Below are 115,343 nucleotides of genomic sequence, written 5' to 3' on the forward strand. Positions count from 1 at the left end.
AACCAATCAATGATTCATCGATAAGAAGTTCATTCGTTGGAGATAAATCCAAACCTCGGCGACAGATTTCTTCAAATTCTTCTTTGTTATATGCAATACCGCCACCCGTACCACCCATGGTGAACGATGGACGAATGATACAAGGGAAGCCAACCATCTCTTGAACTTTGTAAGCTTCTTCCATGGATTTTGCTGTATCAGCCGTTGGACACTCAAGACCAATCGACTTCATCGCTTTATCAAAACGAGAACGGTCTTCTGCTTTATCAATCGCATCAGCCGTTGCACCAATCATCTCTACGCCAAACTCAGCAAGAACACCATGTTTCTCTAGGTCTAGTGCACAGTTCAGCGCGGTTTGGCCGCCCATTGTAGGCAGTACCGCATCTGGACGCTCTTTTTCGATGATCTTGCGTACTACTTCCCACTGAATAGGTTCGATGTAAGTTGCATCGGCCATCTCTGGGTCAGTCATAATCGTTGCAGGGTTTGAGTTAACAAGGATAACTCGGTAACCCTCTTCACGTAGGGCTTTACACGCTTGTGCGCCAGAGTAGTCAAACTCACATGCCTGACCGATTACAATCGGACCAGCACCAAGAATTAGAATACTTTGAATGTCAGTACGTTTTGGCATTATCTACTACTCCGAATTAAGCGCTGTGTTTTTTGATAAGTTCGATGAAATGGTCAAATAGTGGAGCCGCGTCTTCAGGACCAGGGCTCGCTTCTGGGTGACCTTGGAAGCTAAATGCTGGCTTATCAGTACGGTGAATACCTTGTAAAGAGCCATCAAATAACGAAACGTGTGTGGCACGTAGCGTTTCTGGTAAGGTAGCTTCATCCGCTGCAAAACCGTGGTTCTGAGAGGTAATCATAACCACACCGCGATCCAAATCTTTTACTGGGTGGTTAGCACCATGGTGACCAAATTTCATTTTTACTGTTTGCGCACCAGACGCAAGCGCAAGAATTTGATGACCAAGACAAATACCAAACAGTGGTAGGCCTTTTTCTAGGAAAACTTTTGTCGCTTCAATTGCGTAAGTACAAGGCGCAGGGTCGCCAGGGCCATTCGATAAGAAGACACCATCAGGCTTAAGTGCTAGAACTTCTTCTGCACTCGTTTCTGCTGGAACAACTGTTAGGCGGCAACCGCGGTCAACCAACATGCGTAAGATGTTTCGTTTTGCGCCGAAGTCGTAGGCAACAACGTGATATGGCAACTCGCTGTCATCTTTCGCTTCAGGAAGTCCACCCGTAAGCGTCCACGAACCTTGTTTCCATTGATACGCTTCTTTTGTTGTAACCTCTTTCGCAAGATCCATACCTTTCAAGCCAGGGAATTCTTTTGCTTTTGCTAAAGCAAAAGCTTCATCAAGGTTATTACCAGCAACGATACAACCGTTTTGAGCACCTTTTTCACGGAGAATACGGGTCAATTTACGAGTATCGATATCAGCAATACCTACAATGTTTTGCGACTTAAGATAATCAGAAAGGGAAAGTTCATTACGGAAGTTAGAAGCGATAAGAGGAAGATCGCGGATCACAAGGCCTTGTGCATGAATCGAGGATGATTCTTCGTCTTCGGAATTAGTTCCGGTATTGCCAATGTGAGGGTAAGTAAGAGTAACGATTTGCTGTGAATAAGAAGGATCAGTGAGAATTTCTTGGTACCCCGTCATCGAGGTATTAAAAACAACTTCACCAACGGAAAAACCATCTGCTCCAATGGAAACACCGCGGAACACTGTCCCATCTTCTAGGACTAACAGTGCTGATTTACTCAAGACAACCTCCAGAATAAAAATGCATAAATAATAAATATAATTGCAACTTTGCCTTACATCAAGCCATAACCATGCGCTTTTAGGGTATCCAGACAAATTGGCGGTATTCTAATTACGCTTGTGATATGTGTCAATAAACATTCGAAATTAAATTCAATATTTAAGAGCAAATAGCTATAAAACATCACTAAGCCGCCAAAATAGCAACTTTAGACGCAACAATAGCACTCAAAAAATGTATTTAGTGAACTTAGAGATCATAACAATTTACCATACGGCATAAAAAACAATACCAACCTGACGCAAACGTTGCTAACACCAAAATAACATTGAATTTTGACAATCACATACAGCAAACAACAAAAAAAGGCCAAAAACACAAGATTACCAAGCTGTAATCAACTGTTTTTGACCTTTTAAATTTTTAAGATAAATTCGACTTTTATAAAAAACGCCAACTCTCGTTAGCGCATATTTATGTATTAAAGATCGTTAAGACCAAGTACATCAGTCATGGTATAGAATCCTGCATTTTGCCCGTTTAACCATACCGCAGCTTTAACCGCGCCATTGGCGAACGTCATTCTATCTGTCGCTTTATGAGTAATTTCGACTCTCTCACCGATATCAGCAAACATTGCTGTGTGTTCCCCGATAATGTCACCAGCGCGGATTGTTGCAAATCCTATCTCATCTTTAGTACGCTCACCTGTAATGCCCTCACGCGCATAAACAGCTACGTCACTCAACTTATTACCCATTGCACCAGCAATCGCTTCTCCCATACCAATGGCAGTTCCTGATGGTGCATCTACTTTAAAGCGATGATGAGCTTCCACAATTTCTACATCGCAATAATCTCCCATCACTTTTGCTGCTTTTTCTAAAAGCTTGAATACTAAATTCACACCGACAGAATAATTAGGCGCCATCACCACTGGAATATCTAGCGCAGTTTGCTCGATAAACTCTCGTTCTTGTTCAGAAAACCCTGTTGTTCCAATAACGATACCTTTCTTATGCTTTTTGCATAACTCAAGGTTACCAAGAGTGCTTGTTGGGGTAGTAAAATCAATAACAATATCAAAGTTATCAATATTCTTGCTTAAGTCATCAGTTAGGAAAATATCAAATTTCCCCTCTCCGCATAACTCACCCACATCGACACCAACAAGTGAAGATTCAGGACGCTCTGACGCAGCCCCCACTTCAGAGTTTTGATTTGAGTATGTTGCTTTGACTAGGTTTCGGCCCATTCGGCCTGCAGCTCCTGCAATTGCAATACGAACCATTGCACTCTCTCCGTTATGTTCAATCGTTGCTCCAACAAATCCATGTTGGAACAACATCTTTAAGAAACTTGTTACTGTAAACTACCAATACTATGACTGACGAGCAAACTCTTTCACTACTCGATTTAAGATTGGTACGTTCGCCTCAGGAAAGGAGTAGTTGATTAACTCTTCAATGTTAACCCAAAGACCTTGCTGCCCTTCTTTACCATAAGGCAGGTCTTCAAACCCATCAACCACGATAAAATCAAACTTAAGTGACTTATCTGGATAGTCATATTCAAGGTGCTCAAATAAGTATTGCTTAGTAACTGTGATACCAATCTCTTCATAGAGCTCACGAGCCATCGCGTCTTCGATTGATTCATCGACCTCAACCTTACCGCCTGGAAACTCCCAAAAACCACCCTTATGTTTATCATCAGGGCGCTTCGTAATAAAAATCTGCGATTTATCTTGGTTAAAGATCACCGCAGCAACGATATGTATACGTTTCATCGATTCTTTTTCCTAACAAGTTGCTTTGGACTATCAAGTACCACATCTAGGGGCTAATCTCTATCAAGAGCACCATCTCGTGCGCACCTCACTCTTAAGTGATAACAACCAAAACACCAGAATTTACTTAAAAAAAGAGCCGCCTAAGCGACTCTCAATTTATTATGTTTTATTTGCAAGCTAAGCTGTTTTCAAACAGGTTTAGCCAATCTGACCATGGCACTGCTTGTATTTTTTACCGCTGCCACAAGGACAAGGTTCATTACGGCCGACTTTACGCTCATCACGAACAACTGGTTGCTGAGAATCTTGCGACTCTTCACCATCTGACAGCTGATTTTGTGCTGTTGCATGTTGAGCTTGTGCGCGACGCGCTGCTTCTTCAGCTTGAGCTTGACGTTGTGCTTCCATACGCTCAACTTCTTCTTGCTGCTGCACTCGAACTTTAGACAAGATGGTCACGACATCAGTTTTCAAAGAGTCCAGTAAACCTTCGAACAACTCAAATGATTCACGCTTAAATTCTTGTTTCGGGTTCTTTTGAGCATAGCCGCGTAGGTGAATACCTTGACGAAGGTGATCCATCGCAGCAAGGTGCTCTTTCCACAATGTATCCAGCGTTTGTAGCATCACAGATTTTTCGAAGTTACGTAGCACTTGTGCGCCAACAACTTCTTCTTTGTTACGATAAACGCTCGTAGCAAGATCTAGCACTTTTTCGCGCAAAGCTTCTTCATAAAGCTTATCGTCTTCTTCAAGCCATTGTGCAATCGGCGCATCTAGGTCAAAGTCGTTCTTCAAACGTTCTTCTAGTGCTGGTACATCCCACATTTCTTCCAAAGATTGTGGTGGAATATATTCATCAATGATTGACGCTAAAACATCGGCACGGTTTTGCTCAATCATCTCACTGATATCTTCAGCAACCATTAGTTCATCACGAAGCTCGTAAACCACTTTACGTTGATCGTTAGCTACATCATCGTATTCAAGCAATTGCTTACGAATATCGAAGTTACGACCCTCTACTTTACGCTGTGCTTTTTCGATTGAACGAGAGAGCATTTTCGATTCGATTGCTTCACCTTCTTCCATACCACTTTGAATTAGGCTTGCCATACGATCAGAAGTAAAGATACGTAATAGTGAATCTTCCATGGATAGGTAGAAACGAGAAGAACCAGCATCACCTTGACGACCAGAACGACCACGTAGCTGGTTATCGATACGACGAGATTCATGACGCTCTGTACCAATAATATGCAGTCCACCAGCTTCTAGTACTTGATCGTGTACCACTTTCCATTCAGCTTTAATCGCACTGATTTGTTCTGGTGTTGGATTGCTTAGCTGCTCAACTTTCATCTGCCAGCTACCACCCAACACAATATCAGTACCACGACCAGCCATGTTAGTTGCGATAGTCACCGCACCTGGTGTACCTGCTTCAGCAACAATTTCCGCTTCTCTTTCGTGGAACTTAGCGTTAAGAACGTTATGCTTGATCTTTGCTTGTTTCAACGCGTTCGATAACAGTTCAGATTTTTCAATCGAGACAGTACCAACAAGCGATGGCTGACCTTTTGCTACACGTTCTTTGATATCTTCAATAATTGCTGCGAATTTATCAGCTTCAGTACGATAAACCATATCAGGCATATCGTTACGAATCATCGGTTGGTTCGTAGGAACAACAACTGTTTCTAAACCGTAGATAGATTGGAATTCAAATGCTTCTGTATCTGCAGTACCAGTCATACCTGACAGTTTGTCGTACAAACGGAAGAAGTTCTGGAACGTAATTGAAGCGAGAGTTTGGTTCTCGTTCTGAATTTTTACGCCTTCTTTCGCTTCAACTGCCTGATGTAGACCTTCAGACCATCGACGACCTGGCATGGTACGACCTGTATGCTCATCAACGATGACCACTTCGCCGTCATCATTCACGATATAATCAACGTTCTTTTCAAATAGTACATGAGCGCGTAGCGCCGCATTGACATGGTGTAGCAGGCTAATGTTTGTTGGTGAGTAAAGAGTATCACCCTCTTCCATCATACCATTTTGAACCATGAGCTCTTCAACGAACTCTTGACCTGTCTCAGTTAGATATACTTGTTTTGATTTTTCATCTAACGTGTAGTGACCATCACCACGATACTCTTCTGAATCTTCTTGATCTTGTCGCTTCAGATTAGGAATCAAAATGTTAATACGAGTATAAAGATCAGAACTGTCTTCTGCAGGGCCTGAAATGATAAGAGGTGTACGCGCTTCATCAATTAAGATTGAGTCAACTTCATCCACAACAGCAAAGAAACGAGCACGTTGTACGCGGTCTTCTGCTCTAAATGCCATGTTGTCACGTAGGTAATCAAAACCAAATTCGTTATTTGTTCCGTATAGAATATCGGCTAAGTAAGCTTCTTTTTTCTCATGAGGAGGCATATTTGGCACGTTAATACCAACTGACATTCCTAGGAACTCAAATAATGGACGGTTTGTCTCAGCATCACGTTTAGCAAGGTAATCGTTCACTGTCACGATATGTACGCCGTGACCTGGTAATGCATTTAAATAGGCTGGCAAGGTCGCTGTCAGCGTTTTACCTTCACCCGTACGCATTTCTGCGATTTGGCCAGCATTCAATACCATGCCACCAATAAGCTGTACATCAAAGTGACGCATGCCGTATACACGCTTAGAAGCTTCACGAACAGTTGCAAAAGCTTCTGGAAGAAGTTTATCTAACGTCTCACCTTGTTCTAAGCGTTGACGAAACTCGACAGTTTTCGCTTTTAGTTCTTCGTCAGATAATGCTTCGAATGTCGGCTCGTAATTATTGATCTCTTTGACGATTTTTCTAAGGCGGCGCAATGTGCGGTCATTTCGACTGCCAATTACCTTTGTCAGTAGCTTAGTTATCATTTTCTTTGAATCTCTCTTCAATTAGATCTAGATCGAGGACGACCTATTCTTAAATGCCTTAATGCTTTCAGTCTCTACCAGTTTTGAACTAAGAATACTGAGATAAATCATTTAGTACGGATATTGTGTTAAGAAGCTTGAATTTCAAGGCTTCATCCATATTAGGTTGGCATTAGTTTAAAAAATTTTGGCGGTAACAACCAACTACAAATGAATTTGTTTGAACTATTCTTTATTTTTTATCGGTGTTTGCCGTAAGTTTATTCGTTTTCACTCAATTTTCGGCAATTTAGTTCGCTTTAGATGGCCCAAATAGACTGAATTTACGTTAATTCGATATCTGGAGAATCAAGCCTATTAGAACTGAACTCAATAATCACGGTAACCTTTTCAGGTTTAACTATACCGTTACCCTATTAGAGCAATGATGATGTAAATAGTGACATGGTTCGAATACTGTTCGTTTTCATCGTATCGCCCAGTTAACCAAAGTCCATATACAAAAAAACCAGACTAAAAAGTCTGGTTTTTTTTAAACTGGTGTTACTTACGCTAATACCATATTTGGCTCAGCAAAAGCGACTGGAGAAACAGCTTCTTCTTCAAACGTTACCCACTCCCAAGCTTCTTGGTCTGCAAGTACTGCTCTCAAAAGCTGGTTGTTCAAACCATGGCCTGATTTGTATGCGCGGAATTCACCGATAATAGCGTTACCACACATGTATAAATCGCCAATAGCATCCAAGACTTTGTGAGTGACAAATTCATTATCAAAACGTAAGCCTTCTTCATTCAGAATACGGTAATCATCCAATACAATAGCATTGTCAAAACTACCACCAAGAACTAGGTTCTTAGACTGAAGAAATTCAATATCACGCATAAAACCGAAAGTACGAGCTCTCGAGATATCTTTGATAAAGCTTTGAGACGAGAAATCAAACTTAAGATGCTGTTGGTCTGCATCAATCGCTGGGTGGCTAAACTCAATTTCGAAATCCATACGGAAGCCGTTGTATGGTAATAGCTCTGCCCATTTATCGTCTTCTTCAAAACGAACTGGCTTTTTAATACGGATAAAACGTTTTAATGCGTTTTGCTCTTGAATACCTGCTTGTTGTAGAAGAAAAACAAACGGGCTTGCGCTGCCATCCATAATTGGAATTTCAGGAGCGTCAACTTCAATAATAATATTGTCGATACCCATACCTGCAAGTGCTGCACTTAAGTGCTCAACCGTTGAGATACGAATACCTTCATCGTTAACTAATGCTGTACACAGCATAGTATCACGCACAGATTCTGGATCTGCTGGAAAATCAACAGGTGGATTAACATCAGTACGACGATAAATAATACCTGTGTTTGCAGCAGCTGGGCGAAGAGTAAGCGTTACTTTACGACCAGAGTGGAGACCCACACCAGTTGTTTTCACTAATTCTTTCAGAGTACGTTGTCTGATCATCTACTTGCCTCAGTATAAATGCCACAAATCACGGCCGATATTCAGTATCGACCGTGGATCCTACCACAATTACGCGTGCAGTCAAATAATGGCGAAAACTTAGTCAGCTTGGCGACGTAAGAATGCAGGAATATCTAGATACCCACTTTCTTTTTCAGCCTTAGGTGCTGCACTTTGTGCTGCTCCAGCACTCGATCCCATTGAAGACGCTGTCTGTGTATTCACTTGTGGCTTCTCTTGCAAAGTCGCTGGTTTTTCTTCCACTTTATTCACAACGGTTTGTTGAGTAACAACAGGTTGTTGTGTTTGATGTTGTGGTTGAGCAACTGGTGCTACTTTTGCTTTTCCGCCTGCTACCAAAGTGATATCAGGTTTCTTTTCGTTACCAATACCTGTCGCAACAACAGTAACTCGGATTTCATCAGCCATATCTGGATCAAGTGAAGTACCGATAACAACGGTTGCATTGTCAGATGCAAATGCTTTCACTGTGTTACCCACAGTTTCAAACTCATCAAGACGCATATCAAGGCCGGCTGTAATGTTCACAAGAACACCACGAGCACCAGCAAGATCGATATCTTCTAGTAGCGGGCTAGAAATCGCCATTTCAGCCGCTTCTTCAGCTCGGTCTTCGCCTTTTGCCACGCCGCTACCCATCATTGCATGACCCATTTCAGACATTACCGTTCTTACGTCGGCAAAGTCCACGTTGATCATACCAGGACGAGTAATCAGTTCTGCAATACCTTGAACCGCATTCTTAAGTACATCGTTCGCACTAGCAAAAGCTTCGAGTAAAGTGATACCACGACCCAGTACTTTAAGTAGCTTTTCGTTTGGAATAGTAATTAAAGAGTCTACGTGTTTCGATAGCTCTTCAATACCTTGCTCTGCAAACGCTAAACGCTTTTTACCTTCGAAGCTAAACGGCTTAGTCACAACAGCTACAGTTAGAATACCAAGCTCTTTGGCAACTTCTGCAATAACAGGAGCTGCACCAGTACCAGTACCGCCACCCATACCTGCTGCGATAAATACCATATCGGCACCCGTCAGCACTTCTTTAATTCGATCACGGTCTTCGAGAGCAGCATCACGTCCTACTTGAGGATTCGCGCCAGCACCCAGACCTTTGGTCATATCACCACCAATCTGAATTACACTACTTACGCTGGTTTTACGAAGTGCTTGAGCATCAGTATTAATACTAATGAATTCAACGCCTTCAATTGATTCGCGTACCATGTGCTCAACGGCGTTACCGCCACCGCCACCAACCCCAACGACTTTAATTACTGCATCGTCAGACATTTCCATCATCGGTTCAAACATGTGTTTTCTCCGTTTTTCCTGCTGCTCAGGTTAAAACTCTTTTTGTATCCAGTTACGTAAGCGATCAAACAATGACGTTACAGATTGGCGCTTAGGCTCATTGTATTCTGTCTCATCATTTATTTGGCTATCTCTTGCGTAATGAAGTAAACCAACTGCCGTAGAATGATACGGCTCTTTAACGTAATCTGTTAAGCCACTCACCTCTAAAGGTTTGCCGACTCTAACTTGGTTGCGGAAAACTCGTTCCGCACACTCTACCAATCCTTCAATTTGCGCGGCACCACCGGTTAATACAACCCCAGCGGCCAAGTGGTGTTTAATGCCATCTTCGCGCAATTTTTCTTGAACCGTATCGATAGTTTGATTAACTAATCCCATTAATTCAGCGTAACGTGGCTCGATAACTTCAGCCAGAGTTTGTCTCTGTAGGCTTCTTGATGGGCGGCCACCCACGCTAGGAACGTTAACCGTATCATCCTTGCTAACTAGCTCACTAAGAGCACAGCCATATTTTACTTTTATTTCTTCCGCATCACTTACTGGAGTGCCGAATGCAAAGGCGATATCACTCGTCACTGCATTACCTGCGTAAGAAAAAACTTCTGTATGTCGTAATGCGCCACCAGTCCAAATGGAAACATCCATCGTACCAGCACCGATATCGACAACACATACACCAAGTTCACGTTCATCGTCGGTGATAACTGCGTTGCTCGAAGCTAATCCGGAATAAACCAGTTGCTCAACATTCAGTCCACAACGCTCTACCGCTTTGATAATATTTCTTGCCATATCGCTATGACAAGAAATCAAATGCACGCTAACTTCCATACGTACGCCAGATAATCCTAGCGGATTCTTGATACCTTCTTGGTAATCAATTGTAAATTCTTGCGGAATAACATGAAGAATGCGCTGTTCATCACCAATTTTAATTGACTTGGCGGTATGAATCGCACGATCCATATCTTCTTGAGATACCTCCTCATCGGAGATAGTTCCCATTCCTTTTTCTATACGACTGGCAATATGTCGGCCTGACAGTGAAAGAAAGACATTACTAATCTGACATTCAGCCATCAATTCCGCTTGATCTACCGCACGCTGAACCGATTTAACGACCGATTCAAGATCATTGACGCCACCTTTATCCATCCCGCGAGATGGGCTAGTGCCTGCGCCAATAATGTTAATTTGACCGTCGGGTAAAACCTCTCCAACGAGAGCTGATACGGTAGCGGTACCTATATCAAGACCAACAATAATGTTGTCATCAGCGGTCTTAGTCATCTGTACTCTCTTGTTCTAAGTCTTGTTCGGGAAACCACCCAACGGCAGCGCCGGTATCGTATCTAAGGTCAATGTAACTGACTCGTTGAGCTTTGCTATCGAGGTTTTTATATAAATATACAAATCTATCGATGCGCTCTTGTAACGACTCTTTACCTAACTCTAATCGAATACCATTATCGAGAATAATCTGCCAAGCTCGGCGGTCATTAAGTACCAATGACGTAATCGTCAAATCAAGAGCTTTAAATTTAGGGCTAATTTCATGCCAAACGGTTAAGACATCTTTACTGGTGTTTTCTGGCCCGTAAAGTTTAACGCGATCGCCTTCAAGCTCGCCAATATCACCATTAAAAATGACCCCTTGGTCATTTAATAATGCGTTACCATTCCAGATTGCTTCTGCATGATACTCAGTCAAAAAAACCTTTACCGTATCTGGCCACTGCTTACGAACTGAAGCATGGGAAACCCAAGGTATGGATTCTATGGTTTGTTGTAGTGTATCGACGTCCTGTGACATGAACGTTCCCACATGCTCTAAATGACCAAAAGCACGTTGTACATCTGCTGCACTAACGTATTTTAAATCACCTTGTAGCACTATTTTTGATAACGGAAGGCGCTGGTCATCCCACATCCAAGATATGGTGCTGTAAAGAAGCGAACCTATCAATAACGTCACCACTAAAAGAAAAGCGCCTCCAACGGCATGTTTTCTTATTAACGGAGAGTTGGATATACGACGGCCTTTCGTAAGTGTCACTTGTTTCAAAGCCGATAGTCCTTGCCTTTAATTCGCAACCCCACTTCCTATTCCATTATCAAATAGAGGAAAAAGCACTTACTTGAACCTTGGGATTATACTGGGGTCACTAAAAGTATCAAACATTGAAAATGAGAAATCATCAATAAAACACATTTATTGCGTCAAATATCCAAAATCTCACCTATTCAATTAAGCGCTGAGCATTTTATTTACGTTAAGTTTAAAACTTGCTAGTTGCTTTGCCACTTTACCTACGTCCCCAGCACCTTGCGTTAGCACTAGGTCACCATCTTGCAAAACATTTGCTAAAACAGAAGGTAATGTATGGCTATCTGGGACAAAGATAGGGTCAACTTTGCCACGACTGCGTATAGTGCGGCACAATGAACGTCCATCTGCACCAGCAATAGGTTTCTCACCAGCCGCATAAACATCTAACATGATCAATACATCGACATGCTCTAGTACGTTTGCAAAATCATCGTACAAATCACGAGTACGGCTGTATCTGTGTGGCTGAAAAATCATGACCAAGCGTTTTTCGGCCCAACCATCTCTTGCTGCTTTAATGGTAACGTCAACTTCAGTCGGATGATGACCATAATCATCAACTAACATCACTTGGCCAACACCAGTATCAAACTCACCTAAGTGATCAAAACGTCGACCTGTACCCTGAGTGCCTAGCATTGCAGCCAAAATAGCCTCATCAGCAATATCATCTTCTGTCGCTACCGCAATCGCAGCGGATGCATTCAGAGCATTATGACGACCTGGAATATTCAAGGTAATTTTCAGATCCGCTTTACCGTGACGTAAAACAGTGAATGTCCCCTGTTGACCTTGCTGACGGTAATCGGTAATACGGACATCAGCATCTTCAGAGAAACCATAGGTGATCACTTGGCGGCTGATTTTAGGTATCAGTTCGCGCACAACCGGATCATCAATACAAACGATAGCCTGACCATAAAATGGCAGATTGTGTAGGAAATCGATAAACGTCTGCTTTAACGTTTCAAAGTCGCCGCCATAAGTATCCATATGATCAGCTTCAATATTAGTAACGATGCTAACCATTGGTTGTAGGTGTAGAAATGATGCATCACTCTCGTCAGCTTCTGCGATCAAGATACGGCTAGAACCTAAACGTGCATTGGTGCCAGCACTTTTCACTAGGCCACCGTTTACAAAAGTCGGATCTAGACCTGCTTCTGAATAAATCTGAGTCACTAGAGCCGTTGTTGTGGTTTTGCCATGTGTTCCCGCCACTGCAATGCCGTGACGAAAGCGCATCAATTCCGCTAGCATTTCAGCACGACGAACCACAGGCGTACGATTTTCTCGTGCGGCGATGATCTCAGGGTTCTCTTCGTTAATTGCTGTCGAAACAACAACAACACTAGCTTGGGCTACGTTTTCGGCTTTATGACCAATATAGATGGTCGCACCTTTTTCAGCTAAACGCTCAGTGACTGGATTTTCAGCGATATCTGAACCAGTAATCTGATAACCTTCATTGAGCAGCACTTCAGCAATGCCGCTCATCCCTGCGCCACCGATACCGATAAAGTGAATGCATTTTACGCGGCGCATTTCTGGCACCATAGCTCTGATCTGAGCTAAATCTTGAGTATGTTTAACTGTCATGAAATCTTCTCATTATTTTGTTAGAGCGATAATGGCATTAGCCACAACGGAATCGGCTTCTAACTTGGCAGCCTTTCTCGCCTTGCTTGCCATCACTTGTAAGTGAGGACGGTCTAACTCTAAAATTTGTTCTGTTAACTTTTCTACTGTGAGGTCAGGTTGTTCAATCATTTTAGCTGCCCCACATTCAACAAGGTGATCGGCATTCAATGCTTGCTGACGGTCTTTATGCATAAAGGGAATAAAAATAGCCCCAACGCCTGCAGCCGACACTTCTGATACTGTTAGCGCACCAGAGCGACAAACTAATAAGTCTGCCCATTGATAAGCTTGCGCGACATCATCAATAAACTCGGTAACTTGTACATTGGATACGCCCAGAGCTTGATAGGACTGCTGCACTTCTTCAGCACTTCCTTTCCCTGCTTGGTGGCGAACACAATAATCACCACCCAATGCAGCCATTACCTGCGGCATCGTTTGGTTTAAGATACGAGCACCTTGACTGCCACCCATCACTAAAATGCGAATGGGGCCACTACGCTCATCCATACGTAATTCCGGATCTTCTATTTGTGTCACATCTTCACGAACCGGGTTACCTACAACCTCTGCGTCTGGAAATGCTCCTGGAAATGCTTGAAACACTTTGCTGGCTATTTTTGCTAACCACTGGTTAGTCAAACCTGCGACTGCATTTTGCTCGTGCAATACTACTGGGATCCCGCTCAGCCATGCCGCGATACCCCCCGGTCCGCTGACATACCCACCCATTCCCAGAACTGCATCAGGTTGCCAAGATTTCATGTAGCGACGCGCTTGTATAATGGCTTTTACTATTTGAAATGGTGCGGCTAATAAACGAGTTACACCTTGCCCGCGTAGACCTTTTACCTTAATAAAATCTATCTCAATACCATGCTTTGGTACCAAGTCGGCTTCCATGCGGTCTTCTGTCCCTAACCAGCGGATTTCCCAACCTTGTTGCTGAAGTTTTTTAGCGACCGCTAGCCCTGGAAAAACATGTCCTCCAGTACCACCAGCCATCACCATTAATCTTTTATTTTTCTTCATCGGTATCTATCTTTTTCGATTCATCGGCTAATTCGGCGACACGACATTCATGATCAATCCGCAGCAATATCGATACTGCAATCGACATGATAATTAAACTGGAACCACCGTAACTTATCAGCGGTAATGTAAGGCCTTTGGTTGGAACGATACCCGCAGCAGCACCGACGTTGACTAATGTTTGAAAAGCAAACCAAATGCCAATACCAAACGCGAGATAACCACCAAATAGATTCTTTCGTTCAAACGCATTGCGCCCAATGAATATTGCTTTAAACACTAAGCTAAATATCAACATTAGAACAAGTACAACGCCAACAAAACCGAGCTCTTCAGCCAATACTGCGAATACAAAGTCGGTGTGAGCCTCAGGAAGGTATTCTAGTTTTTGGATTGAATTCCCAAGCCCTTGTCCAAACCACTCACCTCGTCCAAATGCCATTAAAGACTGCGTCAGCTGATAGCCACTTCCAAATGGGTCTTCCCATGGGTCCATAAACGAAGTAACACGTCTCATTCGGTAAGGCTCGACAATAATAAGCCCCACGACTAATACAATGCCCGCTATCATAAGCGCAATAAATTGGGTTAATTTGGCCCCGGCAATAAATAGCATACCAAATAGAGTCACCAGCATAACGATGACAGTACCTAAGTCAGGTTGAAGCAGTAACAAACCCGCAAGAAAAGCAAAAATAATGATGGGCTTCATAAAGCCGCCAAAGAATGTTTCTCTTACTTCGTCTTGCTTCCTTACTAGGTAGCCAGCCATGAATATGAACAAGGAAAGTTTAGCGACCTCCGCTGGCTGTAAGTTAAACAGCCCTAGAGGAATCCAACGTGATGCTCCGTTCACCGATTTACCGGCAAGAAGCACAATGATCAGCAGTACAAAGGAGAGAACGAGCAAGTAGTGGCCTTTTTTAAACCACAATGACAGCGGCACTTGCAATATCACCGCTGACGTCCCCAGAGCAAGAATCAAAAATGTCGCATGGCGAAACATAAAGTGAAAAGGCTGATCGGTAAGACGAGTACTTATTGGAAAAGAGGCAGACGTCACCATGACTAGGCCTGTTAACATTAAGCCCAAAGAGATCCACACCAATTGTCTGTCATACAGTGCTTTTGGGGCTGGTGTACTAAACCAATCCTTGAAGCCAGTGAATAAGAGTTTTAACTGCATTTTCCAATAATCTAAGTTATTAAGCGTATTGTTGTGCTAATTCAGTAAACACATCGCCTCTTGCCATGAAGTTATTGAACTGATCAAAACTCGCACACGCAGGTGACAGCATAATCATATCCCCCGCTAGCATCTGAGGTTGAGCCCATTCAATGATTTCAGCCATCGAATCAAACAGCTTGGCTGACGGATGCAAGGGTAAAAACTCATGACCATCGATACCAAAACAGCAAAGTTGAACGTTTAGGGTCGCTAATATTGGAGCGAGTTCTGAAAAATCGGCACCTTTACCCATTCCACCAACTAGCAAATAGAGCTTACCGGCAATATTTAAGCCTGAAAGTGCTGCCAGTGTACTAGCCACATTTGTCGCTTTAGAATCATTGACCCATTTTATGCCGCGATTATCCGCTACAACCTGGCATCTATGTGTCAGGCCACTATAAGTTTTTAATGCATTCAAACCAGTTTGAACATTCACACCCGCTTCAATTAACAATGCCAAAGCCACTAGCGCGTTAGCGACATTGTGCCTGCCAACAAGAGCGAGTTCAGAAACAGGGAAAATGACATTTTGGTTATGTGAAAAATACTCAACACCATCGACCTCAATCACATCAAACTCAGTTCCTGCATGAAGACCAAATTCAGCAATTTTGCCTACGCTATCACTGCTATCAGGATAGGTTTCCTTATCTTGAGCATTCACAATGCATGTTTGCGCATGATTAAAGATTCGTAATTTAGCTTGGCGATATTGCGCCATACCATCGTAACGATCCATATGGTCTTCAGACAAATTAAGGAATGTCGCAGCGACTAATTTTAACGAAGATGTCGTTTCAAGCTGGAAGCTAGAGAGCTCCAAGACATAAAGGTCACGATCATCTTGAAGCAAGTCCAAAGCTGGCACGCCGATATTGCCACCAACTCCGACACTTAAACCACAAGCTTTTGCAAGAACCCCTGTTAAGTCGGTTACTGTGCTCTTACCATTTGATCCGGTAATAGCCACTACCGGTTTATTGACTGCCCATGCGAACAACTCAATATCACCAACCACAGGAATATTTGCTGCAATAGCTTGCTGAATTTCTGGGGTCGCTAATGCGATACCCGGATTCACGACAATTAAGTCAGCATCGAGTAACCAAGGCACATTCCAACCACCGCTGTGCAGTTCAACTGATTCTGGTAACTGCTCTTGCCCTGGTGGTATATCTCGTGTGTCAATAACACGCACCTGGAGCTTATGCGGTAACTTAACCAGATGTTTAACCACAGAAAGGCCTGTAATACCCAGCCCTACCACGACGACATTGTTAATGCCTTGCCATTGTTCCATTGATGCAAACTTCCTTTAACGAACTTTTAGCGTAGCTAAACCGATCAACACTAATACAATTGAGATGATCCAAAAACGTACGATAACACGTGGCTCAGGCCAACCTTTTAATTCATAGTGGTGGTGTATTGGAGCCATACGGAAAATACGCTGACCACGTAGTTTGTACGAACCAACTTGCAAAATAACCGATAGTGTTTCCATCACAAAAACACCACCCATAATAACAAGGACAAACTCTTGGCGAACCAATACTGCAATCGTACCCAGTGCGCCACCTAGCGCCAAAGAGCCTACATCGCCCATAAATACTTGCGCAGGATAAGTGTTAAACCATAAGAAACCTAAACCAGCACCAACAATCGCCGTACAGACCACCACGAGTTCAGATGCATTTGGCACATAAGGAATATGCAAATAATTAGCAAAATTTACATTACCTGTGGCCCATGCGATAGCCGCAAAACCAGCCGCAACCAAAACGGTCGGCATAATCGCTAAGCCATCTAATCCATCGGTTAAGTTAACCGCATTACTGGTGCCAACAATGACGAAATAAGTCAAAACGATATACATCAAGCCAAGTTGAGGCATGATATCTTTAAAGAAAGGAACAACTAGCTGTGTTGCTGCGGTATCTTTTCCGTGTGCATATAGAGCAAAAGCGACAACCAGTGCGATCGCTGATTGCCAAAAGTATTTCCAGCGAGCAATCAAACCGTCTGTGTTTTTACGCACGACTTTACGATAGTCATCAACAAAGCCTACCGCACCATATCCAAGCAAAACAAAAATGACAGCCCAAACATATGGGTTTGATAGGTTTGCCCACAATAAAATCGTGATCAAAATAGCCGATAAAATCATGATGCCGCCCATCGTCGGCGTACCACGTTTACTAAAGTGGGATTCTGGCCCTTCGTTTCGAACGACTTGACCAATTTGCAATAGTTGTAAACGCTTAATTAGACGCGGCCCCATCCAAAGAGAGATGCCTAATGCAGTGATAACACTAAGAATGGCTCGAAACGACAAGTATTCGAACAAACGGAAAAATGAAAAGTATGGCTGGAGCAGCTCTGCAAGCCAAATAATCATGAATACATCTCCTTCAACGCAGTCGCCACTTTACTCATACCTGCACTATTTGCGCCTTTCACTAATAGTACTTGCGGTCCGGATAGGTGATGCATCTGCTGCTTAATAAAATCAACCATGTCTTCATGTGAGGTGAAGTGTGTACCATTACACACTTGACTGATCGCTTTCGCATCAGCCCCATACGTTAACACGTACTCGAAATTGAGTGGGGCAGCATGTTCCCCGACTTGGCGGTGAAGTGCAAGACTTTCATCACCCAACTCGGCCATATTGCCTAAAATTAACCATTTGGTTCCATTAAAGCTGCTCAACAAATCTGCTGCTGCTTTCATCGCTGGAACACTGGCATTATAACTGTCATCAATAAGTTTAATGGTGTCGCTAAGATCGACCACCTCAACTCGGCCTTTTATCTTAGCTAAGTTCGCTAAGCCGACTCGAACCATGGCTAAACTTGCACCCAGTTCAACTGAAAGCGCTGTAGCAGCAAGCGCATTCGATACGTTATGCTTGCCAATAATCCCTAGCTTGATGACTTCAGAATCTTGGGAGGTATGCAATGTAAACGTCGCTTCCCCTTGCTCATTGAGCACGATTGAATCAGCAAAGTAGTCAGCTGTTCGGTCAGTCAATGAAAAGGTCTTCACTTGTTTATCGGCAAGAACATCTATCCAAAACTCATCACCATGACTATCTAGGTTAACAACCGCAACACCGCTTGGTGGTAAGCCTTGATAAATTTCACCTTTTGCCTGTTTAACACCATCAATCGAACCAAACCCCTCCAAATGTGCTGCAGCCACATTGTTAACCAACGCAACTTGAGGTTTAACTAATTGTGTGGTGTATGCAATTTCACCGATGTGGTTGGCCCCTAACTCAATAACCGCATAATCATCTTCACGTGTTGAACGTAGCAATGTTAAGGGTACGCCAATCTCATTATTAAAGTTGCCCGCTGTAAAAAGAACTTGGCCTTGCTGAGCCATAATGCTGGCGACCATCTCTTTCACCGTGGTTTTACCACAGCTTCCCGTGATGGCGACGGTCGGGGTTTGACACGCTTGATGAACATATGCCCCAAGCAAGCCTAAAGCTATTTTTGTATCAGCTACCACAAGTTGTGGAATAGCAAAAGGCAACTGACGGCTAACTAACAATGCGCTAGCTCCAGCTTCAACCGCTTTTTCAGCAAAATCGTGAGCGTCAAATTGCTCACCAATTAAAGCAACAAACATCGCACCTGGTGCGATTGTTCGTGTATCTGTTGATACTGCATTAATTTCGACATCAGTCCCCACGAGCGTCGCATCTAACACATCAGTCAACTGGCTTAACTTAAGTGTGATCATAGTGTGACTCCTAACAACTGCATCGCTGACTCACGATCTGAATAGTGTATGGTCTCGTTAGCCATCACTTGATAATCTTCATGGCCTTTACCAGCCAACAAGATAATGTCGTTTTCTTCAGCCTGAGCTAACGCATATTGCAACGCATTAAATCGGCTATGTTCAATTTGTGCGTTACCTGGCTTCTGCATTCCCTCAAGCATGTCATTGACGATCATGGCTGGGTTTTCACTACGAGGATTATCATCGGTTAAAATAACCTTATCCGCCAAACGCTCGCCGATAGAAGCCATCATAGGACGCTTACCTTTATCTCGGTCTCCGCCACAACCAAAAATAGCCCATAACTTGCCATGACAATGCACTCGTAATGCCATTAGCGCTTTTTCTAATGCATCAGGAGTATGTGCATAATCAACCACCACTTTCGCTTTCCCATCGGCTTGGAATAACTCCATTCGACCTAATACAGGAACGAGGTTTGGTGCACTATTTAACAACTGTTGTTTATCAAAACCTAACGCGAGTAAGGTCGTCAATGCGAGTAACACATTGGAGGCATTAAATTCACCTATCAGTGGGATAGTAAAATGCCCTTGACCAAAATGGCCATCAAACGCCAATGAAATACCCGCTTCAGAATAATGAACCTCTGTCGCCCAGACTCCATGCTTCAAAACGTTAGGTTGTAATGATACCGCTAAAGAAGTCGGCAGTGATTCGCTCCACGCTAATCCAATTTCGTCATCGACATTAATCACAGCATGTTCGCAATGATGTTCGGTAAATAAGCTCAATTTAGCTCGCGCGTACTCTTCCATTGAACCGTGGTAGTCAAGATGATCTCGGCTTAGGTTTGAGAATACACCGACCGAAAAAGGCAACGCTTTAATACGCCCCTGAACCAAGCCATGTGACGAAACTTCTAATGCAGTATAGCTTGCCCCTTGCTGGGCAAATTCTGAAAGCTGTCTTTGAATTTCAACCGCATTTCCTGTGGTGTTTGCTGCGGGTTGCAATGTGTCTAAAAAACCATTGCCCGTCGTCCCCATCACCGCAGCTCGTTGGCCAAGCAACTCTAACCACTGAGCAATAATTTGGGTAATGGTTGTCTTACCATTAGTGCCAGTAACACCAATCAGCTTTAAAGAACCCAAGGAATATAAACGGCCAGCAAGTTCAGACAAGATTTGTCCTAAATGATCTAAATAGACGATCACCACTCCATCTTGAACAAGGTATTCACCATGAGGATGGTCATCGCAAGCTTGAGCAAGAATTGCATTCGCTCCTTGCGCAATTGCAACATCAATAAATTGACGACCATCAACAGCATGGCCTTTGATTGCAACAAACGTCGTTCCCTGAATAACCTTTCGGCTATCAAGTTCCAACTCGGAGATCGTCACATCTGAACAGCATTGAGTGGAAATATCCAACCAAGGAGAAAGCAATGTGATTAAGGAGAGTCCGTGCGACATAACTGTTCCTATTTATTCTTGTTTGAATTTGTTTTCATCAGGTGCCACGTTGAGAATCTGTAATGCACCTTTCATTATTTCAGAGAAAACCGGGCCGGCTACCGAACCACCGTAGTAGTTATCACCTTGAGGCTCATTAACCACAACAACGAGAGCGACACGAGGGTCACTTGCAGGAGCTACGCCGGCAGTATAAGCAAAATATTCATCGCCATAGCCACCCGCTATCGCTTTACGGGATGTACCTGTTTTTGCTGCGACGCGATAACCAGGAACCGCGGCTTTAGTCGCCGTGCCCCCAGGCTGCGTTACCGTTTCCAACATGGTTAACACCATTTGTGCGTTTTCACGGCCAATAACCTGCTTAGAAAAATCTTGTTGGTTATTTTCGATAATGTGCACAGGTTGATATTTACCATAGTTACCCAATGTGGCGTAGGCATGTGCTAATTGTAGAGGCGTAATCGTTAAGCCATAACCAAATGAAAGAGTAGCGATTTCAAATTTTGACCAGCGACGACGGTTTGGGAAAATACCGGTACTTTCACCGATCAAATTCAAGCCTGATGCTTCGCCAAAACCGACTGAGCTGTACATTCCCAATAACGCTTCTAAAGGCATACCCAATGCTAAGTTCGCCACACCAATATTACTGGATTTCTTTAGGATCGTCGTCAAATCGGCTTTGCCAACTTTTGAAGTATCTCGGACTCGGCTACCACCAATTTGCATGATGCCGTTACCCGTATCAATCACGGTATTTTTATCTGCCGTGCCATTTTCAAGTGCAGCGAGTACCACAAATGGTTTAACTGTTGAACCTGGCTCAAACGCATCAGTAATCACACGATTTCGCATTTTGGCCGATTGAAGATCAGAGCGATTATTTGGGTTGTATGACGGAGCGTTAACCATCGCAAGCACCGCGCCAGTTTTCACATCCAAAATAACAGCAGAACCCGAAGTTGCACGATAATCTGCCACCGCCTGCTTAATTGCTCGATAGGCAATCGCCTGTAAGCGTTGATCAATGGTTAATTCTAATGGTTTACCCTCTTCACGCTCTTCAAGGGAGATATTCTCAACCACACGACCATAACGATCTTTACGAATAATTCGCTTACCCGCTTCACCCGTTAGCCATTTATCGTAACTACGCTCAACCCCTTCCAAACCATGGCCATCAATCCCGGTCACACCAACAATATGAGCACTTACTTCACCCGCTGGGTAATAACGGCGAGATTCGGCTTTCAAGCCTATCCCCGCTAGCTTTAACTCACGGATATAATTAGCCATTGCTGGGCTAACTTGGCGTTGGAGATAAATAAATCGACGAGTTTTATTCGCATTGATTTTATCGAGCAGGTCTTGTCGTTTGAGGCCTAAAACATCAGCAAGAGCATGCCAACGGTCAATATCCTTAAGTCCACCATTATTTTCTTTAAAAATAGTGACAGGATCAGCCCAAACGGCTTCAACAGGCACACTAACAGCGAGGGGCTCCCCATTTCTATCAGAAATAATACCGCGAGCGGAATGGAGTGTTTTGGCTCGAACGGAACGCATGTCACCTTGTTTAATAAGGTTATCTGGTTCAATGATCTGAATATAAGCAATACGGCCCACCAGAACGGCGAAAGCACAGAAAACAAAAAATAAAATCAAATAAAACCGCCAGCGTATCAGCTGTGGCGATTCCGGTTCTGGCTTACTTTTTGTTGGTTTAGATTTTGATGACGTCATGGTAGATCAATTATCACTTCTTTGTCGGCATCTGGGCGCTTCATATCAAGGTCCTGCTTTGCAACAGCTTGAACTCGGCTATGCTCCGATAGAGCCGTTTCTTCTAATAATAAATTTCGCCATTCATTATCCAACCGCTCACGTTCAACCAATGACTGATCTTTTTCAGTGATCGCTTGTCGCGAATGGTGAGTGGTAAACACAACCCCCATTGCACTGACAAAAATCATTAACATTAAAATAAGGGGCACTCGACCTACAGAAATTAGGTCGAGTAGAATAATCTTGGCGAGATTTATTTTTTTCTGACTCATTCTTCGTTACAGTTTTTCTGCCAAACGAAGCACTGAGCTACGAGAGCGAGTATTCATTTCAACTTCATCTTTGGTCGGCTTGATGGCTTTGCCAACGGCTTTCATGTTCGCACTGCCTAATTCTCGAATTTGAGCTTCAGTCATTGGGATACCATGTGGAACCTCTGGTCCCTTGCTCTCTTTACGAATAAAGCGTTTAACCATGCGGTCTTCTAGAGAATGGAAGCTGATCACTGATAGGCGGCCCTGTGGAGCAAGAATACTTGCCGCACCTTTCAACGCTGTATCAATTTCTTCTAGTTCACTATTGATGTAAATACGAAATGCTTGGAATGCTCGTGTTGCTGGGTGTTTTTTCTCTTTGAAACTTTTTGGAGCAACATCTGAAATCAGTTTTGCTAACTGACCAGTACGAGTTAATGGCTCATTCTCTTCGTTTTCACGATAAGCAACGATCCCCTTGGCAATACGGCGAGCATGTTTGTCTTCACCAAACTCACGAATTACCCAAGTGATATCATCCAAATCCGCTTCAGTTAACCATTGAGCAACTGAGATACCTGATGTTGGATCCATACGCATATCAAGCGGGCCATCTTTCATGAAGCTAAAACCACGCTCGGCATCATCAAGTTGTGGTGATGAAACCCCAAGGTCTAGCAGTACACCATCTACTTTACCAACTAAGTCATATTCTTGCGCATATTGCGCCATACCAGAAAAAGGACCATGGATAATAGTAAAGCGTGGGTCATCAATCGTTTTTGCTTCAGCAATGGCTTGTGGATCGCGATCGATACTAAACAAACGGCCATTCTCGCCCAATTTAGATAGTATGGTTCGGCTATGACCACCACGCCCGAATGTCCCGTCGATATAGGTGCCATCAGGTTTAATAGCTAGGCCATCAATAGATTCATGCAAAAGTACTGATACGTGTTTAAATGCTTCGGTCATAGTTATCTCATCTAGCTATCGCATTGACGTGGTGAAACTAACCAGTGTACTGATTTAGTCGCTTATCGCTACCTTTGACAGGTAGGATCACGTGATATTGCGCTAAGTTTATTGCTTACAAAAAAATTTTCGTCAATAAAAAGCAAAAAACCCACCATAACCGTAGGATTATGGTGGGTCTCGAATAGGTGGAGTCGACGTATAAGCCGGGTTCTGTTCCGCTTGCGCGGCAGTAGCCATTCGTCTAGGCCAGCAATCGCTCACTGGCTCAAGCAACCTACCCGCTTCCTTACGCGAGCAACGCAATGTGGAAGCCTATTTGGTCTTGCTCCGGGTGGAGTTTACCTTGCTACGAACTGTTGCCAGACGCACGGTGCGCTCTTACCGCACCCTTTCACCCTTACCTGTGCATCACTACCCGAAAGTAGGAGCCATCGGCGGTTTCCTCTCTGTTGCACTTGTCGTAGGCTTGCGCCTCCCAGGCGTTACCTGGCACCCTGCTCTATGGAGCCCGGACTTTCCTCCCCTCCATCAGTCTCCCCAGCACAAGGCTAAGGGACATCAATGAAGCAGCGACTACCCAGTCAACTCCGAGGCGGATTGTATAGGGAAGTGAGAGCAGAGTCTAGCAAGATCATCGCATAGCTCACAGATCTCGACTGTTTGGTTAAATAGTCAACAAATCGATTAATCTAAATTCTCTAAACCCCACTTATAAAGTGCATTTTTTTTCAAATTATAGATTTCAGCCGCCAAAGCCGCGGCTTTTTTTAGCGGTAACTCTTTACTCAAGATAGCCAGAGTGCGGGTCACTTCATCAGGTAACGACTCTAAAACTGCTTCACGGTGGCCATGAACAAGTAACACCATTTCGCCACGTTGCTGGTTACTATCTGCTTGAACCCACTCAAATAACTCACCAAGCGGTAAACCTTGGAAAGTCTCAAATGTTTTTGTTAACTCACGAGCAAGAACCACTTCACGATCTGGACCTAAAATTTCCAACATGTCTTTCAACGAATCAAGGATACGGTGTGGCGATTCGTAAAAAATACAAGTGCGTTCAGCTTTCGCAATTTCAAGAAATTTATCTTTTCTACCTTTGCTTTTCGCTGGTAAAAAACCTTCGAAGCTAAAGCGATCTGACGGTAGACCTGAAGCGCTCAACGCAGTGATAACAGCGCATGCGCCAGGAAGTGGCACAACTTTTACGCCTGCTTGACGACATTTTGTTACCAAGTGGTATCCTGGATCACTAATTAAAGGGGTACCCGCATCAGACACTAATGCGATAGACTGTCCCTCTAATAATTTTTCGACTAAAACTTGTGCTTTTTGTTGTTCGTTGTGATCATGTAGAGCAAAGGTTTTAGTTTGAATATTGAAGTGTGATAGTAATTTTCCGGTATGACGAGTGTCTTCGGCTGCTATCAGATCCACGCTAGATAAGACCTCAATCGCGCGTTGCGTTATATCTCCCAAATTCCCGATAGGGGTGGGTACGATGAATAAAGTTGGGATCTGGTCTGGTAAGGTTTTGTTATCTGTCATTTGTTTAGCATCACTTCAACGATTAATATAGACACAATTGTATACGGACTTAATGAAGAACTCATGGCTATGAAAAACCAAAAGCGCCTAAGTGTAACACGCTTACTGACTCCTGTAGCTCTCGCTGTCACTTTAGCAGCGTGTTCAACGACACCATCAGCACCAAACTCGGTTGATATTACGACAGCTCCAACGCAATCGGCTCAGAGTTACCTAATGCAAGCCGATAGCTCCACAGGCAGTCTTCAAAGCGATTGGTTAATCATGGCTTTCAAAGCTGCGGTTATTGCTGGTGACGAACAACAAGCTGAGCTATTAACCCAACGAATTGCTCGCCAAACGCTTTCTGACTCACAGCAAGCTGAGTGGCAACTCACTCGTGCTGAGTTACTAAAAAAACAGAACCAAACAGCACAAATTGTTGAAATGCTCAACTTCCGTCCATCTTGGCAGCTTTCTAATGAGCAATGGAAGCAATATCATCAACTTCGCGTCGATAGCTACTTAGCGAGTAATGATGAGTTTAATGCCGCTTACGAACTTACCGAGTTAAGTAAATATGCACCAAGTGCTGAACAGGCCTCAATTTCTCAAGCTATTTGGGCTAACTTACAGCTAACCCCTCTGAATCAATTAACTGAATTCACGCTGAGCCAGAACGATGCTGTTTTTTCAGGTTGGGTTCAACTTGCTGTGTACCAAAAAACCTTTGCAGGCAACCTCAACCAGCTTAAAAGTGTGTTAGAGCAATGGTTATTAGAACACCCTAACCACCCTGCTGCTCTGTATACTCCACAATCGATTACTGACATTCTGGCATTGAATATCGTCAAGCCACAAAATACCGCACTACTATTGCCACTAACGGGTAAATTCAGTCAGCAAGCAAAACTGATCCGTGATGGCTTTATTTTGCAAATGATGAATGACCCGCAACGTGATGAAAATGCGACGCTCACTGTATTAGATACCAATACAACGACCATTGAAGTTTTAAAACAAACATTCGCTGAAAAGAATATTGATTTCGTTGTTGGCCCTCTGATGAAAGAGAACGTTGCAACACTGCAAAGTGTTCTAAATGAATCGGGTTCAACTTTACCGATGTTAGCGCTGAATATCCCTGAAGATCTTCAATATGGCAATAACACGTGTTACCTATCATTGTCGCCAGATCAAGAAGTAGCACAAGCGGCAAAACACCTATTTAAAGAAGGGTACCGTTACCCACTGATCCTCGCACCTAAAGGTCGCCTAGGTTCTCGCGTCGTACAAGCTTTCGAAGATGAATGGACGAAATACAGCAACAATAAAGTTTCTGTCGATCTATTTGGGGACAAACGCCAACTGCAACGCAGCATCAATAAAGCGTTTGGCCTACAAGATAGCCAACAACATATTGCGCAAATGGAATCACTACTAAATATTCCACTAGAGAGCCAGCCTCGTAGCCGTCGTGATGTGGATGCTGTTTATATTGTCGCAAGCAGTGGCGAATTAACACTAATCAAACCTTTCATTGAAGTTGCTATCAATCCAGATACTACGCCACCAAAGCTTTTCTCTAACTCACGAAGTAACAATGGTCGTCAGCAATTTGAAGACCTTACTGGGGTTATTTATAGCGATATACCACTGTTGATTGATCCTGAAGCATCACTTGAATCACAAATGAATCAGGCTTGGCCGAAAGGCAACAACGCAGAGAAACGTCTGCAAGCACTAGGTATGGATGCCTACTTACTCATTGAGCAATTACCGCAAATGAAACTGGTACCTGATTACCAGTTAAACGGTAATACTGGCGTCCTTTCGATAGACAACCATTGTGTTGTACATAGAGAAATGAGCTGGGCGGCACATGGGGATGATAAGTAAAACCCACAAAGGTAAACACTATGAAGCCGTCGCCGAAAGATATCTCTCTGGCGACGGCTTGAGTATAATAACGCGCAACTTCCATGCTCGCGGTGGGGAAATAGACCTTATCATGCGAGATGGGCAAACTATTGTTTTTGTTGAAGTGCGCTACCGACAATCACAACATTATGGTCATGCTGCGGAAACCGTTACCAAAAGCAAAATGAACAACATCATTCGTGCTGCAAATGTCTGGTTAAAACAGCAAGGCTTATCAAGCTACACCACTGATTACCGATTTGATTTGATTGCTATTCATAATGACGGCAAAGAGATCGATTGGATACAGAACGCGATAACTCAAGGATAAACATGCTAGAGAGCATTAAAGAAAGTTTTACAGAAAGCATCCAAATCCAAATTGCAGCAGCAGAAGCATTACCAGATGCCATTACACACGCTGCTCAAGCGATGGTCTCCAGTTTACTTAACGGAAACAAAGTTCTCTGCTGTGGTAATGGAGGTTCTTCCTCTAATGCTCAGCAGTTCGTCTCTTGCTTGCTCAATAGATTTGAAACAGAACGCCCTAGCCTTCCTGCAATGGCTCTCACTGCTGATATAACAACCTTGACCGCTGTTGCTAATGATTACCATTACGAGCAGATTTTCTCTAAGCAAGTTCGTGCATTTGGTCAGGCTGGCGATATCTTGCTTGCTATCTCAACGAGTGGTAACAGTAAGAACATCATAAAAGCAATGGAAGCAGCAGTAACCCGAGATATGACGATCATTGCGTTAACCGGTAAAGATGGCGGTGAAATGGCTGGCTTACTTGGTGAGCATGATGTTGAAATTCGCATTCCATCTCACAGAACAGCAAGAATTCATGAGGTGCATATGGTGACGCTACATTGCTTATGCGATCTTATCGACCAAGTTCTATTCCCAGCCCACGAAGAGTAAATTAATGAAATTCTTACCAACGTTATGTTTGTCTGCTTTCCTGCTTACATCAACTGGGTGCGCAGGACTCTTTGTTGCTGGCGCAGCAACCACCGCCAATATTGTGACTGACACACGTACTACACAAGAAATCTGGTATGACAATAACGTTGAGTTTGAAGTAGCGGGACTTAGTAATAAAGTACCTTATCGTTCACAGGCTCGTATCATTGCCAGTTCATACAATGGTACCGTCGTTTTGATGGGACAAGCACAAAATGATGGGTTACTCGATCAATTTGTTCAACAAACACGACAACTTGAAGGCGTAAAGGATGTACATACGCAAGTTCGTATCAAACCGCCAATTACTCTCGGTGAGATTAGCCATGATAGTTGGATCACGACGAAAGTTAAGTCTGCATTGCTAGCAAATAAAGAATTGAATGGTGTGAAAGTAAAAGTGATTACTGAAGATAAAGAAGTATTTCTCTTTGGTTTAGTCACAGAACAACAAGCAAATATTGCGACAGACATTGCGAGAAACATTTCTGGTGTCAAACAAGTTATTAAAGCATTTCAGTACGATAGCTAAACCGCTTTCAATAGATAAATAAAAAGCAGCGCCTTAGCGCTGCTTTTTCTATTTTACGACTCGTAAACTAGGACGGCCACTTGGTCTTGGTGGCTCATCTTCAGGATGCGAATCTTCTTGCGCATCTGATTCTGAAGCCAAAGAAAGACCACTTGTTGCCATGTCTTCCTCTTCTAACCAAGCATCTGCATCCTCGATATCTGTCATGTAAGCCTCTTCTGGCTCAAACATAGTTCCTGCACCATTTTCACGGGCATAAATAGCTTGAACAGCATAGATAGGTACGATGACAGAATGAGGTCGACCACTAAAGCGTGCACTGAAGCTAACAGCCTCATTACCCAACTCTAAATTGCCAACCGCGCGAGGCGCAACATTCAAAATAATTTGACCGTCCTGCACAAATTCTTGTGGTACACGCACGCCAGGTAGCATTGCATCAACCACAAGATGTGGAGTCAAATCGTTGTCTACTAACCACTCGTAAAACGCACGTAATAGATACGGTCTACGAGCTGTCATTACAGAATTATCCATTACTTAACCATTAACGACTAAGACGCATCTCGCGTTCAGCTTCCGTTAACGAAGCAAGGAATGAATCACGTTCAAATACACGATTCATGTAGATCTTAAGTTCCTTAGAACCAGGACCTACTAGCTCGATGCCTAACTGAGGTAGACGCCATAGTAACGGAGCTAGGTAGCAATCAATCAAGCTGAATTCTTCGCTCATGAAGTATTCGTATTCAGCAAACACTGGACCTAGAGTCAGAAGATCATTGCGAAGCTTATTACGAGCAGCTTCAGCTTCTTCTACATTACCTTTAACTACTTTTTCTGCTAGCGAGTACCAGTTTCTCTCGATACGGTAAATCATCAAACGACTATTACCACGAGCTACTGGGTAAACCGGCATTAGCGGTGGATGAGGGAAACGCTCATCCAGGTACTCCATAATAATTTTAGAGTCGTAAAGTGCTAACTCGCGATCAACGAGCGTCGGAACTGATTTATAAGGATTAAGCTCAATCAGTTCAGCTGGTAGATTAACTTCATCTACGAGTTCAACTTCAACACTTACACCTTTCTCAGCCAACACAATACGTACCTGATGGCTATACATATCAGATGCACTTGAAAAAAGAGTCATCACAGAACGTTTATTGGCAGCTACAGCCATGGAGTCCTCCAGCACACTTACAGAAACAAAAAAAATAATGGAGGCTTAGCCTCCATTATGAACAATAAATTTTGGAATTAGCGCGGTATTATAGCATATTTAGTGCACATCACGCCAATACTCTTTCTTGAGAAGCACGACTACAATAGTAAAGATAACAAGGAAACCCATTACCCACCACCCTAATGTATGTCGTTCCAGTTTTACTGGGTCTCCAGAGTACTCTAAGAAGTTAACCAAATCACGAACTGCACTATCGTACTCTTCCGCATTTAGCTCACCTGTACCATTCGTTTCAATACCAACAACAACTTGTACATCTCCATTCTCAGTTGTCTGAGTTTCGTATACTGGCGTTGGGATCCCTTGTAACTCTTCCAGCACGTGAGGCATACCTACACTTGGGAATACAACGTTATTAACGCCAAACGGTCTTGACGGATCAGCGTAAAAAGAACGTAAGTAAGTATACAGCCAATCAGCACCACGAACACGAGCAACCAAAGTCAGATCTGGTGGTGGAGCACCAAACCATTTTGCCGCCATTGCATCTGGAATCGCATTTTCCATTAGGTCGCCAATTTTAGCATTTGAGTCAAAAATTAGATTTTCTTGCATCAAGTCTAGTGGAATACCAATATCCGTCGCGACACGTTCATAGCGTTGATACTGCGTTGAGTGACAAGCGAAGCAGTAATTCATAAATAGTTTCGCACCATTTTGCAGTGATGCCTGATCGCTCAAGTCATTGTTCGCCTTATCTAAGGGAACGTTGGCTCCAGCCGCCATCGCCAGAGATGGCAGCATGGCAAACAATACTAAAATCCATTTTTTCATTTGAATGTCACCCTCTCTGGTAATGGTTTCGTTGCTTCATTTTTGCTGTAGAAGAACAACAACACAAAGAACATGAAGTAACCCAAGCTAAAGATCTGCGCTAGCAATGTGTACAGCGCCGTTGCTGGCAACGCACCTAGAATACCCAATGCGACAAAGCAGATGGTGAACTGAATAATATTGAACAAATGGAACTTACTACGGTAACGATAAGAGCGAACTTTACAACGATCTAACCATGGTAGGACGAACAAAATAACAATCGAAGCGCCCATCGCGATAACGCCGAGTAGCTTATCAGGGACTGCACGCAATATGGCGTAGAATGGTGTGAAGTACCAAACAGGGGCAATATGCTCTGGTGTCTTCAACGGGTTCGCTGCTTCAAAGTTAGGTGGCTCAAGGAAGTAACCGCCCATCTCAGGGTTAAAAAACAAGACATAACAGAATAGGAATAAGAAACCAGCAACACCGACAAGATCTTTTACCGTACCGTATGGGTGGAATGGGACAGAATCAATAATGTCGTATTTCTTCGAATAGTAATCATGGAATTTGAACTGTGTTTTATAGTCATCTCCCATTTTACCTTTTGGCAGTTTAGTCTCGATACCATCCGGGTTATTTGAGCCAACTTCATGAAGAGCCAAAATATGTAATACGATCAGCAACAACAACACAATCGGTAGCGCGATAACATGTAATGCAAAGAAACGGTTAAGTGTCGCACCCGAAATAACGTAGTCACCACGAATCCATAGTGTTAGGTCATCACCTATCACAGGAATCGCACCAAATAGCGAAATAATTACCTGTGCCCCCCAGTAAGACATTTGTCCCCAAGGTAGCAAGTAGCCCATGAACGCTTCAGCCATCAGAACTAAGAAGATCAACATACCGAAGATCCATAGTAGCTCACGAGGTTTTTGGTACGAGCCATAAATTAGGCCGCGGAACATATGCAGATAAATCACAACGAAAAATGCCGAAGCACCCGTTGAGTGCATATAACGAAGTAGCCAACCATATTCCACATCACGCATGATGTATTCAACAGAGGCAAACGCTCCATCACCAGACGGAATATAATTCATTGTTAACCAAATACCAGTTAAGATTTGATTAACTAAAACCAGCATCGCTAACGAGCCAAAAAGATACCAAAAGTTAAAGTTCTTTGGCATCGGATACTCTGAAAGGTGCTTCTTATACGCATTCATTGCGGGTATGCGTTTTTCTACCCAATCAAGTAGACCTTGCATTATGCCTCCCCTTCTTCATCAATACCGATCATGATCTTGGTATCGCTTAAATACATGTGCTTTGGAACCACGAGGTTCAATGGCGCAGGCACTCCTTGGAATACACGTCCAGCCATATCAAATTTTGAACCATGACATGGACAAAAGAAGCCTGATTTAACCCCTTGAACTTGCTCATTAAAACTGTCAGGCAAGTAAGTTGGCGAACAACCAAGGTGGGTACATATGCCAACGGCGACGAAGTATTCTGGCTTAATCGAACGATAAGCGTTCTGGGCATAAGATGGTTGCTGGGCTTCGCCCGAACTCGGATCACGTAGATCGCCATCAAGGCTATTTAGGGTATCGACGATTGATTGGGCTCGGCGTACAACCCAAACAGGTTTGCCTCGCCATTCAACACGGACCATTTGTCCCTGTTCGAGTTTACTGATATCGACTTCCACCGGCGCACCGGCAGCTTTTGCTTTTTCACTTGGGTTCCAAGATTTTATAAACGGAACTGCTACCGCAGCTGCTCCTAGTCCGCCCACTACTGCTGTTGTGGCGGTTAAGAAACGTCTGCGTCCGTTATTTAAAGGCGCATTGCTCATCCAAACATTCTCCCATTTGCTTCTAATGGATTGTTAATATCCCTATCCAAAGAGCATGGCTAACAAAACACGAATTTAATTGTATTTATTTGATGGCAAATGATAAATAAAACCCTACTTTTTGACAAGATAAAGCCACTTTTTTGTAACATTTGTAAAGTCAAAGCGCCTATGAGGTCACAAAAGAAGAATTTGAGAAACAAAGGAGAGAGAGGAAGCAGATAAATCAAGATGTTGCTATGTGTAGAAAAACAAAAAGCCTGGCATATAGCCAGGCTTTGAATCCACACCCCAGTATAAAACTGGAAGCATCTCTTTTCGAAAAAAGATTAACGCTTAGAGAACTGTGGTTTGCGACGTGCTTTACGTAGACCAACTTTCTTACGTTCAACGCAACGAGCGTCACGAGTAACGTAGCCAGCTGCACGTAGAGCAGGACGGAATGACTCATCGTATTCCATTAGAGCGCGTGTGATACCGTGACGGATCGCACCAGCTTGACCAGAAATACCACCACCTTTAACAGTGATGTATAGGTCTAGTTTCTCAGTTAGTTCAACTAGCTCAAGAGGTTGTTTAACAACCATGCGAGAAGTTGGACGACCGAAGTATTCATCAAGGCTACGCTTGTTGATTACGATGTTGCCAGTACCCGGTTTGATAAAAACACGAGCAGCTGAGCTTTTGCGACGGCCAGTGCCGTAGTATTGATTCTCTGCCATTTCGAAATCCCCGATTAGATGTCTAGTACTTGTGGTTGTTGAGCAACATGGTTGTGCTCAGCACCAGCGTAAACTTTAAGCTTACGGTACATAGCACGGCCTAGAGGACCACGTGGCAACATACCTTTAACAGCAAGTTCAAGAACCATCTCTGGTTTCTTAACAATCAACTTTTCAAAAGTGATTGATTTAAGACCACCAGGGAACTCAGTATGACGGTAATACACTTTACCTTTAGCCTTGTTACCTGTTACAGCAACTTTCTCAGCGTTGATAACGATGATGTAATCACCAGTGTCAACGTGAGGAGTGTATTCAGCTTTGTGTTTGCCACGTAGGCGAGATGCAATTTCACTTGCTAGACGGCCAAGAGTTTTACCTTCAGCGTCTACAACATACCAGTCGCGTTTTACAGTTTCTGGTTTAGCAACGAAAGTTTTCATGCTAATAATAACCCGTTAATTAAATTTACACTTAAGGAGCATAGCTCCCACTGACTAAGAGCCCAGTCATCACCCCTTCGAGTGGATGGTTCTCTCGACTCGAATTTCCACAGAAATTGGTCTGCAGTAACGGTGGGTCGCAGGATTATAGAGAAGTGAGCTGAAAAAATCACCTTTTTTTTCGATTTAACGCACTCTTTTTCTATTCTTTTCTAAAATCACCCAAGTTCTCTACTTGAGTGACTTGATGATAAAGACCCAAACCACTTGAAGATACTATTAGGCTAAATGCTCACTCATAAGGTAATCATGACTTTGCATTTCAGTTAGTCGAGATTGGCAGCGTGCAAACTCAAACTCCAATTGGCCTGAAGTGTACAAATTTGGCAATGCGACTTGCGCTGAAATAATCAACTTCACATTACGCTCATAAAACTCATCCACTAACGCGATAAAGCGTCTCGCAGCATCATCTAGGCTTCCGCCCATTTGAGCAACATCAGCTAAGAGCACAGTATGATAAATCTTAGAGATCTCTATATAGTCATTTTGGCTTCGAGCGGTTTGACAAAGCTGAGAGAAAGTTGCGAATAAAACCCCATCCGATGCCTTAACGACGGCTATATCTCGATGATTAATTTCTATCTCGGTCTGCGTTACCTTTTCATCGCCCACCAATTGCGTGTAATAGCGATGCAAGTTGATATTGGCTTGTTCATCTAATGGGTAGTGATAAATTTCAGCTTGCTCAAGTGTTCGTAAACGATAGTCAACGCCACTGTCGACATTCATAACGAGGCAGTTTTTTTCTATTAATTCAATTGCAGGCAAAAAGCGGGCTCTTTGTAAGCCATTACGATAAAGATCGTGAGGGGGAATATTGGATGTCGCCACCAATATCACGCCGCGAGAGAATAGCTCTTGGAACAACGTACCTAAAATCATCGCATCAGTAATATCCGACACAAAAAACTCATCAAAGCAAATAATCTCAGCTTCTTGCTTAAACTTATCCGCTACTTTTTCTAACGGATCTTCCACTTCACCTAGCGCCTTAAGTTCATCATGAACTCTATGCATAAAACGGTGAAAGTGAACTCGCATTTTCTTTTCTGTTGGTAGCGTTTGAAAAAAAAGATCCATCAAATAGGTTTTACCACGCCCTACTCCACCCCAAAAATACAAACCCTGTGGTGGTTCTGGTGGTAAGGGAGCTTTGACAAAAAGCTTTTTCCAACCGATAACTTCTTGAGTCGGTGTATTTATATAGTCGACAAATTCTCGATAAAGTCTATCAAGAGCATAAACGGCTTCATATTGAGCATCATCTTTTTGAAACCCATTATGCTTAATATCTCGTTGGTATATTTCTAAAGGAGTCATCGTTCCATTGCCCACCAGAGAAGAGACAAAACTGCTATGCAGAGCACACGCATTTTTCTTTATTGGTTAAGGTTCTCATAGTACCATGTCATTTGAACATGTGTAACCACCTAGTAAACAACATGTTAAATCAAACATAAAGGAGCGAATATGCCTTGGATTTATGCCCTAGTTGGCGTACTTGTTGGTGCTGTTTTAGGAATCGTTATCTCGCGCATTACTACTCCGGGATACAAAAAACAGAAAACCATCCAAAAAGACTTAGAAACGGCAAAGTTTGAGCTAGAGCAACAAAAACAAGATCTTGCCGATCACTTTGCACAATCAGCTGAAATGCTTGATTCAATTGGCAGAGAGTACACAAAGCTTTATCAACACATGACGAAAACGTCAAAAGAGCTACTGCCAAATATTCCTGAACAGGATAATCCATTTACTAAAAAAGTGGCTGAGCAGGCAAATAGCGAAAAAGTCAGTGACAGCGCAAAAGCGGAAACGCCATTAGATGAAGCTCCAAAAGACTATGCATCCGGCGCAACAGGTTTACTGCGTGAACAAACAAAAGAAATCCTCAATACTGATGAGGTAGTCACTTCAAAAGCATCGTAAAAACGCTTTGCTTTCATTTGTTAGTGAACTTTGCATAGGTTTTTGAGTCATAACTCCCATAAGTGCTCATTGTCTTGTTATTTTTCAAATGAATAATAGACATTGAGCATTCGCTTAAATAGGAGTTATTTGATGAAAAAACCTTTGCTTGCTTTAACTGTCCTTTCTTTGGCATTAACCTCTGTCATTACCCCACAAACGACTTTCGCAGCACTTCCTTTTTCTATTGATGGCGAACAGCTTCCTAGCCTTGCACCCATGCTTGAACGCGTCACGCCCGCTGTGGTTAGTATTGCCGTAGAAGGTACTCAAGTTTCTACGCAGCATATTCCAGAACAATTCCGCTTTTTCTTCGGTCCAAACTTTCCATCCGAGCAAGTCCAAGAACGACCATTTAGAGGCTTAGGGTCTGGCGTCATCATTGATGCCCAAAAAGGCTATATTGTCACCAACTACCATGTTATCAACGGCGCTGAAAAAATTCGCGTCAAGTTGCATGACAGCCGTGAGTATGATGCAGAACTAATTGGTGGCGATGAGATGTCTGACATTGCGCTACTTAAACTAGAAAAAGCAAAAAACCTTGTTGAAATTAAGGTTGCTGATTCAGATAAACTTCGAGTGGGCGATTTTACCGTTGCCATCGGCAATCCTTTTGGTCTAGGTCAAACCGTCACATCAGGTATCGTTTCGGCTTTAGGTCGAAGTGGCTTAAATATCGAAAACTTTGAAAACTTCATCCAAACTGATGCTGCTATCAACTCAGGAAACTCTGGTGGTGCTCTCGTCAATCTAAATGGTGAGCTTATCGGTATCAACACTGCCATTCTTGGTCCTAACGGCGGCAACGTCGGTATTGGTTTCTCTATACCATCAAATATGATGAATAATTTAACTGAACAAATTCTTCAATTTGGCGAAGTTAAGCGAGGAATGCTCGGCGTTCAAGGTGGTGAAGTCACCTCAGAACTAGCAGAAGCTCTAGGCTATGAATCAAGTAAAGGTGCATTTGTTAGTCAAGTTGTTCCTGACAGCGCCGCAGACAAAGCCGGGTTGAAAGCGGGAGATATTATCCTCTCTATCAATGGTAAACAAATCCATACGTTCAGTGAGCTTCGCGCTAAAGTTGCCACACTCGGTGCTGGTAAAAAAATCACACTCGGTGTGATTCGAGATGGAAAAGAGAAATCATTTAATGTCACCCTTGGTGAACAAAAAAATGCCAAGACCACAGCCGATAAATTGCATGAGGGCTTATCTGGTGCAGAGCTAAGTAATACGGCATCAAGTGATAAAGTAGAGGGTGTGAAAGTCACTGCGATTGAAAAAGGTTCAATCGCAGAATCTTATCAATTGCAAAAAGGCGACATCATTATTGGTGTTAACCGTCAGCGAATTAAAAATTTAGCCGACTTAAGACAAGTGTTAGATAAAAAACCAAGTGTACTTGCGCTTAATATTCAACGAGGCGATCGCACTTTATACTTAGTGGTTCGCTAATCCTGTGAGGTAAGCTCCCCAAAAAGGACAGCGCTCAATATCGCTGTCCTTTTGTTATTTAGTCATCTAATGCTATTCTACGGCTCTACAGCGTTTGGTAAGTTAATGATTTTGACTGGGGAAAATATGCTCAATTTTTGGTTGCGTTCGATAGGCCTTGGCCTTGCGACCGCTTTAATTTTATTACTTGCCGTCCCATCTTTACGTTCAAATATTATTCCTCAAAGCATTTCTATCACGGACGATGATATTGGCCCTCTACCTGTTTCCTTTAATAGCGCAGTTAGAAAAGCCGCCCCTGCTGTCGTCAATATTTATAGCCGTCAATATTCAGAGAACGACCGCTCTAAACTTTCAACTCAAGGTTTAGGCTCTGGCGTCATTGTGAGTGAAAAAGGCTATATTATTACCAACTACCATGTCGTCGCTCAGGCCGACCAAATCATAGTTGCCTTGCAAGATGGCCGTGTTGCTGCCGCTCAACTCGTTGGTAAAGACCGTAGAACTGATATTGCCATTTTACGAGTGGAGGGGACGAACCTTCCTGTCATACCATTAAATCAGCAATACTCGCCAAAAGTAGGCGATGTGGTTCTTGCTATCGGTAACCCCTATAATCTTGGCCAAACGACGACCTTTGGTATTATTTCCGCAACTGGTCGCTCATCAATTAGTGCCGATGGTCGCCAAGCTTTTATCCAAACCGATGCCGCAATTAACCAAGGCAATTCCGGTGGTGCATTAGTCAATACTCGTGGCGAGCTTGTGGGTATCAACACCGCTTCTTTTCAACAAGCTACCGACTTAGAAACTTATGGTATCTCTTTTGCTATTCCTTATCGTTTAGCCAATAAGATCATGGAAAAAATCATTGCCGATGGCAGAGTGATTAGAGGTTACATCGGCATCGATGGACAAGATATAACTTCGGTCACCGCACGGTTACTAGGGAATAAGCACCTTGGTGGTATTGTGGTACTTGGTGTTGATCCTAATGGTCCAGCAGCCGACTCTGGGTTTGAAGCTCAAGACATCATCTTGAAAATTAATGGGCAGAAAATAAATGGACGACAAAGCGTCATGGACATCGTCACTGACTTGCGCCCAGGAACGGTTGTTGATGTTTTAATTCTTCGTAAAGGTGTCGAAAAAAATCTTTCTGTGACCATAGAAGAAGATGGCCGTCAGTAATTAAGTGGCAGTTATATATAACGATAAACCCATGTTGTTCAACCTACGTTAATCAACCTAGGATGATTCAACACTGACACGATTAGTCGTTTCTCATCGAGCATAGCTTTGAGCAGACAAGCTTTAATCAGCATGAATCAAAAAAATCCCAGCCTAGGCTGGGATTTTCATATCAAGAATTTATGCTCGACTATTCAGCGTCGATGATTGAGGAATCTGCTGATTCAATCTCAATTCGTGTAACTCGCTGCAAACCGCGAGGCAATAAACCACCACGGCGACCTCGTTCACCTCGGAAGTTTTCAAGATCAGCTGGTTTTAGACCAAGTTTACGCTTACCCGCATACAAGGTAACGGTACACCCTTGAGGTAAGGCCATTAGATGAGAAACAAACTCTTCTCTATCTTTCGCCTTAGCTCCAGGGATATTAATGATCTTGTTACCTTTACCTTTACCTAATTGAGGCAAATCACGGATTGGGAACAACAACATTCGACCTTGATTAGTGATAGCTAGTATTTCATCGCTGTCTAAGTTACCAATTGTTTGTGGTGTGAGAACCTGTGAGTTTTGCGGCAAACTCACTAGAGCTTTACCACTACGGTTCTTCGATAACAAGTCACTACCTTTACATACAAAGCCATAACCTGCATCAGAACCAACAAGCCAAAGTTGCTGCTCTTCACCCATAACAACATGTCGAATACTTGTACCTGGATTTACATTCAAGCGCCCGGTAATCGGTTCACCTTGACTGCGAGCAGATGGCAACGAGTGTGATTCAAGTGAATAGCTTCGCCCATCACTGCCGATGAACACCGCTGGCTGGTTGCTCTTACCTCGAGCATTCGCTAGATAACTATCGCCTGATTTATAGCTTAAACTTTCTGGATCAACCTCATGCCCTTTCGCATGACGAATCCAACCTTTCTCAGACAGAACAACTGTAATCGCTTCGCTAGGGATGAGGTCACGTTCAGTTAACGCTTTCGCTTCAGCGCGCTCAACCAAAGGAGAACGGCGATCATCGCCATATTTCTCAGCATCAGCTTTGATTTCTTTTTTCAACAGTGTATTTAAACGACGCTCAGAGCCTAATAACTGCTCTAACTTCTCACGCTCTTTCTCAAGTTCTTCTTGCTCACCACGAATCTTAAATTCTTCTAACTTAGCCAAGTTGCGAAGTTTGATATCTAGGATCGCATCAGCCTGAATATCAGAAACACCAAAACGAGCCATCAGTACCGATTTTGGCTCATCTTCTGTACGGATGATTTCAATAACTTCATCAAGGTTTAGATAAGCGACTAACAAACCTTCCAAGATGTGTAAACGAGCCATGACTTTATCAAGGCGGTACTGCAAACGGCGACGAACCGTTGTACGACGGAATTCAATCCACTCAGAAAGAATCTGAACCAAGCCTTTAACTTGCGGACGATTATCCAAACCAATCATATTCAAGTTTACACGGAAGCTTTTCTCAAGATCCGTTGATGCAAACAGGTGGTTCATCAATTGGTCGCAGTCAATACGATTTGAACGCGGCACGATAACAATACGTGTCGGGTTTTCATGATCCGATTCATCACGAAGATCTTCTACCATTGGTAGTTTCTTCGCGCGCATCTGGTTAGCAATTTGCTCTAATAGCTTAGCACCTGAAACCTGATGAGGAAGAGCGGTAATAACAATATCAGAGCTCTCTTTGTGCCAAACAGCACGCATCTTGATACTGCCTCGCCCGGTACGGTAAATCTTTTCGATTTCCGCTTGTGGAGAGGTAATTTCAGCTTCAGTCGGATAGTCTGGACCTTTCACAAATTGCATAACATCCGACAATTCTGCCGTTGGGTTATCAATAAGATGAACCGTAGCTTCCGCCACTTCACGAACGTTATGTGGTGGAATATCCGTAGCCATACCAACCGCAATACCTGTGATACCGTTTAACAAGATATGCGGTAGACGCGCTGGCAACATTTGCGGCTCTTTCATTGTGCCGTCAAAGTTTGGTTGCCATTCAACCGTACCTAAACCAAGTTCGCCAAGCAGGACTTCTGCAAACTTAGACAGTTTTGCCTCGGTATAACGCATTGCAGCAAATGATTTCGGATCATCAGGAGCACCCCAGTTACCTTGACCATCCACTAACGGATAGCGGTACGAGAATGGCTGAGCCATTAACACCATCGCTTCATAACACGCTGAGTCGCCATGTGGGTGATATTTACCCAATACGTCACCAACGGTACGTGCTGATTTTTTATATTTTGCTGATGCCGATAACCCCAGTTCTGACATCGCATAAATAATACGGCGCTGAACGGGTTTTAAACCATCACCAATATAAGGTAATGCACGATCCATAATCACGTACATTGAATAGTTTAGATAAGCGTCTTCGGTGAACTTGCGCATAGGCAACTGTTCAACGCCATCATATGTAATTTCTGTGGACATTCGTTAAACCTCTGCCATATCACCGTTGCTTTGTAGCCAAGCACGGCGGTCATCCGCACGTTTCTTGCCCAATAGCATATCCATCATTTCCATCGTCGCTTCATCGTCATCTATGGTTAGCTGAACTAAGCGACGAGTATTCGGATCCATGGTCGTTTCACGTAATTGAAGAGGGTTCATCTCACCCAGACCTTTAAATCGTTGTACGTTGATTTTGGCTTTCTTCTTACTTAGACGTTCTAAAATACCATCTTTCTCATCGTCATCTAGGGCATAGAAAACTTCTTTACCACAGTCGATACGATAAAGTGGCGGCATGGCAACATAGATATGCCCCGCTTCAACCAATGAACGGAAATGACGTGTAAATAGTGCACACAACAAGGTTGCGATATGCAAACCATCCGAGTCCGCATCGGCAAGAATACATATTTTTCCGTAGCGCAAACCATCAAGGTCATCACTATCAGGATCAATACCTAACGCAACAGAAATATCATGAACTTCTTGAGATGCCAGAACCTGGTCCGCAGCGACTTCCCAAGTGTTTAAGATTTTACCGCGCAGTGGCATGACAGCTTGGAACTCACGATCACGAGCTTGTTTTGCTGAACCACCTGCCGAGTCACCCTCGACAAAGAAGATTTCGGTTCGACTCAAGTCTTGTACTGAACAGTCTGTCAATTTACCCGGTAAAGCTGGGCCTGATGCGATTTTTTTACGCACTACTTTCTTGCTTGCACGCATACGACGATGGGCGTTAGCAATACAGACTTCGGCAAGTTGTTCCGCTAATTGCGGTTTTTCATTTAGCCATAAGCTAAAGACATCTTTAACTACACCAGAAACAAACGCGGCTGTCTGACGAGATGATAAACGCTCTTTAGTTTGCCCCGCAAATTGTGGGTCCTGCATCTTCACTGATAGCACGTAAGAACAACGGTCAAAGACATCATCACCCGTCAACTTAACACCACGAGGAAGCAAATTACGGAATTCACAGAACTCACGCATAGCATCCAACAAGCCTTGGCGTAAGCCGTTAACGTGCGTACCACCTTGAGCGGTTGGAATTAGGTTCACATAACTTTCAGTGATCATTTCGCCGCCCTCAGGCTGCCAAATAATCGCCCATGTAGCGGCTTCAGTTTCTGCTGTGAATTCCCCTGTAAATGGTACATCAGGTAATAAGGTGTAACCTTTCACCCCTTCTGCAAGATAATCTTTCAGACCATCTTCGTAGTACCATTCATAATCTTTGCCATTTACTTTGTCTGAAAACGAAATATTCAAACCAGGACAAAGCACCGCCTTAGCACGCAAGTTATTAACAAGGCGAGTGACCGAGAAATTACCAGAGTCAAAATAAGATGTATCTGGCCAAAAATGTACGCTTGTACCGCGATTACGACGACCACATGTCCCCGTTACCGTCAATTCTTCAACCTTATTGCCGTGTTCAAATGCCATTTCGTACACTTGACCATCACGACGTACCGTCACTTCAACGCGCTTAGATAGGGCGTTGACTACAGAGATACCTACCCCGTGCAAACCACCGGAGAATTGGTAGTTTTTGTTGGAGAACTTACCACCAGCATGTAGCTTACAAAAGATAAGCTCCACACCTGAAATTTTTTCTATCGGGTGAATGTCCACTGGCATACCACGACCATCATCAATAACTTCAAGTGATTGATCGGCGTGAAGGATGACTTGCACCTTCGAAGCATGCCCAGCGAGCGCCTCATCGACACTGTTGTCGATGACTTCTTGACCTAAGTGGTTAGGTCGCGCTGTATCCGTATACATCCCAGGACGGCGACGTACCGGCTCCAGACCATTAAGAACCTCAATGGCTCCTGCATTATATTGTTCAGTCATAATACGGAATTTCGTTTTAGAATTAGTTAGGTTACTTTGCAGGCAGCTTATGAAAGTTTTTATGATTCAGGCTAAAAAACGAGCCAAATGTTGAATCGGTGAGCGTTTAATTACTGCAAAAGTATAGATGGAACATAGTCTGGAAGAGACCTGTTTATGTCAAGCGACATCAGTGAGTATCAGGTAAATTTATGACTCTTCTCATGACACTCATAAATCAAGTGATCATTTATTGACGACTACATCATGAAACTGAATGGCAAACGAAACTATAGTTCAAGAAACTCAACGATCAATTCAGGGTACCGTTCAAAATCAATGAAACTGTGGTCCCCGCCTTGCTCTACGGTTTGTTTTGCCAATTGGAACTTTTCAACGGCTTGGCGATAATCAAGCACTTCATCTTCGGTTTGTTGTAGCAACCAAAAATCTGTTGCTTGCTTTAAGTTCACTACGTCGAGAGCTTTAAGCTCATCAATATGATGTGGCTCTAATACATAGTGTTGAAACGTGTAAGGGTTTTCTTGCGGACCAAGATAGTCGACTAACAGCTCATAGGGCTTTACTGCTGGGTTAACTAACACTGCTTTAAACCCGAACTGATCATTTAGCCATGTCGACATATAGCCTCCAAGAGAACTACCGACTAAGCCAATTTTATAATCATCTCGATATTGCTCAACTAAAGCGAGCAAACACTCCGCAGCTTGTTGCGGAAAGCTTGGAAGTTGTGGAACGACTACCTTGATATCCGAGCGATACTCTTCACAATATTGCTTCATCACATTCGCCTTATGGGAAAGTGGAGAGCTGTTGAAACCATGAATATATAAGAGTAAAGAAGGTTTCATTTAATAACCTGCTGAATTGAAATCCGGTTGAAACTGTCCATCACTTAAACGATGAACTTGCGTCTCAAATGTGCCATCCGAATGCAACGTAAGTTCACGCCACCCCGGAGAGAGGTTATCTAAAGCAAAGTCATCACTGTTTGGCTTAAACTGCACACAAGTTGAGGGAGTCGCAATAACGGTCGTATGGCCACGCTTCACCTGCATATCTTGATGTACATGACCACACAAAACCGCACTTACATTATTGTGCTTTTCTATCACATTCCAAAAATTCTCAGCATCTTTCAACGTGTGTTGATCTAACCAAGCACTGCCGACAAGTAATGGATGATGATGAAGAAGAACGATAGTATTTCGGTTTGAATGCTCACTTAATTTATTGTCTAACAAAGTTAATTGTTGATCACTCATTCTACCATGAGGGACTCCGACAACTTGAGAATCCAATAAAATCATTTGCCAATGATCACCCAGCAACACATGTTCATGTGGCTGAATTTGCTCAGATGGCATAACAGAACCCATGCTAGGCTTAAAGTCATGGTTTCCTGGTAACCAGAAACACGGCTTCTCAAGAGGACGAATACCTTGCTCGAAACGTTGATATGAAAAGGCACTGTGGTCTTGAGAAATATCACCAGTCGCCACAATAGCATCAAAGTGATCGCCACTTTCAACAATCTTATCAACCACCGCACGAAAACTATCGTGGGTATTTACGCTCAACAAAGTACCATCCGCTGGTTCAAACAGATGGGTATCGGTGATCTGTAATAGCGTAATACTGTTAGTGTCTGGTGAACTAGACATGAGTTTCAAAATAATAAACCTAAATATTCAATGGCGTTCTACTGATACCATGCCTTAAACAAAAAGATAACCAATCCCCCAAGAAACGATTCAATTGCGCTTTTTCGTCTTTTTGAACCATCTTGTCATTGGGATACTCATAACGAGGCTTTACACGCCCTAGATTCGCACTGCTACAAACTTCTGCTACTCGAGCATCGTGATAGAGCCTGACAGACATTTTAGGCAATGGAAACATGGGAACGTCATCGCTTTGACAGATATCGACCAAAGTTGTGTACTTTGTGACCTCTCCCACTTGAATTTGATACGAATTGTTTGCAGCTTGATAACAACGAACATCACCGACGCTTGGCTGTTTCGGAAGCAAAGCGTTCAGTTTGGCATAATTCGTTTCATACATACGCATCAATTCAACAAAGTCGACGTGATACGGTTTTTTATGTGCTATTTCAGCCATTTTTGTCTCAAGCATTGATAATTCAACTCTAACCATTGTAGTGCAATGATAGAGGCACCATTTTCAATTTTCCCATCAACGACCCATTGATAAGCGTGTTGACGACTTACCACATGAACTCGGATGTCTTCACCCTCATAGTCTAAACCATGAACACCTTGCGCTAAAGTAGCATCCACTCGACCAACATAAACATCTAGCATTTCCGAACAACCTCCCGATGAGGGGTAATAGGAGGTCACTTTTTCCAATTCAGAAACATCAATACCGGCTTCTTCTTGAGCTTCTCGTCGTACAACATCATCCGCACTCTCATTAGAGTCAATAATGCCAGCGACTATTTCCAGCTGCCAAGGATGCTTATGTTCTAATGCTCCAACTCGAATCTGCTCAATGATAACCACTTCATCTCGTTGAGGATCGTAAGGCAACATTGCCGCTGCATGCCCGCGTTCAAACATCTCTCGCTCAATGATATCACTCCAACCGCCCTCGAATAATCGATGTTTAAAACAGTATTTCACCATTTTAAAAAAGCCTGAATAGAGTATCTCTTTTGAGATTATTTCGACATCTTGTAATGTAAAGTCGATACCTTGATGGTCGGGCTGTTGCATTTTTCACCTCCATGGAAAAAGATACCACTATATGAGCTTAACTCAGACGGTGATACTTCCGTCAACCGGTGCACTTAGCAAAATAGCACTCACCAATATAAACCGACCTTTAATGACTCTACGCATATTAACGGTCATATTGGTGACTATATTTAAGGTACTGGCGACTAAGGTGCATAGTTTACTCAGAGAGCGACGCTTCTTCCAAGGATATGGCTCAACATTTCATATAATTTTTACAAAATTTTTTAAATAACCCAGCAATTATATTGTACAAGTGGACAATTAAGTGTAAAACTTTGCAAAGTTTAGAGTGAATTAGCGTCAATTTGAGTTAAACTCTTGAACAGAAGAATTCTTTTAATCTGATTGGCAGGAATCAAATCCATGAAAAAACTGCTTCCACTATTTATTAGTGCAGCTCTAGGTAGCTTATCGACAAGTGCTTGGGCTGATACGCTAGCTGAAGTTTATAACCAAGCGAAAGATAACGACCCAACATTGCTAGGTGCGGCTGCACAACGTGATGCGGCATTTGAAGCAGTTACTTCTAGTCGTTCAACTTTGCTACCTCAAATCAACCTGACCGCGGGCTATAACCTGACTCGTGGTGAAACAAAGCTAGATGCAGCGCCGGATCGTAACAACGACCAGAATGCTCTCAGCGCTGGCATTAATTTTTCTCAAGAACTATATCAACGTTCTAGCTGGATCACGCTAGACACGGCAGAGAAAACAGCGCGTCAAGCTGATGCTTCCTATGCAGCTACTCAACAAGCATTAATTTTACGTGTTGCAACCGCGTACTTTGATGTATTACGCGCTCAAGACAACTTGGAATTCGTCCGAGCTGAAAAAGCAGCGGTTGGCCGCCAATTAGAACAAACCAAACAACGCTTTGAAGTAGGTCTATCAGCGATCACTGATGTCCATGATGCGCAAGCACAATACGATGGTGTATTAGCTGATGAAGTATTAGCTAAAAATGCACTAACTAACAGCTATGAAGGACTGCGTGAAATCACCGGTCAAGCACACGCTAATCTTGATGTGTTGGATACAAAACGTTTTGATGCGACCAAAACCAAAACTGCAATTGATGAATTGCTAAAAGAAGCGCAAGAGAAGAACTTGAGCTTATTGAATGCTCGTATTTCTCAAGACGTTGCGAAAGATAACATTTCGCTAGCCAGCTCAGGTCACTTACCATCACTAACTCTAGATGGAGGCTACAACTTTGGCGATATTTCTAGCAGTGATACTATGGATGGCACAACCAACAACTTCAATGTTGGCGTGAACTTAAACGTACCGCTATATACTGGTGGCGACATCACATCAAAAACGAAAACAGCTGAATATAACTACGTTGCAGCAAGCCAAAAACTTGAAGCGACATACCGTAGTGTTGTAAAAGATGTTCGAGCATTTAATAACAACATCAGCGCGTCAATCGGTGCACTAAGAGCTTATGAGCAAACCGTAATCTCTGCAAGATCTGCACTTGAAGCCACTGAAGCTGGTTTTGATGTAGGTACTCGTACGATTGTTGACGTTCTAGACTCAACTCGTCGCCTGTACGATGCAAACAAAAACCTATCAAACGCTCGTTATGACTACATCATTAGTGTTCTTCAATTGCGTCAAGCAGTAGGCACATTAAGTGAGCAAGATATTATGGATATAAATGCGGGCTTACGCCCTGCTAGCTAAGTATTCATCTTTCTTTTTGAATGAAAGATCAAAAAGGGTTGCCATACGGCAACCCTTTTTATTTGATACTAACTAAAGCGGAACTCGATAGAGCAAGTTAACTTAATACACAGTATCAATTAATACTTCTTTCTCTACCAACCACTCTTGCTTGTCACCATGATCAACGCTTATTGCGATGTCTACAGGCTGTTCAGGATCCACCGCTAACTGCCATACGAATGCGACTTCCCATTGGTTTTCATCATGCGTACGTAAATCTAACTGCTCACCATCAATCAACCAAGTTTCATCACCCTGCTTAATCATAATCGCATTTACGCCGAGTTCGGCAGGCAACGTTTGTTGAGATTCCAAATAGAGAGCACCGTGAAGCGTTTGATCTTGTACCTCACCGATTGTCGGCATTTTATTTAGCCAAAGATTACTTTTTAGTTCGATGGTTTGTCCGGAGATCACAATCTGATTATCTTGCGCCCACTGCTGCGTGGATGAATGAGAACTGCACCCCGCCAATAAAACCACACCCAATGCCATCATTACTCTGCTTTTCATTGCTCTACCTCTGCGCTGCTAACCACTCTTTTAGTATCTGAATATCATTGCTGTATTCGTTCTTAATCTCTTCAACCCAATCATCGATATTTTCCCACCAAGCTGGGTATTCTGGCGATTGCGCTAATTGAGCAACACTCTGAATATGCTTCAAGCCTATCGAACCAGCAGCACCTTTGATTTTGTGTGCCTCTGACACTATGCCCTCTTGATGTTTTGCGATCATATTTGATTCAAGAACGGCCATATATTCCGGCATCATATTTTCAAACATGGTTACGCTATCAAACACGGGCTTGGTGCCAACGATACCAATATAAGACTCTAACATGTCAATATCGAGTAAACGTGTGTAGATCTCAGCACAATCTATGTTATCAAATGGTTTTTCTTGTTCTTTCATTACGATCACCTCTTGGGGTTCTTGTGTATGACCGAACTTGGCGATGACATCTTGCACTGCCGTCACCGATAACGGCTTGCTGATCGCCTCACTCATCCCTTTATTCAAATACTCATTCTTGTCTTTGAGCACATTGGCCGTTAGCGCGACTAAAGGCGGTAACGTCTTATAGTGAGTATGGAAATAAGCAGCAATATCAAACCCGGTCATATCCGGTAACTGGATATCTAGGAAGACCAAATCATATTGGTTTGGATCGAACCTTTCTATCGCTTCTGCACCAGTCATCGCAACCGTGACACTATGGCCCATACTCTCAAGCAAAGAACGAGCAACTGTAATATTCAACTCAATGTCTTCAACCATGAAGATGTTCATCTTCGACTGCGTTTGCAATGCTGGCGCCGTCTGCTGTTCAATATCAGCAAGGGGCACGCGAATGGTCACCGTAAATGTGCTACCAAATCCCTCTTCGCTAGAAGCGATAATTTCACCATCCATCATATGGATTAGTTGTTGCGAGACAGCCAAACCAATACCAGTACCCACCGCATGTAAATTATGTTTATTTGATTTCACTTGATAGTACATCGCGAAGATATTCTCGAGTTCCCCCTCTGGGATACCGATACCACTGTCTTCAATTTCCATGACAATATGAGCAAACCCATCCTCATAATCGGCACTCACCGACATTACGACGCCACCTTCTTTGGTGAATTTCATCGCATTGCTAATCAAGTTCCACAGTACCTGTCTTAGTCGTGTCGCATCCACTTCAATTGCAGCAGGTAAATCCGTCAATCGCTCTAGATCAAAGCGTAGGCCTTTTTGTTCTGCCATTAGTGCAGAGATGCTTTCCATCTCTGCTACAAACTCTTCAAAGTTTAATATCGATGGATATAGTTCTAATTTACGACGGTCAAATTTATCCATATCAATAATGTCATTAAAGATATGTCCAAGGGTGATCGCACTAACATTAATCGTTTGCATGTGCTTGCGCTGCTCATCAGTCATCTGGCTATCTAATAGCATCCGACTTAAGCCAACAATACCATTCAGTGGTGTTCGCAATTCATGGCTAATCGTCGAGATAAATGTGGTTTTATCGCGACTGGCTTTCTCTAATGATTCTTCGTAACGCTTACGCTCTGTAATATCTCGACCAAAACCAACAAGACCAAGGTGTCGACCATCCTTGTTGTAAAAAGGCACTTTACGTAATTCAAAATAAATCATTCGACCATCGGGATACTCAAGCCACTGCTCGTATGTTAAGGCTTCATTATTTGCAAAAACCGTCTGATCGGTATCTACAATTTGCTGAGCGATCTCTTTGCTGTACACATCCCAAGGTGTCAAACCAACCAATTCTGATTCATTCTTACCGGTTAATTCTTCCATTTCTCTATTACAGCCAGAAAAAACACCCTCTGCATTACGGTAATAGATCAAATCTGGCGAGGCATCGATAAATGAACGTAACAGAGCGGTACGTTCTGCTAACTCAACTTGTGTGCGTTCACGCTGGAAAACCTCGTTTTCTAGATCGTTCATCGCCTCTTCACGAGCTTCTTCCGCTTTAATTCGCTCTTCGATTTCTTGATTCAGTTTCGTGATGTTTTGCTGCAGCTTATTATTTAACTCAAGATCACGAGAGCGCATATCTTTTAACTTTGAGACCAGCTTAGAAAGACGTTGCCGTGATTCTTCGAGCTGATCAACAACAACAGAAAGGAAATAAACCGCCCAAGGAGTAACAATCAGACCAAAGAAAACTGAGCGAACAATATCGATATCATCAACATGTCCACTTAATACTAGAGTGATACCGACTTGAACGACGACAGCAAGCGCAACAAGCGCTAAAGCCAAAAGAATAGAAAAACGCAATATCCCCAATTTGACCAACAGATCAACATAATATTGGGCAAGATTTTTGATAGGTTTCATTAAGCGCTCCGTGGACAACTGTCGTTAGAGTCTACCTTGTTCGCCAAAATGGGTAAATTAATCCCGCAGGAGAAAGTGCTTAAATATCAGATGTGTGATGTACACTTGTCTGATTTCGTCCGTCAGCTTTGGCTTGATATAGGGCTTCGTCAGCCAAGGCCACTATAGACTCACACTTGTTCTGTGCTTGAGGAATAGTTGAAACTAAACCGATACTCACTGTAACGATGGGAGCGACTTTGGATTGTAAATGCTCAATGGATAATTGAGCGATATGTTCGTGTATTTTCTGAGCGACCAAGCGAGCCCCTAAAAGGGTTGTGTGTGGCAAAATAAAGCCAAACTCTTCACCACCATATCGAGCCACACAATCACTTGAACGAGAAAGTACACTTTCAAAGACTTTAGCTACCTGTATTAGGGCTTCATCGCCTTTTTGGTGGCCATACAAATCGTTATATCCCTTAAAGTAATCAATATCACATAGCATAACGGTCAGCGGTTGTTGCTCGCGGACATGTAAATACCATAAGGTTTCTAGTTGTTCATCAAAACGGCGGCGATTGGATATTTTAGTCAACCCATCAATGAAACTTAAACGCTGCAGCTCTTGGTTTGCTTCTTCTAATTTACGTGCGGCTAAGTAACGCTCAGACACATCCCTAGCCATGATCAATACACCATTAGTCCCAGAGACAGGATCTTTCAAAGGTGATTTAACGACATCATACCAAGCACGTTCGCCATCGGTTCCAAGCACTTGATCGATGTAGCGCAGTGAGCGTCCTAACGTCAACACCTCATCATCCGTTGAAGAAAAACGGCCATACATCTTATCCGGCACAACATCTTCAAGACGCTTGCCGATTAGATCATTAACATCAGAAATACCTAATGCTTTTACAAAGGGTAAATTACACGCTTGATAAACTCGATTTTCATTAAAAATACCAATCGAGTCTGGGCTTGATTCTAAAATGTTCTGTAAAATGGTATCACGCTGAGCCAATGCTACCTCAGTATCTTTTCGCTTATCCATCTCATCACGCAAGCTTTGCTGAACGTTGTACCAATCAGTCACATCATGACTAATACTTAGCATTCCAAGCTTTTCACCTTGTGAAGACATCAGTACTTTTTGGCTAGTTTCAAGTAGACAGCTCTGCCCATCAGCATTCACAGACCAACGGTTGTTATTCGCACGTCCTTTCATAAAACCATGGATATCCGCACATCCCTCATCAATACGCTCTCCCCAATAACGGTTAAACGCACGATTAGTCGCAATAAGTTCGCCCTGATTGTCTTTAACAAAAATCAGCTCTGATAGCGTATCAAATACACTATTAACAATAGAAAGTGCTTTCATCTTTTTCGCGGTTTCCGCGTCCGTAGCCCGATATGGCGTTACATAAAGAAACCATGCGGAGCGGCCTTTGAAAAGGGTTCGACGTCCAGTCATTTCAACCGCAATAGATTGACCTACCGATACAGGCCAATCAAATTGATAACCAGAAAATCCTTTTCCAGAGAATTGCTCTATCAAAGACGTCATCATTTTCGGTGGAATTGACTCTGGCAGAAGATAAGATTTACCGACCAACCGTATTCCTAACAGTTGCATCGCATAAATATTGGTAACCAGAATTCGGCCGCTGCGGGCCTCGACAAGAAGCAATGGCATAGGCGCATCTTGCACGATGGCATCCAATTGCTTTTGATGTTGGCTATATTGCCAAATAAAGAAAAAAAGAAAACAGAACAACAAAATAATGGCGATATCGAACCCATGTCCATGGGCAGTTTCCCAAAACCAGTCCAACGAATATCCCATTATTTTGCTCTTAATAAAACGTACGCTATTTTATACGATTATCATACGCTGTTATCTGGCACTAATCTTGTTTAAGTAATGGTTTTATATATTCAAACGATTGATTAATAGCCGAACCTTGGGCTCCATCACGGTTTAGCGCTCTTCCTATCTCAGTCATAGCTAACCATCTGTTTTCACACCATAGTGGCGATAACAAGGTTGGACGACGAGCAGCTGAAGAGACCCGATGAAAAACCACATCTGGCGGGGTTAAGCGAATCATCTCACTGGCAATTGCCACATAATCTTCTAGCTCAGGAGCTTCCAAACGCCCAGCACGCCAAGCTTTCGCCATGGTGCTACCTTCCACAATATGTAGGCCATGCAACTTAATGCCATCCGTCCCTACTTCCAACACTTGTTCAAGAGTTTTGAGGTTGTCTGCTTGGGTTTCTTTTGGTAGCCCCACAATCAAATGCGTACAGACTTTGATACCCAATGCTCGAGCTCGCTTGGTGATCTCAGCATAGCATTCAAAATCGTGCCCACGGTTAATACGCTTTAAGGTGTCGTTATTCGCGGTTTGTAAACCAAGCTCAAGCCAGATTTCATAGCCTTGCTCAACATACTCTGACAATAAATCAAGCACAGCATCGGGAACACAATCAGGACGAGTACCCACACATAGCCCAACAATATCCGCCGCTTTTAAAGCTTCTTCGTACATGTTTTTCAACACTTGCACTTCAGCATATGTGCTGGTGTAGGCTTGAAAGTAAGCGAGGTATTTTTTCGCCCGGCTAATTTCACCGGCGCGATCTGTTAGTTGCTCAACAATACTTTTTACTTGAGTTTGTTCATCGGCAAACGAAGCGACGTTGCAAAATGTGCAACCCCCGCGGCCTATCGTGCCATCACGATTGGGGCAACTGAATCCCCCATGAAGGGTAAGTTTATGGACTTTTTCACCATAGCGGCGTTGAAGGTCTTGACCAATAGTATTAACAAGTTCGTGTAATTGCATTTGCTTTCGATGAGAATAAAAATCATTAAGATCAGTGTAATTTGATTACACGTTTGGAGGCTTTTTAAAGCGTTCATAATCTAACCACATTTATTAATTTGATCCCTATCACAAATCAATAAACATGCAAAAATTAACGCTTCAGACTGAAAATTACGCAAAAAATAAACATAAAATCTACTTATCCGGCAAAAAAACTGCGTTACATTGCGGAGTTTTGATTGATTTTTAGTCCGAGTAAATTGTAGGATACTTACAGGTTTTACTTGCTCGGCTTCGTGCCAATTAAAAGACTAACTGCAAGAAAATCGGTGATAGACAAACCCCACCTATATAAATCACTACTTTAGTGATGCAGTAAAATGGATATCACCAAGGATTGTCTTTCTCGCAACATTTTTCCTGTGAGAAGAAGAAGGGAATCAAACCTGAGCAACCTCGTTCAGGTGCGAATCAAATAATAAAAGGAAGTGACGTGTGATTAGGTTCGCTTAATCGAAGTGCGTCCAAATTAGATTGGAAGGATGTATCTATGGTAGATAGAGAGCAGAGCACACAAGGTCTGTATACTCCTGAACTGGAGCATGACGCTTGTGGTATCGGTTTTGTTGCTCACTTAAAAAACCGTAAATCTCATGAAGTAGTTACTCAAGCTCTTGATATGCTGGCACGAATGGAACACCGTGGTGGTCAAGGCTGCGATCCATGCAGTGGCGATGGCGCAGGTATTCTACTTCAAAAACCTCATGAATTTCTTTTAGAAGAAACGGTAAAGCTTGGTATCAAGCTGCCTTCTTTTGAAAAATATGGCGTCGGTGTGGTGCTTTTCCCTAAAGACCAACACAAACGCGAGCAATGTCGTGATATTTTAGAACGAAACGCTAAGCGTTTAGACTTAGAAGTAATTGGCTACCGTGTGTTGCCAACAGACAACTCTATGATTGGTGCTGACCCTCTCAGTACTGAACCTCAATTTGAACACGTTTTCGTGTCGGGTGGCCCTGGTACATCACCAGAAGAATTAGAGCGTAAGCTATATGTACTACGTAACTACACGGTGCGTGTATGTTTAGAGAGTATATCGAACATTGGGGATGATTTTTACATCAACTCAATGTCATACAAAACCTTGGTGTATAAAGGTCAGTTAACGACTGAGCAAGTACCACAATACTTCTTAGACTTACAAAACCCAACCATGGTTACAGCACTGGCTCTAGTGCACTCTCGTTTTTCAACCAATACATTCCCGCGCTGGCGTTTAGCTCAACCTTTCCGCTACATTGCTCATAATGGTGAGATCAATACGGTTCGCGGCAACTTGAATTGGATGAAAGCTCGTGAAGCGATCATCGAATCCGATCTATTCACTCAAGCCGAAATCGACATGCTGCTGCCTATTTGTCAGGAAGGCAGTTCAGATTCATCAAACTTTGATATGGCACTAGAGCTCCTAGTTCTCTCTGGTCGTAGCCTGCCACATGCATTAATGATGATGATTCCTGAAGCATGGCAAGAAAATAAAAACATGGACCCGACCCGTCGTGCGTTCTATCAGTACCATGCTAACGTGATGGAACCATGGGATGGCCCAGCCTCTGTTTGTTTCACCGATGGCGTACAAGTTGGTGCAACGCTTGACCGTAATGGCCTACGTCCATCTCGCTATACAGTCACTAAAGATGACTTCTTAGTGATGGCTTCTGAATCAGGCGTAGTCGATATCGCTCCTGAAAATGTGGAATTTCGTGGTCGTTTGCAACCAGGCCGTATCTTCGTTGCCGACCTAGAGCAAGGCCGTATTATTTCTGATGAAGAAGTAAAAGATAGCATTGCTAACTCACAGCCGTACGAGCAATGGGTAAAAGAAAATCTACTTAGCCTTAACAAGCTACCGGATGCAAGCAACGAATTTAGCCAACCATCACCAGAGAAGCTACTACACAAGCAACAATCATTTGGTGTCAGCTCTGAAGAAGTCAACGAAATCATTCTTCCTCTTGCAAAAACAGGCTACGAGCCACTTTCTGCAATGGGTGCAGACTGGCCGCTCGCAATTCTTTCGCATCAATCTCAACACCTATCAAACTACTTTAAACAGTTATTTGCACAGGTAACCAACCCACCGATCGACCCGATCCGTGAACGGATGGTGATGTCTCTGAATACTTATCTCGGTAAGGATCAGAACCTACTGACAGAAACCCCTGAACACTGCCAAAAGGTTGAACTTGAATCTCCAGTACTCTCTAACTCTGAGTTAGAAAAACTGCGTGCTATCGATAATGAGCACCTTCAAGCGAAAACTTTGGATATCGTATTCCAAGCCAATGGAGATGCGGGTAAGTTAGAGCGAGCTCTAAAACGTATCTGTCAATATGCAGAAGATGCTGTGATCGACGGTTACTCAATCATTCTATTGACGGATCGTGCAACCAACTCTAACCACGCTGCGATTCCAGCGATGCTAGCGGTCGGTGCCGTTCACCACCACTTAATTCGCAAAGGTCTACGTGCTAAGTGTGACATCGTTGTTGAAACGGGTGACGCACGAGAAACCCATCACTTCGCAACATTGATTGGTTATGGCGCAAACGCAGTTAACCCATACCTAGTCATTGAAACGATCGTTGAGCTACAGCGTACAAAGAAACTAGACCCAACTATTTCAGCGAAAGAGTACTTCAATAATTACCGTAAAGGCGTTAATGGCGGTCTACTGAAAATATTCTCTAAGATGGGTATTTCAACGTTACAGTCATACCATGGTGCGCAAATTTTTGAAGCTCTGGGCATCAGCAAATCAGTGGTAGAAAAATATTTCACTGGTACAGTTTCACGAATCCAAGGTCTGACGATCGACGATATCGCGAGAGAAGTGCTGGTACGCCACCGTGTTGGTTACCCAACCCGTGAGATCCCAGTACAGGTTCTTGATGTGGGTGGTGTTTACCAATGGAAGCAACGTGGCGAAAAACACTTATTTAACCCTGAGACAATTTCGTTACTGCAAGAATCAACACGTAACAAAGACTACGTTCAATTTAAGCAATATGCGAAAGCTGTTGATGATCAAGGTGATAACGCAGCAACACTGCGCAGCCAACTAGATTTCATCAAAAATCCGGCAGGTTCAATCCCGCTAGAAGATGTAGAGCCGATTGAAAATATTCTCAAACGCTTTGCTACTGGTGCCATGTCGTTTGGTTCGATTTCCCATGAAGCGCACTCTACGCTTGCGGTCGCGATGAACCGTATCGGTGCGAAATCAAATTCAGGCGAAGGCGGCGAAGATCCAGCCCGTTTTGAGAAGAAAGATAATGGTGACTGGGAACGTTCAGCGATTAAACAAGTCGCATCTGGCCGTTTTGGCGTGACCTCTTACTACCTAACCAATGCTGATGAGCTACAAATTAAGATGGCTCAAGGGGCAAAACCTGGTGAGGGTGGTCAACTACCTGGTGACAAGGTCGATGACTGGATCGGGGCCACACGTCACTCAACGCCAGGAGTGGGTCTTATTTCCCCACCACCACATCATGACATTTACTCAATCGAAGATTTGGCTCAGTTGATCTACGATTTGAAAAATGCCAACCGAGCAGGCCGAGTTAACGTGAAGTTAGTATCGGAAGCTGGCGTTGGTACGATTGCCTCAGGTGTTGCGAAAGCCAAAGCTGATGTGGTTCTCATTGCCGGTTTTGATGGTGGTACAGGTGCATCTCCGATGTCATCCATTCGTCATACAGGTCTTCCTTGGGAATTAGGTCTAGCAGAAACTCACCAAACGCTACTGAAAAACGGTCTACGTAACCGTATCGTCGTTCAGTCAGATGGACAGATGAAAACCCCTCGAGATCTTGCCGTAGCGACGCTACTGGGCGCAGAGGAATGGGGCGTTGCTACCGCAGCACTTGTGGTTGAAGGTTGTATCATGATGCGTAAGTGTCATAAAAATACTTGTCCGGTTGGTATCGCAACTCAAAATAAAACACTACGTGAACGCTTTGACGGTCGTGTAGAAGACGTGGTGACGTTCTTCCAATACATGGCAGAAGGGCTGCGTGAAGTGATGGCTGAACTTGGTTTCCGTTCGATTGAAGAAATGGTAGGTCAATCTCACAAACTTAAAGTTCGTGAAGATATTGGCCACTGGAAATACAAAAACCTCGATCTTACACCTGTTTTGCACATTGAACATGCACGTAAAGAAGATGGTGTCTATAACCAAACTCAACAAAATCACAACCTCGAAAACGTATTGGATCGTAAGCTAATCCAAGCCGCTATACCGGCGCTTGAAAAAGGCGAATCGGTTACCGCTGAGTTCCCAATCATTAACACAGACCGTTCTGTGGGTACTATGCTGTCGAACGAGATTTCGAAAGTGTACAAAGACCAAGGTCTTCCGCAACCAATGAACGTTAAGTTCTACGGTTCTGCGGGACAATCTTTCGGTGCGTTCCTTGCGAAAGGAGTTAAGTTTGAAGTCGAAGGTGATGCGAACGACTACTGGGGCAAAGGTTTATCTGGCGGTACTTTGGTACTTTACCCAGATGCAAAATCAACCATCGTAGCCGAAGACAACATCGTTGTAGGTAACGTCTGTTTCTACGGAGCAACCTCGGGTGAGTCTTTCATTCGCGGTATGGCTGGCGAACGTTTCTGTGTTCGTAACTCAGGAGCAAAAGTCGTCGTCGAGGGTATTGGTGATCACGGCTGTGAATACATGACAGGCGGTACAGCTATTATCCTTGGCTCGACAGGCCGCAACTTTGCTGCTGGTATGAGCGGTGGTGTTGCCTATGTCTGGGATAAAGTCGGTGATTTTGAAACTAAGCTGAACCCTGAACTGGTCGACCTAGATCCTATCGAGCAAGAAGATAAAGATCTTCTACTGGACATGCTAACTAAGCATGTCGAATTCACAGGAAGTGAAGTGGCTCAATCTTTCCTAGACAATTTTGAAGCGAGTTTAACCTCATTGGTTAAGGTCATGCCGCGTGATTACAAAGCCGTACTTCAAAAGCGTAAAGCGAACACTGAGCAGACACAAACGGAAGAAGTGGAGGCAGTATAATGGGTAAGCCTACTGGATTTTTAGAGCATGGTCGCGAGCTTCCACAGAAGCTCGATCCATCGGTTCGCATCGAAGATAACAAAGAGTTCGTTCTCAACGAAGAGTTCGGCGACAAAATTAACACTCAGGCTTCTCGCTGTATGGACTGTGGTGTACCGTTTTGTCATAACGGCTGCCCTATCGGCAACATCATTCCTGAGTTTAACGATGCGGTTTATCGTGATAGTTGGGAAGAGGCTTGGAACATTCTTAGCTCAACCAATAACTTCCCTGAATTTACTGGTCGTGTATGTCCAGCACCTTGCGAAAGTGCGTGTGTACTTGGTATTAACCAAGATCCAATCACTATCTGTAACATCGAGAAAACCATTGTAGAAACCGCCTATCGCGAGGGCTACGCCAAACCAAAAAAACCACGTGTTCGTACTGGTAAGACCGTAGCTATCATAGGTTCAGGCCCTGCGGGTCTAGCTGCCGCTGAGCAGCTCAATAGTGCTGGCCATTGCGTCACAGTGTTTGAGCGTGATGAAAAAGTCGGTGGTCTACTACGTTTTGGTATCCCTGACTTCAAACTCGGTATGGATGTCATTGATCGTAAGATTAATCTAATGACAGATGCTGGTATTGAATTCAAAGTGAATCAACACATTGGTGTTGATGTAAATGCACAACAACTTCGTCAAGAGTTTGATGTCGTATTGCTCACTGGTGGCTCTACAGTACCTCGTGACTTACCAATTCCTGGCCGTGAACTTAAAGGCGTTCATTTTGCTATGGAATTCCTAGGCCAAAACAATCGTCGAGCTAACGACATGGATCTGAAGGCTGAAGAAATTCATGCGAAAGACAAGCATGTTGTGGTTATCGGGGGTGGTGATACGGGCTCTGACTGTGTCGGCACATCAAACCGTCATAAAGCAACGAGCATCACTCAAGTAGAAATAATGCCAGTTCCGCCAGAACAGCGCCCTGCTAATATGCCTTGGCCGCAATATCCAATGATCATGAAAACCACCACTTCACACGAAGAGGGTTGTGAGCGTCATTGGAATATTCTGACTAAAGAGTTTATCGGTAATGATAAAGGTGAAGTAACCGGGCTACGCATTGCTGACATCGTCTGGCAAGATGCTAAGCCAGGTGAACGCCCTGGATTTGACGAAGTCGCGAACTCCGAAAGAGTTATTCCATGTGATATGGCATTCCTTGCGATGGGCTTCTTACATCCAGAGCCTACTGGTGTCCTTGCTCAACTTGACGTAAAACTCGACGAGCGTGGAAACGTGGCTACTGAAGGGTTTGCCACTAGCCAAAAAGGTGTATTCGCTGCTGGTGACATGCGTACTGGGCAATCTTTAGTCGTTCGTTGTATTAACGAAGGTCGAGAGTGTGCAATTGAGATTGATCGCTACCTTATGGGTAACTCAAATCTTGAAGCAAAAGCGAATTCATTAATGCTTTCTGCTTAACAAAATTTGGCGAGGCCCTGTCTCGCCATAAACGGTTCCTTCCGTCTAAACCTTTGACCAGTCATATAGGCTGGTCTTTTTTATTTTTACTATTTTATTTCTAATTGTTTTTCATTTCTGTGATTTAACGTTTCTCATCTCTTTAACCGAGTCTGCTAAACTAAAAAACTTATAAATTCAAAGACAAATACTATGAGACGAGCGCTATTTTCATGCATTGGTAGCTTAATTCTGACCGGATGCAGCCACGGGGGAACGATAATGACGAGCAAAATTAATCAAATTTGCGGCGACAAACCCAACTGTGTGTCGACCATGGATCAGCGCGAACAGCACCAATTAGCGCCTTTTCTATTACGATCTGATACAACAATCAAAGATATCGAACAAGTCGCTCTGCAGCTCCCTGGAGCCAAAACGATCATTAGTGAAGATAACTATTTACACATTGCATGCACCAGCAAAATCATGCGCTTTGTTGATGACTTAGAGTTAGAAATTAACGATAACCAACTCACAGTAAGATCAGAATCTCGTGTCGGCTATTCCGACTTTGGAGTTAACCGTAAGCGTGCTGAACAATTAAGAAAATTACTTACACAAGCAGATCTGTTAGCCGATTAATCAACCTACTGCCCGCATGAGTAACAGCAATGAATAGCAAAAATTCTAAACAAAAAAGCCATGGTGATTACCATGGCTTTTTTAATTCTCAGTTTTAGTACGAAACTGTTTTCTACGATTTCGTTACGCGAACTTATTCGACATCAACTGGTTCGCGAAATACCACTAAGCGTTTCGGTGCAACTCGACCATTGTCGTCAATCTGAGCGACACCAATAAAGAGTTTCTCTTCACCGCTTGTCATTCTCACAGTTCCGTCAACAGGAGCACCGGTGACTTGAACTGGCATACCGTGTTGAACTAAATCAGTCAGTTCAGCATTCAAGTTCACTTCAGGTAAATCTTCTACCGCACTGTCCATAGGCATTAGCAATGGATCAAGTAGCTCACGAGGAGCAATCTCGTCACGATGAGCTTGTTCTAGCAATTCGTTTAATTGCTCAAGCGTCACCATTTTCTCATAAGGATATTTAGCCACAGCGGTACGACGAAGCATCGTCACGTGTGCGCCACAACCTAATAGTTCGCCTAAATCATCAACGATTGTGCGAATGTAGGTGCCTTTTGAGCAATGTACTTCCATCTCAACTTCATCACCTTCAAAGCGATGTAGGACAATTTCGTACACAGTGATTTTGCGAGACTCACGAGGGACTTCAATACCTGCTCGTGCGTATTCGTACAAAGGCTTACCTTGGTATTTTAACGCAGAGAACATAGATGGCACTTGATCCGATTCGCCACGGAAAGTTTCGATACTCGCTTCCAGTTTCGCTAAATCAACATCGATAGGACGAGTTTCAACAACTTCACCATCAGAATCTGAGGTGTTAGTGCGCTCGCCAAGCTTTGCAATCACGCGGTAGCGTTTATCCGAATCGAGCAAAAACTGGGAAAACTTGGTCGCTTCACCCAAGCAAATTGGCAACATGCCAGTTGCAAGTGGATCTAGAGCGCCAGTATGACCGGCTTTTTCAGCAAAGTAGATGCGTTTTACTTTTTGAAGCGCATCATTTGAAGAAATACCCGTTGGTTTATCCAGTAGGATCACACCATCAATTGGACGACCTTTGCGACGACGTGCCATTACTCTTCGTCCTCACGACCAGCTTCTTTTTTCTTACGCTTGTCTTCGCTCAGTACTTCACTTACTAGGCTAGACATACGCATACCCTCGACTAATGTATTGTCGTAAGTAAAACGAACTTCTGGAGTTAGGCGATGACGAATGCGTTTACCAAGCATCATGCGTACTGGCACTTCATGCTCTTTAAGAGCAGCTAGGCAACTTTCAGGTGTTTGCTCACCAACGCATAGAAACGTCACAAATACCTTTGCGTATGCAAGGTCACGAGACACTTCTACGTCAGAAATAGTCACCATACCTAAACGAGAGTCACGAACTTCACGTTGTAGGATAAGTGCTAATTCTTTCTGTAATTGCTGCGCAACACGTTGCGAGCGGCTAAATTCTTTTGACATATCTTTTCTCACTAAACTTCAATGTAGATGATTTACCTACACTGAAAATGAAAGAATGGGGGGATGGTTAATACCAGCCCCCCATGGCGTATTCAACAACCTATCACTGACTGATGTCAGTAATATTAGTCAATTAGTCTAGAGTACGTTTAATCTCAATGATTTCGAATACTTCGATTTGGTCACCAACGCGAACATCATTGTAGTTCTTAACGCCGATACCACATTCGTAGCCATTCTTAACTTCTTGAACGTCATCTTTAAAGCGACGTAGTGACTCAAGCTCACCTTCATAGATAACAACGTTTTCACGTAGTACGCGAATTGGGTTGCTACGTTTGATGGTACCTTCAGTAACCATACAGCCAGCGATTGCGCCCAGTTTTGGTGACTTAAATACGTCACGAACTTCAGCAAGACCAATAATCTCTTGCTTGAATTCTGGAGCAAGCATACCGCCCATCGCTTGTTTCACTTCGTCAATCAATTGGTAAATGATTGAGTAGTAACGAAGATCAACGTTAGCTGATTCAATTGCACGACGTGCTGAAGTATCTGCACGAACGTTAAAGCCTAGGATGATAGCATTTGAAGCTTCAGCAAGAACTGCATCAGTTTCAGTAATACCACCAACACCAGAACCTACGATGTTAACTTTTACTTCTTCAGTAGAAAGTTTACGTAGAGAATCTGCAATTGCTTCAACAGAACCTTGTACGTCAGCTTTAAGCACAACGTTTAGTTCAGCTACTTCACCAGCAGTCATGTTAGAGAACATATTCTCTAGCTTAGATTTCTGTTGACGAGCAAGTTTCACATCACGGAATTTACCCTGACGGTAGTTTGCAACTTCACGAGCTTTACGCTCATCACGAACTACTGTTGCTTCATCACCAGACGCTGGTACACCAGAAAGACCAATGATCTCTACTGGAATAGATGGACCTGCTTCAGTGATCTCTTGACCATTTTCGTCGCGCATTGCACGAACACGGCCATATTCTTGACCACATAGTAAGATATCACCTTTGTGCAATGTACCTGATTGAACAAGTACTGTAGCAACTGGACCACGACCTTTATCAAGACGAGATTCAACTACAACACCAGATGCCATACCTTGCTTAACAGCAGTTAGCTCTAGAACTTCTGATTGAAGAAGAATAGTTTCTAGCAGACCTTCGATGTTTGTACCCTGTTTAGCAGAGATGTGAACGAACATGTTCTCACCGCCCCACTCCTCAGGAATTACGTCGTACTGAGCAAGCTCATTTTTAACGTTATCTGGGTTTGCGTCTTCTTTATCGATCTTGTTCACAGCAACAATCAGAGGTACACCAGCCGCTTTCGCGTGTTGGATAGCTTCGATTGTTTGTGGCATAACGCCATCATCTGCTGCAACAACTAGAACAACGATATCTGTCGCTTGAGCACCACGAGCACGCATTGCAGTAAATGCCGCGTGTCCTGGAGTATCAAGGAACGTAATCATGCCGTTTTCAGTTTCAACGTGGTATGCACCGATGTGCTGTGTGATACCGCCCGCTTCACCTGAAGCAACGTGTGCTTTACGGATGTAGTCAAGTGTCGAAGTTTTACCGTGGTCAACGTGACCCATGATAGTAACAACTGGAGCACGAGGAACTGCCTCTGCGTTCACGTCACGATCAGAAAGTACCGCTTCTTCAAGTTCGTTCTCTTTACGAAGAACAACCTTGTGGCCAAACTCTTCAGCAACAAGTTGTGCTGTTTCTTGGTCGATCACTTGGTTGATGGTTGCCATAGCACCCATCTTCATCATTGATTTGATAACTTCAGTTGCTTTTACTGACATTTTGCTTGCCAGTTCAGAAAGCACGATCGTTTCACCGATCACAACTGCCTGTTTTGCAACAGTTGCTGTCTTATCAAAACCATGTTGCATAGACGCTGGCTTAGCCATTCTGCCTTTGCGACCACGTGAGCCACGCTCTTGGTTGTCGTTTTTAGAAGACATTTTCTTCTGTTTACGACGACGACTAGTACCGCCTTCTTCACGACGATCTGCTTCATCTTCGGCTTCTCGTGCGTAACTTGAAGTCGTTACATGGTAATCTGTATTTTCCATATCACCCTTTTTCTTTTCTGCAGCAGACCAACGCTCTTTATTCTTCTCAGCCAATTCGCGAGCTTCTTCAAGCTTGCGCTGACTTTCCTCTTCAGCCTTACGCTTAGCTTCTTCTTCCTGACGACGTTTAAGCTCGTCGGCCTCTTTTCGTGCTGCTTGTTGCTTAGATTTCGCTTCAGCATCGCGCTTAACTTCTTCATCAGTCTTCTGCGATACTTTGTCTTTTGCGTCACGTTTCGCTTTTTCTTCAGCTTCACGTTTTGCTTCAGCTTCACGCTTAGCTTTCTCTTCAGCTTCGCGTTTTGCTACTTCTTCAGCTTCACGCTTTGCTGCTTCTTCAGCTTGGCGTGCTGCTTCTTCTGCTTCACGCTGAGCTGCTTCTTCAGCTTCGCGTGTCGCTTCGTCTTCAATTGTGCTGCGCTTTACGTATGTACGTTTTTTGCGCACCTCAACCTGAACATTTTTACTCTTGCCGCCACCCGCGTTAACGCTTAGTGTGCTACGAGTTTTGCGCTGTAAAGTTAAGCGAGTAGGCTCTGAATCGCCTGAAGTATCACCGTGCTCTTTCTTTAGATGAGAGAGAAGCGTCTGCTTCTCTTCATCAGAAACACTGTCTGTACCCGCTTTCTTCATACCAGCGTCAGCAAGTTGCTCGATCAAGCGGTCAACTGGAGTTCCAATCTCTTCACTCAGTGCTTTAACTGTTAATTGTGTCATGCCGCTTCCTCCTTGCTGAATTAAACTTCTTCGCCGAACCAGCAGATGTTACGTGCAGCCATGATTAGCTCACCTGCGCGTTCTTCTGTCAGTCCTTCAATACCTTCTATATCGTCAATGCCTTGGTCAGCAAGATCTTCTAGTGTAATAACACCTTTTGCTGCCAATTTAAATGCCATTTCGCGCTCAAGGCCTTCCAATCCAAGAAGGTCTTCTGCTGGCTCAAGACCGTCGAATGATTCTTCTTGAGCAAGAGCGATTGTAGTCAGTGCATCTTTTGCACGATTACGTAACTCTTCAACAAGATCTTCATCTAGACCATCTACTTCTAAAAGCTCATGCAGTGGTACATAGGCAACTTCTTCTAATGTAGAGAAGCCTTCTTCAACAAGAAGTTGAGCAAAATCTTCTTCAAGGTCTAGATACTTCATAAAGTTCTCAATAGACGCTTGTGATTCTTCTGCGTGTTTCTTCTGTAGATCTGCCACTGTCATTACATTCAGTTCCCAACCAGTTAGTTGAGAAGCTAGACGTACGTTTTGACCGTTGCGACCGATTGCTTGAGCTAGATTATCAGCTTCAACAGCAATATCCATTGAATGTGTATCTTCATCGACGATGATAGACGCAACATCAGCTGGTGCCATAGCATTGATCACAAATTGTGCAGCATTGTCATCCCAAAGGACGATATCAATACGCTCGCCGCCAAGTTCGCTTGAAACAGCTTGTACACGCGCACCGCGCATACCAACACATGCACCAACAGGGTCGATACGTTTGTCGTTTGTTTTCACTGCGATTTTAGCACGAGAACCTGGATCACGAGCAGCGCCTTTCAATTCGATGATTTCTTCAGCGATTTCTGGCACTTCTACGCGGAACAGTTCAGCCAACATTTCTGGCTTAGAACGTGTAATAAACAGTTGGAAACCACGCGCTTCAGGAGCTACTTTGTATAGCAGACCACGTACACGGTCACCTGGGCGGAAGTTTTCACGAGGTAACTGGTCATCACGTAGGATAACAGCTTCAGCATTGTTACCAAGATCTAGTACGATCGTTTCACGGTTTACTTTCTTAACTACGCCAGTAACTAGCTCACCTTCATTGTCGATGAATTGTTCAACAATTTGTGCGCGCTCAGCTTCACGTACTTTTTGTACGATTACTTGTTTCGCAGTTTGAGTCGTAATACGGTCAAACGTTACAGATTCAATTTCATCTTCAACGAAGTCGCCTGGGTTAAGCGTTTCGTCTTCATAACGCGCAGCGTCAAGAGAGATTTCTTTTGTTGGGAATTCAACTTCCTCAACAACCAACCAACGACGGAAAGTTACAAACTCACCGGTTTTACGGTCGATTTCAACACGAACATCGATTTCTAGTTCATGTTTTTTCTTAGTTGATGTAGCCAGAGCAATTTCTAGTGCCTCAAAAATGCGCTCACGAGGTACCGCTTTTTCGTTCGATACTGCTTCTGCTACCGCTAAAATTTCTTTACTCATTTTATTTAGCCTCTAAGCTTCAATTTTTTTAGGGGTACTAAAATTTAGGGATCAAGTTAGCTTTTGAAATGTTGCTTAAGGCAAAGAATTCTTCTTGCCCATCAACAGTAACCGTAATGGTTTCGCCTTCAACAGAATGAATAATACCTTTCCATTTACGACGGTTGCCAACAGCCATTTTCAAAACAATGTTGGCCTCGTGACCAATAAATTGCTCATAATGTGCAGCTTTAAAAAGTGGTCTTTCTAAACCTGGAGAAGACACTTCTAAGTAGTATGCTACAGAAATTGGATCTTCAACATCTAATACAGCGCTCGCCTGGTGACTAACTTCTGCACAAGCATCCACATTAATGCCATCTTCATGATCAATGTAAATACGTAGCGTTGAGTGCTCGCCAGCGCGAATAAATTCTAATCCAACTAACTCATAACCTAATGCAGCTACTGGAGCTTCAAGTAATTCAGTTAGTTGCTTCTCTAAACCAGTCATTTCAACCACTCCAGAAACAAAAAAAGGGCACAGAGCCCAATTTAAATTCCAAGCAAGCTCTGAATTTTCGTCAAGAAAATTCAGATAATAAAAAACCCCGAAAGTCGGGGTTTAGAATTGCTGGACCCTGATGCGTCAAACATAAATGCTTGACTCACAGCTATCACTAATAACTGTGCAAACCTGTCAACATCCTAAAAGGATTGGTTGCGGGGGCCGGATTTGAACCGACGACCTTCGGGTTATGAGCCCGACGAGCTACCAAGCTGCTCCACCCCGCGTCCGACTTGTGAGCAATTATACGCTCTCCAAGTTGTTTTACAAGTTTGTAAACCAATGGTGCCGAGAGAGGGACTCGAACCCTCACACCTAAGGCACTAGCACCTCATGCTAGCGTGTCTACCAATTTCACCATCTCGGCATATTTAGCTTATTGAGGAATGTCATTACCCGTTGGGGCAGGAACATCACTCACACTACCAGCTTGCTCAACAACTGTACCTTGAGTAGGGTCAACCCACTGAGATTCAGTTTTGTGCGTTGACATGTTGCCAAGCACCAAGCTAATAATGAAAAATACTGTTGCAAAAATTGCAGTCATTCGGGTTAAAAAATTGCCAGAGCCGCTTGCGCCAAACACTGTGTTTGATGCGCCTGCACCGAATGAGGCTCCCATATCTGCGCCTTTACCTTGTTGAATCAACACTAGGCCGATTACACCAATCGCCGCCAACAGGTAAATCACAAGTAGAACAGTAAACATTATTTCCACCTATGTTCCAAATTGTTGAGCCAGCGCCGTTCAGAATAACATTCCAGAACAAGGCTAGCGCCCTCCATCTTGAAGGCCGAGCAATACTAACGAATGGAACTCTTCCTGACAAGCGAAAAATCACACTTTTTGATAACTCGATGCTCAACTGCTTAAAAAAAGGGCAAAAGTATCTATCTTTCGCCCTTTAGCCTGTTTAATAAGCGAATTAGGCTTCTATTTCAAACGCCTAACGCTATAAATCAAAAGCTTGCCTTTACCGCATCCGCAATTTTCAACGCTGAACTTTGCACCAAATCGGCATCTTCACCCTCAACCATCACTCGGATTAGAGGCTCAGTACCAGACTTACGCAACAGGACTCGACCTTTATCTGCAAGTTCAGTTTCCACTTCTGTAACGGCATCAAGTACTGCTTGCGCTTCTAGAGGATTGGAATCACCAGAGAAACGAACGTTTTCCAATACTTGCGGGTATAGCGTCATGCCTTGTGATAGATCGTTCAGTGACATATCGCTACCAACAATAGATGCTAATACTTGTAGCGCCGCTACAATGGCATCACCTGTGGTCACTTTGTCTAACAATATAACGTGGCCTGAGTTTTCAGCACCAATTTTCCAACCTTTGGCTAATAGCTGTTCCATGACATAACGGTCACCGACAGCAGCACGCACAAATGGAATACCCAGTTGTTTTAGGCCATTTTCCATACCTAAGTTGGTCATCAATGTTCCGACAACACCGCCTTTTAATTCGCCGCGGCGCAGAGCATCACGTGCGATGATATAAGCAATTTGGTCACCATCAACTTTGTTACCTAAATGGTCAACCATGATAATGCGATCGCCATCGCCATCAAATGCTAAACCAAGATGCGCTTGCTCTTCAACGACACGCTTTTGCAGCGCTCGTACATCAGTTGCACCCACTTCATGGTTAATATTAGTACCATTTGGCTCCACACCCATTGCAATAACATCAGCACCCAACTCGGTAAAGACATTAGGAGCAATGTGGTAAGTTGCACCGTGTGCACAATCTACAACGATTTTTAGTTTAGATAAGCTTAATTCTGTCGGGAATGTGCTCTTACAGAATTCAATATAGCGTCCGGCGGCGTCGTTTAAGCGAGTCGCTTTACCTAATTCACTCGACTCAACACATTCAATAGCTTTGTCTAACTCTGCTTCAATCGCTAGCTCGATGTCATCAGGAAGCTTGGTCCCCTCTGATGAGAAAAATTTAATGCCATTGTCATAATACGGGTTATGAGAAGCTGAAATAACGATACCCGCTTCAGCACGAAACGTCTGTGTTAAATAAGCCACTGCTGGTGTAGGCATTGGGCCAGTAAGAGTTGCTTGAAGACCTGCTGCGGCAAGGCCTGCTTCTAAAGCGGACTCAAGCATGTAACCAGAAATACGTGTATCTTTACCGATAATCACTTTTTTTGTGCCTTGCTTAGCAAGCACACGTCCAGCAGCCCAACCTAGTTTAAGAACGAAGTCTGGTGTAATTGGATACTGCCCAACTTTCCCACGGACGCCGTCCGTACCAAAATAACGTCTTTTATCAGACATGAGTTTTCCTTTTTATTATCTACTCAACGATTATCGTGTAACGCTTTAACCACTTTTATCGCATCGATTGTTTGTTCGAAATCGTGAACCCGAATAATCTGAGCGCCTTTCATTGCAGCAATTGTCGCACAGCTTACACTGGCCGCGACACAATCGGCAGGCGCTTTTTCTAGCAATTTGAATACCATCGACTTTCTCGACATTCCAGCTAAGATTGGCAATCCAAATTGGTGGAATTGTTCAAGATGAGCGAGCATGTGATAGTTATGCTCAAGAGTTTTGCCAAAACCAAAGCCAGGATCAAGGATCAATTGACTCTTATCGATCCCAGCCGCTTCACAAACGGCAATTCGCTCTCGTAAAAACTCACCAACCTCTGAGATTAAATCATCATAACTTGGATTGGATTGCATGGTTCTCGGCTGCCCTTGCATATGCATTAAACAAATTGGCAGTTTTGCGTCCGCGGCCACCTGTAAGGCTCCGGGTTCTTGTAATGCTCGAACATCATTAATAATGTCAGCGCCGGCGAGTGCTGCTTGGCGCATCACCTCTGCTTTACTTGTGTCTATCGATATCCAAACATCATATCGCGCACGAATCGCCTCAATCACGGGGATAACGCGCATTAACTCATCTTCTAACGAAACATCCGGTGCTCCTGGACGCGTCGATTCCCCACCGACATCAATAATAGTGACACCAGCGGCGATCATTCGCTCCACTTGTCGCAGTGCATTGTCTAAAGAATTGAATTGCCCCCCATCAGAAAATGAATCCGGGGTTACGTTGAGAATCCCCATCACTTGGGGAGTGGTTAAATCGAGGGTTTTGTTATTAGCTTTAATTTTCATCATAAATACAAAAACCCCGAGTTTCCTCGGGGTTTATTAAATAAAACTCAATTATTCAGCGTCTTTTTTCTCTGACACTTCACTAGTTGGAGCTTCCTGAGAGGCTGCTTTAGTTTCAGTTTCAGAGTTTGTCTCTGCTGCTTCTACTGGCTTCTCTTCTGCTTTCGCTTCAGGTTGCTTCTCAGTTGGTTGGTTAGATGGATTATCTCCCCAACCAGCAGGTTCACGGATGTCTGCTTTACGATTCATTAGGTCTTCAATTTGACCTGCATCGATGGTTTCATATTTCACCAATGCATCTTTCATCGTATGCATAATATCCATGTTCTCTTCTAGGATTTGACGAGCACGAGCGTAGTTACGGTCGATGATAATACGAACTTCATCATCAATTAACTTCGCCGTATCTTCAGACATATGTTTAGTCTGAGTTACGCTACGACCTAAGAAAACTTCACCTTCATCTTCTGCATATAGCAGAGGACCTAGTTTTTCAGAGAAGCCCCACTGCGTTACCATTTTACGAGCAATATCGGTTGCGCGCTCAATATCATTTGATGCGCCCGTTGATACTTTGTCTTTGCCGTAAATTAGCTCTTCAGCTAGACGACCGCCGTACAAGCTAGAGATCATAGACTCTAGGTGTTGACGATTCATGCTCACACGATCTTGCTCAGGCAGATACATAGTCACACCCAAAGCACGGCCACGAGGAATGATCGACACCTTGTACACTGGATCGTGCTCTGGTACTAAACGACCAACAATAGCGTGACCCGCTTCATGATATGCTGTCGATTCTTTGGTTTCTTCTGAAAGAACCATTGAACGACGTTCTGCACCCATCATGATTTTGTCTTTCGCTAGCTCAAACTCAACCATAGAAACGTTGCGCTTGTTACCACGCGCAGCAAATAGAGCCGCCTCGTTAACTAAGTTAGCTAAGTCTGCACCAGAAAAGCCAGGTGTACCACGTGCAATCAGTGATGGTTCAACATCACCCGATAGCGGTACTTTACGCATATGAACTTTAAGAATCTGTTCACGACCACGCACATCTGGCAAACCAACCACTACTTGACGGTCAAAACGACCAGGACGAAGTAACGCTGGGTCTAGTACGTCAGGACGGTTAGTTGCAGCGATAACGATAATACCCTCGTTACCCTCGAAACCATCCATCTCAACCAACATTTGGTTTAGTGTTTGTTCACGTTCATCATGACCGCCACCAACACCAGCGCCACGTTGGCGACCTACAGCATCGATTTCATCAATAAAGATGATACAAGGCGCGGCTTTTTTCGCTTGTTCGAACATGTCACGTACACGAGATGCACCAACACCCACAAACATTTCAACGAAATCAGAACCTGAAATAGTAAAGAACGGTACTTTTGCTTCACCAGCAATCGCTTTAGCAAGCAAAGTTTTACCTGTACCTGGAGGACCCACCATCAGTACGCCTGTTGGGATTTTACCGCCAAGTTTCTGGAATCGGCTTGGATCACGTAGGTAATCAACTAGCTCTTTCACATCTTCTTTAGCTTCATCACAACCAGCTACGTCAGCAAACGTCGTTTTGATTTGCTCTTCGCTCATCATACGCGCTTTGCTCTTACCGAAAGACATGGCACCTTTACCGCCACCGCCTTGCATTTGACGCATGAAGAAAATCCATACACCAATAAGTAAGATCATTGGGAACCATGAGATAAAGATAGTGCCAAGCAAGCTTTGCTCTTCTGGCGGTGTACCTTGTACCTTCACGTTTTGGTTAATAAGATCATCAAGTAGCTTCTGGTCGTACACAGGCATGTAAGTTACATACTTAGCACCACCACCACGACGAATAAATGAAATCTCGCCATCTTTAAAGGTTGCTTCTTGAATCTGGCCTTGGCCAACTTCCTGTACAAAAGTGGTGTAATCCACTGCTCTGCCATTGCTCTCACCAGGGCCAAAGCTCTGGAAAACCGACATCAATACGACGGCGATAACAAGCCACAGAATTAAATTTTTTGCCATGTCACTCAAGGTGTCAGCCTCTCGATAACTAATTGTAATTAAAGGTAGGGTACTACAGTTTGAAAACTGTAGCTATAGTGTTAACTCTCTCTTATACAAAGGAAATAGTTAACCTTTGTAACCAGTGGCTACGATAAACACTTCACGGGAACGAGCTCGAGAAGAATCTGGTTTTCTTACTTTTACGGTTTTGAACATATCGCGGACATCTTTTACGTATTGATCAAACCCTTCGCCTTGGAAGACTTTAACAACAAAGCTACCATTTGTGGCTAGAACTTGTCGACACATATCCAATGCCAATTCAACTAAATACATGGCTCTTGGCTGGTCTACAGAATTGTTACCAGCAATATTAGGCGCCATATCTGACATCACTACATCAACCATTGCTGGTTGGATTCTCTCTAAAAGAGCTTCTAATACAGCTTCGTCACGAAAATCGCCTTGTAAGAAACTCACACCAGCGATTGGGTCCATAGGCAACAAATCGCATGCAATTATTTGCCCACTATCCCCTACTATCTTAGCAGCATATTGAGACCAACCACCGGGTGCAGCTCCCAAATCGACAATCGTCATACCAGAAGATAGCAATTTATCTTTTGTTTGGATCTCTTCCATTTTGAAATATGCACGTGAACGATAGCCTTTTTTTCTCGCTTCATTCGCATACTTATCATCAAAGTGTTCTTTCAACCAGCGGCCTGAACTTGCCGAGTGTTTTTGTTTACTCATTCTAATCCTAATAAGCTACAAAAAGGAGCTATAGTTTTAATAGGCCCAGCCTATTGCTCAATAAATTATAGTCTTCCGCAATAGATGGCGTTAAAATAACTTTTTTCAACCCTTATATTAAAGAAAATTGGCCGCGAAATGAACCTAAGCACCAAACAAAAGCAGCACCTAAAAGGCCTAGCACACAGTCTAAAACCTGTTGTACTACTAGGCGCAAATGGACTTACTGAAGCTGTTCTAGCGGAAATTGAAATCGCTTTAAACCATCACGAACTGATTAAAGTTAAGATCGCATCTGAAGATCGCGAAACTAAAGTTTTAATTGTTGATGCTATCATTCGTGAAACTGGCGCTGAAAAAGTGCAAGTTATCGGTAAGACACTTGTTCTTTACCGTCAAACAGAAGAGCGTAAGATCGAGCTTCCACGTAAATAATTGCTTTTGCTTTATTTACTAACAAGAAAAGGTCGCCAATGGCGACCTTTTTGATTTTATTGTTTAGCGTTACATGTATTTTACGCTATCAATTTCGTAGTCTTTAGCACCACCAGGAGTGGTAATGGAAACTTCATCGCCTTCCATCTTACCAATCAAACCACGGGCAATCGGCGAGCTTACTGAGATTCGGCCTTGTTTAATATCAGCTTCATCATCGCCTACGATTTGGTAAGTTTTCTCTTCATCGGTATCACAATCGATCAACGTCACTGTTGAACCGAAGATAACCTTACCTGTGTTATCCATTTTTGTTACATCAATGACCTGAGCAACAGATAACTTGTATTCAATATCGCGAATCTGCGCTTCACAAATGCCTTGCTCTTCACGCGCAGCGTGATATTCCGCATTCTCTTTTAAGTCACCCAATTCACGAGCTTCAGCAATCGCTTGAGTAATAAGCGGGCGAAGCTTAAGTAGTCGTTCTAGTTCTTCACGTAGCTGCTGTTCGCCACGTAGTGTCATTGGAACCTTTTCCATCATCTACCTCAATGCCAAACTAATCTTTGGACAATACAAAACCACCTAATCAGAGACTAGGTGGGGGGTTAATTAATCAATTTACTCTAGTGTAAACAAAGTTGGGGACTAAATCATCTTAATTCAATATGAGTCCGCTAATAGCCAATCCAGTGCACAAGATCTCCCAAATATTAGCTAAAAATAATTGCTAACTGACTGATTCATTGCTCAGTCTCACACCATGCAAACTAAAAAAAAATAAACATTCGTCGCATTTTTTACTTCATCAAAACGACAAATACCCCAATCAAATCAGCTTGTTGATTTTTTTTTACCATTAATAAAACATCGTTCAATAATCTAATTTATATCATTTTACTAACTTGAGGAGGAACTTTGACGGTAAAACTGAACTCACGATTTGCTCGCAGCATAGAGTCAGTTGGTACCCTTTTATCTAAGCCGACCTGACCATTGTGCCTACTTGCAGCAAACATCGAAAGCAATCAAACACCTTACGTAGGTTGCTTTACAAAACATTGATTTATGGACAGTGAATTAGGATTAATAACATGAACAAAACTCTGATTGCTCTAGCAGTATCAGCTGCTGCAATGGCTTCTGGCGCAAACGCGGCTGAACTATACAACCAAGATGGTACTACGCTAGACATGGGTGGTCGCGCAGAAGCTCGTCTATCTCTAAAAGATGGCAAAGCTGAAGACAAAACTCGTGTACGTCTAAACTTCCTAGGTAAAACTCAAATCACTGACGGTCTATACGGTGTTGGCTTCTACGAAGGTGAATTTGTTACTAACCCTACAACTATTAAAGGTTTAGACGGTAAAGAAACAACATTTGATTCTCTTGATAACCGTTATGCATACGCTGGACTTGGCGGTGCATTTGGTGAAATCACTTACGGTAAAAACGACGGTGCACTAGGCGTAATCACTGACTTCACTGATATCATGGCTTACGCAGGCAACACTGCAGCAGATAAAATTGCAGTTGCTGACCGTACTGATAACATGATTTCGTACAAAGGCCAATTTGCTGACCTAGGTGTTAAAGCAAGCTACCGTTTCGCAGACCGAACTGATAACAAAACAACTGGTGGCTATTCTGACGACAAACAAGACGGTTACTCACTATCTGCTATCTATGCACTAGGTGATACTGGTGCTCGCGTTGGTGCGGGTTACGCAGATCAAGATCAAGCAAACGAATACATGTTGTCTGCTTCTTATGCATTCAGCGATGTTTACTTCGCGGGTGTATTTACTGATGGTCAACTACAAGACAACAATGGTGACTACACAGGTTATGAACTAGCAGCAGCTTACACGCTAGGTCAAACTGTATTCACATCTACGTACAACAATGCTGAAACTAACAAAGCAACATCTGCAGACAACTTTGCAATTGATGCTTCTTACTACTTCAAGCCAAACTTCCGTGGTTACGTTTCATACAACTTTAACCTAATCAGCACTGGTGATGATCTAGGTAAAGCTGGCGGCAACGTTAAAGCAACTAAAGCTGATGCTGAAGATGAGCTAGCATTTGGTCTACGTTACGACTTCTAATTTTCGCCACTAGACTTAATGTCTGTCGAAAATATAAGACACCCGCTAAACTAGCGGGTGTTTTTTTTACTCGTTATACTCAATTCATCACCCATCAAACCGAGTCTCCAAACACTATGTTGTTGCGAAACACTCCGTTATTACATCGTTCCTCATCATTGCGTATTCTGCTGTTACTCATCGTGAGTCTTTTATCTACGACCTCTCAAGCTTATTCACCAATCGATGAGTTGCCTTACGGAAGCCGCACATCAGTGGTAATCGAAAGTTTAGCCAGCAACAAAGTGCTCGAATCCACCCCAAACCGTGAGCAGTTTTTCCCTCCCGCCAGTACGCTAAAATTGGTCACTGCGCTAGCGGCAAAACTTGAACTCGGCAATGATTTCTCATTTCAAACCAAACTGTTGAGATCGGGCAATGACCTCGTCATTCAATTTGATGGCGACCCAACCCTCACAACTCAAGATCTGAGCAATTTACTAAAACTAGCCCGACAGCAATTAGGTAACACGATTGAGGGTGATCTGTGGTTAGATGTCAGTGCTTTCAATGGCTACGACCGCGCTATCGGCTGGCCTTGGGATATTTTAGGTGTTTGCTATAGTGCCCCATCTTCTGCCATTACCTTGGATGGCAACTGCATACAAGCGGCGATTTATACCCAAACTGATGGCACCACTCGCGTTAATGTTCCTCAACACTACCCTGTGTATGTGACAACAGAGGCGAAAACCGTATCGAAAATTGAACGAGAAAGTACTCGCTGTGATTTAGAACTCATCCCATCGCAGGACAACCACTATCAACTCTCCGGTTGCTTACAAGAACGCAGCAAACCCTTGCCACTCAAATTTGCCGTTCAAAACCCAAATCTATATGCGCAGCGTGTTATTAGCAGCCAGCTTTCACAACTGAACATAAAACTATTAGGTCAAATTAGAATTGGCACGCCAAATCAGCAAAAAAGTCAGCAAAAAATGACCCAACTTGCAACGCACCAATCTGCAAAGCTTCCTGAGCTGCTAGATTTGATGCTCAAACGTTCGGATAACCTCATTGCAGATAACCTCACCAAAACAATTGGTCGAGAGTTCTTTCATCAGGCAGGTAACTTCACTAATGGTACGGAAGCGATCAAGCAAATCATCTTATCCAATACCGGAGTTAATATTAGCCACAGTAAAATGGTGGATGGTTCAGGTTTATCTCGCAATAACCGTTTTACCAATAAAGATATGGCAGCAATTCTTCGCTACATCTGGCGTAATGACCAAACACTCCAGCTAATTAAGCTAATGCCGACCGCAGGAACAGATGGCACACTCAAATATCGCAGTAGCATGCGAAAGCCGCCAATAAAAGGTAAGATCATAGCAAAAAGTGGGTCACTTTATGGAAGCTACAACATGGCGGGGTACGGTCTGAACACTAACGGACAACCGAGCACCTTGTTCGTGCAATATGTCGCTGATTATCATCCAGAAAAAAGAAGCGACCGCCCTGCGACAGTCGCTCCTATCACTGCATTTGAAACCTTGTTTTATCAAGATATCGTGCGATTTAGTCAAGCAATCCCTAAGAAGTGATTGGCGACAGAAAAATAAATCCACATTCCTGATATGTCCACAATCGAAGCTAAAACTGGGCTCACCAAAACGGCGGGGTCCAGTTTAAATACCCGAGCTAGTATCGGTAGCAATCCACCCAATGTGGTGGAAATTGTCACTTGAATAAACAAGGCGACAGCAATCGACAGTGCGATGGTATTAATATCGAACCCACCCAGTGACGATGGATCGCTGAAATAAAGCACTCGCCCAATAATGACTAATGCGATAGCAAAAGCGAGGCACAATGCGATTCGACTCTCTTTCCAAAAAACCGCCATCCATTGTCTTTTTTTCAACTCTCCAGTCGCCAAAGCTCGAATCACTAAGGTTGCAGCTTGCGTCCCTGTATTTCCTCCAGCAGCAGCGATCACCGGCATATATATCGCCAACAAGACTAACTGACTCAATGTATCTTCATATTGAGCAATGATCAGCCCAGAAACGATACCAAGTAGTGCAAGACCAATGATCCAACCTATCCGTTGCTTAACATGCTCAAATACTGTGGTCGACAAATAACTTTTCGCCAACTCCGCTTCCGAATGGATAAATCCTAATCGATGGGCGTAGTGGCGTGCACGTTTGTCATAGCCCTTGCTTTCCAATTGCGAGATCAATTGTTGTACATACCCCACAGAACAGTGATGCAAAATCGCGACTGCTTCTTCAATGGGCATCACGGTTAGCAGGTGTACTTGCTGCTCGCTATCGTATTTCAAAAAGGCATTACGTGCAGCCCCGATCTCTTCTTGAGAAAAGGCAGGGGTATTTTCAATAAATGTATTGTTCATTACCGTCATGGCGAATCTCCCGATTGGCAATAGGTAACGACCATCGAGTTACGACACAAACAAACCATGTTGCTGTGTAATAACTGAAATCTAGAAATGAGGAGAAAAACAAGGGATGGTGAAAGACACCCTACCGATTAGGCAGAGCAAAGAATGACAATACCGAAATCAGCTATTTTTCTCCCTTAATACTAGGGGGATGGTCGATATTGTTCATAAAAATCTCCGATATACTGCTCATTTGGCAGCGCTAAAATGATAGCAAAATCTTCGCCGTAATTCCGACTATTTTTCAGCTAATTTGTCAGTTCAAAGCAAAGATTTTAACGCGGTTCAATAGACATGAAGAAATCGACAAGCTCTCGGCTAATCAGATTAATGTGGTATAGCGTTTCTTGGATTTGGGTATAAAAAAAGCGCCATTACGGCGCTTCGTTTTCATTTCTGAGGTAATTACTTGATCGTAATACGAGCAAATTTACGCTTACCAACTTGGAACACATAAGTGCCCGCTTCTGGCGCAAATTTCGCGTCTTCGATTTTCGCACCTTCCATCTTAGCCGCGCCTTGTTTAACCATACGCATTGCATCAGATGTTGACGCACATAGACCTGTCTCTTTTAACAAGTTGCTTACTGGTAAACCTGCTTCGAATTCAAACTCAGGCATTTCATCTGGAATTTGATTCTTAGCAAAACGGTTAATGAACTCTTGCTCAGCTGCTTCAGCGTCTGCTTCTGAGTGGAAACGTGCAATGATCTCTTTCGCAAGAAGAATCTTGATATCACGAGGGTTTTTACCCGCTTCGATATCAGCTTTGAACTGTGCCACTTCCTCTAATGGGCGGAACGACAACAATTCATAGTAGCTCCACATCAATTCATCAGAAATCGACATGATTTTACCAAACATTTCGCTTGGTGCTTCACTGATACCAATATAGTTGTGTGCTGACTTAGACATTTTCTTAACGCCATCAAGGCCGACAAGAAGAGGCATCATCAATACAACTTGTGGTTTTTGACCTGCTGATTTTTGCAGTTCACGACCCATTAGCAAATTGAATTTTTGGTCAGTACCGCCAAGTTCAACATCGCTTTGCAGCGCAACAGAGTCATGACCTTGAAGTAGCGGGTACATGAATTCGTGAATTGCAATTGGTTGGCCACCAGCATAACGCTTTTTAAAATCATCACGCTCAAGCATACGAGCTACTGTTTGGTTTGATGCTAAACGGATCATCCCCTCAGCACCAAGCTCAGATAACCACTCAGAGTTAAAGCGAATTTCAGTTTTCGCTGGATCTAAGATTTTAAATACTTGCTCTTTATACGTTTCCGCATTCTTCAATACGTCTTCGCGGCTTAGCGGTGGACGTGTTGTGTTCTTGCCTGATGGGTCACCAACCATAGCGGTGAAATCACCGATAAGGAAAGTCACTTCATGGCCAAGCTCTTGGAAAGCGCGTAATTTGTTAAAAATAACAGTGTGACCCAGATGGATATCTGGCGCTGTTGGATCGGCACCAAGTTTAATGCGAAGAGGACGACCCTCTTTTAGTTTCGCAATCAACTCTTCTTCTGGAATCAGCTCTTCGACACCGCGCTTAATCTCTGCTAGTGCAGCTTCAATGCTCGCCATTCTTGTTCACTCCCACAGATTTGGCAAAAAATTCATGATTTGCCATATTACTTGAATAGCGATGCTTTTTGAAACCAGTTAGACTATTCGATTAGTATTTTTATTCTTTTTTTACTACGGACATAAGATGTTCACGATTTTCGCTCGACTCCCAAGGATTCACCGAGCTCTGATTATTTTCTTTGTTGTTCTAATATTCATAGCCATTTTGCTCCCAGAACCAAAACAATTGGCGCCCAACAAGACTCTATATCAAGTTGGTCAATCCTATGATGTTGCTATCGCGCCAGAGAAACTCATCAGTGATGACTATGAACCTTCTACGGCAGTATTGCGCTGGGACAAGCAAACCGTGGGATCTGGTGACAGTGCTGCGCTATTATTCCAGCGAGCAGGCCTTTCCTCTCGAACCTTGTACGAACTCACAACCAGTAGCAAAGCAATTCAACAACAGCTCACCAATATCAGACCCGGTGATAGTTTTGTTTTCGGTTTTAATTCTGAAAATGAGCTGACGAAAATCACTCATAAGATCAATCCCTATGAAACCTTTGTCATTGATAAAACAGCCCAAGGCTATCGCTCATCAATTGAAGAGAAAGAAATTCAATATCAATACAATTATGCTCAAGCGGATATCTCATCAAACTTTTGGAATGCTGGTATTCAAGCCGGATTAACTGCGAACCAAATAATGGAACTCGCTGGGATTTTTGGTTGGGATATCGACTTCGCTCTTGATATTCGCAAAGGTGACAGCTTCAAGATCCTCTATCAAGAGAAGATCTTTGAGGGTGAAGTGATTGGCAGAGGTAAGATTATCGCCGCCATTTTTACCAACCAAGGTGATACATTTAAAGCCATTTTAGATGACAACACTGGTAATTATTTTGATGAAGAAGGCCGAGCGATGAAGAAAGCGTTTTTACGCTCACCGCTTGATTTTCGTCGTGTAACATCGAACTTTAACCCAACTCGTCGCCACCCGGTGACCGGCAAGGTTCGTGCACACCGAGGTACGGATTATGCTGCTCCTGTTGGTACCCCAATTTGGGCTGCGGGTGATGGTGTTGTTCAAAAATCAGCTTACAACCAATTTAACGGCAACTATGTATTCATTAAACACAGCAATACATACATTACCAAATACTTGCACTTAACGCGTCGCTACGTGAAAACAGGCCAACGAGTTAAACAAGGGCAAACTATTGGTACACTTGGCGGAACAGGCCGAGTTACCGGGCCACATCTTCACTATGAATTTTTGGTCAACGGCGTTCACAAAAATGCTCGAACGGTGAAGTTACCTCAATCGAAATCGTTAACAGGTAAAACCAAAGCAACGTTTATTGCTAACGCAAAAATTCGCTTAGATAACTTAGAAAAGTATGGTCGTTTACTTGCGATGCAGTAACCACCCTACCATCACCTAATAATAAAAAATGACCCGCTATTCAGCGGGTCATTTTTTTATACCAGATTTGTTTATCTGAACTCTGGTTAATTCTGCGCCTCTACTGTTATTGTTTTATTTCTACCCAGCATCAATAAGCACGGAGTCAGCACCAAGGTGAGCACCGTTGCAAACGCCAACCCACCCGCTACCGCCATCGATAGTTGTGACCACCACTGTGTACTCGGCGCACCAAATTCAATTTTCTGGTTAATCAGATCGATATTCATCTCTAATACCATAGGTAGTAGTCCCAGAATCGTCGTGACTGTTGTTAGTAAAACTGGACGTAAACGCTGCACTCCAGTTCGTAATACCGCTTCTTGTTTGGACAAGCCGCGTCGCATTAACTGGTTATAAGTGTCAATCAACACAATATTGTTGTTCACCACGATGCCCGCTAACGCTATCACCCCAATACCAGACATGACGACGCCAAACGGTTTTTGGAAAACCAACAAACCGACAAAAACACCAACCGTTGAAAACAGTACCGCACTCAGAATAAGAAAGGCTTGGTAAAAGCTATTAAATTGAGTAATCAAAATCAGGGCCATAACAACTAAAGCGACAAGAAACGCATTTTGCAAAAACGCAGAAGAATTTTGTTGTTCTTCATTTTGCCCACGAACCTTAAATACCACACCATCGGGAAGTTTCAGTTCATTTAATGCTCGTTCAATATTTGGCAGCTCATTAGTGAGGTTATATCCCTCTTTCATATCCGCCATAATATTGATCACGCGATGCCCATCGATACGTCGAATCGTATCTTGCTTATGATCCGGTACGATACTAGCAAAGTTAGTGATCGGCACCATACCCGCCGCTGTTTTCACTCGCAGTTCATCAAATCGACCAATATCCCGTTTGTGTTCGGGGTAACGAACTAAAATATCGACTTCTTCTGTCGAGTCATCCGGTAAGTAATCCCCCATTTTTAAACCATTGGTAACAAACTGGACGGTATTACCGACCAATGTCGCGTCAGCAGCAAAGCGAGATGCATCATCCCGACGGATATCAATTTGCCAATCAATGCCCTCTTTGCTCGAAGTATCACTGAGATTAGTAAGCATCGGGGTTTTATCAGCCCACTGTCTAACTATCTTCGCTCCTCGATCTAAGCTATCAAGGGTTCCTCCTGAAAGCTCTAAAACAAGATCATGCTCAACCGGTGGACCTGCGTCGGGGAACTTGTACTCAATTTCTACGCCAGAAAACTGATCCGTGGTTGTCTTGAGATCTTCAATAATATCTTTTACTTGGCGACGATATTGCCAATCAACTGGCGTGATTTGAATTTGGCCGATTTCATCACTGCCACCAGTACGGGTATAAACACTTTCGAACTCATCGTGATCAAACATCACTTGTTCTATCTCTCGCATAATCGTGTCTTTCTCATCAATAGAAAGATCACCATAGGAGCGCACTTTGGCGGTAAAGAATGGAGGATCAACCTCAGGGAAAAACTCAGCACCCAGCCCAGCCTTGCTATAGCTAAAGCCCACCCCAACCGCAAGTACGATGGCACAGAGTAGGATTTTAATCGGATGCTGAATCGCAATTTTTAAAGTGTGGTAATAGAGCTTTGTTAGCCCTTTGGCTTGAGTGAAATCACCATCATGTAATGCCACCATGCGCGCTCTACTCGCTTGAGTCACATTCTGCGGACGGCCAATTAAGCTACCTAATACCGGCACAAACAATAAAGCCATCGCAAGGGAAGCGGTTAAGGTAGCAATGAGGGTTAGAGGGAGATACTTCATAAACTCCCCCGTGACATCAGGCCAAAACAGTAACGGAGCAAATGCTGCTAACGTGGTTGCTGTTGATGCGGTAATCGGCCAAGCCATCCGCTTTGCCGCATCTCGATATGCTTCTTTTCTCGGGGTACCTTCTTGCATACGTCGGTCAGCAAACTCGGTGACCACGATGGCTCCATCCACCAACATACCGACCGCCATAATCAACGAGAACAACACCACAATATTGATGGTGAAACCAAATAATGCCAGCACCAGTAAGCCCGTTAAAAATGACCCCGGAATAGCAATACCTACCAGCAGTGCGGTTCGAACTCCCAAGATCGCAATAATCACAATAACGACCAGAATGATGGCAGACAAAATATTGTTTTGCAGATCGTTAAGCATAATCTTAACGTCTTCCGACTGATCCCAGGTGTACTTTACCAATAAGTTATTCGGCCACTCAGGCAATTTTTGCGCCTCAGCCATAACGACTTTTATCAGATCGACGGTTTCAATAATGTTCTCGCCAGCTCGCTTTTTAACGTCCAATACCACCGCGGGTTTACCGTCTAAACGAGCATAACTATCTGGGTCGCGAAAAGCGCGTCGAACCGTGGCCACATCTCCAAAGGTAATCACTTGCTTCCCATCAACCTTAACTGGCAACTCGAGGACATCTTTTAGAGAATCAAAAACTGATGGGACTTTTACAGAAAATCGACCATAGCCGGTATCGACAAACCCAGCGGCAACCACACGATTATTTAATGCGATCAGATTATAGATATCAGCCTGATCCAAGTTGTAGCTTTCCATTAAGAGCGGATCAACGATGATTTCGACGATATCTTCTCTATCACCGGCAATATCTACTTCTAAAACTTGTCGATAGCTTTCCAGCTTATCGCGTAATTGACGGGCAATTTTTACAATAGTTCGCTCAGGTACCGTTCCATAAAGAACCACGGACAAAGCCGGTTCTTCAGAAGCTAAAGTGACTTCATTGACGGTAGGTTCATCGCTGTCTTCTGGTAACTTAGTTTTGGCGAGATCAACCGCCTCGCGAACATCTGCCATTGCTTTGTTAAGATCAACTCCAACACTGAACTCTAGGGTTACCGAAGCATGGCCCTCAGATGCAACCCCAGTCATCTCCTTAACTCCCTCAATTGAGCGTAATTCTTGCTCAATTGGGCGGACCAATAACCGCTCCGCATCCGAGGGAGAGATACCTTGGTGGCCGACGGAAACATAAATAATCGGAATGGTGATATCAGGACTCGATTCTTTGGGGATGGTGATATAAGTAGCAATGCCAGCAAATAAGATAAACACCAACAAAACCAGCATTGTGCGCGTGCGAGACATCGCTGCATTGATTAAAGCAAACATAATGCCTCCGACTATTGAGCTTGTTTGACAGCGACGACTTGGTCACCATCACGAACGAAACCTTGCCCTGTCGTGATGATATTAACCGTATCCCCCAACCCCGTTAGCCAAACACCATCTTGCTCTGCTTTCACCAGTTGAATTGGCACAAATAGAACCCGATCATCGACCAATGTTTTCACTCCAAGGTTACCAACCTCATCAAGTGCTAACATTGCAGGTGTCACTTTCACCGCAGACTGTTCTTGTAAGTTCAATTCCACTTCACTGCTGATACCTGCTGGAATTTTTTGTTCTGGGTTGGCTATCTCAACTTCAATCGGAAATGTATTGGTTGCCAAAGAGGAAATTCTCGAAATATAACGTACTCGTCCCTCAACGGTTTGATCGTGGATAAAGCGGACTTTAGCTATTTGGCCCAATGTTAAATCTTGGATATGGCGCTCGCTCACATCGGCTTCAATCACAAGCTTATTAAGATCAATAACAGAAGCAACAGGATCACCAATACCAACAAAATCACCTTGTTCAATAAATAAGTGATCAACAATGCCATCAAATGGGGCTGTCACCGATGTATTACGTAATGCGATCTTAGCGTTACTCACCATCGCCCTAGATTCAACCAATGCAGCTTGCGCATTAGTAAATGCCACCTCTCCTTGTAAACCGCGTTTTTTTAATGATTCAGCTGCTTTAAATTCTTTCTGGCGCACTTTGAGCATGGCTTGGGCTCGTTCAAGTTGGATCTCGAGATCCCCTTTATCAATGGAAGAGATCACTTGCCCTTTACGAACAGAGTCGCCTTTTCTCACTGGTAAGCTCAATATTTTTCCGGCGATTTCTGCACCTAATCGAGCTTGTCTATCCGGCGCAGTTCGCCCGTAAAGGTCGATCGTTTTATGAGTAAGTTCAGCTTGAAATGAGTGATAAGAGACTTTTGCTAACGGCACAACTTCAGCAGAAGCATCCCTTGGTTTTTCGTCTGCGTCTGATGCACCGATACCAAGCCAAAATGCCAGCAGAACGACAAAAAACAATGAGATATAATAAGGTCTTACCGATAAATATCGGATAATAGACAATCGAGCCATAACGATTCCTTGTAATACATAAGCTTCTTCCTAGTACGCTTATGTAGCCTTGTTAGATTGTTGAACAAGCAATTTTTAGCAAACCAATTTTTTGCAAGAAAGAAAGCAGCAAGTGCTTGAAGAGGATGACGCGTGACTCAGCATATAAACTGTACAGTTAGAAATAAAATATTCCTGATAGTGTTTCTAGCTGGGTCTCATTTCTGAGTAAAGAAAGGAATTCGCTGCCACAATAAAAGCTAGTGACAGCAATTAACATAAAGAACTCAATGCCGATTTCTCAAGTCTGTTGACCTAAGCGCTTTGAGTTAAGCGCTTTGAGTTAAATAGCGACAATTAAACGCTGAATGATGCGCCACAACCACAAGTAGTGGTCGCATTCGGGTTATTCACGAAAAAGCGTGATCCCTCAAGACCTTCGGTATAATCAACAATACCACCGATCAAATATTGCAAGCTCATCGGGTCAACAACCAAAGTCACGCCGCAATTAACAATCGTCGTATCGCCTTCGTTAACTTTTTCATCAAATGTAAAACCGTATTGGAATCCACTGCACCCGCCGCCAGTGATGTATACACGCAATTTTAGTTCTGGGTTTTCTTCTTCTGCGATCAATGCATGAACGCGTGTTGCTGCTGCATCAGAAAAGGATAATGGTACATTTACTTCGCTCACGATGACCTCTCTCGCTCGTGTAATATCCTAATTCGTACATAAATGTACAAATTTAGAAAAACAGTTTTATAGTAGTAATCCGCTGATTATCTAATACCTGAGTGAAACGTTCAAGTATTCACCATCATTCTTCCTAATTGGAATGATCAATTCTCATTTTATCCTGAATAAGAACCGTGCCGATATCTGTCATATTAGCGGCAAACTTAAGTTACATAAATAGCCTTGAAATGTAGATCTAATTCACCAGAATGTAGCGGAAAACATTTCTCGAATCACGTTCGACAGGTACAATGCCAGCCAACTTGGTCCGTGCAATCAAAAGAGGATATATCAATGACCAAATCAGCTGAACTCTATGAAAAAGCACAACAGATAATTCCTGGTGGCGTAAACTCACCAGTACGTGCTTTCAACGGCGTTGGTGGCGCACCAATTTTTATTGAGCGTGCCGATGGCCCGTTGATGTTTGATGCTGACGGCAAAGCATATATCGATTACGTTGGTTCATGGGGACCAATGATTCTTGGTCATAACCATGCTGTCATCCGCGAGGCTGTTATCAGTGCAGCTCAACGTGGTTTAAGCTTCGGTGCTCCGACTGAGCTAGAAATCAAGATGGCAGAGCTTGTCTCTGAACTTGTTCCATCAATGGAACAACTTCGCATGGTGAGTTCAGGTACTGAAGCGACTATGAGTGCGATTCGTCTTGCTCGTGGCTTCACTGGCCGCGACAAGATCATGAAATTCGAAGGTTGCTACCATGGCCACGCAGATAGCTTGTTAGTTAAAGCTGGCTCTGGCGCACTAACTCTTGGTCAACCAAGCTCGCCAGGTGTACCAGCTGATTTTGCTAAATACACACTAACAGCGACATTTAATGATCTTGACTCTGTTCGTGAACTGTTTGCTGCGAACAAGGGTGAAATTGCGTGCATCATCGTTGAACCAGTCGCTGGCAACATGAACTGTATTCCTCCGGTAGCGGGTTTCCACGAAGGTCTACGTGAAATCTGTGACCAAGAAGGCGCACTACTTATTTTTGATGAAGTAATGACGGGTTTCCGTGTTGCTCTTGGCGGCGCTCAAGCTCACTACAACATCAAACCTGACTTAACGACCCTAGGTAAGATCATTGGTGGCGGCATGCCTGTCGGTGCTTTTGGTGGTCGTAAAGATGTGATGCAATTCATCGCACCAACAGGCCCTGTTTATCAAGCTGGAACACTATCAGGCAACCCTGTAGCAATGGCAGCGGGTTATGCTTGCTTGACTCTATTAAAAGAAGAAGGCAATGAAAAACGCCTAGCAGCAAAAACTAAACAGCTGGCTGACGGCTTTAAATCACTGGCTAACAAACATGGTATTCCATTAGTTGTTAACCAAGTCGGTGGTATGTTTGGTTTCTTCTTTACTGAGCAAGAAACAGTGACATGCTATGACGACGTGACCAAGTGTGATGTTGAGCGTTTTAAGCGTTTCTTCCACTTAATGCTACAGCACGGTGTTTACCTTGCACCATCGGCATTTGAAGCAAGCTTCACTTCTTTGGCTCATGGTAGCCGTGAAATTGAAGCAACTCTTGATGCCGCGGATCGCTGTTTTGAACTTTTAGCTCGCGAAGCATAATGGCATTGGTTAGCAGTACCAAATCAACCACTATCAATTAGTTAATCTCCGACTGTTAGCAAAACGAACGCATAGTAGACAGGCTGCATTCATTGCGCCTGTCTTTTTTAAAGCTTTTATTTAACAAATTTTTTTACTGTCAAATGCGCCATCGCTATTGCCAATAAAACAATACAAGCCCCGCTATCCCAACACAAATCAGTAAAAACCATGGTATCGAACGCTTCTTCGTTGAGGAACATTCACAGGCATTGTCCTTACTACAACATCCCATTTTTAACTCTCCATTGATAACTCTCTGATTTGGGGCCATTATACTGGTATAACGCCGAATTTTTGGACAAGTCCGTGTCAAATAAAGTAAAAATCACATCTAGCCATTGGGTACTTATTGTCGCTCTATTAGCAGCTGCTTATGCCTGTTTCTTGCTCGTAGAGCCTTATATCAACTCCATCGTCATGGCATTTATCATTTCGCTACTGATGTTTCCAATTCATCAATGGCTTGAAAAAAAATTGCCAAACCACAACAACCTCGCATCATTGCTTTCCTGCGTGATATTAACGTTTATTATCGTCATTCCTTTACTGATTGTTTTTTCAGCGATAGTACAACAGGGTTCGGTTTTCTCACAAAATACCTATAACTGGGTAACTCATGGGGGTATTCAAGCAGTATTTGAACACCCGTTAGTGGTAAAAGGGCTTGCTCTTGCCAATAAATATCTGCCTTTTGATGAGATTAATCCACAAGAAATTGCTCAACGCGTGGCTACACTTGCGACGAGCTTTGGTTCGAATCTTGTGGGTATTAGTGCCAAAATTTTAGGTGATGCGACTAACTTCCTCGTTTCTTTCTTCTTAATGCTGTTTGTCCTGTTCTTCTTATTACGTGATCACGACAAACTGATTTCAGCGATGCGTCATATCTTGCCGTTTTCTCGTAGTCAGGAAGACAAGCTATTAGAAGAAATAGAGAAAGTCTCTAAGTCTGCAGTTATGGGCTCATTCCTAACCGCGATAGCTCAAGGTCTAGCCGGTGGTTTTGGTATGTGGCTTGCGGGCTTCCCAGGGCTTTTCTGGGGTACCATGATGGGCTTCGCTTCATTTATCCCTGTTGTGGGTACCGCTCTTATTTGGATTCCAGCAGCCATTTACCTATTTTTAATCGGTGATACGACATGGGCAATTTTCTTAGCGGTTTGGAGCATTGCGATTGTTGGTTCCATTGATAATTTGCTGCGTCCATTCCTAATGCAGGGCAGCGCGGGAATGAATACCTTGATGATATTCTTCTCTTTACTCGGTGGTTTACAGCTGTTTGGTCTTATTGGCTTAATCTATGGCCCGTTAGTCTTTGCCATTACGATTGTCCTGTTCAATATGTATGAAGAAGAGTTCCAAAACTTCTTAGATCAACAGGATCGCAGTTAAAACTTCAAGCCACGGGCGGAGTATGAGAAAATCCGCCCTCTTTCTATCGTCACCAGAGTCAACTATGTCTGCTTATATCGCACCCAGCCAAATTGCACAGCGACAACTCGCTTACTTCGAAGGTAAGCATGTTCTCGTCGCGGGGGAGTCTGAAGATCTCTTTCCCGTCGAATTAGTAAAACACTGTGAATCTGTCACAGTTTTTACCACCAATTACGGCTATCACCGTCAACTTGAAAAACACTCCCAAATCCAAACCGTATTTGGCGCAGAGTTTGCTCAAGAGACTCAAGCCGATATGCTACTGCTGTATTGGCCTAAAGCGAAAGCTGAAGCCGAGTACTTGCTGGCAATGTTGATGGCAAAATTAGGCAAGAATACAGAAATTGTTGTTATTGGTGAAAACCGCTCTGGTGTCAAAAGCATTGAAAAAATGTTCAATGCTTACGGTCCGATTAAGAAATATGACTCAGCACGCCGCTGTTCATTCTACTGGGGTCAATGCATTGAAGAAGCTCCTGCTTTCAATATCAATGATTGGTTCAAGAGCTATGAAGTCACCTACCGTGATACCTCACTGATCATTAAGAGTTTACCGGGCGTGTTTAGCCACGGTGAGTTTGATATTGGTAGCCGACTATTGCTTGATACTCTGCCAGAACTTAACGGCAAAACTCTCGACTTTGGCTGTGGTGCTGGTGTTATCGGCGCGGTAATGGCATCGCTCAATGAAAATATTGAATTAGAAATGTGTGATATTAGCGCTCTTGCTGTCGCATCGAGTCAAGCAACACTAGCCGCGAATAATCTTACAGGACGAGTTTTTGCATCCGATGTGTACTCTGACACAGCCAATAACTATGAGTTCATTGTTAGTAATCCCCCTTTCCATTCAGGGTTAGATACTAGCTATAGTGCGACTGAAACTTTATTAGCTGAAGCTCCTCAGTATTTAACGAACAATGGACAACTCTTTATTGTTGCCAATAGCTTCCTTAAGTATCCTCCGATTATCGAAGCGAGCTTTGGTCAATGTGATACTTTGAGTAAAACAAGCAAATTTACCATCTATCACGCGACAAAATAGTATGACTAAGCCCAGCATACCGAAAAAGTATGCTGGGCTTTTTTATGGCTACTCTTACCAAAAGTAATCACTCTCCCACCAAAAGTGCGCTGCTATCCACGCTTTACATTCGACTTACTTGTCAAAGTAAAAAAACTCGTTAATTTCGTTATTTTAGAATCGTTTTTCACAATGTCTAATCAACGAATACCCGTCAAATCAAGATATTGGCATTCGTTTAAACATACACGGAAGTTGCCTCTTCACTATGCTCAAGTTCTATCGAAAACAAAAGTTTAAGCGTCTTCAAAACACCCTCATGCTCGCGTTTCTCGTGCTTAGCATTACTCCTTTAACGGTTATCGCCTTATTTTTCTTACATTCGCACAGTCAAGATCTTGAAGAGCAAAGCACATCTCATTTGATCTCAATGCGCGATAGTAAACAACAGCAAGTTGTGGACTACTTACTCGCCAAAGAATCCGAAGTGATGGGGTTTGTTCGTTCTGAGCTCGCTTATGCCAGTGGGGGACGCTTCTATGGTCTTGTGAATGCATTCCAAAGTTTAGGTTTAGACGTTGAACAAGCTAGAAAGTATGCACAGAAACGATATATCAAAGGCAGTGGCAATGAAGTAAAAACTGCAATTTTACCGCAATCGTTAGTGTATACCGGCACCGAACGTTACCGCCTACTCCACACTCGCTACCATAATTCTTACTTGGAATTATTAAAACGATCTGACTTTGACGATATTCTGTTAGTCGATATAGATGGTAATGTCACTTACTCCATCAACAAAGATGATAACTATGGAACTAACTTACTTTCTGGCCGATATAAAGAGAGTAACTTAGGGCAAGCATTCCACCAACTGACCGAACGTGTCGCCGCCGAGCGCAAATCGGATGAAGATTATACTCCTGTCATTATCTCTGATTTCGCGATGGAAAATGGGAAACCCATCGCTTGGCTAGGGGCTCCTATTATCCAACATGGCTATCTACACAGCTATGCCATGTTCCGCTTGCCAAACAATGCCATCACTAAGTTAATTGCCGATACGAACAATGCCTTGTCGATGCAAACTTTGCTCGTCGGGTCTGATCACAAACCGCGAACCCTCGCTTATCCGCAAGAAGATATCGATAAAAGTACTGAAGTCATCGATTTGGCTTTGCAAGGCATTACATCGGTTGGGAGCTACAGCAATACCGTTGGTGAATCAATAATGGCTGCCTACAGTCCTGTTGTGTTAAAAGATCTTCGTTGGGCTTTAGTTGTGGAAGTGCCGGAAGAGCAAGCCTTTGCGCGAGTGCATCAACTTGAAAAACTATTTGTTGCGGCAATGGTAACTGCAATATTGTTGGTGATTATCGCCTCCCATTACTTATCAAACTTCATCACATCACCACTGCTTAAATTAACCTGGTCAGCGGAAAAAGTATCTGCTGGAGATTTTGATGCGGAGATGATCAGTACCGAACGTAAAGATGAAATCGGCCGATTAGCTATCAGCTTCGCTCGTATGCAGCGATCCATTCGTGAAAAAATCTTACTCATCAAAGAACAAAATAAAGAACTCGAAAATAACCTAAAGCTGATTCAAAAGAAAAATGATGAATTGCAGCTCGCCAATAAGCTCAAAGATGAATTTCTTGCCACCACTTCCCACGAACTCCGCACACCGCTTCATGGCATGATCGGTATTGCTGAAGCTCTTATTTCAGGCGCCAATGGCCCTATTACTGCAGAGCATAAATACCAACTCAATATCATCATCAATAGCGGCCAACGTTTAACTACCTTGGTCGATGATTTGCTCGACTACCATAAAATGCGTTATGGCAATTTGGACATTGATACTCGCGCAGTCAATATTTCTAATGCCACACGTTTAGTCCTTGAACTCTCTTCTCATTTACTAGGCAATAAGCCAGTTCGAATCATCAATCAAATACCGAATGAGCCGGTTTGGGCTGTCGCTGACCCACAACGTTTAGAACAAGTGCTCTATAACTTAATTGGCAACGCGATTAAATACACCAGCGAGGGCAAAGTCGTTATTTCTGCCAATATCGCTGATGATCATGTCCGTATTCAAGTTGTCGACACCGGACAAGGAATTCCAGCAGAGCAGCTCGAGCATATCTTTGAACCGCTAATTCAAGCGGGTGGCGACGCGAGTCGTTACCACCAAGGAGCAGGCCTTGGGCTCACCATTAGCCGTCAATTGATCGAACTAATGAATGGATCTCTTTATGTCAGCAGTCAACCTATGGTTGGCACAACGTTTAGTTTCACGTTACCAATCGCAGACCCTGCGTTAGTTGAACAAGCAAACCATACTGAAAGTCCGCATTTTAAAGCGCCAGATCTTAACTCTCTCGAATTAGTTGATAGCTCTGCGCTTCCAGAGAACCCTGATGGACCTTTGTTATTAATTGTTGATGATGAGCCAGTCAATCTTCGCGTATTGGACAGTTTCTTACGTATCGAGGGTTATCGCGTATTAACAGCGAAAGATGGCAACGAAGCACTTCAATTGGTCGAAGATAGCAAACCGGAACTACTACTACTCGATATTATGATGCCAGGTATGAGCGGCTATGATGTGTGTAAAGAGCTACGCCAAAGTTACAACCATGCTGAATTGCCGATAATTATGCTAACTGCGCTAAACCAGACAGATGATCGCCTTCGTGGATTTGATGTAGGAGCAAATGATTATTTATCCAAACCTTTTAATAAGCATGAACTCGCGGCACGTATTTCCACCCACCTCAATGCAAGTCAAGCTGAGCAAAGACGAGTTGAAAATCAGCACTTAAAACAAGAGTTGAAGCAACGAGCTATGATCGAAGCCAATCTATTGGAAACCCAAGGGCGCTTGTTAGAGCAACTCGAATCCGCGCCAGAGGCGATTATATGTATTCGTGATGATAATCGTGTTGGTTTTGCTAACGAAGCCGCTCTGCGCTTGTTCAAGCGTTCTGCTGAGCAGTTAAAACGTTCGAATGCAGAAGAGATCATTGCGCCGAAATACCTATCAGTGGAACAAGATCATTACTGCGGTCACGTCGATATTTACATTGATGATATTCGTCATCACCCCTCGGCGGATATTCTTAAACTGCCGACAGGAAGTGGCCTAAAATCCATGTATATATTCAATGTGGGTGGCGGTATCAATGCAACTCGAATCCATAATCTCGAAACGGCTGTCGAAGCCTTATCGTGTTACGCATTTGATGGTGATAAAGCCAAATTACAGCAACTCAAAGAGCTAGGAGGCGAGTTCACCCGCTTGGCTGACAAAGTTAATAGTGAGAGCCAATCTAAGCAAGATTTAATGCGTGAAATACTCGTTGATGCTATGACTTCCGCCATCAGTTATTGGGAGAGTTCAACGGGTCAAAGTAAGTTCTCGTTTGCTGAACAAAGTGGCTTATGGCGCGTCTATCTCGATAGAAGCACATTACAAACACGCACGTTGGATAAGTATTTGAGAGTTGAAACCTTACCTAAAACGCCTCGTTGGCGCACGGTGCTTAACACGCTCGATTATATTTTAGATAACTGCAATAGCGCGTCTCATGAACGAAAGCATATTGAAGAGCTTCGAGATAAATTACAGCACCTATTAACCAATTAAACGTTATTTATTACAAAGTCAGTAAATACTAGCCTGCTTAATGCAGGCTTTTTATTATCTGGCCTTTTAGAAAGCTCAGAACAGACGTAAATCAAACGTTATGGTTGGATACACAAACACGCTAAAACTAAGTAGTTACACAGCTAACAAGAGTTATTACACGACCAAAAAGAAGCACTATATCAAGGTAGCATTAGGCCAAATCAAACACAAAAAACCATCCAATCAGATAAGAACCCACGTCATTTATAGGTAATTTGACTAAGATTGCGATGTTAATCACAACAAGACGGCAGTTTATATTTAAACCAAAAAATTAACAGTAAAACTACCCTGTGATCAAGATCCCCATAAGAAGCTAACCACTGGCAAGCCAATAAAACAAAGGAGCAAAGTGATAGTAATAACTTACAAAAATGTTTTATTCGATATTAATAGGTGACCGAGATCAACCGATAGAAAATCGATATAAGTGGATAAAAAAAACACGATTTAACGTTATTGACAGACAACCGTATGGTTTTAACGTTTTTAACGAGAAAGGGAATTGCGCAAATCAACGATACCGTGTTTTCTTAACCTGCCTAAGGCCTACAGGCCACTCTAACGTAGTCTCAATTTGGATAGCACTCCGAGCTAAAAAATTTGAGGTTGAGGTAGGCCTTAGTGAGTGTCACCAATTAATAAGGGCATTCCCCATTCATATCCAAACGTGAAATGAAAGCAACGAGTAAGGAACAGCTATGCTTGCCAATATAAAAAAAACAGCACTAGCCACAGCAATTATTGCTACCGCTACAACAGGATTTACATCTGTAGCTACAGCCGCTGAACGCAGTGAGTTGACTGTACACCCGAAAGAATTTACAACATTTGTTCGTAACTTTAACCCATTCTTAGGTGCAACTAACCTGCACACAACCACGGACTTTATTTACGAACCTCTAGTTGTATTTAACGAAATGCACGGCAATACACCGGTATTTCGCCTAGCTGAAAACTTCCAAATGTCAGATGACCTAATGACAGTCACATTTGATATCCGTAAAGGTGTTAAATGGTCTGATGGTGAAGTCTTTGATGCTGAAGATGTACTTTATTCTTTCAACCTAGTGCAAGAAAAACCTGAACTTGACCAAACTGGTATCAACACATGGGTCAACAAGGTCGAAAAAGTTAATGACTACCAAGTTAAGTTCTATCTAACGGAAGCGAACTCAAACGTTCCTTACGAAATTGCAAGAGTACCCGTTGTTCCGCAACATATCTGGAGCAAAATAGAAGACCCATCTACGTTCACTAACGAAAACCCTGTGGGTAGCGGCCCATTTACAGAAATTGATACGTTCACAGCGCAACTTTATATTCAGTGTGCAAACCCGAATTACTGGGATGCTGATAACCTCGATGTAGACTGTCTTCGTGTGCCACAAATTGCTAACAATGACCAATTCCTAAGTAAAGTCGTTAACAGTGAAATGGACTGGACATCATCATTCATTCCTGACATTGACCGTACTTATGCCGCTGCGAATCCAAACCACCAATACTGGTACCCGCCAGCAGGTACTCAGGCTTTCTTAGTCAACTTTAAACACCCTGACGCTGCGAAAAACGAAGCATTAACTAACCTTGAGTTCCGCCGAGCATTCTCCATGGCACTTGACCGTCAAACCATTATCGATATTGCTTTTTATGGTGGCGGTACTGTTAACGATTTTGCGTCTGGTATGGGCTACGCATTTGAAGCTTGGTCAAATGAAGAGACTCATAACAAATACAAGGGGTTCAACTCTTACAATGTTGAGGGTGCAAAAGATCTTCTTGCGAAAGCAGGCTTTAAAGATGTCAATAAAGATGGTTTCGTTGATACCCCATCAGGTAAATCTTTCGAGCTGTTGATTCAATCTCCAAATGGTTGGACTGATTTCAACAACACTGTACAACTTGCAGTAGAACAACTAGCAGAAGTTGGCATTAAAGCAAAAGCGCGTACACCAGATTTCTCTGTGTACAACCAAGCCATGCTTGAAGCGACTTATGACGTAGCTTATACCAACTACTTCCACGGTGCCGATCCACACCTATATTGGAATAGTGCATACAACTCAGATCTACAGTCTGGCGATGGTATGCCTCGTTTCGCGATGCACTACTACAAAAATGAGAAGCTAGATGGTCTATTGAACAGCTTCTACAAAACGGCAGATAAAGGTGAACAGCTAGAGATTGCTCACGGCATCCAGCAAATCATTGCTGAAGATCAAGTAACGATTCCAGTTCTGTCCGGTGCATACATGTTCCAATACAACACAACTCGCTTTACTGGTTGGTGGAACGAAGAAAATCCAAAAGGTCGTCCAAATATTTGGGCTGGTATCCCAGAGCGTCTATTACATGTACTGGACCTAAAGCCAGTTAAGTAACTAGACAGTTCTAACCATGCGGCGTGCATTCCGTACGCCGCTTAATCCTCTTTTTTTGTTAGCTAAAAATATGGCGCTCGTCGTCAGGGGATTATTCGCTCTCTATTTGTAGTTTCGCTTAGAGCGACCTGAATCCAGGAACAGGGAAAATCTGGGTGAGTAAGGGTAAGTTATGGGTTATTTTTTTAGACGTTTGTCATTTTATATGGTCGCTTTATTAGTTGCGGCCACTTTGAATTTTATTATTCCACGAGCAATGCCTGGTGACCCAGTTACCATGATGTTTGCAAACGCTTCTGTGCAGGTAACTCCTGAACGTATCGAAGCAATGAAACAACTACTTGGCTTCGTAGATGGTCCAATTTGGATGCAGTACTTTGCCTACATGAAAAATATCCTTAGCTGGGAGCTTGGGACTTCTATCCAATTTTATCCATTATCAGTAAATACACTGCTAGCGGGTGCATTTGGCTGGTCACTATTTCTTGCTGGATCTGCGGTTGTTTTGGCTTTTTCTCTAGGTTCTATTCTCGGTATTTACGCGGCGTGGAAACGAGGCAGTCGTTACGATGCATTCATCACACCGGGCATGTTGGTGATTCAGGCTGTACCTCAAGTTGTTATTGCGATGCTTGCGCTATTCACCTTTGCGGTTGGTTTAGGTTGGTTCCCGACAGGGTATGCTTATACCGCAGGTACATTACCGGATTGGACCAGTTGGGAGTTTTACAAGAATGTCGCCTATCACGCTTTTCTTCCTCTTCTGTGTGCGACTATCGTTCAAATCGGTGGCTTCCTTGTCAACATGCGGAACAACATGATCAACCTGCTCGCTGAAGATTACATCACCATGGCGAAAGGCAAGGGGTTAAGCGAAAGACGCATCGTCTTCAATTACGCAGCTCGTAACGCGATGTTACCGAGTGTCACCGCACTTTCGATGGCACTGGGTATGGCGATTGGTGGCCAGTTAATCATCGAGATCATTTTTAACTATCCCGGTTTAGGTTCAGTTCTCTTTAACGCAATCAAAGCGCGAGATTACCAAGTTCTTCAAGGCCAACTACTTATCATGACGCTATTTATGCTGGCGTTTAACCTTGTAGCAGACATGCTTTACGTCGTGCTCGATCCTCGTCTACGCAAGGGAGGAAAATAATCATGAAAAGCCTATTCAAATTGATCGTTGGCAACCCAATGGCCTTGGCTGGAAGCCTGATTCTTTGCTCATTTATATTTATCGCCGTGTTCGCTCCTTTTATATCGAAACACGCACCTGATAAACGAACGGGTAATCCTCATGAATACCCATCATTCGTGGTTAAAGCGGCACAAAACAACCCAGATGGTTGGATTGCTGAAAATTTAGCTGATGATCGCCGAACCTTACTTATGTCGAAAAAAGCTGACCATGTCATGGGAACATCACGCATGGGCCGCGACATCTGGTCACAGTTCGTTCATGGCGCTCGCGTTTCTCTTGCTGTCGGTTTTGGTGCGGGTATTACGGTTTGTTTTCTTGCCACTGTCATCGGGATTTCAGCGGGTTACTTTGGTGGCCGAGTTGATGATGTCCTCACGGCTGCAATGAACATTATGTTGGTGCTTCCCCAGCTTCCCTTGCTGTTTGTACTTGCCGCATTCATTGGCGAGGCTGGACCGCTAACCATTGCGCTAATCATCGCATCGACCTCCTGGGCATGGGGCGCACGTGTTGTTCGATCTCAAACCATGGCACTGCGTGAAAAAGAATTTGTCAAAGCAGCCGAAGTTCTTGGTGAGTCATCTTGGCGCATTATTTTTGTCGAAATTCTACCAAACCTAATTCCTATCGTAGGCGCAAGTTTTATTGGTTCGGTCATGCTCGCCATAATGATGGAGGCCACTATCTCGTTTTTAGGTCTTGGTGATCCTAATACAGTTAGTTGGGGCATCATGCTTTACAACGTACAAACCTCGTCATCGATGATTATTGGTGCTTGGTGGGAACTGATTGCACCTTGTATGGCATTGATTTTACTCATGACTGGTCTTGCATTACTTAACTTTGCCGTTGATGAAATTGCTAACCCTCAACTTCGTTCTCATAAAGGAATGAAGCGCTGGAAGAAACTCGCTAAACAAGAAAAATCTGAGCGTGAGCCAACACTTGAGCCACAAAATGCACTTTGGAGCGGAGATAAATAATCATGACAGCACCACTCATTTCGATCCGAAATCTTTGTGTTGATTACATTACTAATGCTGGTGATGTGCGCGCTTGTAATAACGTCAGTTTTGATTTGGCGCCTGGTGAGGTTTTTGGCCTTGCTGGTGAGTCCGGTTGTGGCAAATCGACCGTCGCCTTCTCATTAATGCGTTTACATAAGCCGCCTGCATTTATCACTGGGGGTGAAGTTATCTTTAATGGCGAGGACATTTTAAAGTATAGCGATGACCGCATGCAGTCTTTCCGCTGGAGTGAAATGTCGATGGTATTTCAAAGTGCCATGAATGCATTGAACCCCGTACTAACCATGGAAGAGCAGTTCTGCGATGTCATCATGCGCCACACCAATATGACACGTGAACAAGCTATCAGACGTGCTGAAGGCTTGTTAGAAATCGTTGATATTCACCCAAGTCGCTTGACTGATTATCCGCATCAATTTTCTGGTGGTATGCGTCAGCGTCTTGTCATTGCTATCGCATTAGCTCTTAACCCTAAGATGATCATCATGGATGAGCCGACAACCGCACTCGATGTTGTGGTTCAACGTGAAATTTTGCAAAAGATTTATGCGCTAAAAGAAGAGTTCGGTTTCTCTATTTTGTTCATCACTCACGATCTCTCTCTGATGGTCGAATTTTCAGATCGCATTGGCATTATGTACTCAGGTGAATTGATTGAAGTCGCGCCATCAAAAGAAATATTGCAATCTCCTTACCACCCATACACCAAAGGGTTGAGTAGTTCATTTCCACCATTAACAGGACCAAAAACTAAATTAAGGGGTATTCCAGGAAACCCTCTTAACCTGCTGGAAATCCCTCAAGGATGTCGCTTCCAAGCTCGTTGTGATCGCGTACATGAGACCTGTACAAAAATACCAACACAGCTACGACAAATTGAGCCCAATCGTTTATCTAACTGCCACCTCTACGGTGAACCCATTGCCCAGACGTCGATCTAGAGCAACTAAATAATAACAACCGATACGAAGTCTGGAGGTAAGCATGAGTAGTGAATTTGGCCAATTATTGGTAGAGGGAAAAAATCTAATTAAAGATTTCCCGATTAGTAGCAATGCCCTAAAACAACCAATGATGCGCGCTATTAATGACGTCTCATTTAAAATGTATAAGAGTCGCGGTCTTGCGGTGGTTGGCGAATCTGGTTCTGGTAAATCAACCACAGCAAAAATGATTGCAAAAATGTATGCACCAACCTCGGGAGAGATTGAGTACAAAGGTCGTGATATTCAAACGATTAAGTCTAAAAGCGACCTTATGCGCTATCGAGAAGGTGTACAAATGGTATGGCAAGATCCATTTGGATCTCTAAACCCTACCCACAATATTTTTCATCATATTGCTCGCCCACTCTTAATCCACAAGAAAGTGACATCGGGTAATAAAAAAGAGCTGGAAGAACGCGTATATAGCTTATTAGAGCAAGTGGGATTAATCCCACCCAAAGAGACGGCAGAAAAATACCCACACCAACTTTCTGGAGGTCAGCGTCAGCGAGTCAATTTGGCGAGAAACATTGCTGTAGGTGCAGAAGTGGTTCTGGCTGATGAGCCAACATCGATGTTAGATGTCTCTATCCGAGCAGGCGTATTAAACCTGATGGAAGAGATGAAATTTGAAAAACAAATGTCACTTCTCTACATCACTCACGATATTGCAACGGCACGCTATATCGCAGAGGACCTAGCTGTTATGTATGTGGGGCATATGGTTGAATGGGGTGATACGGAAGAAATCATTCACGCTCCTCAACATCCATACACCCAGTTATTGGTATCCGCTGTACCCGATCCAAGTAAGTCGATTCATGAAAAACTGAAAGGCAATAAGGGCGATATTCCCTTATGGACACCTGCGTCTGTTGGTTGTCCATTCGCAGGACGTTGCCATCACGTCACAGATAAATGCAAACAACGTTTACCTGACGTAACTCAGCTTTCTGAAAACCACTTTGTACGCTGTTACCTATACGAAAACTAAAATAAGAAAGCCAAGAAAACAGGCTTGGCTCTCTCATTAACTCATAAATAACAACGTCGTTCGGAGAATTTAATGCTGCTACTTACTAACCATATTGGTTATGAAACCCTTGGTCCTAAACAAGCTATTTTGATGACGAAAAAGCCACGTCTATCGTCGTCAACAGTCTTGTTGGTCTGTGCAGATGGTCATCAAACAGTGGAGACTATCGAAATAGAGAAAGGGACAAAAGTCGCTAATTGGCACCAAGGGAGCTTTTTCCGCATTGAATTTTCACAATTTCAGAAAGCTGGAAACTATTACCTTCGATTCGATAATTTACGTTCAGAACCTTTTCAAATCGGCTCAGGGTTACTGCTAAAAGAAACCTTTTCCGATCTGCTGCACTATTTTAAGTCTCAACGTTGTGGCGGCATGTTTGATAAGCAAGATCGACAAGCGCCAATTCTCGGCACTCATCAAACCGCTGATGTCCATGGCGGTTGGTACGATGCATCCGGTGATGTCAGCAAATACCTCAGTCACTTATCTTATGCCAATTACTTCAATCCACAACAAACCCCAATGGTGGTTTGGAACATGCTGAAAAGCTTAGAACTGATTGGTAACAATGAGAAATTTGCTCAGTACTCAGCTGTTCGTCTCACTGAAGAAGCCCTATTTGGTACTGATTTCTTAATGCGTATGCAAAGCCCTGATGGATTTTTCTATATGACGGTGTTTGATAAATGGTCGAAAGATATCAAGCAACGTGAGATTTGTGCTTATGCCACTCAACAAGGAAACAAATCTGAAGATTACCACGCAGGTTTTAGGCAAGGCGGTGGGGTGAGTATAGCCGCGCTTGCCAAAGCTGCGAGACTAACACAAGACGGGGAATACTCCTCTTCTGACTACTTACAAGCAGCAGAGAAAGGCTACTGGCACCTTAAGGAAATGAATACTCAATACATCAATGATAGTGAAGAGAACATCATTGACGAATATTGCGCACTACTCGCGACGGTTGAACTATTTCGAGCTACGAAAAACAGCGACTATTTAGAAGAAAGCCGCCGATGGGCCAAACGTCTTTGTAAACGTCAAGTTTCAGATACTGAACAAATGCACTTTTGGTCAGCAAATAGTGATGGTTCACGGCCCTATTTCCACGCCGCTGAAGCGGGGCTACCCGTCATCGCGTTATGCGAATATCTCACTATTGAACAAGATAGTTCAGCAATTGACTCTGTCGTTCAAGTAGTTGAACAGGCGGTTGATTTTGAGCTATCAGTGACCAAACAAGTTGCCAACCCGTTTGGCTATCCACGCCAATACGTCAAACCAGTGAACGGTGATAAGCACAGCTCTTTTTTCATCGCTCACGATAATGAAACTGGCTACTGGTGGCAGGGAGAAAATGCTCGTCTTGGTTCGTTGGCTACCATGGCGTATGCCGCACACAACATCATCAACGACAGCGATAAACAACAACAGCTGCTTAACTACGCACAAAATGCCCTCAACTGGGTCGTCGGTCAAAATCCATACAACATGTGCATGTTAGATGGCCACGGTCAAAACAACCCAAACTATCTACCTCATTTAGGCTTTTTTAATGCCAAAGGTGGCGTTTGTAATGGGATCACAAGCGGGTTTGAAGACGAACAAGACATTGCTTTCAATCCACCAAAACAGAAAGACGATATGTTGCAAAACTGGCGTTGGGGTGAGCAATGGATACCTCACGGTGCTTGGTATTTGCTCGCTATCGTTAGTCAGTTTCATCACTTTGATCGCCACAACTTTGCCATTAACAACTTTGACAGCATAGAGGATTAATACCATGGCCATATACCACGTAGGGATCGACGGCGGTGGCACATCGTGTCGCGCACGTATTCGAGATGCTGAACAAAATTTAATTGGCGAGGGTAAAAGTGGTAGTGCCAACATTATGTTAGGTGCTGCAGCCGCGATGAGTTCTATTATCGAAGCCATCGACCAAGCAGCTCAACAAGGTGGCCTTAGCGAGATAGATAGAGCTCATATGCATGTCGGGCTCGCCTTAGCTGGTGCTGAGCACAAAGGGGCTTGGCTGGAGTTCATGGCACTAAGTCATCCTTTTGCTTCAGTTACACTCAATACCGATGCTTATGGTGCCTGTATCGGAGCCCACAACGGTGACGATGGTGCCATTATGATCGGCGGAACAGGATCATGTGGTATTTACCTTAAAGGCGGTGAGCAGCATGTTGTCGGTGGACGTGAATTTCCAATATCTGATCAAGGTGGTGGCGCAGTTATGGGGCTCCGCCTTATCCAACAAGTGCTTTTGGCCTACGATGGGATTATCGATAAAACACCACTTGTTGAACATGTACTCAATCACTTCGATCACGATGTCGATGCGATTGTCGCATGGTCAAAGGGCGCGATACCCAAAGATTACGGTCAATTTTCCCCAGCTATTTTTGAGTATGCCTATCAAGGTGATCTTCTTGCGATCTCTCTGCTCAAACAAACGGCTGCGGACATCGAGATGTTCCTCATTGCATTGAATCGACGTGGAGCATCACGTATCTGCCTCATGGGTAGTATTGCCGAGCGAATCAAAGCTTGGCTTTCTCCTCCTGTACAACAATGGATAGTTGATGCTCAGTTTGATGCAATTGAGGGAGCATTAATGTTTGCTGGTAAACCTGAGCATAATCTCTACTAAGGGTAAATCTATGAGCTATCGTGTCGATTTAGCGGTGCTTTCTGAGCAGAAGCCATTCTGCCGATTTGGTCTAACATTGCACAACCTTTCTGATCAAGATCTTACTGATTGGAAACTGCAGTTTATTCTTGATCGCTATATTCTTCCCGATAGCGTTACTCACGCAGAATGCCAACAAATCGGTAGCTTCTGCTCTATTACACCTGATACCAACAAGATCGCTGCCAATCAATACTTTTACTGTGAATTTACACTTCGCACTGCTCCACTTCGTTTCTACAGCGATGGTTTGAAAGAGGCGTTAATTGTCGATATTCATGGCCAGGTAAAACATACCGTTCATGTGACTCCTATTGTGCTTGCGTCACCATTTAAACAACGTACCTCTCTACCTGACGTTGTTGAAAGCTCAATATCACTCATCCCAAAGCCTAACAGCATGGTATTGGATGATGGGTATTTTCATCTTACATCCACCAGCCAGATAACATTACAGACCTCATTAGCAGACAAAGCCGCCGCATGGTTAGAGTCAGAATTAACTTCGCTGTTTAGTTTTTCATTAAACCCTATCGGACATAGCGACATTGTATTTCGCAGTAACCCGACTTTAGATGAAAGTGAATACAAACTGAAAGTTAAAGCTTCAGGAGTCACCATTGAAGCTGGATCAACTTCTGGTTTCGTTCACGCTTGTGCAACGCTACTACAGTTACTTAAACCCGTAGAAAATAGCCTTAGCCTATCCGTCCCCTTAATAACGGTAAACGATAGTCCGCGTTTTAAATACCGTGGAATGATGCTCGATTGTGCTCGCCATTTTCACTCTGTTGAACAGGTGAAATACATTATCAATCACCTAGCTCGATACAAATTTAATACTTTTCATTGGCATCTTACCGATGACGAAGGATGGCGGGTTGAAATAAAAGCTTTTCCAGAATTGACTCGAACCGGCGCATTTCGTGGACCAAATCAGATTCTAGAACCTCAGTTTAGCCATCTTGGTCAAGACTATGGTGGATTCTACAGCCAAGATGAGATTCGAGACGTCATCGCGTACGCACAAGATAGAGGCATTACCATTATTCCGGAAATCGATATTCCTGGGCATTGTCGTGCGGCAATTAAGTCTCTACCTCATCTATTATTTGATGAAAATGACCATTCTATATACCGCAGTATTCAACATTACTCCGATAACGTTCTATCACCGGCACTCGAGGGAACTTATACCTTTCTCGATACTGTTTTAAGCGAAATTTCGCAGCTATTCCCAGCAAAATTGGTGCATATCGGTGCAGATGAAGTTCCCGATGGTGTATGGAGTGACAGTCCAAAATGTCAGGCTCTGATGCTGGAAATGGGATATCAAGATAGTAAAGAGTTGCAAGGACATCTACTTCGCTACGCAGAAAAAAAACTCCATTCATTAGGCAAGCGTATGGTCGGCTGGGAAGAGGCACAACACGGCAATAAAGTGAGCAAGGATACGGTTATCTACTCATGGCTGAGTGAAGATGCTGCTTTGACGTGTGCCAAACAAGGTTTTGATGTGATTTTACAACCAGCCCAATCAACGTACCTCGATATGACACAAGACAACTCCCCATTTGAACCGGGCGTGAATTGGGCCAGTGTTATTTCGCTGGAAAAAGCCTATCGCTACGAACCTCTTGAAATGGTTGCTGATTCTGATCCTATTCGTAAACGTATATTGGGTATTCAATGTGCTTTGTGGTGTGAAATTATCATTCATCAATCACGTATAGATTATATGGTTTTTCCAAGGCTTTCTGCCATTGCTGAAGTTGGCTGGACGCAGAAATCTCATCGACATTGGGAAGACTACCTCTCACGGTTAAAGGGGCATTTAACGTTGCTGGATAAACAGGACGTCAAATACCGACAACCATGGGATAACGACAATTGTGAAAAATAACGACCTAACAGCTAACCACTGTTAGTTGCATTCTCTCGCTGACATTTTCAACCACCTCAATGTGGCTTGGTAAAAAGGAAATTAACATGAAATACGGCTATTTCGATAACGACAATCGCGAATATGTCATTACACGTCCAGACGTGCCTGCGCCATGGACAAACTATTTGGGCACAGAGAAATTCTGCACGGTTATCTCACATAACGCGGGTGGTTACTCTTTCTATAACTCTCCTGAGTACAATCGCGTCACCAAGTTCCGCCCAAATGCCACCTTTGATCGACCTGGACATTATGTTTACTTGCGTGACGATGAAACGGGAGATTACTGGTCAATCTCATGGCAACCCGTGGCGAAGAGCCTAGATGAAGCTAGCTACGAAGTGCGTCATGGTCTCTCTTATTCGAAGTTCAAATGTGATTACAATGGTATTGAAGCAACTAAAACTCTGTTTGTACCGAAAGGTGAAGATGCTGAAGTTTGGGATGTTGTGATCAAAAATACCTCTGATAAGCCACGTACTATCAGTGCATTCTCATATGTAGAATTCTCTTTCAGCCATATCCAATCAGATAACCAAAACCATCAAATGTCTTTGTACTCTGCAGGGACGTCTTACAATGATGGCGTAATCGAATATGATCTTTACTACAACACTAACGATTTCGAAGGTTTCTACTACCTAGCATCAACGTTTGACCCAGATTCATATGACGGTCAACGTGATAGCTTCTTAGGCGCATACCGCGACGAAGCAAATCCACTCGCCGTTGAGCAAGGTAAGTGTTTTAACACAGCGCAGACATGCTACAACCACTGTGGCTCTTTACATAAACAATTTGTTATCCAACCAGGCCAAGAAGTTCACTTTGTTTACATCCTTGGTATCGGTAAAGGCAACGGTGAGCGTTTACGAGCGAAATACCAAAATCTTGCAGAAGTAGACAGCGCATTTGCTGGCATCAAAGCACACTGGGATGAGCGCTGTGCAAAATTCCAAGTGAAATCGCCTAATGAAGGTCTAGATACCATGATCAACGCTTGGACTCTTTACCAAGCAGAAACCTGTGTGGTTTGGTCTCGCTTTGCTTCATTTATCGAAGTGGGCGGTCGTACTGGCTTGGGCTACCGTGATACTGCGCAAGATGCTATTTCTGTACCTCACGCAAACCCAGCGATGACTCGTAAACGCATAGTTGATCTGCTTCGCGGTCAGGTGAAAGCGGGATACGGTCTACACCTATTCGATCCAGACTGGTTCGATCCAGAAAAAGCCGATGTTAAGCCATCTAAATCGCCAACGGTTGTCCCAACTCCGTCCGATGAAGATAAGATCCATGGCATTGACGATACTTGTTCTGACGATCACTTATGGCTTGTTCCAACTATCTGTAAATATGTGATGGAAACCGGCGAGCACGACTTCTTCAACGAAGAGATCCCTTACGCAGATGGCGGCGTTGCAACGGTATACGACCACATGAAAGCAGCCCTAGACTTCTCTGCAGAATACGTTGGTCAAACCGGTATATGTAAAGGCCTACGCGCTGACTGGAACGACTGTCTAAACCTAGGTGGTGGCGAGTCTTCAATGGTCTCTTTCCTGCATTTTTGGGCACTACAAGAGTTTATCGATCTAGCAAAATTCTTAGGTAAAGACGAAGACGTTAAAAAATACACCATCATGGCTGCAAACGTTCGCGAAGCGTGTGAAACACATCTTTGGGATGACGAGGGGGGTTGGTACATTCGTGGTCTAACCAAACATGGTGACAAGATCGGTACAGCGCAACAATCACAAGGCCGTGTACACCTTGAGTCAAACACCCTAGCAGTACTCTCTGGCGCTGTATCTCAAGAGCGTGGCAAAAAAGCGATGGATGCCGTCGATGAAAACCTATTCTCAGAATACGGTCTACACCTAAACTCGCCATCGTTTTCAACACCAAATGATGACATCGGTTTCGTCACTCGCGTTTACCAAGGCGTGAAAGAAAATGGTGCGATCTTCTCACATCCAAATCCATGGGCATGGGTGGCAGAAGCAAAACTGGGCCGTGGCGACCGTGCAATGAAGTTCTACGATGCACTCAACCCATACAACCAAAACGACATGATTGAAAAACGTTATGCAGAGCCCTACTCATACGTTCAGTTCATCATGGGCCGAGATCACCAAGACCACGGTCGTGCCAACCACCCATGGTTGACTGGTACATCTGGCTGGGCATATTTCGCCGTAACTAACTTTATTCTTGGCGTGCGTACCGGCTTCGATGGTCTAACTATCGATCCATGTATCCCTACAAACTGGCCTGGGTTTGAAGTGACTCGCCAATGGTTAGGTGCGACTTATAACATCAAAGTAGTTAACCCCGATTCGGTCAGCAAAGGCGTTAAGTCGATTACCGTAAACGGTGAAGCAGTAAATGGTGTATCTGTGCCAATCCAACCTGCTGATTCTGTAAACGAAGTTATCGTAACTCTCGGTTAAATCCGATGGGCAGCTTATTACTGGCTGCCCTCTTTTTCTAAGGAAGATCCTATGATCCAATTTGGTACAGGTGGCTGGCGCGCCTTTATTGGGGAAGAGTTTACTAGAGATAATGTCCGTCTTGTTGCTCAAGCGGTCGCAAACATCATTAACGATGAGGGCGTGGCCGAAAACGGCTTTGTGGTTGGCTATGATCGCCGCTTTCTTTCAGACAAAGCGGGCCGGTGGTTCTCTGAGGTATTAGCTGCGAACAATGTCATTGTCAGTTTTATCGACAAATTTGTTCCAACACCTATCGTCATGTTTAAGGCAAAAGAGATGGATTGCGCCTATTCTGCGTGTATCACAGCCTCTCATAACCCGGCTGACTACAACGGCATCAAGATTTTTATTAAAGGCGGCCGTGATGCAGATGAGATCATTACACAAAAAGTAGAAACTCAAATCGCTCAGCTTACTCAAGCACAAGTACTCAGTGTTGAATTTGAACAAGCTGTTGAGAACCAAACCATTCGTATCATTAATCCAATGAACGATTTCGTTGATTCCATCATCAACTTCATTGATATCGAAGCAATCAAGAAAGCCAATTTGCGCGTATTGATTGATCCTATGTTTGGTGTGGCAAAAAATGCTCTACAAACTGTATTGATCAATGGTCGCTGTGATGTTGACGTAATTAATGATGGCAAAAACCCAGACTTTGGTGGCCTTATGCCATCCCCCAATGCCGCAACACTTTATCGTCTGAAACACCTTGTTGCCGCAGAAGGGTATGACATTGGTATCGGAACTGATGGCGATGCTGACCGTTTAGGTATTATTGATGAGAAAGGTAACTTCATTCACCCTAATGAAGTCTTACTGTTACTTTACTATTACTTACTGGAATACAAAGGTTGGAAAGGTTCTGTGGTTAGAAATATCGCGACCACTCATCTTCTTGATCGCGTTGCAGAAGATCACGGCGAAAAGAGCTTTGAGGTTCCCGTAGGCTTTAAACACATAAGCTCTCAAATGGAAGCAGATGATTCTTTAATTGGTGGGGAAAGTTCAGGTGGTTTAACCATCCGTGGACACATCAAAGGCAAAGATGGCGTCTTCGCATCAAGCTTGCTGGTTGAGATGATCTCGGTGACGGGTAAAAAACTTTCTGAACTACTTGAAGAAATCTACGCGCGCTACGGCTATGCCTACACCGCTGAGGGCGATTGCACTTTCAAAGCCACTCAGAAACAAGACTTATACAATCGAATTTATGTCGAAAAGCAATTGCCTAATTTCGACTTTGAAATCGAACGCGTCAGCTATGAAGATGGCGCTAAAGTTTACTTCAAAAATGGCGGCTGGGTGATTGCTCGTTTCTCCGGAACAGAGCCACTACTGCGTATTTTTGCAGAAATGGCCGACAAAGAAACGGCGGAAAGTATCTTGCTACAAATGAAAGACTTTTTAAAAATCTAACACACTCAATTTCCTATAAGTGCAATTTTACCCGGCCTTGTGCCGGGATTTTTTTGCTCAGCTACTTTGCTCGGCTACTTAGCGACTATCTTTGGCTATCGAGAAACCTTGACTATCTAGGCCGATAATAGAAGCTAGTCATCGCTATTTTCGGTTGGAATTAAGTAATCCGATTTTAATTAAAAAGCGAGGATCCCTTGAGTATCCACTTTCACCGATACCGTCTGACCAATTGAAATCGCTTCTGTTGAGCTAGCAAACAAACGACTACCATTAGCATCAATCACATATCGACAGTGATCACCCATAAATTGCTGCTCAAGAACAGTTACACCGCTTTCCTCTGCCGCTGTGATTTGGACGTGTTGTGGACGAAGTAATAACTCACATGCACTATCCAACTCAATCTGCTGCTGAGCTTGCGCTTCAACTAAACCTAACTCAGTTTCAAATTCTGTCTCAGAAATTCGCGTGGCTTTTAAGTAGCTGCCACCACCCAAAAAGTCAGCAACAAACTTGCTTGATGGTTGGTAGTAGAGTTCACTCGCCGTTCCGTATTGCTCTATCACGCCATGATGCATTACTGCCATCTTGTCAGCAAATGCAAATGCCTCTTCACGACTATGAGTAACAAAGATAGCGGTGACGCCTTGTTGTTTGAAGATCTTACGAATCTCACCAATTAGCTCATGACGGACTTGCGTATCAATGTTTGAAAATGGTTCATCCAACAGCAGCAAATCCGGCTTATAAGCTAAAGAACGGGCTATCGCGACGCGTTGTTGCTGTCCACCAGAAAGTTGATGGGGATAACGCTCGGCAAACTGATCAAGATGCACTAATTCCAGCATTTCTTTCACCTTGCTACGCTTTTCCTCTGCACTCATGCCTTGTAACCCAAACGCCACATTCTGCTCCACCGTTAAGTGAGGAAACAGCGCATAATCTTGGAAAATCATTCCAATATTTCGTTGCTCAGGTGGCATCCAGTTTTGACCATCATCAATCGTCATTGAATTCAGAGTCATAGAACCAGAACTAAGAGGAAGCAAGCCTGCAATCGCTTTGAGTAGCGTGGTCTTACCGCAACCACTTGCACCAAGTAAGCAGACAATTTCCCCTTGCTCAACGTCAAGAGATAAAGCATCTAAAATCGTCGTTTGCTCATCATATTTGCACGTTAAATTATGAATTGATAATGCACTACTCATCAGTGTGTTTGCTCCAAAGAACGGTTAACTATTACTAGGGGGATTAACCCAACCAATACCAAAAGAACCGCAGGTAACGCCGCAAGTTCCAAGTGCTCATCTGAAGCAAAGTTATAGACGTAAGTGGCTAACGTCTCAAAGTTAAATGGACGCAATAATAATGCAGCATTCAACTCTTTCATCGACTCAATAAATACCAGTAACGCCGCAATTAAAGCACCACGACGAATCAGTGGGAAATGGACTCGTTTTAGCATTTGATTGGAGTTACACCCCATGGTTCGAGCGGCCATATCCAAAGATGGCGAAACCTTATTAAGATTACTTTCAATACTGCCAATCGCTACTGCTGAAAAGCGGACCACCAGCGCTAAAATCAAAGCAAATATCGAACCGGAGAAAATCAATCCAGGTCGCCCCCACTCCATCACTTTTGCAATGTCATTAACCGTATGATCTAGAAAAACAACCGGAACCATAACGCCAATGGCCAGTACCGTACCAGGTACCGCATACCCCAAAGAAGACATACGCATAAACAGTACATTTTGACGACTTGGATTTAAACGTTGGCTAAAATTCACAATCAACGCGATACCAACAGCGATAACTGCTGCGATAATCGACACATTTAAACTGTTGAGTGCATACTCTCTAAATTCAGCGGTCCAACTTTGACCAAAATACTTATAGGCATAAATACATAACTGGCCCAATGGAAAAATAAACGCAACGGCGACTAATCCCCAACACCAAGTTAATGCCAGCCATTTTTTCCAACCAGATAGTTCATATCGAAAATCTTCGCGACTACTAAACTGGTTTTGAAATAATTTTTGCTTACGACGACTAAAACGCTCGGCACTAAGCAGCAAGATCACGAATACCAGCATTATTGCCGAAATTTTCGCTGCAGCTGTCAAGCTCGAATAACCAAGCCAAGTATCATAGACGGCGGTCGTTAACGTACTGACAGCAAAATAGCTCACCGTACCAAAATCACCAATCGTTTCCATCGCAACAAGAGATAAACCCACCGCCATTGAGGGGCGAACAAGAGGTAACGATATACGACGAAAGCTTTGCCAAGGTGAGCACTTCAATAAGCGAGCAGATTGAAGCAAAGAAACATTTTGCTCCATAAAGGCCGCGCGGCATAAGAGGTAAACATACGGATAGAGAACCAACGCGAGAACAACGGTTGCACCACCTAACGTTCGAATATCAGGAAACCAATACTCTCCCGGCCCCCATCCTGTCAGATCGCGTAATAAAACCTGAATAGGACCGGCAAAATCAAACCAATCAGTAAAAATGTAGCCAACGATATAACCAGGCATTGCCAAAGGCAAAACTAGCGCCCATTGCAAGACTCGTTCGGTGGGTAAGCGACACATCGCCATCAACCAAGCTGATGGAATACCAAAAACTAAAGATAGCAACATCACACCAATGGCCAGTGCGATAGTGTTGAATGTATAGGTAGGGAGTACGGTAGACATCAGATGGGCAAAGAGCTCATCTGTTTCACCAATAGCCGTAAAAAATATTGCCAGAATAGGTAAAACCAGCAGCAAGGCGATTGTCCCACTACTGGTTTTCCAAAAATAATTTTTTTCTTTCATTGCCTAATTACATCAAGGCTATACAAGAGATAAATGCGGGTGCAAATACATCTCATATCCTTTTTAAAGTTAAGGGGTACAGTTATACCCCTTGCACTTATTAAAGGTCAAATTTCACTTCGTCTAAAAGCTTAATTGCCGCAGCATGGTGCGATGCAATATCATCAAGTGAAATTGGATCCGCTTTGAACTCACCCCATGAAGCAACCAACTCAGATGGTTTCACACCTGGTTTTACTGGGTACTCATAGTTTACTTCTGCGTACATTTGTTGTGCTTTATCACCCGTTAAAAATTCCATTAACTTAAGAGCATTCTCTTGGTTTGGCGCGTATTTAGCCATTGCCATACCTGAAATATTAACGTGCGTACCCGTTGTTTCTTGGTTAGGGAAGTTAATGTAAACTGAATCTGCCCACGCTTTTTGCTCAGCGTCGTTAACCATTTTACCTAGGTAATAGCTGTTACCTAATGCAACGTCACATAAGCCTTCTTTGATCGCTTTCACTTGTGCGCGATCATTACCTTGAGGCTTACGAGCTAAGTTTGCCTTTACACCTTCAAGCCATTGTTTCGTTGCAGCTTCGCCATTTTCAGCGATCATTGCCGAAACAAGAGAGACATTATATGGGTGCTTACCGCTACGAGTACAAATCTTACCTTTGAATTCAGGCTTTGCGAGATCGGCGTAGTTGAAGTCATCACCTAGCTTACCGACACGGTCACGAGAAGAGTAAACATTACGTGTACGTAGTGTTAGAGCAAACCACTCGTTTTCTTTATCTTGATATTGTGCAGGAACATTAGCTTCAATCACTTCACTGTCTACACTTTGTACCAAACCTTTATTGGTCAATTCTGCTAGACGGCTAATATCTGTAGTTAGAACCACATCTGCCGGACTATATTCGCCTTCTTGAGCCAATTTTTCCGCTAAACCTTTCTTAGCAAACTTCACATTTACCTTAATGCCAGTTTCTTTAGTAAATTCATTGAACATTGGTTCAACAAGAAACGGCTGGCGATAAGAGTAGACGTTGACTTCTTCAGCTGCCATTGCTGCTGGAGATAATGTTGCACATGCAATTGCTGAAAGAGTTAGCAGTTTTTTCATAGGTTCAATCCTTTAATATCGAAATGATAATGTCTATCAGTTGCGTTATTATATTCATCTTTATTTAGAAAACAATGCTAATACAAAAAAACCTGCTATGAGTAGCAGGTTTTTAATCATTGTCTTTGTAATAAGATGTGTTGTTCAGTTACTTAAGTCGACATTATTTTATTGATACAAATTCTGGATAAGCGCCAACCCCACAGTCATGCACATCCATTCCCTCTAGCTCTTCTTCCTCTGTCACTCGAATACCAATCGTCGCTTTCAACACAGCCCAGACAACTAAACTTGCACCAAATACCCATGCAAAGATAACTGCTGCGCCAAGCAACTGAGCGCCAAAGGTTGCATCACCATTGCTTAATGGCACCACCATTAAACCAAATAAACCACACACACCATGCACTGAAATAGCACCGACTGGATCATCAATTTTCAGCTTATCTAAGGCAACAATACTAAACACAACTAATGCACCAGCAGCGATACCAATAGAGAGTGCATACATTGGTGATGGTGATAACGGATCGGCAGTGATTGCGACCAAACCTGCTAATGCACCATTAAGAATCATAGTCAGATCTGCTTTACCCCAAACGGTTTTACACACCAACAGTGAAGCAATCGCCCCTGCTGCCGCTGCCGCATTAGTATTTAGAAAGATTTGGCCTACTGCAGTCGCATTTTCAAAATCAGATATCATTAACTGAGAGCCGCCGTTGAAACCAAACCAACCGAACCACAAAATAAATGTCCCTAACGTTGCCAGTGGCATGTTCGAACCTGGAATCGGATAAATCTCACCTTTTTTACCGTACTTACCTTTACGAGCACCTAATAATAGAACCCCTGCCAGTGCCGCTGATGCCCCCGCCATATGAACAATGCCCGAACCAGCAAAATCACTAAAACCAGCTTCAGCTAAGAAACCACCACCCCAAGTCCAATAACCTTCCATTGGGTAGATAAATGCAGTTAAAACAGCCGAGAAAATTAAGAATGACCACAATTTCATACGCTCAGCAACTGCACCAGAAACCACTGACATCGCCGTCGCTACAAACACAACTTGGAAGAAAAAATCTGACTCAAGCGAGTGATCTGCCCCTTCTGCTTGAGTTCCGATTAGGGTTCCAAGCGAGGGTAACCACCCACCTTCTGTATTATCAACGTACATAATGTTATAACCCACCAACAAAAAGGTGGTACATGCGATAGCATATAAACAGATATTTTTAGTCAGTATCTCTGTGGTATTTTTAGAGCGCACTAACCCGGCTTCGAGCATGGCAAAACCTGCCGCCATCCACATCACCAATGCACCTGAAATAAGAAAGAAAAAAGTATCCAAGGCGTAACGTAATTCCGCTACCGTAATTGTTAAGTCCATAGTCGTTATCTCCAGTCCATTTGTATTTATAACGCTTCGCTATCCATTTCACCGGTACGAATACGTACCGCTTGGGTCAGGTCGTAGACAAAAATTTTCCCGTCGCCAATCTTGCCTGTATGAGCTGCTTTACTTACCGCCTCAATCACACGATCTACATTGTCGGCTTGAGTCGCTATTTCCAGCTTAACCTTAGGTAGGAAATCGACTTGATATTCTGCACCACGATAAAGCTCGGTATGTCCTTTTTGTCGGCCAAAACCTTTAACTTCAGAAACCGTCATCCCTTCGATTCCTACATCTGCTAAAGCTTCTCTTACATCATCCAATTTGAATGGTTTAATAATGGCATTAATTAATTTCATCTCGTCCTCTCTGAAATTATTGTCCTTGGTGTTTATTGATTAATCCAAACACCGTGCCAAAATTTTAACCAACTGATTTAAATGAAATTTAAGCATTTCAAACCTCTTATACGTAAAAAAGGCGCACCATAGTGGTGCGCCTTTTCACGAATTTAAAGCAGTTAAACGTCGCCTAGCGATTGGTTAAGAATGCCATCCAGCGTTCAATCATGATTTCAAAATCTTCCAAACCACAACTTGCGGTACTTTCACAATCGTAAAAGTCGAACTCGCTGCTATCTTCCAATTCATAGCCATGAGACAGGACATTTTCTTGAACAATAACTTCATCACCAACGATAGAGAGCGAAATCTCAACTCCCGGCAATACATGCTCTTGCTGTGGATGAACTCGAGCAAGATCGCATAAGGCTTCTACTTGAGCTATTTTTTCAAAATCTCGACCAATTTCATCTTGAAGCCAACGACCAACAATTTCATGCCCCATACTACATTTCACGTAGTACTCACCCATTAAGGTATTTCTGACAAATTCAAATTCCATAACCACTGCTCTATCATGATGAAAATCGCCGCGAGTATAACGATATCATTTAGAGAGCTCCACCAAATCAAAGAAAATAGCAGCGAAAAAAAGCCCCTGCACAAAGGCAGAGGCTATTTAATATCTATCTAAACAGACGATTACGCAGGTTCTTGGAAAATCACCGTGTCTGCGATATCCGTGTACTGTCCCATCTTATGGAAATTGAGGTAACGATAAGTATCTGCTGCTGTAGCGTCAATTTGCTGCATGTATTCTAGGTACTCTTCCTTAGTCGGAATCTTACCTAAAATTGCACCAACAGCTGCTAGTTCAGCGGAAGACAAGTAAACGTTAGCACCTGTACCTAGTCGGTTCGGGAAGTTACGAGTCGATGTTGACATCACTGTGGCTTTATCAGCAACACGAGCTTGGTTACCCATGCACAATGAACAACCTGGAGTTTCAATTCGAACCCCTGCGCGGCCGAAGATTCCGTAATAGCCTTCTTCAGTTAGCTGATCTTTATCCATCTTAGTTGGCGGAGCAACCCATAGACGAGTATCTAGTTGACCATTGAACTTATCAAGCAGCTTACCAGCAGCACGGAAGTGGCCAATATTCGTCATACAAGAACCGATAAAGACTTCATCAATTTCAGTACCTTGTACTTCAGATAACAGGCGAGCATCATCAGGATCATTTGGTGCACAAAGAATTGGTTGATCAATATCGGCCAAATCAATTTCAATGACATGTGCGTATTCAGCATCAGCATCACCAGACATTAATTCTGGGTTCGCAATCCACTCTTCCATCGCTGTAATGCGGCGCTCAATCGTACGACGGTCACCATAACCCT

The 115,343-nt window shown here is 43.4% G+C and carries 90 protein-coding genes, 2 tRNA genes and 1 other RNA gene (2 of these 93 running past the window's edge); 29 read left to right on the plus strand and 64 right to left on the minus strand.

The annotated features are described in order from the left end of the window. The 21 genes from carB to rsmI form a co-directional block, all read right to left on the minus strand. Positions 1-637, minus strand: the start of a protein-coding gene (gene carB, locus DZ860_RS04515; RefSeq protein WP_120029731.1) for a carbamoyl-phosphate synthase large subunit. The gene continues 2,597 nt to the left of window position 1, outside the view; the window shows 637 of its 3,234 coding nt (coding positions 1-637); the start codon lies at positions 635-637; its stop codon lies beyond the left edge, outside the window. Positions 638-653: 16 nt separating this feature from the next. After that, positions 654-1,793 (minus strand): glutamine-hydrolyzing carbamoyl-phosphate synthase small subunit, encoded by a 1,140-nt coding sequence (gene carA / locus DZ860_RS04520; RefSeq protein WP_120029732.1) that lies wholly within the window; start codon positions 1,791-1,793, stop codon positions 654-656. A gap of 482 nt (positions 1,794-2,275) precedes the next feature. Further along, positions 2,276-3,085 (minus strand): 4-hydroxy-tetrahydrodipicolinate reductase, encoded by an 810-nt coding sequence (dapB, locus tag DZ860_RS04525; RefSeq protein WP_120029837.1) that lies wholly within the window; start codon positions 3,083-3,085, stop codon positions 2,276-2,278. Positions 3,086-3,175: 90 nt separating this feature from the next. Beyond that, positions 3,176-3,583 carry an 8-oxo-dGTP diphosphatase MutT gene (gene mutT, locus DZ860_RS04530; RefSeq protein WP_120029733.1) on the minus strand — a complete coding sequence of 136 codons (408 nt, stop codon included), beginning with the start codon at positions 3,581-3,583 and terminating at the stop codon, positions 3,176-3,178. Positions 3,584-3,784: 201 nt separating this feature from the next. Next, entirely contained in the window at positions 3,785-6,511 is a 2,727-nt protein-coding gene (gene secA, locus DZ860_RS04535; protein ID WP_120029734.1) for a preprotein translocase subunit SecA, read from the minus strand. A 547-nt stretch (positions 6,512-7,058) separates the two neighbouring features. Beyond that, a complete protein-coding gene (gene lpxC / locus DZ860_RS04540) occupies positions 7,059-7,976 on the minus strand; it encodes a UDP-3-O-acyl-N-acetylglucosamine deacetylase (RefSeq protein ID WP_120029735.1) in 918 nt (305 codons plus the stop codon). Positions 7,977-8,075: 99 nt separating this feature from the next. Continuing rightward, positions 8,076-9,311: a cell division protein FtsZ gene (gene ftsZ / locus DZ860_RS04545; protein ID WP_120029736.1), complete on the minus strand. Its 1,236-nt coding sequence runs from the start codon at positions 9,309-9,311 to the stop codon at positions 8,076-8,078. 30 nt (positions 9,312-9,341) lie between these two features. Further along, positions 9,342-10,604: a cell division protein FtsA gene (gene ftsA, locus DZ860_RS04550; RefSeq protein ID WP_120029737.1), complete on the minus strand. Its 1,263-nt coding sequence runs from the start codon at positions 10,602-10,604 to the stop codon at positions 9,342-9,344. After that, entirely contained in the window at positions 10,597-11,379 is a 783-nt protein-coding gene (locus DZ860_RS04555; protein ID WP_120029738.1) for a cell division protein FtsQ/DivIB, read from the minus strand. The genes ftsA and DZ860_RS04555 overlap by 8 nt, the downstream gene beginning before the upstream one ends. 183 nt (positions 11,380-11,562) lie before the next feature. Beyond that, the gene (murC, locus tag DZ860_RS04560; RefSeq protein WP_120029739.1) at positions 11,563-13,023 is read right to left on the minus strand and encodes a UDP-N-acetylmuramate--L-alanine ligase; all 1,461 of its coding nucleotides are present in this window, start codon (positions 13,021-13,023) and stop codon (positions 11,563-11,565) included. Between the two features lie 12 nt (positions 13,024-13,035). Continuing rightward, entirely contained in the window at positions 13,036-14,097 is a 1,062-nt protein-coding gene (murG, locus tag DZ860_RS04565; protein WP_120029740.1) for an undecaprenyldiphospho-muramoylpentapeptide beta-N-acetylglucosaminyltransferase, read from the minus strand. Next, on the minus strand, positions 14,084-15,283 hold the full coding sequence (gene ftsW / locus DZ860_RS04570) for a cell division protein FtsW (protein WP_120029741.1): 1,200 nt from the start codon (positions 15,281-15,283) through the stop codon (positions 14,084-14,086). Before ftsW ends, murG begins: the two co-directional genes overlap by 14 nt. Before the next feature lie 19 nt (positions 15,284-15,302). Beyond that, complete coding sequence (murD, locus tag DZ860_RS04575) at positions 15,303-16,628, minus strand: UDP-N-acetylmuramoyl-L-alanine--D-glutamate ligase (RefSeq protein ID WP_120029742.1); 1,326 nt, start codon at positions 16,626-16,628, stop codon at positions 15,303-15,305. Between the two features lie 15 nt (positions 16,629-16,643). Then, positions 16,644-17,726 (minus strand): phospho-N-acetylmuramoyl-pentapeptide-transferase, encoded by a 1,083-nt coding sequence (gene mraY, locus DZ860_RS04580; RefSeq protein WP_120029743.1) that lies wholly within the window; start codon positions 17,724-17,726, stop codon positions 16,644-16,646. Further along, positions 17,723-19,081, minus strand: coding sequence for a UDP-N-acetylmuramoyl-tripeptide--D-alanyl-D-alanine ligase (locus DZ860_RS04585; RefSeq protein WP_120029744.1), 1,359 nt, complete (start codon positions 19,079-19,081; stop codon positions 17,723-17,725). Before DZ860_RS04585 ends, mraY begins: the two co-directional genes overlap by 4 nt. Further along, entirely contained in the window at positions 19,078-20,562 is a 1,485-nt protein-coding gene (gene murE, locus DZ860_RS04590; RefSeq protein WP_120029745.1) for a UDP-N-acetylmuramoyl-L-alanyl-D-glutamate--2,6-diaminopimelate ligase, read from the minus strand. The genes DZ860_RS04585 and murE overlap by 4 nt, the downstream gene beginning before the upstream one ends. 12 nt (positions 20,563-20,574) lie before the next feature. Then, the gene (locus DZ860_RS04595; RefSeq protein ID WP_120029746.1) at positions 20,575-22,308 is read right to left on the minus strand and encodes a penicillin-binding transpeptidase domain-containing protein; all 1,734 of its coding nucleotides are present in this window, start codon (positions 22,306-22,308) and stop codon (positions 20,575-20,577) included. Then, entirely contained in the window at positions 22,305-22,622 is a 318-nt protein-coding gene (gene ftsL / locus DZ860_RS04600) for a cell division protein FtsL (RefSeq protein ID WP_120029747.1), read from the minus strand. The genes DZ860_RS04595 and ftsL overlap by 4 nt, the downstream gene beginning before the upstream one ends. Positions 22,623-22,628: 6 nt before the next feature. Next, positions 22,629-23,579: a 16S rRNA (cytosine(1402)-N(4))-methyltransferase RsmH gene (rsmH, locus tag DZ860_RS04605; RefSeq protein ID WP_120029748.1), complete on the minus strand. Its 951-nt coding sequence runs from the start codon at positions 23,577-23,579 to the stop codon at positions 22,629-22,631. Between the two features lie 186 nt (positions 23,580-23,765). Further along, positions 23,766-24,171, minus strand: an RNA gene (rnpB, locus tag DZ860_RS04610) — RNase P RNA component class A. 95 nt (positions 24,172-24,266) lie between these two features. Next, positions 24,267-25,130 (minus strand): 16S rRNA (cytidine(1402)-2'-O)-methyltransferase, encoded by an 864-nt coding sequence (gene rsmI / locus DZ860_RS04615; protein WP_120029749.1) that lies wholly within the window; start codon positions 25,128-25,130, stop codon positions 24,267-24,269. A gap of 63 nt (positions 25,131-25,193) precedes the next feature. On the opposite strand from rsmI, the gene DZ860_RS04620 reads away from it, so the two are divergent. The 4 genes from DZ860_RS04620 to DZ860_RS04635 are packed head-to-tail and all read left to right on the plus strand — an operon-like array spanning position 25,194 to position 28,527. Then, on the plus strand, positions 25,194-27,008 hold the full coding sequence (locus tag DZ860_RS04620) for a penicillin-binding protein activator (protein ID WP_120029750.1): 1,815 nt from the start codon (positions 25,194-25,196) through the stop codon (positions 27,006-27,008). Next, entirely contained in the window at positions 26,992-27,360 is a 369-nt protein-coding gene (locus DZ860_RS04625) for a YraN family protein (protein WP_120029751.1), read from the plus strand. The genes DZ860_RS04620 and DZ860_RS04625 overlap by 17 nt, the downstream gene beginning before the upstream one ends. A gap of 2 nt (positions 27,361-27,362) precedes the next feature. Beyond that, the gene (locus DZ860_RS04630) at positions 27,363-27,953 is read left to right on the plus strand and encodes a phosphoheptose isomerase (RefSeq protein WP_120029752.1); all 591 of its coding nucleotides are present in this window, start codon (positions 27,363-27,365) and stop codon (positions 27,951-27,953) included. A gap of 4 nt (positions 27,954-27,957) precedes the next feature. After that, positions 27,958-28,527: a BON domain-containing protein gene (locus tag DZ860_RS04635; RefSeq protein ID WP_120029753.1), complete on the plus strand. Its 570-nt coding sequence runs from the start codon at positions 27,958-27,960 to the stop codon at positions 28,525-28,527. Between the two features lie 48 nt (positions 28,528-28,575). Here the strand turns inward: DZ860_RS04635 and sspB are convergent, their stop codons facing one another. The 8 genes from sspB to zapE form a co-directional block, all read right to left on the minus strand. Continuing rightward, on the minus strand, positions 28,576-29,064 hold the full coding sequence (gene sspB, locus DZ860_RS04640) for a ClpXP protease specificity-enhancing factor (protein WP_120029754.1): 489 nt from the start codon (positions 29,062-29,064) through the stop codon (positions 28,576-28,578). A 10-nt stretch (positions 29,065-29,074) separates the two neighbouring features. Continuing rightward, complete coding sequence (sspA, locus tag DZ860_RS04645) at positions 29,075-29,710, minus strand: stringent starvation protein SspA (protein ID WP_120029755.1); 636 nt, start codon at positions 29,708-29,710, stop codon at positions 29,075-29,077. Positions 29,711-29,809: 99 nt separating this feature from the next. Further along, positions 29,810-30,547, minus strand: coding sequence for a cytochrome c1 (locus tag DZ860_RS04650; protein WP_120029756.1), 738 nt, complete (start codon positions 30,545-30,547; stop codon positions 29,810-29,812). Next, positions 30,544-31,809 (minus strand): cytochrome b, encoded by a 1,266-nt coding sequence (locus tag DZ860_RS04655; protein ID WP_120029757.1) that lies wholly within the window; start codon positions 31,807-31,809, stop codon positions 30,544-30,546. Before DZ860_RS04655 ends, DZ860_RS04650 begins: the two co-directional genes overlap by 4 nt. After that, the gene (gene petA, locus DZ860_RS04660; protein WP_120029758.1) at positions 31,809-32,402 is read right to left on the minus strand and encodes a ubiquinol-cytochrome c reductase iron-sulfur subunit; all 594 of its coding nucleotides are present in this window, start codon (positions 32,400-32,402) and stop codon (positions 31,809-31,811) included. Before petA ends, DZ860_RS04655 begins: the two co-directional genes overlap by 1 nt. A gap of 329 nt (positions 32,403-32,731) precedes the next feature. Then, on the minus strand, positions 32,732-33,124 hold the full coding sequence (rpsI, locus tag DZ860_RS04665) for a 30S ribosomal protein S9 (RefSeq protein ID WP_120029759.1): 393 nt from the start codon (positions 33,122-33,124) through the stop codon (positions 32,732-32,734). A 14-nt stretch (positions 33,125-33,138) separates the two neighbouring features. Then, positions 33,139-33,567, minus strand: coding sequence for a 50S ribosomal protein L13 (gene rplM / locus DZ860_RS04670; RefSeq protein WP_120029760.1), 429 nt, complete (start codon positions 33,565-33,567; stop codon positions 33,139-33,141). Positions 33,568-33,846: 279 nt separating this feature from the next. Next, positions 33,847-34,950: a cell division protein ZapE gene (gene zapE, locus DZ860_RS04675; RefSeq protein WP_120029761.1), complete on the minus strand. Its 1,104-nt coding sequence runs from the start codon at positions 34,948-34,950 to the stop codon at positions 33,847-33,849. 150 nt (positions 34,951-35,100) lie between these two features. Here zapE and zapG point away from each other — a divergent pair, with 150 nt between their 5' ends. The 3 genes from zapG to degS all read left to right on the plus strand — a co-directional run bounded on the left by zapG (position 35,101) and on the right by degS (position 38,250). After that, positions 35,101-35,559, plus strand: a complete 459-nt coding sequence (zapG, locus tag DZ860_RS04680) for a Z-ring associated protein ZapG (RefSeq protein WP_120029762.1) — start codon at positions 35,101-35,103, stop codon at positions 35,557-35,559. Positions 35,560-35,691: 132 nt separating this feature from the next. Then, the gene (locus tag DZ860_RS04685) at positions 35,692-37,059 is read left to right on the plus strand and encodes a Do family serine endopeptidase (protein ID WP_120029763.1); all 1,368 of its coding nucleotides are present in this window, start codon (positions 35,692-35,694) and stop codon (positions 37,057-37,059) included. Positions 37,060-37,185: 126 nt separating this feature from the next. Beyond that, complete coding sequence (gene degS, locus DZ860_RS04690) at positions 37,186-38,250, plus strand: outer membrane-stress sensor serine endopeptidase DegS (protein ID WP_120029838.1); 1,065 nt, start codon at positions 37,186-37,188, stop codon at positions 38,248-38,250. A gap of 190 nt (positions 38,251-38,440) precedes the next feature. Here degS and parC read toward each other — a convergent pair whose 3' ends face one another. The 6 genes from parC to nudF form a co-directional block, all read right to left on the minus strand. After that, complete coding sequence (parC, locus tag DZ860_RS04695) at positions 38,441-40,714, minus strand: DNA topoisomerase IV subunit A (protein WP_120029764.1); 2,274 nt, start codon at positions 40,712-40,714, stop codon at positions 38,441-38,443. A 3-nt stretch (positions 40,715-40,717) separates the two neighbouring features. Then, positions 40,718-42,598: a DNA topoisomerase IV subunit B gene (gene parE, locus DZ860_RS04700; RefSeq protein WP_120029765.1), complete on the minus strand. Its 1,881-nt coding sequence runs from the start codon at positions 42,596-42,598 to the stop codon at positions 40,718-40,720. A 269-nt stretch (positions 42,599-42,867) separates the two neighbouring features. Next, positions 42,868-43,449, minus strand: a complete 582-nt coding sequence (gene yqiA / locus DZ860_RS04705; protein ID WP_120029766.1) for an esterase YqiA — start codon at positions 43,447-43,449, stop codon at positions 42,868-42,870. Beyond that, positions 43,450-44,262 (minus strand): 3',5'-cyclic-AMP phosphodiesterase, encoded by an 813-nt coding sequence (cpdA, locus tag DZ860_RS04710; RefSeq protein WP_439333095.1) that lies wholly within the window; start codon positions 44,260-44,262, stop codon positions 43,450-43,452. Positions 44,263-44,281: 19 nt separating this feature from the next. Then, a complete protein-coding gene (locus tag DZ860_RS04715; protein WP_120029768.1) occupies positions 44,282-44,722 on the minus strand; it encodes a DUF1249 family protein in 441 nt (146 codons plus the stop codon). Continuing rightward, a complete protein-coding gene (nudF, locus tag DZ860_RS04720) occupies positions 44,710-45,339 on the minus strand; it encodes an ADP-ribose diphosphatase (protein WP_120029769.1) in 630 nt (209 codons plus the stop codon). Before nudF ends, DZ860_RS04715 begins: the two co-directional genes overlap by 13 nt. Positions 45,340-45,726: 387 nt before the next feature. On the opposite strand from nudF, the gene tolC reads away from it, so the two are divergent. Continuing rightward, a complete protein-coding gene (gene tolC, locus DZ860_RS04725; protein ID WP_120029770.1) occupies positions 45,727-47,052 on the plus strand; it encodes an outer membrane channel protein TolC in 1,326 nt (441 codons plus the stop codon). A gap of 102 nt (positions 47,053-47,154) precedes the next feature. On the opposite strand, the gene DZ860_RS04730 is transcribed toward tolC, so the two are convergent. The 4 genes from DZ860_RS04730 to mnmL all read right to left on the minus strand — a co-directional run bounded on the left by DZ860_RS04730 (position 47,155) and on the right by mnmL (position 52,806). Further along, positions 47,155-47,607 carry a hypothetical protein gene (locus tag DZ860_RS04730; protein WP_120029771.1) on the minus strand — a complete coding sequence of 151 codons (453 nt, stop codon included), beginning with the start codon at positions 47,605-47,607 and terminating at the stop codon, positions 47,155-47,157. A 4-nt stretch (positions 47,608-47,611) separates the two neighbouring features. Then, positions 47,612-49,966: an aerobic respiration two-component sensor histidine kinase ArcB gene (arcB, locus tag DZ860_RS04735; RefSeq protein WP_120029772.1), complete on the minus strand. Its 2,355-nt coding sequence runs from the start codon at positions 49,964-49,966 to the stop codon at positions 47,612-47,614. Positions 49,967-50,045: 79 nt separating this feature from the next. After that, positions 50,046-51,800: a GGDEF domain-containing protein gene (locus tag DZ860_RS04740; RefSeq protein ID WP_120029773.1), complete on the minus strand. Its 1,755-nt coding sequence runs from the start codon at positions 51,798-51,800 to the stop codon at positions 50,046-50,048. A gap of 61 nt (positions 51,801-51,861) precedes the next feature. Next, positions 51,862-52,806 (minus strand): tRNA modification radical SAM protein MnmL/YtqA, encoded by a 945-nt coding sequence (mnmL, locus tag DZ860_RS04745; protein WP_120029774.1) that lies wholly within the window; start codon positions 52,804-52,806, stop codon positions 51,862-51,864. 532 nt (positions 52,807-53,338) lie between these two features. Between mnmL and gltB the strand changes: the two genes are divergently transcribed. The 3 genes from gltB (at position 53,339) to DZ860_RS04760 (ending at position 59,979) form a co-directional block, all read left to right on the plus strand. Then, positions 53,339-57,886: a glutamate synthase large subunit gene (gltB, locus tag DZ860_RS04750; RefSeq protein ID WP_120029775.1), complete on the plus strand. Its 4,548-nt coding sequence runs from the start codon at positions 53,339-53,341 to the stop codon at positions 57,884-57,886. Beyond that, positions 57,886-59,355 carry a glutamate synthase subunit beta gene (locus DZ860_RS04755; protein WP_120029776.1) on the plus strand — a complete coding sequence of 490 codons (1,470 nt, stop codon included), beginning with the start codon at positions 57,886-57,888 and terminating at the stop codon, positions 59,353-59,355. The genes gltB and DZ860_RS04755 overlap by 1 nt, the downstream gene beginning before the upstream one ends. 192 nt (positions 59,356-59,547) lie before the next feature. Continuing rightward, positions 59,548-59,979, plus strand: a complete 432-nt coding sequence (locus DZ860_RS04760) for a DUF1499 domain-containing protein (RefSeq protein ID WP_120029777.1) — start codon at positions 59,548-59,550, stop codon at positions 59,977-59,979. Between the two features lie 133 nt (positions 59,980-60,112). Here DZ860_RS04760 and truB read toward each other — a convergent pair whose 3' ends face one another. The 12 genes from truB to rlmE form a co-directional block, all read right to left on the minus strand. Beyond that, positions 60,113-61,066 (minus strand): tRNA pseudouridine(55) synthase TruB, encoded by a 954-nt coding sequence (gene truB / locus DZ860_RS04765; protein WP_120029778.1) that lies wholly within the window; start codon positions 61,064-61,066, stop codon positions 60,113-60,115. After that, positions 61,066-61,461 (minus strand): 30S ribosome-binding factor RbfA, encoded by a 396-nt coding sequence (rbfA, locus tag DZ860_RS04770; protein ID WP_120029779.1) that lies wholly within the window; start codon positions 61,459-61,461, stop codon positions 61,066-61,068. The genes truB and rbfA overlap by 1 nt, the downstream gene beginning before the upstream one ends. 133 nt (positions 61,462-61,594) lie before the next feature. Beyond that, on the minus strand, positions 61,595-64,285 hold the full coding sequence (gene infB, locus DZ860_RS04775) for a translation initiation factor IF-2 (RefSeq protein ID WP_120029780.1): 2,691 nt from the start codon (positions 64,283-64,285) through the stop codon (positions 61,595-61,597). A 20-nt stretch (positions 64,286-64,305) separates the two neighbouring features. After that, positions 64,306-65,793 carry a transcription termination factor NusA gene (gene nusA / locus DZ860_RS04780; RefSeq protein ID WP_120029781.1) on the minus strand — a complete coding sequence of 496 codons (1,488 nt, stop codon included), beginning with the start codon at positions 65,791-65,793 and terminating at the stop codon, positions 64,306-64,308. Between the two features lie 37 nt (positions 65,794-65,830). Further along, positions 65,831-66,286: a ribosome maturation factor RimP gene (gene rimP, locus DZ860_RS04785; protein ID WP_120029782.1), complete on the minus strand. Its 456-nt coding sequence runs from the start codon at positions 66,284-66,286 to the stop codon at positions 65,831-65,833. A gap of 204 nt (positions 66,287-66,490) precedes the next feature. Continuing rightward, a tRNA-Met gene (locus tag DZ860_RS04790) sits at positions 66,491-66,567 on the minus strand. 56 nt (positions 66,568-66,623) lie between these two features. Then, positions 66,624-66,707, minus strand: a tRNA-Leu gene (locus DZ860_RS04795). 9 nt (positions 66,708-66,716) lie between these two features. After that, positions 66,717-67,049, minus strand: coding sequence for a preprotein translocase subunit SecG (gene secG / locus DZ860_RS04800; RefSeq protein WP_120029783.1), 333 nt, complete (start codon positions 67,047-67,049; stop codon positions 66,717-66,719). A 251-nt stretch (positions 67,050-67,300) separates the two neighbouring features. Then, a complete protein-coding gene (gene glmM, locus DZ860_RS04810; RefSeq protein WP_120029785.1) occupies positions 67,301-68,641 on the minus strand; it encodes a phosphoglucosamine mutase in 1,341 nt (446 codons plus the stop codon). 23 nt (positions 68,642-68,664) lie between these two features. Then, entirely contained in the window at positions 68,665-69,495 is an 831-nt protein-coding gene (gene folP, locus DZ860_RS04815) for a dihydropteroate synthase (RefSeq protein ID WP_120029839.1), read from the minus strand. A 51-nt stretch (positions 69,496-69,546) separates the two neighbouring features. After that, a complete protein-coding gene (ftsH, locus tag DZ860_RS04820) occupies positions 69,547-71,523 on the minus strand; it encodes an ATP-dependent zinc metalloprotease FtsH (RefSeq protein ID WP_165862848.1) in 1,977 nt (658 codons plus the stop codon). A gap of 108 nt (positions 71,524-71,631) precedes the next feature. Then, positions 71,632-72,261, minus strand: coding sequence for a 23S rRNA (uridine(2552)-2'-O)-methyltransferase RlmE (rlmE, locus tag DZ860_RS04825; protein WP_120029787.1), 630 nt, complete (start codon positions 72,259-72,261; stop codon positions 71,632-71,634). 138 nt (positions 72,262-72,399) lie between these two features. Between rlmE and yhbY the strand changes: the two genes are divergently transcribed. Continuing rightward, on the plus strand, positions 72,400-72,696 hold the full coding sequence (gene yhbY / locus DZ860_RS04830) for a ribosome assembly RNA-binding protein YhbY (RefSeq protein WP_120029788.1): 297 nt from the start codon (positions 72,400-72,402) through the stop codon (positions 72,694-72,696). 69 nt (positions 72,697-72,765) lie between these two features. Here the strand turns inward: yhbY and greA are convergent, their stop codons facing one another. Continuing rightward, positions 72,766-73,239 (minus strand): transcription elongation factor GreA, encoded by a 474-nt coding sequence (gene greA / locus DZ860_RS04835; RefSeq protein ID WP_120029789.1) that lies wholly within the window; start codon positions 73,237-73,239, stop codon positions 72,766-72,768. Positions 73,240-73,793: 554 nt separating this feature from the next. On the opposite strand from greA, the gene DZ860_RS04840 reads away from it, so the two are divergent. Next, positions 73,794-74,810: a porin gene (locus DZ860_RS04840; protein ID WP_120029790.1), complete on the plus strand. Its 1,017-nt coding sequence runs from the start codon at positions 73,794-73,796 to the stop codon at positions 74,808-74,810. A gap of 116 nt (positions 74,811-74,926) precedes the next feature. Then, positions 74,927-76,396 carry a serine-type D-Ala-D-Ala carboxypeptidase gene (dacB, locus tag DZ860_RS04845; RefSeq protein WP_120029791.1) on the plus strand — a complete coding sequence of 490 codons (1,470 nt, stop codon included), beginning with the start codon at positions 74,927-74,929 and terminating at the stop codon, positions 76,394-76,396. Here dacB and DZ860_RS04850 read toward each other — a convergent pair. Both DZ860_RS04850 and tyrS read right to left on the minus strand, forming a co-directional pair. Then, positions 76,375-77,220, minus strand: a complete 846-nt coding sequence (locus DZ860_RS04850; RefSeq protein ID WP_120029792.1) for a magnesium transporter — start codon at positions 77,218-77,220, stop codon at positions 76,375-76,377. The two genes, dacB and DZ860_RS04850, sit on opposite strands and share 22 nt — an antisense overlap. 444 nt (positions 77,221-77,664) lie before the next feature. Then, positions 77,665-78,852, minus strand: coding sequence for a tyrosine--tRNA ligase (tyrS, locus tag DZ860_RS04855; protein WP_120029793.1), 1,188 nt, complete (start codon positions 78,850-78,852; stop codon positions 77,665-77,667). 127 nt (positions 78,853-78,979) lie between these two features. On the opposite strand from tyrS, the gene shyC reads away from it, so the two are divergent. Beyond that, positions 78,980-80,266, plus strand: a complete 1,287-nt coding sequence (gene shyC, locus DZ860_RS04860; RefSeq protein WP_120029794.1) for a peptidoglycan DD-endopeptidase ShyC — start codon at positions 78,980-78,982, stop codon at positions 80,264-80,266. A gap of 86 nt (positions 80,267-80,352) precedes the next feature. Here shyC and DZ860_RS04865 read toward each other — a convergent pair whose 3' ends face one another. The 3 genes from DZ860_RS04865 to erpA all read right to left on the minus strand — a co-directional run bounded on the left by DZ860_RS04865 (position 80,353) and on the right by erpA (position 85,226). Next, positions 80,353-83,454: an efflux RND transporter permease subunit gene (locus tag DZ860_RS04865; protein ID WP_120029795.1), complete on the minus strand. Its 3,102-nt coding sequence runs from the start codon at positions 83,452-83,454 to the stop codon at positions 80,353-80,355. Between the two features lie 11 nt (positions 83,455-83,465). Further along, the gene (locus DZ860_RS04870) at positions 83,466-84,548 is read right to left on the minus strand and encodes an efflux RND transporter periplasmic adaptor subunit (RefSeq protein ID WP_120029796.1); all 1,083 of its coding nucleotides are present in this window, start codon (positions 84,546-84,548) and stop codon (positions 83,466-83,468) included. A 336-nt stretch (positions 84,549-84,884) separates the two neighbouring features. Next, entirely contained in the window at positions 84,885-85,226 is a 342-nt protein-coding gene (erpA, locus tag DZ860_RS04875) for an iron-sulfur cluster insertion protein ErpA (protein WP_120029797.1), read from the minus strand. 336 nt (positions 85,227-85,562) lie between these two features. Here erpA and hemL point away from each other — a divergent pair, with 336 nt between their 5' ends. The 14 genes from hemL (at position 85,563) to DZ860_RS04950 (ending at position 108,250) form a co-directional block, all read left to right on the plus strand. After that, positions 85,563-86,855 (plus strand): glutamate-1-semialdehyde 2,1-aminomutase, encoded by a 1,293-nt coding sequence (gene hemL / locus DZ860_RS04880; protein ID WP_120029798.1) that lies wholly within the window; start codon positions 85,563-85,565, stop codon positions 86,853-86,855. Between the two features lie 348 nt (positions 86,856-87,203). Further along, positions 87,204-88,289, plus strand: a complete 1,086-nt coding sequence (locus tag DZ860_RS04885) for an AI-2E family transporter (RefSeq protein ID WP_120029799.1) — start codon at positions 87,204-87,206, stop codon at positions 88,287-88,289. 64 nt (positions 88,290-88,353) lie between these two features. Beyond that, positions 88,354-89,376 (plus strand): 16S rRNA (guanine(1207)-N(2))-methyltransferase RsmC, encoded by a 1,023-nt coding sequence (gene rsmC / locus DZ860_RS04890; RefSeq protein WP_120029800.1) that lies wholly within the window; start codon positions 88,354-88,356, stop codon positions 89,374-89,376. Between the two features lie 247 nt (positions 89,377-89,623). Beyond that, positions 89,624-93,010 carry a response regulator gene (locus DZ860_RS04895; RefSeq protein WP_120029801.1) on the plus strand — a complete coding sequence of 1,129 codons (3,387 nt, stop codon included), beginning with the start codon at positions 89,624-89,626 and terminating at the stop codon, positions 93,008-93,010. Between the two features lie 743 nt (positions 93,011-93,753). Next, positions 93,754-95,436, plus strand: coding sequence for an ABC transporter substrate-binding protein (locus tag DZ860_RS04905; RefSeq protein WP_120029803.1), 1,683 nt, complete (start codon positions 93,754-93,756; stop codon positions 95,434-95,436). Positions 95,437-95,608: 172 nt separating this feature from the next. Then, positions 95,609-96,595, plus strand: coding sequence for an ABC transporter permease (locus tag DZ860_RS04910; protein WP_120029804.1), 987 nt, complete (start codon positions 95,609-95,611; stop codon positions 96,593-96,595). Positions 96,596-96,597: 2 nt separating this feature from the next. Further along, positions 96,598-97,623, plus strand: coding sequence for an ABC transporter permease (locus DZ860_RS04915; RefSeq protein ID WP_120029805.1), 1,026 nt, complete (start codon positions 96,598-96,600; stop codon positions 97,621-97,623). 2 nt (positions 97,624-97,625) lie between these two features. Continuing rightward, entirely contained in the window at positions 97,626-98,609 is a 984-nt protein-coding gene (locus DZ860_RS04920; RefSeq protein ID WP_120029806.1) for an ABC transporter ATP-binding protein, read from the plus strand. Positions 98,610-98,652: 43 nt separating this feature from the next. Continuing rightward, on the plus strand, positions 98,653-99,648 hold the full coding sequence (locus DZ860_RS04925) for an ABC transporter ATP-binding protein (protein WP_120029807.1): 996 nt from the start codon (positions 98,653-98,655) through the stop codon (positions 99,646-99,648). A 72-nt stretch (positions 99,649-99,720) separates the two neighbouring features. Then, on the plus strand, positions 99,721-101,469 hold the full coding sequence (locus tag DZ860_RS04930) for a glycoside hydrolase family 9 protein (RefSeq protein ID WP_120029808.1): 1,749 nt from the start codon (positions 99,721-99,723) through the stop codon (positions 101,467-101,469). Between the two features lie 4 nt (positions 101,470-101,473). Beyond that, the gene (locus tag DZ860_RS04935; protein ID WP_120029809.1) at positions 101,474-102,349 is read left to right on the plus strand and encodes a glucosamine kinase nucleotide-binding domain-containing protein; all 876 of its coding nucleotides are present in this window, start codon (positions 101,474-101,476) and stop codon (positions 102,347-102,349) included. A 10-nt stretch (positions 102,350-102,359) separates the two neighbouring features. Then, the gene (locus DZ860_RS04940) at positions 102,360-104,291 is read left to right on the plus strand and encodes a beta-N-acetylhexosaminidase (RefSeq protein WP_120029810.1); all 1,932 of its coding nucleotides are present in this window, start codon (positions 102,360-102,362) and stop codon (positions 104,289-104,291) included. Positions 104,292-104,377: 86 nt separating this feature from the next. Next, positions 104,378-106,786 (plus strand): glycoside hydrolase family 94 protein, encoded by a 2,409-nt coding sequence (locus tag DZ860_RS04945; protein WP_120029811.1) that lies wholly within the window; start codon positions 104,378-104,380, stop codon positions 106,784-106,786. A gap of 51 nt (positions 106,787-106,837) precedes the next feature. After that, positions 106,838-108,250, plus strand: a complete 1,413-nt coding sequence (locus DZ860_RS04950) for a phosphoglucomutase/phosphomannomutase family protein (RefSeq protein ID WP_120029812.1) — start codon at positions 106,838-106,840, stop codon at positions 108,248-108,250. Between the two features lie 179 nt (positions 108,251-108,429). Here DZ860_RS04950 and DZ860_RS04955 read toward each other — a convergent pair whose 3' ends face one another. From DZ860_RS04955 to acnB, 7 genes are all read right to left on the minus strand, one after another. Then, on the minus strand, positions 108,430-109,461 hold the full coding sequence (locus tag DZ860_RS04955; RefSeq protein ID WP_120029813.1) for an ABC transporter ATP-binding protein: 1,032 nt from the start codon (positions 109,459-109,461) through the stop codon (positions 108,430-108,432). After that, on the minus strand, positions 109,461-111,086 hold the full coding sequence (locus DZ860_RS04960; RefSeq protein WP_120029814.1) for an ABC transporter permease: 1,626 nt from the start codon (positions 111,084-111,086) through the stop codon (positions 109,461-109,463). Before DZ860_RS04960 ends, DZ860_RS04955 begins: the two co-directional genes overlap by 1 nt. 100 nt (positions 111,087-111,186) lie before the next feature. Beyond that, positions 111,187-112,200 carry a Fe(3+) ABC transporter substrate-binding protein gene (locus DZ860_RS04965; RefSeq protein WP_120029815.1) on the minus strand — a complete coding sequence of 338 codons (1,014 nt, stop codon included), beginning with the start codon at positions 112,198-112,200 and terminating at the stop codon, positions 111,187-111,189. A gap of 163 nt (positions 112,201-112,363) precedes the next feature. Then, complete coding sequence (locus DZ860_RS04970; protein WP_120029816.1) at positions 112,364-113,593, minus strand: ammonium transporter; 1,230 nt, start codon at positions 113,591-113,593, stop codon at positions 112,364-112,366. A gap of 26 nt (positions 113,594-113,619) precedes the next feature. After that, on the minus strand, positions 113,620-113,958 hold the full coding sequence (gene glnK / locus DZ860_RS04975; RefSeq protein WP_120029817.1) for a P-II family nitrogen regulator: 339 nt from the start codon (positions 113,956-113,958) through the stop codon (positions 113,620-113,622). A gap of 172 nt (positions 113,959-114,130) precedes the next feature. Continuing rightward, positions 114,131-114,502 carry a YacL family protein gene (locus tag DZ860_RS04980; protein ID WP_120029818.1) on the minus strand — a complete coding sequence of 124 codons (372 nt, stop codon included), beginning with the start codon at positions 114,500-114,502 and terminating at the stop codon, positions 114,131-114,133. A 140-nt stretch (positions 114,503-114,642) separates the two neighbouring features. Further along, on the minus strand, positions 114,643-115,343 hold the 3' portion of the coding sequence (acnB, locus tag DZ860_RS04985; RefSeq protein ID WP_120029819.1) for a bifunctional aconitate hydratase 2/2-methylisocitrate dehydratase. It continues 1,888 nt past the right edge of the window; only the last 701 of its 2,589 coding nucleotides appear in the window; the start codon falls outside the window, past its right edge; its stop codon occupies positions 114,643-114,645.

Origin of the sequence: Vibrio sinensis (genome assembly GCF_003605645.1) — a bacterium.
In the GTDB taxonomy this organism is placed as follows: Bacteria; Pseudomonadota; Gammaproteobacteria; order Enterobacterales; family Vibrionaceae; genus Vibrio; species Vibrio sinensis.

Bases quoted from the DNA above. Each gene is read 5' to 3' on its own strand.
- rsmC (WP_120029800.1), top strand. From the start codon at position 88,354: ATGTCTGCTTATATCGCACCCAGCCAAATTGCACAGCGACAACTCGCT.
- DZ860_RS04960 (WP_120029814.1), bottom strand. From the start codon at position 111,086: ATGAAAGAAAAAAATTATTTTTGGAAAACCAGTAGTGGGACAATCGCC.
- ftsL (WP_120029747.1), bottom strand. From the start codon at position 22,622: ATGAGTCAGAAAAAAATAAATCTCGCCAAGATTATTCTACTCGACCTA.
- ftsZ (WP_120029736.1), bottom strand. From the start codon at position 9,311: ATGTTTGAACCGATGATGGAAATGTCTGACGATGCAGTAATTAAAGTC.
- DZ860_RS04925 (WP_120029807.1), top strand. From the start codon at position 98,653: ATGAGTAGTGAATTTGGCCAATTATTGGTAGAGGGAAAAAATCTAATT.
- DZ860_RS04760 (WP_120029777.1), top strand. From the start codon at position 59,548: ATGAGACGAGCGCTATTTTCATGCATTGGTAGCTTAATTCTGACCGGA.
- rsmI (WP_120029749.1), bottom strand. From the start codon at position 25,130: ATGACAGATAACAAAACCTTACCAGACCAGATCCCAACTTTATTCATC.
- petA (WP_120029758.1), bottom strand. From the start codon at position 32,402: ATGAGCAATGCGCCTTTAAATAACGGACGCAGACGTTTCTTAACCGCC.
- dacB (WP_120029791.1), top strand. From the start codon at position 74,927: ATGTTGTTGCGAAACACTCCGTTATTACATCGTTCCTCATCATTGCGT.
- gltB (WP_120029775.1), top strand. From the start codon at position 53,339: ATGGTAGATAGAGAGCAGAGCACACAAGGTCTGTATACTCCTGAACTG.
- nudF (WP_120029769.1), bottom strand. From the start codon at position 45,339: ATGCAACAGCCCGACCATCAAGGTATCGACTTTACATTACAAGATGTC.
- DZ860_RS04635 (WP_120029753.1), top strand. From the start codon at position 27,958: ATGAAATTCTTACCAACGTTATGTTTGTCTGCTTTCCTGCTTACATCA.
- infB (WP_120029780.1), bottom strand. From the start codon at position 64,285: ATGACACAATTAACAGTTAAAGCACTGAGTGAAGAGATTGGAACTCCA.
- DZ860_RS04955 (WP_120029813.1), bottom strand. From the start codon at position 109,461: ATGAGTAGTGCATTATCAATTCATAATTTAACGTGCAAATATGATGAG.
- DZ860_RS04655 (WP_120029757.1), bottom strand. From the start codon at position 31,809: ATGCAAGGTCTACTTGATTGGGTAGAAAAACGCATACCCGCAATGAAT.
- rbfA (WP_120029779.1), bottom strand. From the start codon at position 61,461: ATGTCAAAAGAATTTAGCCGCTCGCAACGTGTTGCGCAGCAATTACAG.
- nusA (WP_120029781.1), bottom strand. From the start codon at position 65,793: ATGAGTAAAGAAATTTTAGCGGTAGCAGAAGCAGTATCGAACGAAAAA.
- rsmH (WP_120029748.1), bottom strand. From the start codon at position 23,579: ATGACCGAAGCATTTAAACACGTATCAGTACTTTTGCATGAATCTATT.
- DZ860_RS04950 (WP_120029812.1), top strand. From the start codon at position 106,838: ATGATCCAATTTGGTACAGGTGGCTGGCGCGCCTTTATTGGGGAAGAG.
- DZ860_RS04935 (WP_120029809.1), top strand. From the start codon at position 101,474: ATGGCCATATACCACGTAGGGATCGACGGCGGTGGCACATCGTGTCGC.
- DZ860_RS04850 (WP_120029792.1), bottom strand. From the start codon at position 77,220: ATGACGGTAATGAACAATACATTTATTGAAAATACCCCTGCCTTTTCT.
- glmM (WP_120029785.1), bottom strand. From the start codon at position 68,641: ATGTCTGATAAAAGACGTTATTTTGGTACGGACGGCGTCCGTGGGAAA.
- DZ860_RS04620 (WP_120029750.1), top strand. From the start codon at position 25,194: ATGGCTATGAAAAACCAAAAGCGCCTAAGTGTAACACGCTTACTGACT.
- DZ860_RS04740 (WP_120029773.1), bottom strand. From the start codon at position 51,800: ATGGGATATTCGTTGGACTGGTTTTGGGAAACTGCCCATGGACATGGG.
- degS (WP_120029838.1), top strand. From the start codon at position 37,186: ATGCTCAATTTTTGGTTGCGTTCGATAGGCCTTGGCCTTGCGACCGCT.
- mnmL (WP_120029774.1), bottom strand. From the start codon at position 52,806: ATGCAATTACACGAACTTGTTAATACTATTGGTCAAGACCTTCAACGC.
- shyC (WP_120029794.1), top strand. From the start codon at position 78,980: ATGTTCACGATTTTCGCTCGACTCCCAAGGATTCACCGAGCTCTGATT.
- DZ860_RS04585 (WP_120029744.1), bottom strand. From the start codon at position 19,081: ATGATCACACTTAAGTTAAGCCAGTTGACTGATGTGTTAGATGCGACG.
- DZ860_RS04945 (WP_120029811.1), top strand. From the start codon at position 104,378: ATGAAATACGGCTATTTCGATAACGACAATCGCGAATATGTCATTACA.
- DZ860_RS04755 (WP_120029776.1), top strand. From the start codon at position 57,886: ATGGGTAAGCCTACTGGATTTTTAGAGCATGGTCGCGAGCTTCCACAG.
- secG (WP_120029783.1), bottom strand. From the start codon at position 67,049: ATGTTTACTGTTCTACTTGTGATTTACCTGTTGGCGGCGATTGGTGTA.
- DZ860_RS04910 (WP_120029804.1), top strand. From the start codon at position 95,609: ATGGGTTATTTTTTTAGACGTTTGTCATTTTATATGGTCGCTTTATTA.
- cpdA (WP_439333095.1), bottom strand. From the start codon at position 44,262: ATGTCTAGTTCACCAGACACTAACAGTATTACGCTATTACAGATCACC.
- sspA (WP_120029755.1), bottom strand. From the start codon at position 29,710: ATGGCTGTAGCTGCCAATAAACGTTCTGTGATGACTCTTTTTTCAAGT.
- dapB (WP_120029837.1), bottom strand. From the start codon at position 3,085: ATGGTTCGTATTGCAATTGCAGGAGCTGCAGGCCGAATGGGCCGAAAC.
- lpxC (WP_120029735.1), bottom strand. From the start codon at position 7,976: ATGATCAGACAACGTACTCTGAAAGAATTAGTGAAAACAACTGGTGTG.
- DZ860_RS04685 (WP_120029763.1), top strand. From the start codon at position 35,692: ATGAAAAAACCTTTGCTTGCTTTAACTGTCCTTTCTTTGGCATTAACC.
- DZ860_RS04905 (WP_120029803.1), top strand. From the start codon at position 93,754: ATGCTTGCCAATATAAAAAAAACAGCACTAGCCACAGCAATTATTGCT.
- sspB (WP_120029754.1), bottom strand. From the start codon at position 29,064: ATGGATAATTCTGTAATGACAGCTCGTAGACCGTATCTATTACGTGCG.
- rlmE (WP_120029787.1), bottom strand. From the start codon at position 72,261: ATGAGTAAACAAAAACACTCGGCAAGTTCAGGCCGCTGGTTGAAAGAA.
- DZ860_RS04940 (WP_120029810.1), top strand. From the start codon at position 102,360: ATGAGCTATCGTGTCGATTTAGCGGTGCTTTCTGAGCAGAAGCCATTC.
- arcB (WP_120029772.1), bottom strand. From the start codon at position 49,966: ATGAAACCTATCAAAAATCTTGCCCAATATTATGTTGATCTGTTGGTC.
- parC (WP_120029764.1), bottom strand. From the start codon at position 40,714: ATGTCCACAGAAATTACATATGATGGCGTTGAACAGTTGCCTATGCGC.
- DZ860_RS04730 (WP_120029771.1), bottom strand. From the start codon at position 47,607: ATGAAAAGCAGAGTAATGATGGCATTGGGTGTGGTTTTATTGGCGGGG.
- ftsH (WP_165862848.1), bottom strand. From the start codon at position 71,523: ATGGCAAAAAATTTAATTCTGTGGCTTGTTATCGCCGTCGTATTGATG.
- DZ860_RS04870 (WP_120029796.1), bottom strand. From the start codon at position 84,548: ATGGCTCGATTGTCTATTATCCGATATTTATCGGTAAGACCTTATTAT.
- folP (WP_120029839.1), bottom strand. From the start codon at position 69,495: ATGAAAATTAAAGCTAATAACAAAACCCTCGATTTAACCACTCCCCAA.
- ftsW (WP_120029741.1), bottom strand. From the start codon at position 15,283: ATGCAGTTAAAACTCTTATTCACTGGCTTCAAGGATTGGTTTAGTACA.
- murG (WP_120029740.1), bottom strand. From the start codon at position 14,097: ATGAAGAAAAATAAAAGATTAATGGTGATGGCTGGTGGTACTGGAGGA.
- DZ860_RS04970 (WP_120029816.1), bottom strand. From the start codon at position 113,593: ATGGACTTAACAATTACGGTAGCGGAATTACGTTACGCCTTGGATACT.
- mutT (WP_120029733.1), bottom strand. From the start codon at position 3,583: ATGAAACGTATACATATCGTTGCTGCGGTGATCTTTAACCAAGATAAA.
- tyrS (WP_120029793.1), bottom strand. From the start codon at position 78,852: ATGGCGAGCATTGAAGCTGCACTAGCAGAGATTAAGCGCGGTGTCGAA.
- rimP (WP_120029782.1), bottom strand. From the start codon at position 66,286: ATGACTGGTTTAGAGAAGCAACTAACTGAATTACTTGAAGCTCCAGTA.
- tolC (WP_120029770.1), top strand. From the start codon at position 45,727: ATGAAAAAACTGCTTCCACTATTTATTAGTGCAGCTCTAGGTAGCTTA.
- glnK (WP_120029817.1), bottom strand. From the start codon at position 113,958: ATGAAATTAATTAATGCCATTATTAAACCATTCAAATTGGATGATGTA.
- yqiA (WP_120029766.1), bottom strand. From the start codon at position 43,449: ATGAAACCTTCTTTACTCTTATATATTCATGGTTTCAACAGCTCTCCA.
- greA (WP_120029789.1), bottom strand. From the start codon at position 73,239: ATGGAAAAGGTTCCAATGACACTACGTGGCGAACAGCAGCTACGTGAA.
- DZ860_RS04650 (WP_120029756.1), bottom strand. From the start codon at position 30,547: ATGAAAAAATGGATTTTAGTATTGTTTGCCATGCTGCCATCTCTGGCG.
- secA (WP_120029734.1), bottom strand. From the start codon at position 6,511: ATGATAACTAAGCTACTGACAAAGGTAATTGGCAGTCGAAATGACCGC.
- DZ860_RS04895 (WP_120029801.1), top strand. From the start codon at position 89,624: ATGCTCAAGTTCTATCGAAAACAAAAGTTTAAGCGTCTTCAAAACACC.
- DZ860_RS04595 (WP_120029746.1), bottom strand. From the start codon at position 22,308: ATGACGTCATCAAAATCTAAACCAACAAAAAGTAAGCCAGAACCGGAA.
- parE (WP_120029765.1), bottom strand. From the start codon at position 42,598: ATGACTGAACAATATAATGCAGGAGCCATTGAGGTTCTTAATGGTCTG.
- DZ860_RS04965 (WP_120029815.1), bottom strand. From the start codon at position 112,200: ATGAAAAAACTGCTAACTCTTTCAGCAATTGCATGTGCAACATTATCT.
- ftsA (WP_120029737.1), bottom strand. From the start codon at position 10,604: ATGACTAAGACCGCTGATGACAACATTATTGTTGGTCTTGATATAGGT.
- mraY (WP_120029743.1), bottom strand. From the start codon at position 17,726: ATGATTATTTGGCTTGCAGAGCTGCTCCAGCCATACTTTTCATTTTTC.
- DZ860_RS04920 (WP_120029806.1), top strand. From the start codon at position 97,626: ATGACAGCACCACTCATTTCGATCCGAAATCTTTGTGTTGATTACATT.
- murD (WP_120029742.1), bottom strand. From the start codon at position 16,628: ATGGAACAATGGCAAGGCATTAACAATGTCGTCGTGGTAGGGCTGGGT.
- DZ860_RS04840 (WP_120029790.1), top strand. From the start codon at position 73,794: ATGAACAAAACTCTGATTGCTCTAGCAGTATCAGCTGCTGCAATGGCT.
- DZ860_RS04930 (WP_120029808.1), top strand. From the start codon at position 99,721: ATGCTGCTACTTACTAACCATATTGGTTATGAAACCCTTGGTCCTAAA.
- DZ860_RS04715 (WP_120029768.1), bottom strand. From the start codon at position 44,722: ATGGCTGAAATAGCACATAAAAAACCGTATCACGTCGACTTTGTTGAA.
- yhbY (WP_120029788.1), top strand. From the start codon at position 72,400: ATGAACCTAAGCACCAAACAAAAGCAGCACCTAAAAGGCCTAGCACAC.
- DZ860_RS04625 (WP_120029751.1), top strand. From the start codon at position 26,992: ATGGGGATGATAAGTAAAACCCACAAAGGTAAACACTATGAAGCCGTC.
- zapG (WP_120029762.1), top strand. From the start codon at position 35,101: ATGCCTTGGATTTATGCCCTAGTTGGCGTACTTGTTGGTGCTGTTTTA.
- truB (WP_120029778.1), bottom strand. From the start codon at position 61,066: ATGGCACGTCGTCGCAAAGGTCGTCCAATTGATGGTGTGATCCTACTG.
- zapE (WP_120029761.1), bottom strand. From the start codon at position 34,950: ATGACTCCTTTAGAAATATACCAACGAGATATTAAGCATAATGGGTTT.
- DZ860_RS04865 (WP_120029795.1), bottom strand. From the start codon at position 83,454: ATGTTTGCTTTAATCAATGCAGCGATGTCTCGCACGCGCACAATGCTG.
- DZ860_RS04915 (WP_120029805.1), top strand. From the start codon at position 96,598: ATGAAAAGCCTATTCAAATTGATCGTTGGCAACCCAATGGCCTTGGCT.
- DZ860_RS04630 (WP_120029752.1), top strand. From the start codon at position 27,363: ATGCTAGAGAGCATTAAAGAAAGTTTTACAGAAAGCATCCAAATCCAA.
- murC (WP_120029739.1), bottom strand. From the start codon at position 13,023: ATGACAGTTAAACATACTCAAGATTTAGCTCAGATCAGAGCTATGGTG.
- hemL (WP_120029798.1), top strand. From the start codon at position 85,563: ATGACCAAATCAGCTGAACTCTATGAAAAAGCACAACAGATAATTCCT.
- rpsI (WP_120029759.1), bottom strand. From the start codon at position 33,124: ATGGCAGAGAATCAATACTACGGCACTGGCCGTCGCAAAAGCTCAGCT.
- DZ860_RS04980 (WP_120029818.1), bottom strand. From the start codon at position 114,502: ATGGAATTTGAATTTGTCAGAAATACCTTAATGGGTGAGTACTACGTG.
- rplM (WP_120029760.1), bottom strand. From the start codon at position 33,567: ATGAAAACTTTCGTTGCTAAACCAGAAACTGTAAAACGCGACTGGTAT.
- murE (WP_120029745.1), bottom strand. From the start codon at position 20,562: ATGTCGCACGGACTCTCCTTAATCACATTGCTTTCTCCTTGGTTGGAT.